General features: G+C 71.6%; 108 protein-coding genes and 1 pseudogene (1 of these 109 cut by a window edge). 30 read left to right on the top strand and 79 right to left on the bottom strand.

The features are described 5' to 3' along the window. The 8 genes from BXA11_RS03225 to BXA11_RS03190 all read left to right on the top strand — a co-directional run. On the top strand, positions 1-1,767 hold the 3' portion of the coding sequence (locus BXA11_RS03225) for a PspC domain-containing protein (protein ID WP_076432598.1). 267 nt of this gene lie to the left of the window's left edge; the window shows 1,767 of its 2,034 coding nt (coding positions 268-2,034); its start codon lies beyond the left edge, outside the window; the stop codon is at positions 1,765-1,767. Continuing rightward, the gene (locus BXA11_RS03220; protein ID WP_143734057.1) at positions 1,760-1,963 is read left to right on the top strand and encodes a hypothetical protein; all 204 of its coding nucleotides are present in this window, start codon (positions 1,760-1,762) and stop codon (positions 1,961-1,963) included. Before BXA11_RS03225 ends, BXA11_RS03220 begins: the two co-directional genes overlap by 8 nt. Positions 1,964-2,022: 59 nt before the next feature. After that, entirely contained in the window at positions 2,023-2,610 is a 588-nt protein-coding gene (locus BXA11_RS03215; RefSeq protein WP_076432597.1) for a CGNR zinc finger domain-containing protein, read from the top strand. A gap of 199 nt (positions 2,611-2,809) precedes the next feature. Continuing rightward, a complete protein-coding gene (locus BXA11_RS03210; protein ID WP_076432596.1) occupies positions 2,810-3,253 on the top strand; it encodes a VOC family protein in 444 nt (147 codons plus the stop codon). A gap of 2 nt (positions 3,254-3,255) precedes the next feature. Beyond that, the gene (locus BXA11_RS03205) at positions 3,256-4,137 is read left to right on the top strand and encodes a pyridoxamine 5'-phosphate oxidase family protein (protein WP_076432595.1); all 882 of its coding nucleotides are present in this window, start codon (positions 3,256-3,258) and stop codon (positions 4,135-4,137) included. 71 nt (positions 4,138-4,208) lie between these two features. Then, positions 4,209-4,754, top strand: a complete 546-nt coding sequence (locus tag BXA11_RS03200) for a PadR family transcriptional regulator (protein ID WP_076432594.1) — start codon at positions 4,209-4,211, stop codon at positions 4,752-4,754. Between the two features lie 56 nt (positions 4,755-4,810). After that, positions 4,811-5,494 (top strand): ABC transporter ATP-binding protein, encoded by a 684-nt coding sequence (locus BXA11_RS03195; RefSeq protein ID WP_076433112.1) that lies wholly within the window; start codon positions 4,811-4,813, stop codon positions 5,492-5,494. Then, positions 5,491-8,112: an FtsX-like permease family protein gene (locus BXA11_RS03190; RefSeq protein WP_076432592.1), complete on the top strand. Its 2,622-nt coding sequence runs from the start codon at positions 5,491-5,493 to the stop codon at positions 8,110-8,112. Before BXA11_RS03195 ends, BXA11_RS03190 begins: the two co-directional genes overlap by 4 nt. A gap of 156 nt (positions 8,113-8,268) precedes the next feature. Here BXA11_RS03190 and BXA11_RS03185 read toward each other — a convergent pair whose 3' ends face one another. Both BXA11_RS03185 and BXA11_RS03180 read right to left on the bottom strand, forming a co-directional pair. Beyond that, on the bottom strand, positions 8,269-9,309 hold the full coding sequence (locus tag BXA11_RS03185) for a sulfotransferase family protein (protein ID WP_036406747.1): 1,041 nt from the start codon (positions 9,307-9,309) through the stop codon (positions 8,269-8,271). A gap of 124 nt (positions 9,310-9,433) precedes the next feature. Then, on the bottom strand, positions 9,434-10,336 hold the full coding sequence (locus BXA11_RS03180) for a CDP-alcohol phosphatidyltransferase family protein (protein ID WP_076432590.1): 903 nt from the start codon (positions 10,334-10,336) through the stop codon (positions 9,434-9,436). A gap of 155 nt (positions 10,337-10,491) precedes the next feature. Between BXA11_RS03180 and BXA11_RS03175 the strand changes: the two genes are divergently transcribed. Beyond that, the gene (locus BXA11_RS03175) at positions 10,492-12,072 is read left to right on the top strand and encodes a stealth family protein (protein WP_143734056.1); all 1,581 of its coding nucleotides are present in this window, start codon (positions 10,492-10,494) and stop codon (positions 12,070-12,072) included. Here BXA11_RS03175 and BXA11_RS03170 read toward each other — a convergent pair. The 5 genes from BXA11_RS03170 to BXA11_RS03150 all read right to left on the bottom strand — a co-directional run bounded on the left by BXA11_RS03170 (position 12,039) and on the right by BXA11_RS03150 (position 24,022). Continuing rightward, positions 12,039-13,718, bottom strand: coding sequence for a glycosyltransferase family 39 protein (locus BXA11_RS03170; RefSeq protein WP_076432586.1), 1,680 nt, complete (start codon positions 13,716-13,718; stop codon positions 12,039-12,041). The two genes, BXA11_RS03175 and BXA11_RS03170, sit on opposite strands and share 34 nt — an antisense overlap. Beyond that, positions 13,715-16,699 (bottom strand): bifunctional glycosyltransferase/CDP-glycerol:glycerophosphate glycerophosphotransferase, encoded by a 2,985-nt coding sequence (locus tag BXA11_RS03165; RefSeq protein WP_159454726.1) that lies wholly within the window; start codon positions 16,697-16,699, stop codon positions 13,715-13,717. The genes BXA11_RS03170 and BXA11_RS03165 overlap by 4 nt, the downstream gene beginning before the upstream one ends. Before the next feature lie 104 nt (positions 16,700-16,803). Beyond that, positions 16,804-20,253, bottom strand: coding sequence for a bifunctional glycosyltransferase/CDP-glycerol:glycerophosphate glycerophosphotransferase (locus BXA11_RS03160; RefSeq protein ID WP_076432581.1), 3,450 nt, complete (start codon positions 20,251-20,253; stop codon positions 16,804-16,806). 194 nt (positions 20,254-20,447) lie between these two features. Beyond that, positions 20,448-22,070, bottom strand: coding sequence for a glycosyltransferase family 2 protein (locus tag BXA11_RS03155; RefSeq protein ID WP_083743917.1), 1,623 nt, complete (start codon positions 22,068-22,070; stop codon positions 20,448-20,450). After that, entirely contained in the window at positions 22,046-24,022 is a 1,977-nt protein-coding gene (locus tag BXA11_RS03150; RefSeq protein WP_076432577.1) for a glycosyltransferase family 2 protein, read from the bottom strand. The genes BXA11_RS03155 and BXA11_RS03150 overlap by 25 nt, the downstream gene beginning before the upstream one ends. A 219-nt stretch (positions 24,023-24,241) precedes the next feature. Here BXA11_RS03150 and BXA11_RS03145 point away from each other — a divergent pair, with 219 nt between their 5' ends. Then, a complete protein-coding gene (locus BXA11_RS03145; RefSeq protein ID WP_051761786.1) occupies positions 24,242-24,976 on the top strand; it encodes a polysaccharide deacetylase family protein in 735 nt (244 codons plus the stop codon). Here the strand turns inward: BXA11_RS03145 and BXA11_RS03140 are convergent. The 4 genes from BXA11_RS03140 to BXA11_RS03125 all read right to left on the bottom strand — a co-directional run bounded on the left by BXA11_RS03140 (position 24,918) and on the right by BXA11_RS03125 (position 29,474). Beyond that, a complete protein-coding gene (locus BXA11_RS03140; protein WP_239104752.1) occupies positions 24,918-26,135 on the bottom strand; it encodes an acyltransferase family protein in 1,218 nt (405 codons plus the stop codon). The genes BXA11_RS03145 and BXA11_RS03140 overlap by 59 nt on opposite strands. 88 nt (positions 26,136-26,223) lie before the next feature. Beyond that, entirely contained in the window at positions 26,224-27,771 is a 1,548-nt protein-coding gene (gene guaA, locus BXA11_RS03135; protein WP_143734055.1) for a glutamine-hydrolyzing GMP synthase, read from the bottom strand. Between the two features lie 98 nt (positions 27,772-27,869). Beyond that, positions 27,870-28,727, bottom strand: coding sequence for a class I SAM-dependent methyltransferase (locus tag BXA11_RS03130; protein WP_076432575.1), 858 nt, complete (start codon positions 28,725-28,727; stop codon positions 27,870-27,872). Positions 28,728-28,766: 39 nt separating this feature from the next. Further along, on the bottom strand, positions 28,767-29,474 hold the full coding sequence (locus BXA11_RS03125) for a TetR/AcrR family transcriptional regulator (RefSeq protein WP_076432573.1): 708 nt from the start codon (positions 29,472-29,474) through the stop codon (positions 28,767-28,769). A gap of 102 nt (positions 29,475-29,576) precedes the next feature. Here BXA11_RS03125 and BXA11_RS03120 point away from each other — a divergent pair, with 102 nt between their 5' ends. Then, entirely contained in the window at positions 29,577-31,586 is a 2,010-nt protein-coding gene (locus tag BXA11_RS03120; protein WP_076432571.1) for a HelD family protein, read from the top strand. Here BXA11_RS03120 and BXA11_RS03115 read toward each other — a convergent pair. Continuing rightward, positions 31,583-33,295 carry an FAD-dependent oxidoreductase gene (locus BXA11_RS03115; RefSeq protein WP_076432569.1) on the bottom strand — a complete coding sequence of 571 codons (1,713 nt, stop codon included), beginning with the start codon at positions 33,293-33,295 and terminating at the stop codon, positions 31,583-31,585. The genes BXA11_RS03120 and BXA11_RS03115 overlap by 4 nt on opposite strands. Positions 33,296-33,311: 16 nt before the next feature. Then, complete coding sequence (locus BXA11_RS03110) at positions 33,312-34,868, bottom strand: succinic semialdehyde dehydrogenase (RefSeq protein ID WP_076432567.1); 1,557 nt, start codon at positions 34,866-34,868, stop codon at positions 33,312-33,314. 108 nt (positions 34,869-34,976) lie between these two features. On the opposite strand from BXA11_RS03110, the gene BXA11_RS03105 reads away from it, so the two are divergent. Then, on the top strand, positions 34,977-36,923 hold the full coding sequence (locus BXA11_RS03105; RefSeq protein ID WP_076432565.1) for a beta-propeller domain-containing protein: 1,947 nt from the start codon (positions 34,977-34,979) through the stop codon (positions 36,921-36,923). Between the two features lie 3 nt (positions 36,924-36,926). On the opposite strand, the gene BXA11_RS03100 is transcribed toward BXA11_RS03105, so the two are convergent. Continuing rightward, positions 36,927-38,687 carry a glycerol-3-phosphate dehydrogenase/oxidase gene (locus BXA11_RS03100; protein ID WP_030508392.1) on the bottom strand — a complete coding sequence of 587 codons (1,761 nt, stop codon included), beginning with the start codon at positions 38,685-38,687 and terminating at the stop codon, positions 36,927-36,929. Positions 38,688-38,796: 109 nt separating this feature from the next. Here BXA11_RS03100 and BXA11_RS42990 point away from each other — a divergent pair, with 109 nt between their 5' ends. Beyond that, positions 38,797-38,961: a hypothetical protein gene (locus tag BXA11_RS42990; RefSeq protein WP_159454725.1), complete on the top strand. Its 165-nt coding sequence runs from the start codon at positions 38,797-38,799 to the stop codon at positions 38,959-38,961. A gap of 2 nt (positions 38,962-38,963) precedes the next feature. On the opposite strand, the gene BXA11_RS03095 is transcribed toward BXA11_RS42990, so the two are convergent. Beyond that, a complete protein-coding gene (locus tag BXA11_RS03095; protein ID WP_076432562.1) occupies positions 38,964-39,692 on the bottom strand; it encodes a class I SAM-dependent methyltransferase in 729 nt (242 codons plus the stop codon). 309 nt (positions 39,693-40,001) lie between these two features. Here BXA11_RS03095 and nagA point away from each other — a divergent pair, with 309 nt between their 5' ends. Next, positions 40,002-41,147: an N-acetylglucosamine-6-phosphate deacetylase gene (gene nagA / locus BXA11_RS03090; RefSeq protein WP_076432560.1), complete on the top strand. Its 1,146-nt coding sequence runs from the start codon at positions 40,002-40,004 to the stop codon at positions 41,145-41,147. Positions 41,148-41,226: 79 nt separating this feature from the next. Here the strand turns inward: nagA and BXA11_RS03085 are convergent, their stop codons facing one another. After that, a complete protein-coding gene (locus BXA11_RS03085; protein ID WP_030508389.1) occupies positions 41,227-42,345 on the bottom strand; it encodes a GuaB3 family IMP dehydrogenase-related protein in 1,119 nt (372 codons plus the stop codon). A 33-nt stretch (positions 42,346-42,378) separates the two neighbouring features. Beyond that, positions 42,379-43,860, bottom strand: a complete 1,482-nt coding sequence (guaB, locus tag BXA11_RS03080; RefSeq protein WP_030508388.1) for an IMP dehydrogenase — start codon at positions 43,858-43,860, stop codon at positions 42,379-42,381. 625 nt (positions 43,861-44,485) lie between these two features. On the opposite strand from guaB, the gene BXA11_RS03075 reads away from it, so the two are divergent. Continuing rightward, positions 44,486-45,490, top strand: a complete 1,005-nt coding sequence (locus tag BXA11_RS03075; protein ID WP_076432558.1) for a helix-turn-helix transcriptional regulator — start codon at positions 44,486-44,488, stop codon at positions 45,488-45,490. An 84-nt stretch (positions 45,491-45,574) separates the two neighbouring features. Beyond that, positions 45,575-45,952, top strand: a complete 378-nt coding sequence (locus BXA11_RS03070; protein ID WP_030508386.1) for a DUF5319 domain-containing protein — start codon at positions 45,575-45,577, stop codon at positions 45,950-45,952. On the opposite strand, the gene BXA11_RS41855 is transcribed toward BXA11_RS03070, so the two are convergent. The 5 genes from BXA11_RS41855 to BXA11_RS03045 all read right to left on the bottom strand — a co-directional run bounded on the left by BXA11_RS41855 (position 45,913) and on the right by BXA11_RS03045 (position 50,188). Further along, on the bottom strand, positions 45,913-46,128 hold the full coding sequence (locus BXA11_RS41855; protein ID WP_143734054.1) for an anti-sigma-D factor RsdA: 216 nt from the start codon (positions 46,126-46,128) through the stop codon (positions 45,913-45,915). The genes BXA11_RS03070 and BXA11_RS41855 overlap by 40 nt on opposite strands. Beyond that, positions 46,125-46,751 carry a sigma-70 family RNA polymerase sigma factor gene (locus BXA11_RS03060; protein ID WP_030508385.1) on the bottom strand — a complete coding sequence of 209 codons (627 nt, stop codon included), beginning with the start codon at positions 46,749-46,751 and terminating at the stop codon, positions 46,125-46,127. Before BXA11_RS03060 ends, BXA11_RS41855 begins: the two co-directional genes overlap by 4 nt. A 313-nt stretch (positions 46,752-47,064) precedes the next feature. Further along, positions 47,065-48,690 carry a chaperonin GroEL gene (gene groL / locus BXA11_RS03055; protein WP_076432556.1) on the bottom strand — a complete coding sequence of 542 codons (1,626 nt, stop codon included), beginning with the start codon at positions 48,688-48,690 and terminating at the stop codon, positions 47,065-47,067. Between the two features lie 67 nt (positions 48,691-48,757). Further along, positions 48,758-49,069, bottom strand: a complete 312-nt coding sequence (groES, locus tag BXA11_RS03050) for a co-chaperone GroES (protein ID WP_030508383.1) — start codon at positions 49,067-49,069, stop codon at positions 48,758-48,760. A gap of 276 nt (positions 49,070-49,345) precedes the next feature. Then, positions 49,346-50,188 (bottom strand): NAD-dependent epimerase/dehydratase family protein, encoded by an 843-nt coding sequence (locus tag BXA11_RS03045; RefSeq protein ID WP_076432554.1) that lies wholly within the window; start codon positions 50,186-50,188, stop codon positions 49,346-49,348. 139 nt (positions 50,189-50,327) lie between these two features. Here BXA11_RS03045 and BXA11_RS03040 point away from each other — a divergent pair, with 139 nt between their 5' ends. The 3 genes from BXA11_RS03040 (at position 50,328) to BXA11_RS42985 (ending at position 53,310) form a co-directional block, all read left to right on the top strand. Further along, positions 50,328-50,933, top strand: a complete 606-nt coding sequence (locus BXA11_RS03040; RefSeq protein ID WP_083743916.1) for a MarR family winged helix-turn-helix transcriptional regulator — start codon at positions 50,328-50,330, stop codon at positions 50,931-50,933. A gap of 44 nt (positions 50,934-50,977) precedes the next feature. After that, entirely contained in the window at positions 50,978-52,216 is a 1,239-nt protein-coding gene (locus tag BXA11_RS03035; RefSeq protein WP_076432552.1) for a class I SAM-dependent methyltransferase, read from the top strand. 155 nt (positions 52,217-52,371) lie between these two features. Beyond that, entirely contained in the window at positions 52,372-53,310 is a 939-nt protein-coding gene (locus BXA11_RS42985; protein WP_159454724.1) for a hypothetical protein, read from the top strand. 111 nt (positions 53,311-53,421) lie between these two features. Here the strand turns inward: BXA11_RS42985 and tsaD are convergent, their stop codons facing one another. The 10 genes and pseudogenes from tsaD to BXA11_RS02980 form a co-directional block, all read right to left on the bottom strand. Then, entirely contained in the window at positions 53,422-54,459 is a 1,038-nt protein-coding gene (tsaD, locus tag BXA11_RS03025) for a tRNA (adenosine(37)-N6)-threonylcarbamoyltransferase complex transferase subunit TsaD (protein ID WP_076432550.1), read from the bottom strand. Between the two features lie 196 nt (positions 54,460-54,655). Continuing rightward, a pseudogene (gene rimI, locus BXA11_RS03020) lies at positions 54,656-55,147 on the bottom strand (ribosomal protein S18-alanine N-acetyltransferase); the annotation flags it as partial. Between the two features lie 16 nt (positions 55,148-55,163). Beyond that, positions 55,164-55,886, bottom strand: a complete 723-nt coding sequence (gene tsaB, locus BXA11_RS03015; RefSeq protein ID WP_030508376.1) for a tRNA (adenosine(37)-N6)-threonylcarbamoyltransferase complex dimerization subunit type 1 TsaB — start codon at positions 55,884-55,886, stop codon at positions 55,164-55,166. Between the two features lie 131 nt (positions 55,887-56,017). Beyond that, the gene (locus BXA11_RS03010) at positions 56,018-56,566 is read right to left on the bottom strand and encodes a class F sortase (RefSeq protein WP_036406796.1); all 549 of its coding nucleotides are present in this window, start codon (positions 56,564-56,566) and stop codon (positions 56,018-56,020) included. 8 nt (positions 56,567-56,574) lie between these two features. Continuing rightward, positions 56,575-57,213, bottom strand: coding sequence for a hypothetical protein (locus BXA11_RS03005; RefSeq protein ID WP_143734053.1), 639 nt, complete (start codon positions 57,211-57,213; stop codon positions 56,575-56,577). A gap of 286 nt (positions 57,214-57,499) precedes the next feature. After that, a complete protein-coding gene (tsaE, locus tag BXA11_RS03000; protein WP_076432546.1) occupies positions 57,500-57,961 on the bottom strand; it encodes a tRNA (adenosine(37)-N6)-threonylcarbamoyltransferase complex ATPase subunit type 1 TsaE in 462 nt (153 codons plus the stop codon). After that, a complete protein-coding gene (locus tag BXA11_RS02995) occupies positions 57,958-59,010 on the bottom strand; it encodes an alpha/beta fold hydrolase (protein WP_036406741.1) in 1,053 nt (350 codons plus the stop codon). Before BXA11_RS02995 ends, tsaE begins: the two co-directional genes overlap by 4 nt. A gap of 24 nt (positions 59,011-59,034) precedes the next feature. After that, entirely contained in the window at positions 59,035-60,180 is a 1,146-nt protein-coding gene (alr, locus tag BXA11_RS02990; protein ID WP_076432544.1) for an alanine racemase, read from the bottom strand. 54 nt (positions 60,181-60,234) lie between these two features. Next, on the bottom strand, positions 60,235-61,737 hold the full coding sequence (locus BXA11_RS02985; RefSeq protein WP_076432542.1) for a bifunctional ADP-dependent NAD(P)H-hydrate dehydratase/NAD(P)H-hydrate epimerase: 1,503 nt from the start codon (positions 61,735-61,737) through the stop codon (positions 60,235-60,237). 202 nt (positions 61,738-61,939) lie between these two features. Further along, complete coding sequence (locus BXA11_RS02980; protein WP_076432540.1) at positions 61,940-62,794, bottom strand: haloalkane dehalogenase; 855 nt, start codon at positions 62,792-62,794, stop codon at positions 61,940-61,942. 93 nt (positions 62,795-62,887) lie between these two features. Between BXA11_RS02980 and BXA11_RS02975 the strand changes: the two genes are divergently transcribed. Continuing rightward, positions 62,888-63,385 (top strand): MarR family winged helix-turn-helix transcriptional regulator, encoded by a 498-nt coding sequence (locus BXA11_RS02975; RefSeq protein ID WP_083743915.1) that lies wholly within the window; start codon positions 62,888-62,890, stop codon positions 63,383-63,385. A gap of 65 nt (positions 63,386-63,450) precedes the next feature. Here the strand turns inward: BXA11_RS02975 and BXA11_RS02970 are convergent, their stop codons facing one another. Continuing rightward, a complete protein-coding gene (locus tag BXA11_RS02970; protein ID WP_030508367.1) occupies positions 63,451-63,801 on the bottom strand; it encodes a holo-ACP synthase in 351 nt (116 codons plus the stop codon). Positions 63,802-63,907: 106 nt separating this feature from the next. Between BXA11_RS02970 and coaA the strand changes: the two genes are divergently transcribed. The 6 genes from coaA to BXA11_RS02940 are packed head-to-tail and all read left to right on the top strand — an operon-like array spanning position 63,908 to position 69,328. Then, positions 63,908-64,849, top strand: coding sequence for a type I pantothenate kinase (gene coaA / locus BXA11_RS02965; RefSeq protein ID WP_076432538.1), 942 nt, complete (start codon positions 63,908-63,910; stop codon positions 64,847-64,849). A 9-nt stretch (positions 64,850-64,858) separates the two neighbouring features. After that, positions 64,859-65,815 carry a DUF389 domain-containing protein gene (locus tag BXA11_RS02960; RefSeq protein WP_030508365.1) on the top strand — a complete coding sequence of 319 codons (957 nt, stop codon included), beginning with the start codon at positions 64,859-64,861 and terminating at the stop codon, positions 65,813-65,815. A gap of 57 nt (positions 65,816-65,872) precedes the next feature. After that, positions 65,873-66,799: an ABC transporter ATP-binding protein gene (locus BXA11_RS02955; protein WP_030508364.1), complete on the top strand. Its 927-nt coding sequence runs from the start codon at positions 65,873-65,875 to the stop codon at positions 66,797-66,799. After that, positions 66,796-67,662 carry an ABC transporter permease gene (locus tag BXA11_RS02950; RefSeq protein ID WP_076432536.1) on the top strand — a complete coding sequence of 289 codons (867 nt, stop codon included), beginning with the start codon at positions 66,796-66,798 and terminating at the stop codon, positions 67,660-67,662. The genes BXA11_RS02955 and BXA11_RS02950 overlap by 4 nt, the downstream gene beginning before the upstream one ends. Then, positions 67,659-68,615 carry an ABC transporter ATP-binding protein gene (locus BXA11_RS02945; RefSeq protein WP_231513907.1) on the top strand — a complete coding sequence of 319 codons (957 nt, stop codon included), beginning with the start codon at positions 67,659-67,661 and terminating at the stop codon, positions 68,613-68,615. The genes BXA11_RS02950 and BXA11_RS02945 overlap by 4 nt, the downstream gene beginning before the upstream one ends. Beyond that, positions 68,612-69,328 (top strand): ABC transporter permease subunit, encoded by a 717-nt coding sequence (locus BXA11_RS02940; RefSeq protein ID WP_030508361.1) that lies wholly within the window; start codon positions 68,612-68,614, stop codon positions 69,326-69,328. Before BXA11_RS02945 ends, BXA11_RS02940 begins: the two co-directional genes overlap by 4 nt. Here BXA11_RS02940 and BXA11_RS02935 read toward each other — a convergent pair. After that, positions 69,325-70,293: an alpha/beta hydrolase gene (locus BXA11_RS02935; RefSeq protein WP_076432534.1), complete on the bottom strand. Its 969-nt coding sequence runs from the start codon at positions 70,291-70,293 to the stop codon at positions 69,325-69,327. The genes BXA11_RS02940 and BXA11_RS02935 overlap by 4 nt on opposite strands. Before the next feature lie 45 nt (positions 70,294-70,338). Beyond that, positions 70,339-70,656, bottom strand: a complete 318-nt coding sequence (locus BXA11_RS02930) for a putative quinol monooxygenase (protein ID WP_030508359.1) — start codon at positions 70,654-70,656, stop codon at positions 70,339-70,341. Positions 70,657-70,803: 147 nt separating this feature from the next. Between BXA11_RS02930 and BXA11_RS02925 the strand changes: the two genes are divergently transcribed. After that, entirely contained in the window at positions 70,804-71,709 is a 906-nt protein-coding gene (locus tag BXA11_RS02925; RefSeq protein ID WP_076432532.1) for an AraC family transcriptional regulator, read from the top strand. A gap of 110 nt (positions 71,710-71,819) precedes the next feature. Here BXA11_RS02925 and BXA11_RS02920 read toward each other — a convergent pair whose 3' ends face one another. The 5 genes from BXA11_RS02920 to rplM form a co-directional block, all read right to left on the bottom strand. Then, entirely contained in the window at positions 71,820-72,707 is an 888-nt protein-coding gene (locus BXA11_RS02920; RefSeq protein WP_030508357.1) for an alpha/beta hydrolase family protein, read from the bottom strand. Positions 72,708-72,845: 138 nt separating this feature from the next. Further along, on the bottom strand, positions 72,846-75,653 hold the full coding sequence (locus tag BXA11_RS02915; RefSeq protein ID WP_076432530.1) for a helix-turn-helix transcriptional regulator: 2,808 nt from the start codon (positions 75,651-75,653) through the stop codon (positions 72,846-72,848). Between the two features lie 104 nt (positions 75,654-75,757). Then, positions 75,758-77,143, bottom strand: a complete 1,386-nt coding sequence (gene glmM, locus BXA11_RS02910; RefSeq protein ID WP_076432528.1) for a phosphoglucosamine mutase — start codon at positions 77,141-77,143, stop codon at positions 75,758-75,760. After that, positions 77,143-77,664: a 30S ribosomal protein S9 gene (gene rpsI / locus BXA11_RS02905; RefSeq protein ID WP_076432526.1), complete on the bottom strand. Its 522-nt coding sequence runs from the start codon at positions 77,662-77,664 to the stop codon at positions 77,143-77,145. The genes glmM and rpsI overlap by 1 nt, the downstream gene beginning before the upstream one ends. A 30-nt stretch (positions 77,665-77,694) precedes the next feature. Beyond that, positions 77,695-78,138, bottom strand: coding sequence for a 50S ribosomal protein L13 (rplM, locus tag BXA11_RS02900; RefSeq protein WP_030508353.1), 444 nt, complete (start codon positions 78,136-78,138; stop codon positions 77,695-77,697). A gap of 337 nt (positions 78,139-78,475) precedes the next feature. On the opposite strand from rplM, the gene BXA11_RS02895 reads away from it, so the two are divergent. The 3 genes from BXA11_RS02895 to BXA11_RS02885 all read left to right on the top strand — a co-directional run bounded on the left by BXA11_RS02895 (position 78,476) and on the right by BXA11_RS02885 (position 84,415). Continuing rightward, a complete protein-coding gene (locus BXA11_RS02895; protein ID WP_076432524.1) occupies positions 78,476-79,201 on the top strand; it encodes a CAP domain-containing protein in 726 nt (241 codons plus the stop codon). 41 nt (positions 79,202-79,242) lie between these two features. Next, complete coding sequence (locus tag BXA11_RS02890) at positions 79,243-80,466, top strand: hypothetical protein (protein WP_143734052.1); 1,224 nt, start codon at positions 79,243-79,245, stop codon at positions 80,464-80,466. Between the two features lie 106 nt (positions 80,467-80,572). Next, positions 80,573-84,415, top strand: a complete 3,843-nt coding sequence (locus BXA11_RS02885) for a hypothetical protein (RefSeq protein ID WP_083743913.1) — start codon at positions 80,573-80,575, stop codon at positions 84,413-84,415. Positions 84,416-84,491: 76 nt separating this feature from the next. Here BXA11_RS02885 and truA read toward each other — a convergent pair whose 3' ends face one another. The 39 genes from truA to BXA11_RS02685 all read right to left on the bottom strand — a co-directional run. Further along, the gene (truA, locus tag BXA11_RS02880; RefSeq protein ID WP_076432518.1) at positions 84,492-85,382 is read right to left on the bottom strand and encodes a tRNA pseudouridine(38-40) synthase TruA; all 891 of its coding nucleotides are present in this window, start codon (positions 85,380-85,382) and stop codon (positions 84,492-84,494) included. 94 nt (positions 85,383-85,476) lie between these two features. Then, positions 85,477-86,007 carry a 50S ribosomal protein L17 gene (gene rplQ, locus BXA11_RS02875; protein ID WP_076432516.1) on the bottom strand — a complete coding sequence of 177 codons (531 nt, stop codon included), beginning with the start codon at positions 86,005-86,007 and terminating at the stop codon, positions 85,477-85,479. 148 nt (positions 86,008-86,155) lie between these two features. Further along, entirely contained in the window at positions 86,156-87,172 is a 1,017-nt protein-coding gene (locus BXA11_RS02870) for a DNA-directed RNA polymerase subunit alpha (protein ID WP_030508347.1), read from the bottom strand. Positions 87,173-87,327: 155 nt separating this feature from the next. Then, complete coding sequence (rpsD, locus tag BXA11_RS02865; protein ID WP_030508346.1) at positions 87,328-87,954, bottom strand: 30S ribosomal protein S4; 627 nt, start codon at positions 87,952-87,954, stop codon at positions 87,328-87,330. Between the two features lie 20 nt (positions 87,955-87,974). Then, on the bottom strand, positions 87,975-88,379 hold the full coding sequence (gene rpsK / locus BXA11_RS02860; protein WP_020542285.1) for a 30S ribosomal protein S11: 405 nt from the start codon (positions 88,377-88,379) through the stop codon (positions 87,975-87,977). A 36-nt stretch (positions 88,380-88,415) separates the two neighbouring features. Continuing rightward, the gene (rpsM, locus tag BXA11_RS02855) at positions 88,416-88,796 is read right to left on the bottom strand and encodes a 30S ribosomal protein S13 (protein ID WP_030508345.1); all 381 of its coding nucleotides are present in this window, start codon (positions 88,794-88,796) and stop codon (positions 88,416-88,418) included. A gap of 231 nt (positions 88,797-89,027) precedes the next feature. Next, positions 89,028-89,141 carry a 50S ribosomal protein L36 gene (gene rpmJ / locus BXA11_RS02850; RefSeq protein ID WP_003956441.1) on the bottom strand — a complete coding sequence of 38 codons (114 nt, stop codon included), beginning with the start codon at positions 89,139-89,141 and terminating at the stop codon, positions 89,028-89,030. A gap of 46 nt (positions 89,142-89,187) precedes the next feature. After that, complete coding sequence (gene infA / locus BXA11_RS02845; protein ID WP_030508344.1) at positions 89,188-89,409, bottom strand: translation initiation factor IF-1; 222 nt, start codon at positions 89,407-89,409, stop codon at positions 89,188-89,190. A gap of 421 nt (positions 89,410-89,830) precedes the next feature. Next, on the bottom strand, positions 89,831-90,277 hold the full coding sequence (locus BXA11_RS02840; protein WP_076433104.1) for a DUF1707 SHOCT-like domain-containing protein: 447 nt from the start codon (positions 90,275-90,277) through the stop codon (positions 89,831-89,833). A gap of 67 nt (positions 90,278-90,344) precedes the next feature. Next, positions 90,345-91,175 (bottom strand): type I methionyl aminopeptidase, encoded by an 831-nt coding sequence (gene map / locus BXA11_RS02835; protein WP_030508342.1) that lies wholly within the window; start codon positions 91,173-91,175, stop codon positions 90,345-90,347. A gap of 86 nt (positions 91,176-91,261) precedes the next feature. After that, a complete protein-coding gene (locus tag BXA11_RS02830) occupies positions 91,262-91,915 on the bottom strand; it encodes an adenylate kinase (protein WP_030508341.1) in 654 nt (217 codons plus the stop codon). Then, positions 91,915-93,222 (bottom strand): preprotein translocase subunit SecY, encoded by a 1,308-nt coding sequence (gene secY, locus BXA11_RS02825; protein WP_076432512.1) that lies wholly within the window; start codon positions 93,220-93,222, stop codon positions 91,915-91,917. The genes BXA11_RS02830 and secY overlap by 1 nt, the downstream gene beginning before the upstream one ends. A 181-nt stretch (positions 93,223-93,403) precedes the next feature. Beyond that, the gene (rplO, locus tag BXA11_RS02815) at positions 93,404-93,859 is read right to left on the bottom strand and encodes a 50S ribosomal protein L15 (protein WP_030508338.1); all 456 of its coding nucleotides are present in this window, start codon (positions 93,857-93,859) and stop codon (positions 93,404-93,406) included. Positions 93,860-93,861: 2 nt separating this feature from the next. After that, positions 93,862-94,044 carry a 50S ribosomal protein L30 gene (gene rpmD / locus BXA11_RS02810; RefSeq protein WP_030508337.1) on the bottom strand — a complete coding sequence of 61 codons (183 nt, stop codon included), beginning with the start codon at positions 94,042-94,044 and terminating at the stop codon, positions 93,862-93,864. Between the two features lie 2 nt (positions 94,045-94,046). Continuing rightward, positions 94,047-94,679 (bottom strand): 30S ribosomal protein S5, encoded by a 633-nt coding sequence (rpsE, locus tag BXA11_RS02805; protein ID WP_030508336.1) that lies wholly within the window; start codon positions 94,677-94,679, stop codon positions 94,047-94,049. A 64-nt stretch (positions 94,680-94,743) separates the two neighbouring features. After that, complete coding sequence (rplR, locus tag BXA11_RS02800) at positions 94,744-95,127, bottom strand: 50S ribosomal protein L18 (protein ID WP_030508335.1); 384 nt, start codon at positions 95,125-95,127, stop codon at positions 94,744-94,746. 2 nt (positions 95,128-95,129) lie between these two features. Continuing rightward, positions 95,130-95,672 (bottom strand): 50S ribosomal protein L6, encoded by a 543-nt coding sequence (gene rplF, locus BXA11_RS02795; RefSeq protein WP_030508334.1) that lies wholly within the window; start codon positions 95,670-95,672, stop codon positions 95,130-95,132. A gap of 18 nt (positions 95,673-95,690) precedes the next feature. Then, entirely contained in the window at positions 95,691-96,089 is a 399-nt protein-coding gene (gene rpsH / locus BXA11_RS02790; RefSeq protein WP_030508333.1) for a 30S ribosomal protein S8, read from the bottom strand. A gap of 111 nt (positions 96,090-96,200) precedes the next feature. Continuing rightward, positions 96,201-96,386 (bottom strand): type Z 30S ribosomal protein S14, encoded by a 186-nt coding sequence (locus BXA11_RS02785; protein ID WP_030451489.1) that lies wholly within the window; start codon positions 96,384-96,386, stop codon positions 96,201-96,203. A gap of 2 nt (positions 96,387-96,388) precedes the next feature. After that, on the bottom strand, positions 96,389-96,958 hold the full coding sequence (rplE, locus tag BXA11_RS02780) for a 50S ribosomal protein L5 (RefSeq protein ID WP_030508332.1): 570 nt from the start codon (positions 96,956-96,958) through the stop codon (positions 96,389-96,391). Continuing rightward, entirely contained in the window at positions 96,958-97,257 is a 300-nt protein-coding gene (rplX, locus tag BXA11_RS02775) for a 50S ribosomal protein L24 (RefSeq protein WP_143734084.1), read from the bottom strand. The genes rplE and rplX overlap by 1 nt, the downstream gene beginning before the upstream one ends. A gap of 8 nt (positions 97,258-97,265) precedes the next feature. Then, complete coding sequence (gene rplN / locus BXA11_RS02770; protein WP_030508330.1) at positions 97,266-97,634, bottom strand: 50S ribosomal protein L14; 369 nt, start codon at positions 97,632-97,634, stop codon at positions 97,266-97,268. Positions 97,635-97,822: 188 nt separating this feature from the next. Continuing rightward, positions 97,823-98,122 carry a 30S ribosomal protein S17 gene (gene rpsQ, locus BXA11_RS02765; protein WP_030508329.1) on the bottom strand — a complete coding sequence of 100 codons (300 nt, stop codon included), beginning with the start codon at positions 98,120-98,122 and terminating at the stop codon, positions 97,823-97,825. After that, positions 98,115-98,351 carry a 50S ribosomal protein L29 gene (gene rpmC, locus BXA11_RS02760; RefSeq protein ID WP_030508328.1) on the bottom strand — a complete coding sequence of 79 codons (237 nt, stop codon included), beginning with the start codon at positions 98,349-98,351 and terminating at the stop codon, positions 98,115-98,117. Before rpmC ends, rpsQ begins: the two co-directional genes overlap by 8 nt. Further along, a complete protein-coding gene (gene rplP, locus BXA11_RS02755; protein ID WP_030508327.1) occupies positions 98,351-98,770 on the bottom strand; it encodes a 50S ribosomal protein L16 in 420 nt (139 codons plus the stop codon). Before rplP ends, rpmC begins: the two co-directional genes overlap by 1 nt. Before the next feature lie 2 nt (positions 98,771-98,772). Continuing rightward, entirely contained in the window at positions 98,773-99,618 is an 846-nt protein-coding gene (gene rpsC, locus BXA11_RS02750) for a 30S ribosomal protein S3 (protein ID WP_076432510.1), read from the bottom strand. Then, positions 99,618-99,971: a 50S ribosomal protein L22 gene (gene rplV / locus BXA11_RS02745; protein WP_036328517.1), complete on the bottom strand. Its 354-nt coding sequence runs from the start codon at positions 99,969-99,971 to the stop codon at positions 99,618-99,620. The genes rpsC and rplV overlap by 1 nt, the downstream gene beginning before the upstream one ends. Before the next feature lie 33 nt (positions 99,972-100,004). Then, positions 100,005-100,283 (bottom strand): 30S ribosomal protein S19, encoded by a 279-nt coding sequence (gene rpsS, locus BXA11_RS02740; protein WP_030508324.1) that lies wholly within the window; start codon positions 100,281-100,283, stop codon positions 100,005-100,007. Between the two features lie 11 nt (positions 100,284-100,294). Next, entirely contained in the window at positions 100,295-101,131 is an 837-nt protein-coding gene (rplB, locus tag BXA11_RS02735) for a 50S ribosomal protein L2 (protein WP_076432507.1), read from the bottom strand. Positions 101,132-101,260: 129 nt separating this feature from the next. Then, positions 101,261-101,563: a 50S ribosomal protein L23 gene (rplW, locus tag BXA11_RS02730; RefSeq protein ID WP_076432505.1), complete on the bottom strand. Its 303-nt coding sequence runs from the start codon at positions 101,561-101,563 to the stop codon at positions 101,261-101,263. After that, positions 101,563-102,213 carry a 50S ribosomal protein L4 gene (rplD, locus tag BXA11_RS02725; RefSeq protein WP_076432503.1) on the bottom strand — a complete coding sequence of 217 codons (651 nt, stop codon included), beginning with the start codon at positions 102,211-102,213 and terminating at the stop codon, positions 101,563-101,565. The genes rplW and rplD overlap by 1 nt, the downstream gene beginning before the upstream one ends. Continuing rightward, positions 102,210-102,866, bottom strand: a complete 657-nt coding sequence (rplC, locus tag BXA11_RS02720; RefSeq protein ID WP_030508320.1) for a 50S ribosomal protein L3 — start codon at positions 102,864-102,866, stop codon at positions 102,210-102,212. The genes rplD and rplC overlap by 4 nt, the downstream gene beginning before the upstream one ends. A gap of 13 nt (positions 102,867-102,879) precedes the next feature. Continuing rightward, positions 102,880-103,188: a 30S ribosomal protein S10 gene (gene rpsJ / locus BXA11_RS02715; RefSeq protein WP_012887830.1), complete on the bottom strand. Its 309-nt coding sequence runs from the start codon at positions 103,186-103,188 to the stop codon at positions 102,880-102,882. Positions 103,189-103,432: 244 nt separating this feature from the next. Beyond that, positions 103,433-104,626: an elongation factor Tu gene (gene tuf, locus BXA11_RS02710; RefSeq protein WP_030508319.1), complete on the bottom strand. Its 1,194-nt coding sequence runs from the start codon at positions 104,624-104,626 to the stop codon at positions 103,433-103,435. A gap of 162 nt (positions 104,627-104,788) precedes the next feature. Continuing rightward, positions 104,789-106,837: an elongation factor G gene (gene fusA, locus BXA11_RS02705; RefSeq protein WP_051761814.1), complete on the bottom strand. Its 2,049-nt coding sequence runs from the start codon at positions 106,835-106,837 to the stop codon at positions 104,789-104,791. Positions 106,838-106,921: 84 nt separating this feature from the next. Further along, positions 106,922-107,392 carry a 30S ribosomal protein S7 gene (rpsG, locus tag BXA11_RS02700; RefSeq protein WP_030508317.1) on the bottom strand — a complete coding sequence of 157 codons (471 nt, stop codon included), beginning with the start codon at positions 107,390-107,392 and terminating at the stop codon, positions 106,922-106,924. A gap of 1 nt (position 107,393) precedes the next feature. Further along, on the bottom strand, positions 107,394-107,768 hold the full coding sequence (rpsL, locus tag BXA11_RS02695; protein WP_030508316.1) for a 30S ribosomal protein S12: 375 nt from the start codon (positions 107,766-107,768) through the stop codon (positions 107,394-107,396). A gap of 562 nt (positions 107,769-108,330) precedes the next feature. Beyond that, a complete protein-coding gene (locus BXA11_RS02690) occupies positions 108,331-112,206 on the bottom strand; it encodes a DNA-directed RNA polymerase subunit beta' (protein ID WP_076432501.1) in 3,876 nt (1,291 codons plus the stop codon). A 19-nt stretch (positions 112,207-112,225) separates the two neighbouring features. Continuing rightward, a partial coding sequence (locus BXA11_RS02685) for a DNA-directed RNA polymerase subunit beta (protein ID WP_483237916.1) occupies positions 112,226-112,723 on the bottom strand: 498 nt, incomplete at its 5' end.

Below are 112,723 nucleotides of genomic sequence, written 5' to 3'. Positions count from 1 at the left end.
CGGCTGTTCGACGCCGAGACCGTGCTCGCGCTGCTGGCCGCGGTCTTCGCGTTCGGCCTGATCATCAACGTCGCGTCCGGAGGGATCAACCGCGGCACGATCGTGGTCGGCACGCTGTTGGCCATCGTGCTGATGGCGGCCCACGCGCGCGGCGTCGACCTGCTGACGATGGCCAAGTCGATGCCCGAGCGGGCGACGGGACGGCGCGGCATGACCCGGGCCACCCCGAACTTCGCGCCGTTCGCGCCGTTCACTCCGCCACCTGCGCGGGAGCCGTACGAGGCGGGAGCGCCGATGACGGAGACACCGCTACGGGAGACACCGGCGCCGCAGGCTCAGGCACAGCCGCCCGTTGCGGACACGGCGGAGACGGCGAGGGCGGCGGACAACGGCCCGGCAGCGGACACCGCGGCCCCCGCCGCGGAGGCCTCCACGCGCGCCGACACGGCTACGGAGAGCGCCGCGGACGACCCCGCGGTCCATGACACGAAGATCCGGGCGGCGGCAGCGGACGACACCGCGGTCCACGACACGATCGTCCAGGACCCGGCGGCGCCTCCGAAGGCCGTGGACGACACGCTCGTCCAGGAGGCCTTCTCCGGGGACCCGGCGGCATCGGCGGGGCGGCCCGGCGGCGACCCGCCGACCCGGCCCTTCGAGTCCGTCGCCCGGCTGGCCGCGGAGCCCGCTCCCGGCACGCCGTACCCCCCGGATCCGAACGCACCGGACCCGAACGCCCCCGGCTCGAACGTCCTGGGTCCGAACGCCGCGGGCCCCACCCGCCTGGGACCGGACGCGCCCGGGACGCCGGTCGGCTGGGCTCCTGGAGCGCCGGGGCCCTCCGTCTCCGCGCCTCCGGCCGGCGACGGCTACCGGCGGCTGTCCGACCTGGCACGCGAGGCGCGGGAGGGCGCGTACGGGGGCAGCGGCGCCCGGGACGACCGGCACGGCGCGCGGGGACATGGAACGCCGGGACACGGAACGCGGGGACACGGCGCCGGAGGGCACGGCTACGGAGCCGGAGAGCCCTTCGCTCCCCACGGCCCTTATACGAGGCGGGAGCAGCCGCACCAGCCCTACGGGTCGCCCTATCCCCCGCCGAGCCCCTATGCCCCGCCCGTGCCGCCACCCCCGAGGCCGGCGAGGCCCAAGCGGCCCAGGTCGTTCGTCGGCGGCCTCACCATCTGCCTCGCCCTGATCGTTGGAGGGATCATGGTCACCATGCAGCGGACCGGCTCCGGCTCGGTCGGCCTGCCGGTCGTCGGCGGGGCGGTCCTCGTCACGATAGGGGCGGGCCTGCTGGTCGCGGCCTGGTTCGGCCGGGGCGCCGCGCTGATCGCCGCGGGGACGATCGTGGCCCTCGTGCTGGTGGGAAGCTCGACGGTGAACGGCATCCCCCGCAAGGTCGGCAGCTTCGTCTGGCACCCCGTCGGCACTGTCCAGTCGCCCGGCGCCTACGAACTGGGCATCGGCGAGGGCAAACTCGACCTGAGCGACGTGACGATCAAACCGGGCGTCCGGGTCAGATTCGACGCCTCGGTGTCGATCGGGCAGCTCACGGTGATCGTGCCGACGACCGCCCGCGTGGAGGTGCACGGCTCCGCCAAGCTGGGCGAGGTGAGGATCGACCACAAGGTCGAGGACGGCAGCGACGTGCGCTTCGACCGCGTCCTCGAGCCCGAGGCGCCCGTCGAGGGCGACGTGCCGACGATCGAGCTGCACGTCAAGGCCGGGGTCGGCGACGTGGAGGTGCGCCGTGGTGCCTGAGTCGCAGCCCGAGCGCCCGCGCCGGGTGCACCGTACGAACTGGATGTCCCTGCTGTGCGGCCTGCTGTTCATCGGCATGGGGATCCGCTATCTGACCGGGCCCGAGCCCGACGCCGTCGTCATGGCGCCCGTCCTCGTGGGCGGGCTGGGCTTCGCGGCCTTCGTCGCCATCCTCGCCAAGGCCATCCGCCGCTGACACCCCTCCAGCCTCCCGGTCTCACGGGCACACCCGGCCGACCACGTTAGACTGAGCGGATGTCCTCGCTGCTGGCCCTGGAATTCGTGAGCACCATCCGGGCGAACCGGTCCGGCCCGGTGGACGCGCTGGAGGATGTCGGCGGCCTCACCGCCTGGGTCGGCGACCACGCGCCCGAGCTCGGCATCGACCCCGCCGCGTTCGTCGTCACTGCCGAGATGCGTGAGGAGGTCGTGGCGCTGCGGCAGGCGATCCGCGCGCTGTTCGCCCGGGCCGTGTCCCCCGGGCCGGCGAGCGCCGCGGACGCGGCCCGGCTGCCGGCCTTCGAGCCCTCCCTCGATCTCGTGAACGCCACGGCGGCGGCGGTGCCCGTCGCCCCCCGGCTCGAATGGCCGCAGGACGAGGCGCCCCACGCCCGGACCCTGCCGGCCCTGGCCGCCGGCGACTCCGCCCGCCTGCGGGCGACCCTCGCGTCCGCCGCCGTCGACCTGCTGGGCGGGCCGCACCGGGAGCAGCTCCGCGCCTGCCCCGCGCCCCGGTGTGTGCTGTATTTCGTCAGGGAGCACCCGCGCCAGGAGTGGTGCTCGGTGGCCTGCGGCAACCGCGCCCGCGCGGCCCGTCACTACCGCCAGCACAAGAACGCCTGAACCCCGGGGCGTTCGCCCTCCCGATCGAACGGCCGCCTGAACCCCACCGGTCGCGCTCGCGCCGTCTCCATGGTCACTCCTGCCGCTCTCCCGGCGCGAGCGGCCCGCCTTCTAATGGACTTCAACGGAGAAGTCCGTTAGCCTTTTCTCCATCTTCTAACGGGATAGTCCGTTAGAACTTGCGACGAAGGGGGCGGCTATGAGCTTCACCACGGGGCACGTCGGACTGAACGTCTCGGATCTCGACAGGTCGGTCGGCTTCTACCGGAAGATTTTCGGCTTCGATCTCGCCGCCGAGTCGGCCGACGAGGCGCACCGCTACGCGTTCCTCACCCAGGACGGCACGCTGGTGCTGACGCTGTGGCAGCAGAGCGAGGGCACGTTCGCCCCCGGCCTGCCGGGGCTGCACCACCTGTCCTTCCAGGTGCCGGACATCGACGCCGTACGCGGGGCGGAGGCCGTCGTCCGGGAGACCGGGGCGACGATCCACCACGGCGGCATCGTCCCGCACCGCGAGGGCGGCTCCTCTGGCGGTCTGTTCTTCGAGGACCCCGACGGGATCCGGTTGGAGATCTACGCGCCGAGCGGCGCCGACGACCGCCCCGCTCCCAGGTCCGACGTTCCGACCTGCGGATTCTTCTAGAGATGCGGCACGCGGGAGAGATCGCGGTCCAGCGCCGGGCGGGCGTCCGGCTGGCGGAGCACGGGTCGGCCCGCGTACGGGCCGAGATACCGGAGGCCGCCGCGCGGTTCCTGGAAGCCCAGCGCATGGTCGTGATCGGCGCGGAGGACCGCGAGGGCCGCGTGTGGTCCGCGCCGCTCACCGGCCGGGCGGGCTTCGCCACCGCGACCGGCGACCGCACGATCCTCGTGGACGCGGTGCCCGGCGCGCCGCTCGCGGGAGTGTTCGACGACGAGCACGACATCGGCATGCTGGCCCTTGAGCCGTGGACCCGCCGGCGGATGCGGGTCAACGGCCGGGCCCGGCGGGACGGCGACCACCTGGTCGTACGGACCGAGCAGGTGTATTCGAACTGCCCCAAATATCTGCAGAAGCGGACGATCACCGAGGACCTGGAGCCCGGTGAGCGGACGTCGTGGTCCGGAGACCTCCTGTCGGAGGCCCAGCAGAAGTGGATCAGCGCCGCCGACACCTTCTTCGTCGCGACGCACGCGCCCGGGCTCGGCTCGGACGTCTCGCACCGGGGCGGCAACCCCGGGTTCGTCGAGGTGGTGGACGCCCGGCGGCTCGTCTGGCCCGACTACGCGGGCAACCTCATGTACATGACCCTCGGCAACCTGGAGCTGAACCCCGCCGCCGGCCTGCTCTTCCTCGACTGGGCCACCGGGGACGCGCTGCACCTGACCGGCAGGGCGCGGGTCGACTGGGACCCTCGCGAGGTGCCGGGAGCCCAGCGGCTCGTGGAGTTCGACGTCGAGCGCGTGCTCCAGGTCGGCGGCGCGAGCCCGCTGCGCTGGGCGTTCGAGGAGTACTCCCGGTTCAACCCGCCCGTCAGGGGTGCGTGAGGGACACACCCCTGACGGGCCCGGGTCCGGCCGATAGCCAAGGGCATACTCAGTATGCATACTGAGTATCCATGTCGGTACGACACGGCCTGCTCGCCCTGCTGAGCCGGGGCCTGCGCTACGGCTACCAGCTCAGGGCCGAGTTCGAGGCGTCCACGGCGACGACCTGGCCCCTGAACATCGGGCAGGTCTACACGACGCTGTCCCGCCTCGAACGCGACGGCCTGGTGTCCCGCGACGACCAGGGCGGTCAGGACGGTCAGGACGAGCAGGGCCGGGTCCGCTACGCCATCACCTCCGAAGGCCGCGACGAGCTCGACCGGTGGTTCGCCAAACCCGTCTCCCGGGCCGACCGGCCCCGTGACGAGCTCGTCATCAAGCTCGCGATGGCGGTCACCACGCCCGGCGTGGACGTCGCGGCGGTCATCCGGGCCCAGCGCTCCGCGACCATGCGGAGTCTGCAGGAGCTCACCCGCGCCCTGCGGACCCTCGACGCGTCCACCGAGGCCGCCCAGCGCCTGGTCGTCGACTCGATGATCTTCCATGCCGAGGCCGAGCAGCGCTGGCTCGACCACTGCGAGGCCGTCCTCGCCCGTCCCTCCGAGGAGAACCCGTGACCGAAACCCGACCTCCGGACCGGTTGCCCGCGCCGGACGCCGAGCCGGTCGTGCGCATGACCGGCGTCGTACGCGTCCACGGCGAGGGGACGGGTGCCGTCCACGCGCTGCGGGGCGTCAGCCTGGACGTCCCCGCCGGAGAGCTGGTCGCGGTGATGGGCCCGTCCGGGTCCGGCAAGTCCACCCTGCTCAACCTGGCGGGCGGGCTCGACCGGCCGACGGAGGGATCCGTCGTCCTCGAAGGCCGGGAGCTGCGGGATCTGTCCCAGAGACGACTGGCGGAGCTGCGCCGCAGGAGCGCCGGATATGTCTTCCAGGATCTCAATCTCATCCCGTCGCTGACCGTCGCCGAGAACGTCGCGCTCCCGCGCGAGCTGGACGGCGTCCGTACGGCGAAGGCCAGGGCGGAGGCGACGGCGGTGCTGGAGGAGGTCGGGCTCGCGGACCTCGGCGACCGGTTCCCCGACGACCTGTCGGGCGGCCAGCGCCAGCGTGCCGCCATCGCCCGGGCGCTCGTCGGGCGGCGGAGGCTGCTGCTGGCGGACGAGCCGACCGGCGCCCTCGACACCCGCGGCGGCGACGAGATCATCCAGGTGCTCCGGCAGCGGGCCGACGCCGGGGCCGCCGTGCTGCTGGTCACCCACGAGCCCCGTTATGCGGCCTGGGCCGACCGCGTCGTCTTCCTCAAGGACGGGCAGGTCGCCGACTCGTCCGCCGCGGGGATGGAGACCGCCCGATGAGCCCGATCCACGCGAGCGAGGTGAGAGCGGCGTTACGGATCTCCCGCCGCAACGCCCTGCGGACGAAGTGGCGCAGCGCGCTGATCCTCGCGATGATCGGCCTTCCGGTCGCCCTCGCCGTCCTCGCGCTGACCGCGCTCTTCCCCGTGACGGGAAGCGACCGCCAGCACTACCCGATCGGACAGGCCGACGCGGTGGTGACCGGCGCCCACGGGTGGGCGGGCCTCACCCAGGACGCGTGGGGCAACGGCGTCTCCACACAGCCCGGCGACGTGCCGTTCACGCAGGCCGAGGTCACGGCGCTGCTCGCGCCCGGCAGCCGGGTCGTCCCGGTGGCGCGGGGGACGCTCCGCTATCTGACCCCGCAGGGGTATGAGACGGGAGAGATCCGTCAGGTCGATCTCCGCGATCCGATGTCCCGGGGCACCTTCCGGCTGACCGAGGGCAGGCTGCCCGCCGCTCCCGGCGAGGCGGTGGTGTCTGCCGAGCGGATGAACAGGGACGACGCCCGGGCCGTGGCTCCGGGGGTGACGCTCCTCGTCGGCGAGGAACGCCGCCCGGTGCGGGTCGTCGGCGTGGCCCTGTTCGCCTTGGCGGGGATCGAGCCCACGCTCGCGACCTTCCCCGGCAGCCTGCCGGCCGACGCCTTCGGGCCGGTCGACTCCGAGCTGATGTCACGCGCCTGGTTGGTGGACTCTCCACGGCCGTTGACGTGGGCGGACGTGCGGCGGCTGAACGCGCAGGGCCTCGTGGTCGTCAGCCGTGCCGTCACCGATCGGCTCACGGCGGACGAGCCGCACTCGCGCGTGTTCGACCCCGTGCGGGCCGTGCCGTGGGTCGCGATCATGCTGCTGGAGGTCGTCCTGCTGGCCGGGCCGGCCTTCGCCGTCGGGCGGCTGCGCAGATCGCGCGAGTTCGCGCTGGTCGCCGTCCAGGGCGGCTCCCCCGCACACCTGCGGACGATCGCGCTCGCCGACGGCCTGCTGTTCGGCGTCGCCGCCTCCGTGCTCGGCGCGGCGCTGGGCGTCGTCGCGTCCCGGCTCGCGACGCCGCTGCTGGAGTGGCGCGCCGGATTCCTGCTGGGCTCGTTCCAGGTCCCCTGGGCCGAGGTCGCGATGGTCACGGTGCTGGGCGTCGTCGCGGGACTGCTGGCCGCGCTCGCCCCGGCCGTCGCGGCGAGCCGTACGGACCCGGTCGCCGTGCTGTCGGGCCGGCGGGAGCGGAGTCGTGAGCGGGCGGACCGTCCGCTGCTGGGAGTCGTGCTCGTCGTCGCGGGCACGGCGGCGACGATCGCGAGCGCGGGTCACGACATCGCCTGGACCGGGACCTCGGCCCTGGTCACCCAGCTCGGCCTGGTCGCCCTGGTGCCGGTGTTCCTCGCGGCGACGGCCCGGCTCGCCGCCCGGCTTCCCCTGCCGCTCCGGTTCGCCGCCAGAGACGCCGTACGCAACAGGGGCCGTACGGCGCCCGCCGTCGCGGCGGTGATGACCGCGGTCGTGGCGCTCGTGGCGGTGGGAGTGGCCGGGCACAGCGTGGCCGCGCAGAGATTGGTGGTGGACTACGCGCAGGCTCCGGCCGGGGCTCTCCAGGTGACCGGGCCGGACCTCACTCCCGAGCTCTGGAACCGGGTGCGCTCCGCCGTACGCGAGGAACTGCCCGCCCGTGTGCCGCTGATCGAGGCGCGGATACTCGCGACCCCCTCCGGCGCCCCGCTGTTCGCCCTCGTGCCGGACGACGCCTCGGGGACCAACCGAGTTGAAGTGCTCGACGTGACCAGGTCCGGCGGGCTCCTGGTGGGCGGCGAGGACCTGCTCCGCTACGTGCTGCGGCGCGAGGACTCCGGCGCGGTGGCGGCGCTCCGCGAGGGGAAGCTGGTCGTGCTCAACCCCGACGTGATCCGTCAGGGTGAGGTGCGCATCGGGCTGACGCCCGCGACCGGAGGAGAGGACCCTCTGGCGCTCACCCTGCCCGCCGTCGGCGTGCGGCCCACCGGGCAGGGCTGGGCCCGCGTGGTCGTCTCACCCGAGGCGGCGGCGAAGAACGGGTACGGCACCGTCACCTCCATGCTCCTGGTGGACCCCGCGGACTTCCGCACTCCGCGGGCGACGGCGGACCGGATCGCCGCGAAGGTGGAACGGATCACCGGAAAGGCCTCCGTGCGGCTCGAGACTCCGGAGACGCCGGACGACATGCTCCTCCTGGTCGTGCTGGGCATCGCCGCGGCCGTGCTCGTGCTGGGGATGACGTCCGTCGCGACCATGCTGGCCGCCGTCGAGGCGCGCCCCGACCTGGAGACCATGTCGGCCGTGGGGGCGGCGCCACGCGTGAAGCGGGCCGTCGTCGCCGGGCAGGCGCTGGTGATCGCGCTGCTGGGCTCGGTCGCGGGCGTGCTCGCCGGCCTCGCCCCGGGCGTCGCCGCGGCCTCGCGGCCCTTCCCCTACCCGGCCGTGGTCCTGCGCCCCGACGGAGTGATGACGATCGTGCCCGTCGACCCCGCGATCGCGATCCCCTGGGCGCTCATCGCCCTGCTCGTCGTGGGGCTCCCCCTGCTGGCCGCGCTCGGCGGCGCCGCGTTCACCCGGTCGCGCCTGCCGCTCCCCCGGCGCAGGGCGACCTGACGACGTCACGAGCCCGGCACGACCGCGGCGGCCCCTCGGCATCGGGCCCCTCGGCATCGGGCCCCTCGGTGTCGGGCAGGGGGCCGAGAGACGCACACGCCTCGTCGTGCGCCGGTCGGCCCCCGCCGAGGCGGTTGAGATCGTCGAGAGGGGTTGTCAGCGGGGGAGCAGTTCGTAGGAACGCTGCTGGGGCAGGCCGGCGAGCTGCCGCTGCCCGTCCGTCAGCAGCGCGGCGATCGGACCGGGCTCGCGCAGCCGGGTGAGCCGGTCGCGGTTGTACTTGCGCAGCCGCGCCGCGCGGCGCTTGGCCGCCGCCGCCTTGAACGCGGCGACCTGGTCGCGGTCGGGCTTGCGCGCGCCGCTCAGCTCGTAGCCGTACGCCGTGAGCCGCTCGCCGAGCACCTCCTCGCACAGCGAGATCTCCCAGGGCTCCAGCCGAGAGGCCCACTTGCCCGAGTGGGCGGTGGTCACGTCCTCGTGCGTGTTGCTGTGCCACACCTTGTGCTTGGGCACGGCGAGTTCGGCCACGTGGCGCGGCTCGCACATCGCCGGGTCGTAGTCCTCGCCGAGGAACACGCACAGCTTCTTCAGCTCGGTCTCCGGGTCGGAGGTGAGGTCCTCGTAGCGCAGCTCGTAGAAGCTGTCGGCCGGCAGCTTGCGCGCGTGCCGGCGGCCGAAGTCGACCGCCTCGGCCCAGTTGGCCATGGCGTGCACGGCGTCCGCCTTGTACCAGGGCATCTGCTTGAGCGAGGCCACGCAGTCGCGGCCGTCCCTGACGAGGTGGACGAACTGCGCGTCGGGGAACATCCGCATCAGCATCTCGACGTGCCGGTAGTAGCTGGGCCGCTTGTCGCCCCAGCGCGGCTTGCCGAAGCGCTCGGCGTAGCACTTGAAGACCATGCCGATCACCGACCCGAAGCTGCCCGGGCCGAGCATGGCCGCCTGGACGAACTCGGGACGGCTCAGCCCGAGCTCGTGGAACTTCGTGGTCCGGCCCTCGGCGATCCAGGTCGCCAGCCTGCGCCTGTTGTCGGCCAGCCGCATGTCGCCGTACGCCCGCCGGGAGAAGTAGGCCGGGACGAGGAACCGCGTCTCGGGCGGGACCGCGATGCGCGGGTGCGAGTGCAGCATGAGCTGCAGCATGGTGGTGCCGGAGCGCGGGCAGCCGACGACGAAGACAGGTCTGTCCGAATGCATGAGTTCTATCCCCCGTGGTGAAATTTCCGGACGTCAGGCCGCCGCCCGCCCCCGGGCGCGGCTCGTGACGCGGGTCCTACGGCGTCACGCCGTACAAGTTGGTGGATCGGGCCGAGAAGGCCGGTCAGACAAGGACCTTCTCTCTCTCGGCGGCGGTGCTGGGCACTTGGCGCGACGCCAGCCAGACCCGGTAGACCAGGCTCATCTCGAACGCCAGCAGCAGCGCGCCGGACACGGCGGCGACCGGCACCATGGCCCTGGGACCGAACAGCGGGCCCACGACGAAGACCGCGGCGTGGAACTCGATGCCGCTCACCACGTGGGTGCGCACCCGGTGCCGGGTCAGGAAGACGCGGAACCGGTCATACCAGGGGAAGCGCGCGTGGAACGCCTTCTGCAGGTCGACCACCGGGCGGTCGGTGTCGTCGGTGTCGTCGGCGGCGGCCTGGCCGAACTCCGCGGCGGCCTGCCCCAGCTCGGTCCGCGGCCTGGAGCGCAGGACGCTCTCCGCGAGGACGAACTGCCCCTCCAGCCGCGCCTCGAGCAGCGCGCGGGTGGCGTCCTTGACCCGCTTGAGCTGCGGGCCGTTGATGTAGCGGAACAGGTCGAGCACCACGACGCCGACCGCGGCGAGCACCGCGTCCGTGTCGCCCGTGCGGGCGTACTCCCCGAACCCCCACCCGAAGGCGCAGCAGACCACCCGCACCCGGTCGCCGACGTAGTCGAGCCACAGGCCGAAGGGCGTCCCCGTGCCCTTGAGCCTGGCGATCTTGCCGTCCATGCAGTCGACCGTGAAACTGAGATAGAACAGCACCGCACCGGCGACGAGCATGCCCTCCGTGAAGGCCGCCGCCGAGGCGAAGCCGATCAGCATGGACAGTCTGGTCAGCCCGTTCGGGGTGATCGAGGTGTGATTGGCCACGAGCAGCGCGAGCCGGCAGGCGAGCGGATCGACCATGAAGACGGTCCACCACGAGTCTCTCGGCTTGCGCGTCGCGAGTATGTCGTCCAGCGTGAAGCCTCCCATGCAGGCAAGAATGACTACAACGGGTAGCCGTTGGCCTGCTCTTCGGTAACAGGGAGGGCATCTCATTGCCGCTTCTTGACCGTCCTCCCCATCTACGTAAACCATCCGCCAATCCGGTGGCCGATCGGTTACAGTCCGTGTTCGAGGGGGAGACCATGCCCGTTGTCACGTTGTACCGGCGGCTGCAGGGGCGGCTGCCGTCATGGGAGCCCGCACCGCGTGCCGCTCTCATCCGCGCGGACGCGGGTCCGCTGCAGGCCCAGCGTGAAACGCTGGACGTGGTGTGCGCGCTGCTGGGCGAGGCGGATGTGCCGTACTTCTGCGTGCGCCCGCTGCCCAACCGGCCGCCGGTGATCGCCGTGCCCGAGGACGACCGCACACGCGCGCTCGCCGCGCTCGCGGCCGGCCGTCATCCGCTGTTCGCGGCGCGGCAGCCGTACGGCAGGCAGGGCGCGCGGGCACGTCAGGCGGACGCGGGCCGGATGCGCCCGGTGCGGCGCGCGGCCGCGCTGCTCGGCGACGCCAAGGTCGTGCGGCTGGCGATGTATTTCGCCAGTCCGTCGCGCACGCTGACACTCGGCCCGGAGCACGGATGCGACCTGGAGTTCTGGGCCCGGGAGGGTGACGAGCTGGTCGCCCCGAGGCCGAACCCCGCCTGCGACCGCGTCCCCGCCGAAGGCCCTGACGTGGACGGCGGCGAGGAGCTGTTCACTCCGCTGGCGTGCGCCGCCCGCAGGGCCCGCGCCTACCGCACCCGGCCCGAGTTCGTCCGGCGGCTGCTGGACGACATCGACTTCCCGATCGACGTCGTCTACACATGGGTGGACGGCGCCGACCCGGCCTGGCGGGCGCGCCGGCACCAGGCCGAACGCGCCGAGGCGCTGCGCACCGGCGCCGCGCCGAGCGAGATGGCGACCACGGAGGCCCGGTTCACCAGCAGGGACGAGCTGCGTTACTCGCTGCGCTCCCTGCTGATGTACGCCCCCTGGATCAACCGGATCTGGATCGTCACCGACGGTCAGACGCCGCCCTGGCTCGACACCACGCACCCGATGGTCGCGGTGGTCGACCACAAGGAGATCTTCACCGACCCGTCGGTGCTGCCGGTGTTCAACTCCCACGCCATCGAGACGCAGCTGCACCACATCGACGGGCTCAGCGAGCACTTCCTGTATTTCAACGACGACTTCTTCCTGGGCCGGCCGCTCGCTCCCCGGACGTTCTTCGAGGGCAACGGCATCACCCGCTTCTTCCCCAGCACCGTCCACGTGCCCTTCGGCGTGCCGGAGACCGAGGAGTCCCCGGTACACGCCGCCGGCATGAACAACCGGCGCATCCTGGAGAACCTGACCGGCCGCACCATCACCCAGAAGCTCAAGCACGTGCCCTACGCGCTGCGCCGGTCGGTCATGTACGAGCTGGAGGGGCGGTTCGCGACGGAGTTCACGGCGACCGCCCGCAGCAGGTTCCGCACGTCACGGGACATCTCGGTGGTGTCCTCACTGGCGCACTACTACGGCTACCTGAGCGGGCGGGCGGTCCCCGGCACGGTCGACTACACCTATGTCGACCTGTCGCTGCCGAAGACGCCGGTCAAGCTGCGCCGGATGCTGGCCCGGCGCAGACACGACGTGTTCTGCCTCAACGACACCGCCCCCACGACGATCGAGCAGGACGCGCTGCTGGCGCGGTTCCTGGAGGCCTACTTCCCCACCCCGGCGCCGTTCGAGCGGTGAGCGGGCCGCAGGTCGTACCTGTCCACGAACAGGCCGCGGAAGGTCCAGCGGCCTGCCGGGGCGAACGAACGGGCGACCAGGGCGCGCCTGCGGGCGGGCAGCGCGTTCTTGCCCGTGTGGCCGACCACCCAGAGCGTGTGCAGGCTGTCGAGGCGGGCGGCGAGTACCCGGGGGCCCACCTCGCGGCCCGGGAAGCTGCCGTCCCGCTCGGGTGACCGGGCCAGCGCCACGTCGCGGAGCCTGCCGAGAACCGACGGGTAGACCGCTTCGTACTTCCTGACCTTGGCGGGGACGAACAGCACCCCGTCCCCCGGCTTCGCCTCCGCCGCCAGCAGCGCCATGACCGGCCGCGGATCGTCCTGCCTGCCGTCGGGCCCCCGTGTGGCGAGCTGTCCGGGAACCGACAGGCCGAGCCAGGCGGTCAGCACGGCGGCGGCGAGACCGGGGGGCAGCGCGGCCAGGCCCGCCCCGGCGAGCAGCGCCGCCGCGGGGACGCAGCAGAAGACGTAGCGGAACACGTACACGGGATGGACGGCCCACGAGGCCACGAGCAGCACCAGAGCAGGCACGAGCAGCCACGGCAGCGTCAGCCGCACGAGCGCGGCCGGCGTCTGCGCACGCTCTTCAGCGGGAGCCTCGGCACGCTTCCCAGCGGGCTCTGCTGCCGGGTTGTCCGCGGGGCTTTCGGCGCGGCGGGCCGCGTGCGCCCGGCGGACGCCCGCGACCGCGGCATACCCGAGGCCGAAGAGCGCGAGCGCCCAGGTCAGGGGGGCCACTCCGGGTCCCGTCGCCCCGCCGAGGTCGCCGGACAGCTGGACGGCGAGGCCGCCGACATCGGCCGCGTCCGGCCGGGGAATCCACCCCACCTGCGCGCTCTGCCGGGAGCCGAGCCAGGCCAGCGGCGCCACGGCCGCCAGGGCCGGTGCCGCCGCGCACGCCCACCGCAGCAGCGGGCCCCTCGACAGGATCACGGCGAGGCCGTGCGCCCCCACCAGCAGGAACGCGAACAGGTTGAGGTAGGCGAGCACGGTCAGCGCCGCCGCGTACGCCGCCAGGACCGCCGACGTGGGCGAGCGCAGCAGGCGCAGCAGCAGCAGAGTCACGCCGACGGCCGCCGCCGCCGTCATCGCGTACGGACGGGCCTCCTGGACATACCTGGAGAAGATGGGCATGAGGGCCAGCAGCGCACCGCCGTAGAGGCCTGCCCGGGGCGCGCCGAGCGCGCGGCCGATCGCGCCGGTCCCCGCGGCCGCCAGCGCGCCCGCGACGACGGACGGGATCCGCAGCGCCACCTCGGCGGTGCCGGACAGCCCCGCGACCATGTGCATCAGCGCGTAATACAGGCCGTGCACCGCGTCGACCGACTGCAGCAGGTGCGCCAGCTGGGGAAGGGTGCGGCCGGCCGCGCTGACGGTGGCCGCCTCGTCCCGCCACGGCGGCGGCCCGCCGAGGTCCCACAGCCCGGCCGCCAGCGCGAGAAGGGCGGGCACGACGATCACGACGGAGGGCCGGTCCAGCCGGGCGGGCCGCTCGGGCGCCTCGGCGGGACGCCCCGCGGCTGTCGCGGGCGCGACGCGCCGCGACGGCGCCTCGGCCGTACGGCGGAGCGGACGGCCGCCGGCGGCCTGCCGGGCAGGGCGGGTCATGGCCGCAGGCGCGCGACCACGCGCGCCGAGGCGTGCCCGTCGTCCCAGGGGCAGTATCTGCGGGCGAACCGCTCGTAGCGCGCCGCGAACTGCCCGAGGTCGCCGTGCCGCAGCACGTCGAGCACGTCGTCGCCGGTCCTGAGCACGGGCCCGGGGGCCTCGGCCTCGAAGTCGAAGTAGAAGCCGCGCACCTCGTCGCGGTAGCGCTCCAGGTCGTGCGCGAAGAACACCATGGGCCTGCCGGTGCACGCGAAGTCGAACATCGCCGACGAGTAGTCCGTGACCAGCACGTCCGCGGCGGCCAAGAGATCCGCCATGTCCGGAAATGTGGAGACATCGTGGATGCGGTCGCCGTCCGGGATCGTCATGTCCCGCGCCACCAGATAGTGGGTCCGCACGAGCAGCACGTCGTCGTCGCCCAGCGCCCCGGCCGCCCTGACCGGGTCCAGCGCGAGCCGGCCGGTGGTGTCGTCGTCCCGCCAGGTCGGCGCGTAGAGGATGACCCGCCGGCCGTCCGGCAGGCCCAGCCGCCGCCGGACCGCGCGGCCACGTGCGGGATCGAAGAGCACGTCGTTGCGCGGGTAGCCCGACTCCAGGACCTCCCCCTCGTAGCCGAACGCGCCGCGCAGCGCGGAGGTGGCGAACGGGCTCGGCGACAGCAGCAGGTCCCAGGTCGCCACCTGCCGCGCCAGTTCGTCGCGCGGCACCCGCTGCGCGGACGGCATGTCGTCGAGGTCGAGCCCCAGGCGCTTGAGCGGCGTGCCGTGCCAGGTCTGCACGACCGTCTGCCCGCGCGGCTTGCGATACCAGCCCGGCTGGGTGCGCCGGTTGGCCACGACGAAGCGGCTGGTGCGCAGCGCCTCCTCGTGCTCGCGCGAGCCGAACAGGACCAGGCGCACGCCCGGCGGGACCGTGAACTGCCCGTCCCTGGTGACCCAGACGATCTCCATGTCAGGGTGGCGGCGCGCCAGCTCCTCCGAGACGGCCCGGGGATTGCACGAGTACTGCCCGCCGCCGTAGCTGTCGAACACCGCCGCGTTCCGCAGGGCCGTGCGTCGCGGCGCCGCCGCCCGCCGCCTGCGCGTCGCGTACGGCCCGCGCTCGTGCGGGCCGAGCGCAGGGCGCACGGCGAGGCTCAGGTCGCCGTCGCGCGAGGTGCGGACCGCCGTCTCGTGGAAGCCGGTGACCCGCGGCCTCGGCGGGTCGGCGATCAGCGCCGGGCTGACGCGCACGCGCTCGTCCCCGCCCGCCGGTGACAGGGCGAGCACCCGCCAGGTGCCGCTGCGGAGCGGAAGTCCCTCGGCCGTTCTGCCGATGACGGCCGTCCACGTCGCCTCGTCCCTGCGCACCGGCCAGGAGTGCCGCTCCGCGCCGCACTCGAGGACGATCCGGTCCGCCGCGCACCTGCCCGTCCCCTCCAGGACCAGCTCGCCGGACTCCGTCCACCGGACTGCGCTTATTGTGCCGCCGGACTCCGTCCGGCCGACCGTGCTCACGAGGCCGCCGGGATCGGGCTGCGGGCCGACGGGATCGGGCTGCGGGCCGCCGCCGGCGCGAGGGCCGAGCGTGAGCCCGCGGTCGCGGGTGAGGGAGACCCGGACGTTCCCGGCGTCGAAGACGCGCTCGCCCGGGGCTCCGGTCGCCCGGCCCGCCCGGATCACGCCCCGCGCCCGGACCCGCGCGTGCAACGCCCACCGGCCGGCGGGCAGGGTGTCGAGGGCGATCACGGTCTCGAAGCCGGAGTCGTCGTGGCAGGCGACCGACTGACGGGAGTCCGCGGTCACGTCGGGCCTGCGGGTCCGCTGAACCGGCAGAGTGATCCGCTCCTCCCCACGCTGGAGCCACAGCTCGATCCGGCTGCGCCCGCTGTCCAGGTGGGCGATGTACGCGTGGCCGGTCAGGGCGATCCTGCCGTCCGCGTGCCGTACATCGTCCACACAGGCGACGAGCCGCAGGTCGCGGGTGGCATCGAACAGCGAGCGCGGAAGCCGGGGGTCGCGGCGGAAGGGGTAGTCGAGATACCAGCGGCGGGGCCGCAGCCCCCGCCGGAGCACGCCCCGGTGCCTGATCTCCGACGCGGCGAACGTCCGCAGCTCCGCCAGCTCGCCGGTCATGCCGTGCGCGGCGAAGTGGATCTGGAGCCTTCTCAGGACCGGCAGCCGTTCCACCGCGCCGGGGTCCAGGCGGCCCAGGCGGCCCAGGACCTCGGCGAGCCGGTCGGGAACCCGGTCGCGCACGGCATCCAGCACGGCCGCGAGGTCGGGCCCCTCCGCCAGGCGCAGGTCGTAGGCCGTGCGCAGCTGCGGCGCGCGCCGTGCGAGCAGGTCCGACACCTCCAGCATCGCCTCCAGGCGGCGCAGCGGGTCGGCCGACGTCCGGGAGCCGCGCGTGAGGCAGACCACGTCGCCGAGCACGTCGGCCGAGGTGGACAGCACGTGCGCGGGAATCGTCACCGGGAAGTCCTCGCCCAGGCCCGCCGTGAAGGCGAAGCCGTGCCGGTTCCAGAACTCCCGGCGGAACACCGTGCCGCCCGCCCGCGGCTCGTCCAGCAGCTTCTGGTGCCGGGTGATGTGCGTGCGCAGCCTGGCCTTCTGCGCCGGGACGGGCGTCCGGTCCCACGCATGCGGCGTCCAGGTGCGGATCCGGCCGCAGGCGAGGTCGGAGCCGGTGTGGTCGAGTGCGCCGACCAGCGCACGGTAGGCGTCCGCGGGGACGACGGAACCGGGGTCGGCGAAGGCGAGGTAGCGCCCGGTGGCGAAGGTCGCGCCCGCGTTGCGCGCCGTGCCGGGGTCGTCGCCGCCGTCGCCGAGCGTGAGGAGCGTGAACCTGTGGTCGGGCGGGCGAAGGCCCTGCGGGCGGCCGACGAGGATCACCTCCAGGTCGTCCAGGGTCTGGTCGCGCAGGGATTCGAGGCACTCCTCGGCGTGTTCCTCCCCGCCGTGCAGGGGGACGACAACCGAGAGCCTGACAGGCACCGTCACGCCGTCAGGATGCCGACGGGCGGTGTCGCGCCACCGGTCCATCCCCATGGCCTTACCGTCGCTTGGGCAGCTCTTGACCTACCAGGGCGGCACGCGCGCGGCGGTCAGCCGAACAGGGCGTCCACCACCCGGCGGGCGGCCTGCCCGTCGGCCATCGGGCGATACCGCGCCAGGAACGCGGCGTACGCGTCCCGGTGCTTGTCCACGAGCTCGTCGAGGTGCGCGAGCGCGTCGAGCACCTCCCCCTCGCGCGGCAGCACCGGCCCCGGCGCCTCGGGCAGGAACCACAGGTCCCGCGGCCGGCCGGCGTGCAGGAGCACCGGGCGTCCCGTCACGGCGAAGTCGAACACCGCCGCCACGTCCCCGGCGATCAGGACGTCGGCGGCGAGGTACAGCTCGTGCGGGTCCGGATAGCCGGTGAGGTCGCGGAGCCGATCGTCGTCCGGCCCGGCGTCCGTGTGACGGCGGACCAGCAGGACGTGGTCCTCCGGAAGCCCGGCCGCCAGGCGTCCGGCGTCGAGCGTGTCGTGCTCCCCCGCGACGTACAGCAGGACGCGGGCGCGCTCAGGCAGGCCGAGGCGGCGCCGCACCACGGCGGCGCGCTCCCTGGCGCCGGGCCCGGTCAGCAGGTCGTCGCAGGGCAGGCCGGTCTCCAGCTCCTCTCCCTCGAAGCCGAACGTCCGCCGCAGCAGCGGCGTCCACCACGGCCCCGCGGAGACGAGGTGGGTCCACTGACTCGCGCGGAAGCCGCCCGCCGCACCGGTCGCGGAACCGCCGGCAGAACCGGCGGCAGGGCGCTCGCAGGAACCGCGCGCCGAGATGCCGGCCGCGTATACAGGCTGCTGCCAGGTCTGCACGACCACCTGGCCGGGCCTGCGCTCGAACCACGGCGGCAGCGGCGCGTCGGTGACGACGTAGCGGCACCGGGCGAGGGCCTCGTAGTGCTCGCGTCCCAGCATGCGCACCGATTCGACGTCGCCGGGCAGGGCGACCTGGCCGTCCCGCACGTTCCACAGCAGCGACAGGTCGGTCCCCCGGCGGCGCAGTTCCTCGCAGACCGCCCTCGGGCTGCCGCCGAAGCGGATGCCCGCGCCGCCGTCGAACAGGACGGCGTCCCGCAGCGGCCTGTCCCTCATCTGGGGGTAGGTCCTCGTACGCAGCGCCCGCTGGGCCTTCCTGCCGCGCTCGTCGGCGGTCAGGTCGCCGCTCACGGTCAGCACGGCCCGGCCCGGACCCGACGTGACGACCCCGAACGTGCGGCGGGCCGTCTGATGCGCCGCCGGCAGGTCCGTGTCGAACTCCAGCGGCAGGTCCGTCCACTCTCCCCCAGCAGCGCGCGCCCGGATCGCCAGGGCGTACCGGCCGCGCGGCAGCGGCAGCCGCCCTGAGGGCGAGGCGACCTGCTCGGGTGTCAGCCTCGTCCGGAAGCGGGTTCCCGCTCCCTCGATCGGCAGCAGCCACTCCTCGCGCCGGGAGGGGGCGCGGGTGGCGGGGTCGAGGGCGGCCACGACCAGCGCCGACAACTCGTGGGGCGCCGCGATGCCGCCCTCGATGAGCAGCTCGCCGCCTCCCCCCCGGCGTGCGGGCAGCCATTCGGCGAGGTCGGCGTAGGCCGCGACGGGCTGGTCCCGCAGCACCAGACCGCCGGTGCGGTCGCGGGTCACGACGATCTCCCGGCCGGCCAGGCCGTACCGGCCGGTGGGCACGTCCTCGGCGACGGTCACGGGCGTCACGGCGCCGTCGGCGGCCCGCACCTCGACCTCCCACCACGTCTCGGGCGCGGCGACCTCGTCCGGCACGGCGACCTGCGGGGCCCGGGACGCCGGCAGCAGGTCGCGCAGGTCGACGGCGGCCTCGAACGTACGCCGGTCGACGTGCACGGGATAGGTGCGGGGGACGCCTCCCGGACGCCGGGTGACCTGGAGCACCGGGCTCGGGCCGAGGTCGTTGACGACGTGGCCCACCAGGCGCAGGCGGCCGTCCCGCACCTCCCCGGTGACGACCCGGGCGGTCTCCCGCTCGGCCCTCAGCACGAGGACGCCGGTCTCCCCGAGCAGCGGGGCGACGTAGTGGTCGGACCCCACGGCGCGATACCCCGCCTGCTCGACGGTCGAGGCGGCGGCGCGCGGGTCGGTCAGTCGCCCGCGCCGCAGGACGCCCCGGTGGAGCACGCGCAGCTCGACGTGCCACCGTCCGAGCCGGCCCGGCCTGGCCAGCGCCGCGGGGTCGACGGCGATCCGGAAACCGCCCCAGTCGCGCTCCTTCGACTTCGTGGACACCCGGGACCTGGTGACCGAGGCCGGCACCCGGACGCGCCGTCCGGTCCGCTCGTGGACGAGGGTGGCGAAGACCTGCTGATGGACCCGGCGAGTGGGGCGCAGGAACGGCGGGGCCGCGCGTCCCTCCACGACGAGCACGCCGTCCTCCCAGCAGACCGCGTCGATGCGGTGGCGCGGGACGAGTTCGTCCCTGGCCCTGGTCACGGCGGCGGGGAACTCCCGGTCGGCGGAGCGGGCGAGGGGCACGTTCAGGTGGTGGCCGCCCATCCTGCGGACGAGCCGCCGGTCGGGCGTCACCTCCCGGTCCCAGGCCAGGACCTCCAGCAGATCGGCCATGCGGCGCAGGCGCACCAGATGCCACTGCACGCGCCGCAGCGCGGGCAGCCCGTCGAGCACGGGGGACGCCACGTCCTCCAGGTAGAGGCCGGCGAGGTCGAGGAAGCGCTCCCGGAACGCCGGGGAGGCCTGGTCGAGCACGTCGAGGAAGTTCGTGAGGTCGCCGTCGAGCACGGCGTGGTCCCAGGCGTGGATGTGCGCGGTGAAGTTGTGCTCGCTGAGGAAGCGGCGGACCTCGGTGACGGCGGCGAACCGGTCCTCCAGGTGCGCGGCCCGCGTCTTGTCCTGGGTGATGGAGCGGCCGCCGTCCTCACGCCGCCGCCACAGGTAGACCGGCGTGGGCAGCACGTCCACGGCCCGCGCCAGGAAGTGGGCGCGCAGGGCCACCGCGATGTCCTCGTACAGCACGCCTTCGGGGAAGGCGAACCCGTGGGCGTCCCAGAACGAGCGGCGCCACAGCTTGTTGGTGACCAGGCGGTCGCGCAGGAGCGCGTGCGTCCGGGTGATGTGGGTGGCCGACGCGGCGTCGGTGAAGACGGCCCGGTGCAGGGCCGACTGGCGGGCGCCGCGCCCGTCGAGGCGGAGCACGTTGCCCGTGGCGAGGTCCGACCCTGTCCGCTCCAGAGACGCCAGGAGGCATTCGAGGGCGTGCGCCGGCAGCAGGTCGTCGCTGTCGAGGAACATCAGGTGCTCCCCGGTCGCGTGCCGCACGCCCGTGTTGCGCGCCGCCCCGAGCCCCGCGTTGGCCTGGCGGACCAGCCGGAACCTGCCGTCACGCGCCGCGAAGGCGGCGGCGATCTCGGCGCTGCCGTCGGGCGAGCCGTCGTCGACCATGACGACCTCGATGTCCTGCCAGGTCTGCGCCGCGACCGAGGCCAGGCAACCGGCGAGGTACGGTTCCACGTCGTAGATCGGGATGATCACGCTGAGGCGGGGCACGGGCGCTCCTTAGGGTCGGCGAAACGGCGGACGGAGACACGAGCGATCCGGAGGGGCGCGCCGCCGGTCTGGAGTGAGGAGCGCGCGGGGAGCGAGGAACGAGCGACTCCGAGCGACGAGCGCTGTGTCCCCGCGCGCCTGCGGCACGACCGGCGGGTGTAAGCGCCCCGATGGTGAGCGGGAAACACAGCGGCTCAGGCCGGGCGCACGAGCACGCGCAGGCGCCTGCGGAGCAGCCGGGCGGTGCGGCGCAGTGGCCGGGCGCCGGACCGGCCCTGGCGGCGGGAGCGGCGCCCCGCCCTCACGCCTCCGGCTTCGCCGGTGGCGTCCGTCACTGCGCGGCCGGGCACAGGCGGCGCGGTGGTCGCGGCGAGCGTGGCGGGCAGGAACCCCCATTTGTCGCCGGCGTCCCACACCGTGCCGTACATCTCGTGGACGAGGTCGCCGAGGTCGTCCCCCGGCCCGGCGCAGTGGCGGGCCCGGCTCATCGCGGCGGTGCGCTCCAGCCGGGCGTGCACGACGCGGCCGTCCTCGCGCTCGTCCAGCGCGAGCGAGACGATCCCGAGCCGCTGCCGGTCGGCGTGCTTGACCACCGCACCGATGGTGCCCCGCGACGGCACCCAGCCGGGCGGGCAGTGGAAGCGGAACGGCATGGGGAAGCAGTCGTCCGGCACGGCCTCGCGGAACCGCACGCGCGGCTCGCCCTGATAGCAGGCGAGCACCAGGCGCAGGTCGAGCGAGGGGTCGCCGAGCGGGTCGCGCCGCCCTCCGCCGAGCCGTCCCCACGGCCCGACGACCGTCACCCGCACGTCGGGCAGCCGCCCGGCGAGCACGGCGTCGACGGTCGCCCTGACCTCCTCGAACGACGCGTCCCCCACCTCGACCACGACCTCCACGTACGGCACGAGGTAGGTGCGGTGGGGGTGCCTGCGCAGCCAGCGGAAGCTCGGGACGCGCTCGGCGAGATGGGGCCAGTTGTGCCGCTTCACGTCGGGCTCGCGGCGCATGACCGTGGACCGGCCGAGGTGCCAGCACCGGCTGCGGCGGTCGGGCACGAACACGGCCCCCGCCTGGGCCAGCCGGTAGCCGAGCTCGGTGTCCTCGCCGAGGACGAGCGAGGCGTCGAGCCCTCCGGCGGCGCGCAGCAGGCGTGCGGGCAGCGACGCCGTGGCCCCCACCATGACGGAGAACGCGCTGAAACCGGCCGTCCGCAGGTCGTCGGTCTGGTCCCAGCGCCGCTCGGTCCACTGCGGCGTGGCGTCCTCCTCCGAGAAGAGCTTGGGCACCGCACCCGCCTCGACGGCAGCGAGCACCTCGCTCGCCGGGATCTCGTCGATGCCGGGCACGAACCGCAGGTGCCCGAGCACGACCAGGTAGTCGGCCAGGTGGTGCCAGCGCATCTGGGCCTCCACGTGCTCGGGGAACAGCACGAGGTCGGCGTCCAGGTAGAGGATCACCTCGCCCTCGGCCGCCTCGGCCCCCGCCGCGCAGGCGCTCGCCCTCCCCCACGCCCCGCCGCGCGGGCGGACCACCCGCAGCCGCTCCGGCAGCGGCCCGGCCGACGACTCTGCCGGCGGCTCCATGGGCCGCTCGCCGTCGTCCACCACCACGACCTCCATGAGGTGGGCCGGGTAGGTCTGCCGGGCCAGGCTGGCCAGCGTCAGCGGCAGCGTGCGCTCCGCGCGGTACGCGGGGATCACCACGCTCACCGTGAGCGTCGGGGTCCACTCCCCCGGCGCGGGCGGCTCTCCGAGCACCCCGTAGTCGTTGAGCGGGATGCGCGCAGCCCCCGTCACGTCCTCACGTCCGCGCGCCATCGGGCACCGTCCTCCATCAGTTCGTTGAAGACCAGCCCACGCCACTGCTCCTGATAGGACGCGAGGAACGACTGCACGGGCTGGCGCCAGGTGTGGCCGTACGCGCTGCGGCGGCGCAGCACGTAACCGAGGCCGTGGGTGCGGTAGATCCGGCCGCCGACGGCCTCCACCGCCTGCAGCAGCTGGCCGTCCACCGTCCTCGCCAGGGGCCGGAAGCCGCCGGCCGCCTCGAACGCCGCCCGGGTGACCAGCATCGTGCCCCCGGCCACCAGCGGCACGAACCGCTCGGTGCCGATGCACCTCCTGATCGTCACGTCGAGCGGCTCCAGATAGACGAACTCGGCGGCCGAGCCGACGAGGTCGGCCCCGCTGTAGCGCCGGGCGAGCAGGAGGTCGGCGAGGTGGTCCGGCCCGTACCAGTCGTCGTCGTCCACCTTGGCGAGGTACGACCCGGAGGCGGCGGCCGCCATCCGGTTCAGGACCTCACCGAACGGCGTCGCGGCGGGGGCCTCGATCACGGTGATCGGCAGCCGCGTGCGGGGGATCGCCGCCTCCCGCGCGGTGAAGCCGTGGAGCCCCACGATCAGCTCGGCGCTCACGCCGCGCTGGCGCTCCATCTGCTCGACCGCGAACGGCACCATCTCCGGGCGTCGCGTGCACAGCAGGATCGAGACCCTCGGGTCCGGCGGCACCGGCAGACCGGCGCTCAGGGCCAGACGCCGCCAGCGGGCGGCGGCCCCGTGCTCGCGCAGCGCGGCCCTGCGCAGCCGGATGCTCAACTCCTCGCGGCGCAGGTCGGACGCGAGCGCCTCGCCGGTCACGGGAGCGAGCGCGGCGGCGAGGGCGGGGCCCAGCGCCCGGTCACGGGCGGGATCCGGCGCGGCGAGCACCGGGATCCCGGCGGCCGAGAGGGCGGCCACGACGCGGGCGACCCCACTCGCCCGCCCTTCCTCACCTGCCTGCGGGCCGGGCACCTCGATGCCGCGCACGTCCCGCAGGCGGGCGATGTCCACGTCGGTGACCCGCCCGGAGGCCGGGAGCCGTACGAGCCGGTCCGCGCCGAGGGTGACGGCGAACCCCTCGCGGTGTGCGGCGAGCGCCGCGATCCCCAGCGCGGGATTCCGGCGGAATCCGATGGGGTTGACCACGGCCTCGTCCAGCGGAGGCAGCAGGCCGTCGACCACCGCACCGGCGACGCCAGAACCCGTAACCACAGCGCCCGTAACCACAGCGCCCGCACCCACAGAGCCGGCGACAGGGCCGTCCGGCTCTGCCCGGCGCAGCGGCAGGTCGCAGCCGGGGGCGTCGCGACGGTCCGGCACCGGCCCGCCGGGCGGCGACAGCGTGATGTTGGGGTCGCCGGGCCGCCAGTCGGCCGTGGCGCCGCCTTCCAGCCCCGCCACAGGAGTGGCCGCCTCGCAACCGCCGAACAGGCCGTTCACGACGTGGGCCACGACGTCACCGGCCGGCACCGGCTCGGTGAAGGCGGCGTCCAGATGCCAGCCGCGGCCCCGGCGGGCCACCCGCATCTCCGTCAGGTGCCGCCAGCAGGCGCCCGGCGCGGCGACCGGCAGCGGCTGGGCCGCCCAGGACGGCACATCGGCGACGGCGATCCGCACCCGCGTCGCCGCAGGCAGCAGGCCGCGCAGCGGCACCGCCCTGCGCAGATCGGCCGGGGAGCGCGCGGCGAGCAGGACGCATCCGATCGCGCCGGTTCCGTCCGGCGCCGCACCCTGTGCCGCGTCCTGTGCCGCGTCCTGTGCCGCGCCCTGTGCCGCGTCCTGTGCCGCGTCCGTGTCGTTCGCCGGGACCACCGGCATACCGGGGACGGGAACGTCCTCCAGCGGGATCCAGGGGCCGGCGAAGCCCTCGACGAGGCGGCCGAGCAGCGCGGGACAGGACTCGAACCCGATCCACGTCCCCCATGCCGACCGGGTGGCGGTTCGCGTCACCCGCCCTCCTCACGCTGCCCGGTTCCTCTTCCGACCGGCCCAGCATCGCGAACCCCACTCGTGCGGGGGCAGGCTTAGTCCCTTCCTTGGCCGAAGGTTTAATCGCTCCCGTCCCAGGTGGACAAAGGTTTCTGGCCCGTACGAAACCGGACTGAAGAGGAGGAAGCAACCCGAAGCGCGTTACGATGCCGCGTTATAGATCCCCCCGAGGAGTACCCCATGGCTGTACGTCGTCTGATCCCTCTGGCCGTCGCGTGCGTTCTCGCCGCGGCCGCCGCCACTCCTGCGCAGGCTCGCGGGACCGATGAGCCGTACTGCGCGACCCACAAATGCATCGCCCTGACCTTCGACGACGGTCCGGGGCCGTACGTGCAGACGCTGCTGAAGACCCTCTCCGAATACAAGGCGAAGGCGACGTTCTTCGTCATCGGCTCGGAGGTGAAGAAGCACCCGAAGCTCACTCAGCTGATCGCCAAGTCGGGCCACGAGATCGGCAACCACTCGTGGGACGGCACCTATCTGACCTCACTCAAGTACGCCGATATCAACAAGAAGATCGGCGACACCCAGCGGCTGATCCAGAAGACGACGGGCAAGGCGCCGAAGCTCTTCCGGGCGCCCGGCGGGCTGCGCAACGGCGGCGTGGAGGAGATCACCGCCAAGCTCGGGCTCATCCAGGTACCCGGCACGACCGCCACGAAGGACTACATCAAGGACTACCGGCATGTGGACTTCCTCACCAACCGGGCCCTGGACGTGGCCGGCGAGGGCGAGGTCGTGCTGATGCACGAGACGGTCAAGGAGACCGTGGAGTCGATGCCCGAGGTGCTCCAGATGCTGACGGCGGAGGGCTACAGCTTCGTCACGGTGTCCACCCTGCTCGAAGGCCAGGAGCTCACCCCGGGACAGGTATATCCCGACCAGCCGGGCGTGGAGACGACAGCCGTCCACTGATCCGGCGGCCCAGCGCCTGGGCCGGCGCCTCCACGAAGCGATAGGTCAGCCAGCTCAGCGTGAGCAGCGCGACGAGATAGCCGAGCGCGGCGGCCGCCTGACCAACCGGCGTGAGCGACCGCAGGTCGCCCGCGAACGCGTTCAGATACTTGAGCAGCGGGTGGTGCACCAGGTAGACCGAGTAGCTGATCAGGCCGAGCCAGGTCAGCACGCCGGGGACGCGCCGCCCGCGCAGCGCCATGCCGAGCGCGAACGTCCCGCCGGCGAGGACGATCGTGGTGATCCACACGTCGGGCTGCACCCACCACCAGCCCGCCTGGATCGACCACACCGGCGCGGCGGCCACCAGGGCCGCCGCGGCCACGACCGGGCCGAGCCCGCCCGTGCCCCGCTCCCAGCGGTACAGGGCCGTGCCGGTGAACATCACCGCGAGGATGGCCGCCCCGAACCACGGCACGAAGCTGCCGAACATGAGCAGCACGAGCGCCATCAGGCCCAGCGCGTACGCCGCGACCCTGCGGAACCGGCCGGTGATCAGGCAGGCCAGCCCCGCCACGAACAGCACGCAGGCGGCGATGGCGGGCCACGGCCCCGGCAGCAGCGGCGCCGACAGCACCAGCCCGGCGGCGACCGCCACGACGCCGAAGGCGATCGCCAGCGTCCCGCTGCGCCGGTGCACCCCGCCCACGAACAGCGCGGTCACCAGCAGGTAGAACACCATCTCGTACGACAGCGTCCACATCGGATCAGCAAGGGCACCGGTGTGGACGACGTCGAGCAGCATGCTCACGTGCGCGGCCACGGCCGACGGGTGCCGGGGCACCTCCTGACGCACCGGAACCCAGAACGCCATCGCGAGCACCACGGCGATGACCAGCAGATACAGCGGATACAGCCGGAACACCCGGCTGACCCAGAACGCCCCGACCTCGCCCCTCTTCTCCAGGGACGCGGGGATGATGTATCCGCTGACCAGGAAGAAGACCAGCACGCCGTACATGCCGAGGCTGAACCAGTAGGGGCGCAACGACGGCATGAGCCAGGGCAGCGCGTGCTCGGCGACCACCGCCATCGCGCCGATCCCCCGCAGGGCGTCGAGCCAGGCGAGCCTGGAGGCCGTCGCTCCGGACCGAGCGGTGACGGGCTGAGTGGCAATCACCGCGTTACCCTATCCAGCACGGCCGGGATCAATCTGGTTGATCCCCGCTCACATCGCCGCTCGGTGGTATGGAGTCAGTGATTCGGGGTCACTCCCACTCGATGGTGCCCGGCGGCTTGCTCGTCACGTCGAGGACCACCCGGTTGACCTCGCGGACCTCGTTGGTGATCCGGGTGGAGATGCGCGACAGCACGTCGTACGGCACCCGCGCCCAGTCGGCGGTCATGGCGTCCTCGGAGGTCACCGGCCGCAGGACGACCGGGTGGCCGTAGGTGCGGCCGTCGCCCTGCACGCCGACCGAGCGGACGTCGGCGAGCAGCACGACCGGGCACTGCCAGATGTCACGGTCGAGACCGGCGCGGGTGAGCTCCTCGCGGGCGATGGCGTCGGCCTCGCGCAGCAGGTCGAGGCGCTCGCGGGTGACCTCGCCGATGATCCGGATGCCGAGGCCGGGCCCGGGGAACGGCTGGCGCCAGACCATCGCCGCGGGCAGGCCCAGCTCCTCGCCGGCCCGCCGCACCTCGTCCTTGAACAGCGTGCGGAGCGGCTCGACCAGGTCGAACTTGAGGTCCTCGGGCAGCCCGCCCACGTTGTGGTGCGACTTGATGTTCGCGGTGCCGGTGCCGCCGCCGGACTCGACCACGTCCGGGTAGAGCGTGCCCTGCACGAGGAAGTCCACCGGCCCGTCGGCGAGGATCGCGCGCTGCTCGTCCTCGAAGACGCGGATGAACTCCCGGCCGATGATCTTCCGCTTCTCCTCCGGGTCGGTGACGCCCGACAGCGCCTTGAGGAAGCGCTCGGAGGCGTCCACGACGCGCAGCTTGACGCCGGTCACCTCGACGAAGTCGCGCTCGACCTGCTCGGCCTCGCCCTTGCGCAGCAGCCCGTGGTCGACGAAGACGCAGGTCAGCCGGTCGCCGATGGCCCGCTGCACGATCGCGGCGGCCACCGCGGAGTCGACGCCGCCCGACAGCGCGCAGATCGCCCTGCCGTCGCCCACCTGGGCGCGCACGGCCTCCACGGCGTCCTCGACGATGTTGAGCATGGTCCACGAGGGACGGCAGCCGGCCGCCTCCAGGAAGTGCTTGAGCACCTGCTGCCCGTGCTCGGAGTGGAGCACCTCGGGGTGGAACTGCACGCCGTACAGGCCGCGCGAGGGGTCCTCCATCGCGGCAACCGGGGTGGCGGCGGTGGCCGCGGTGACGGCGAACCCGGCGGGGGCGCCGACCACGGAGTCGCCGTGCGACATCCAGACGGTCTGCGCGGCGGGCAGGCCGGCGAACAGCAGGCCCTCCTGGAGGACCTTGAGCGCGGTCCCGCCGAACTCGGCGGAGTCGGTCCTGGCGACCTCGCCCCCGAGCGCCCGGGCCATGGCCTGGAAGCCGTAGCAGATGCCGAAGGTCGGCACCCCGGTCTCGAACAGGCCGTCGGGAACCGGTGGGGCGCCCTCGGCGTACACCGACGAAGGGCCGCCGGACAGGATGATCGCCTTGGGCTTCCTGGCCAGCATCTCCGACACCGGCATCGACGACGGGACGATCTCGGAGTAGACGTGGCACTCACGCACCCGTCGGGCGATCAGCTGCGCGTATTGCGCGCCGAAGTCCACGACGAGAACCGTGTCGAACTCAGACACTGGAAAGGACCCCCATGAAGGCAGCGAGGCGGTAACGCCAGTCTATCGGCGCGGTGACGCTGCCCGCCCGGACGTGCCGCCGCGGGGGACCGATCCCGTCAGGCCCTCCGGCGGGCGTGGGTGATCACCGAGATCCCGCTGCCGGCCAGGGCGTCCGCACGGTCCCGGAGGACGGCGCCGGCGGCGTCGCACTCCGGCGCCTGCTCGACCACCTCGAAGCCGTGCTCCTCCAGCAGGTCCGCCGCCTCTCGCGGGCTCAGGAACGTCAGCCAGGGCTCACCGCTCTCGGCCACCAGCGGCATCAGGGTCTCCGCGTACGCCCGGGCACGCGGGCCGCGCAGGGCCTCGGGCAGCAGGTGGTCCATGACGATCTCGCTGCCGGGGGCGAGGCGGCCGAGCCCGGCCAGCGTGCGCGCGACGGCCTCGCGGGTGAGATAGACGGTCACGCCGAGCCAGCTCGCGAACGCCGGACGAGCGAGGTCGAACCCGTGCGCGACGAGCCGGTCGACGGGGCACTCCCCGGCCTCCATGTCCGCGGGGACGTACGTGAGGCAGGGCGGCGCCGGAAGGCCCGCGCGCGCGATCGCCTCCCGTTTCCAGTGCTGGGTGCCCGGGTGGTCCACCTCGAAGACCTCCACGGGACCCGGGGCCGACCTGCAGGCGTAGGTGTCCAGCCCCGCGCCGAGGATCACGTACTGGCGGACGCCCCGCCGTACGGCGCCGGCCAGGCGGTCCTCGGTGTAGCGGCTTCGCGTGACGACGGCCGCGCGCAGCCCGGCGAGGACGGGATGGCCGGCCGTCTCGCGGTGCGCGCGCACGTAGTGCTCGGCGCACTCCCCCAGCAGGGCGTACGCGAACGGGTCGCGGAAGACCACCGGCTCCCCGTCGACGATCAGGTGGGCGGCGCGTGCCGCCGCCGCGTGGAGCGCGGTCCTGCTGGGCCCCTCGGTCTGCACCCGTCGAGCGTAGACCGCCTCAGCGATCTTGGCGATGGGTCACAGACCGTGCGCCCGCGCGCCGTGCCGCAGCAGCTCGAAGGCGGTGCCGGCGGCGGCGACGGCCTCGCCGTGCACCTCGCCGGCCGTCCGGCCGGACGCCAGCGCCGCGTAGTTGTCCCTGGCCAGGATCTGCCGGACGGCGACGTACTGCGCGGCCACCAGGCGCGACGTCAGGCGCGGCACGGGACCGGGCGTGCTCGCGGGAGCGCCGGGCGCGGGGCCCGCGGCCCCGCCCATCCCGCCCGTCTCGCTCACCGGCTCGCTCATGGGCTCGCTCATCGCCTCCGCCAGCGCCTCGGTGTCCGCCGCGGCGTACTCGGCCACGCGGGACGCCAGGCTGGGGGTGTCGAAGACGAGGCGGTGGTAGGCCATCACCGCAGGGTGGTCGCACAGGCCGGTGGTCGGCTCGCGGGCGTCCAGCCCGGCCATGAAGGCGTCGTGCAGCGCGTCCAGCGGGGTCCGCCCGGCCGGGCGGGCGCGCACCACGGCCGCCGCCTCCCCCCTGTGGTCGGAGATCCGATCCAGGACCAGATCCTCTTTCGAGGGGAAATACCGGAACAGCGTGGGCTTGGAGACCTCCGCCGCGGCCGCGATCTCGGCCACGCCCACCTGGTCGAAGCCGTGTTCCAGGAACATCGCGATCGCGACCTCGGAGATGGCCCGGCGGGTCCGTTCCTTCTTCCGCGTCCGCAGCCCCTCGACCATGCGCACAGGCTAGCAGCCCTGCCGAGAAAAGTTAACCCGGTTGCATTTTTAACCGAGTTGCTGTTCCATGCCCGTACGGCGACCGGGGGAAGGAGACGGCGGATGACCCCGCTGGAGGAGGAGCAGGCGTACGTCGAACGCTGCAGGGAAGGCCTGCGCCGGATGCTGGACGGCGCCCGGCACAACGTGATCATCGGGGAGACCGTGGCGGGCGACCGCTACAGCGCCGAGCGGCTGGGCCGCCATCTGAAGAGCCTGGCGAAGGAGCTCGGCGAGGATGACGGAGGGCCCCCGTTCTTCGGGCGGCTCGACTTCGGCCCGGACGTGCGCGAGCACGCCGGGCAGCGCTACCACATCGGCCGACGCCACGTCTCCGCCGACAGCGGAGGCCGTCCTCTGGTGATCGACTGGAGGGCGCCGGTCTCGCGGACGTTCTACCAGGCGTCGGCCCGGGATCCGCGGGGCGTGACCGTACGGCGGCGCTTCGGCTGGGCCGGCGGCGAGCTGACCGGATTCGAGGACGAACACCTCGATCGCGGGCCGGTCGGCGAGATCGGCTCCGGCGGCGCGGGCCGCATCCTGACGGCCGAGATCGAACGCCCCCGGGTCGGGCCGATGCGCGACATCGTCGCCACCATCCAGCCGGACCAGGACGACCTGGTCCGCGCCGGCCTGGAGGAGTCCCTGTGCGTCCAGGGCGGGCCGGGCACCGGCAAGACCGCCGTCGGCCTGCACCGCGCCGCCTACCTGCTCTACGCCCACCGCAAGCGGCTGTCGCGCGGCGGTGTGCTCGTGCTCGGCCCCAACCGGGCCTTCCTCGGCTACATCTCCGCGGTGCTGCCGGCCCTGGGCGAGGTCGACGTCGAACAGACCACGCTGGACGCGCTCCTCGCCCGGGTCCCGGTCAAGGGGACCGACGGCCCGGACGCCGCCGTGGTCAAACACGACGCGCGCATGGCCGAGGTGCTGCGCAGGGCGCTCCACCGGCGCATAGGCGAGCCCCCGGAGCCGCTCGCCGTGGCCGACGGCTCCTTCCGGTGGCGGGTCTCGCAGGACGAGCTGCGCCGCGTGGCCGAGCAGACCCGGCGCGAGGCGATGCCGTACGGCGTGGGCCGCGAGCGCGTCATCGCCCGCGTGGCGTCACTCGTGCGGACCCGGGCGGAGGCCCGCGGCCGAACGATCGACACGGCGTGGACGCGCCTGACCGCCCGGGCCGTCACCGCCGCCGTGGACGCCTTCTGGCCGGCCGTACGCCCGGAGGAGGTGCTGTTCGAAGTGCTCGGTGACTGCTCGGAGGCCGCCGAGGGCGTGCTCACGACGGCCGAGCGGGCGGCGATCACCTGGGCGAGACCGCCCCGCACCTATCGGAGCGCCGCCTGGACGGCCGCCGACCTGATCCTCCTCGACGAGCTCGCCGGGCTGATCGAGCGCCCGCAGGGATACGGCCACGTGATCGTCGACGAGGCGCAGGACCTGTCGCCGATGCAGTGCAGGGCCGTCGCCCGGCGCAGCGAGCACGGCTCGCTCACCGTGCTCGGCGACCTGGCGCAGGGCACGACCCCGTGGGCCGCCCGCGGCTGGGACGAGCAGATGGCGCACCTGGGCAAGCCGGACGCCGCCATCATGTCGCTCACCACCGGCTTCCGCACGCCCGCCGCCGTCGTGGAGCTCGCCAACCGCCTGCTGGCCGAGCTCGCGGTCGACGTGCCGCCCTCCCGCTCCTTCCGGCGCGACGGACGGCTGCGCGTGCTGCGCGGGGACGACCCCGCGATCGTGACGGCGGTGCTGGAGGCCCTCGGCCACGAGGGCTCGATCGGCGTCATCGCCGCCGACGCGTCGGCCGGCCGCCTGCGCGCCGCGCTCACCGACGCCGGCCTGACCGTCGCCGACGGCCCCACACCCGATCCGTCCGTGCGGATCTCCGTGGTGCCCGCCACCCTGTGCAAGGGCCTGGAGTACGACCACGTCGTGCTGGCCGAGCCCGCCGAGATCGTCGCGGCCGAGGAGCGCGGGCTCGGCCGGCTCTACGTGGCGCTCACCCGGGCGGTGTCCCGTCTCGACGTGGTGCACTCCCGTCCGCTGCCCGCCCCCCTCACCGGGGACGCCGTCTAACCGGCGTGCCCTTCCGCGTCCGGCGTGGGGGCGGCGCCGTGGGTGACGCCCACGATGGGCAGGCGCAGCGCGCCCGGCGCCGACGCGGGGACGACCGGCCGCACGGGCGCGACCGGCCGGAGCCGCACGTACGCGGAGCCGAGGGCGGGGCGCGGGTCCTGCTCGCCCTTGTTGGGCCACAGCGCCATCGCGCGCTCGGCCTGGGCCGTGATCGTGAGCGAGGGGTTCACGCCGAGGTTGGCCGACACGGCCGAGCCGTCCACGATGTGCAGGCCCTCGTAGCCGTAGACCCGGTGGTAGGGGTCGATCACGCCGGTCTCCGGCGAGTCGCCGATCGCGCAGCCGCCGAGGAAGTGCGCCGTCGCCGGGATGTCGAACAGGTCGAGCCAGGAACCGCCGGGAAGGCCGCCGATCTCCTCGGCCGCCAGGCGGACGGCCTCGTGCCCCGCGGGGATCCAGGTGGGGTTCGGCTCGCCGTGGCCCGGGCCCGCCCGCAGTTTCCCGCCCTTCAGCGAGAGCGTGATCGAGTTGTTCTTGGCCTGCATGACGAGGGCGATGACCGCGCGCTCCGACCAGCGGCGGTGGTTGAACAGCCGGGGCAGCAGGTGGGGCCGCCGCAGGGCCGTGCCGATGAACTTCAGCCAGCGCGGCGCCCGTCCGCCCCCGTCCACGAGCAGCGTGCGCAGCAGTCCCATGGCGTTGGAGCCGTCGCCGTACCGGACCGGCTCGATGTGCGTCTCGGCGTCGGGGTGGATCGAGGAGGTGATCGCCACGCCGCGGTTGAGTTTGACGCCCTTGGCGGTGAGGCGCTCGAAGCCGAGCAGGGCCTCGGAGTTCGTCCTGGTCAGCGTGCCGAGCCGGGGCGAGATCCCGGGCAGCGTGGTCGCCCTGAGCCGGTGGAGCAGGTGCTGCGTGCCGTACGTCCCCGCGGCGAAGACCACCTGCCCTGCGGTCAGCGTGCGGGTGGGGCCGAACGGCCCCGTTCGCTTCACCGTGATCTCGTAGCCGCCCTCGACGGGCCGCACGCCGGTGACGGTGGTCTCCGGGTGAACCTTCGCCCCGGCCTTCTCGGCCAGGTAGAGGTAGTTCTTGATCAGCATGTTCTTGGCGCCGTGGCGGCAGCCCGTCATGCACTCGCCGCACTCGGTGCAGCCGCGGCGGCGCGGCCCCAGGCCGCCGAAGTAGGGGTCGTCGACCTCCACACCCGGCTCGCCGAAGAACACCCCGACGGGGGCGAGACGGAAGGTGTGGGCGGCGCCCATCCGCTCGGCGACCTTCTTCATCACCTCGTCGGCCGCGGTCACCGTCGGGTTGTCCACCACGCCCAGCATCCGCCTGGCCTGGTCGTAGTAGGGCGCGAGCTCGGCCTTCCAGTCGGTGATGTGCGCCCACTGGGGATCGCTGAAGAACGGGTCGAGCGGCTCGTAGAGGGTGTTGGCGTAGACGAGCGAGCCGCCGCCCACCCCCGCGCCGGCCAGCACCATCACGCCGTCGGAGCCGCGCAGGACGTGGATGCGCTGGATGCCCTTCAGGCCGAGCGCGGGCGCGAACACGAAGTCCCTGGCCCGCCAGGAGGTCTTCGGCAGGGTCGTCTCGTCGAACCGCCGGCCGGCCTCCAGGACGGCGACCGAATAGCCCTTCTCGGTGAGCCGCAGCGCGGTCACGCTCCCGCCGAACCCCGACCCGATCACCGCGACGTCGTAGTCCAACGCCCCGCCTTCCTTCTCACTTGAGGTGCAGGCGCTTCATCGTCTTGAGCAGCCCCGCGAGTGTGTCGGCGTACTTGTCGTAGGTCATGCCGAGGATCGGCTCGAAGCCCAGCCACGTGGCCTGGCTGGCCACCGTCTGGACCTCCGTGTACTTCAGCAGGCCCTCGGTCCCGTGCCGGCGGCCGAGGCCGGACGACTTCATCCCGCCCATCGGCGCGTCGTAGGAGGCGTACGCCGAGCCGTACCCCTCGTTGATGTTGACGGTGCCGGCCTTGATCCGGGCGGCGAGGCGGCGGCCCCGCGCGACGTCCCTGGTCCAGATCGAGGCGTTCAGCCCGTACGCGGTGTCGTTGGCCGCGTGGACCGCCTCGTCCTCGTCCCTGAAGCGGTAGAGCGACACGACCGGCCCGAACGTCTCGTCCCTGCAGACGGCCATGTCCTCGCCCACGCCGTCGAGGACGGTCGGCTCGTAGAAGAACGGGCCGAGGTCGGGGCGCGGCCTGCCGCCGGTCAGCACCGTGGCGCCCTTGGCGACGGCGTCCTCGACGTGCGCCGTCACCCCGTCGAGCTGCCGCTGCGAGGTGAGCGAGCCCATCTGCGGGTCCCAGTCGAGACCGGGGCCGATCCTCATGTTCTCCACCGCCCGGACGAACTTGTCGCGGAAGGCGTCGGCGACCGCCTCGTGCACGTAGAGGCGCTCGATCGAGATGCAGAGCTGGCCCGCGTTGGTGAAGCAGGCCCGGATCGCGCCCTGGGCGGCCACGTCGAGGTCGGCGTCGTCGAGCACGATCATCGGGTTCTTGCCGCCGAGCTCCAGCGAGCAGCCGATGAGCCGCTTGGCCGCCTCCTCGGCGATCCTGCGCCCGCCGCGCGTCGAGCCGGTGAACGCGACGTAGTCGGCGCCGTCGATCAGCGGGTCGCCGACGTCCTCGGGATCGCCGAGCACGACCTGCCAGATGTCGCGCGGCATGCCCAGCTCGGCCAGCAGGTCGATCGTCCACAGTGTGGACAGCGGGGTCTGGGTGTCGGGCTTGTGCACGACCGCGTTGCCCGCGATCAGGGCGGGGACCACGTCGGTGACGCCGAGGGCCAGCGGGTAGTTCCACGGGCTGATCACCGCGACGACGCCCTTGGGGTGACGCAGCTCGGCGGTGCGGGTCGCGACCGGGAAGATGCCCTGCCTGCGCTGCGGCTCAAGCAGGCCGGGCGCCCGCCGCGCGTAGAAGAGCGTGCAGCCGGCTACGTCCACCACTTCCTCGTACGCGTGGCGCCGCGCCTTCCCGGTCTCCCACTGCACGATGTCGAGCAACTCCTGGCGGCGGTCGAGCATCGCGTCGTGGAGCCGCAGGAAGGGCGCGATCCTCTCCCGGACCGGCAGCGCCGCCCAGGCCTCCTGCGCCGCCCTCGCCCTGGCGTACGCCGCGCGGACGTCCTCGGGGGTGGAGATCGGGACCTCGGCCAGGACCTCGCCGGTGAACGGCGCGACGATCTCCCGCGTCTTGCCCTCGGAGGAGACGTACGTGACGATCCGGTCGACCATGGCCGCGTCGAGCGTCCGATTCATGGCACCCATGCCGGAAGAATATTCCGGTGCCCCGCTCGTGGCTACCGGTAAGTAATGCCGGAGCCCCAATCGGCCGCGGGCGTCGAACCGGGGCGGGGCGTGAACCGTCGTGGGGGCATGAGGACATCGATCCGTACGGCGGGCGTTCTCGCCGCGCTGCTGGCCACGGCAGCCACGGGCTGCGCGGGGGGCCGTACGACCCAGGACTTCCCGTCCGCTCCGGCGGACCTGACCGACAAGGTCCGGCTCGTCGCGTACGCCGACTGCGACGAGATGACGGAGGGGCTGCGGCAGGCGGCCGCGCGGAACGTGACCCCCTGGGGCTTCGGGGACGCCATGCTCTTCGCGGCCCGCTCCGACGTCGCCACCGCCAAGCGGGCGGTGCCCGACCAGCAGTCGCACTCGACCACGAACACGCACGAGGCGGGCGTGGACGAGCCCGACCTGGTCAAGACCGACGGCGACCGGGTGATCACGGTCGCCCGGGGCGTGCTGCGCGTCGTGGACGTCAAGACCCGCGAGGTCACCGGGACGCTGCGGCTGGTCTCCGAGGATCAGGCGTGGGCCCAGGCCGACCTGCTGGTCCACGGCGACCGCGCGCTCGTGCTGTTCCAGGGCGGCGGGATCATCCCGTTCGGGGCGACGGCCAGGGCCCAGGCCGGTCCCGGCGGCCCGAGGTACGTGCTCGTCGACCTGTCCGGCGAACCGCGCGTCCTCGGCGCGATGACCGTGCACGGGCAGCACGTCGACGCCCGGCAGACCGGCTCCACCGTGCGGCTCGTCGTCCGGTCCCAGCCGGAGATCGCCTTCCCCACCCCGAAGCAGGACGAATCGGAGAAGGAACTCCTCGAAGGCAACCGCAGGGCCGTGCTGTCCGCCCCCGGCGACGCGTGGCTGCCGTCGTACGACGTCGAGTCGGGCGGCGCGAGCCGCACGGAGCGGGTCGGCTGCGACCGGGTCAGCCACCCCGACCAGTTCACCGGCACCTCGATGCTGACCATCCACACGATCGACCTGGCCGCCGCCACGCCGTTCGGCTCGCTCACGCCGATCGCGGTCGCGGCCGACGGCGACACCGTGTACGGCACGGCGGGCAGCCTCTACGTCACCAGCAATCCCCGCTGGTGGGAGGCGCGCCCGATCGACGTGGTGCCGCTGCCCGATCCGTCGGCCGCCGCGCCTGCCCCGAAGACGCCGCCCGAGCGCACGGAGGTGCACCGCTTCGACGTCTCGGCCCCCGGCGTCCCCCGCTACGTCGCGTCGGGCTCTGTGCCGGGACGGCTGCTCAACCAGTACTCCCTGTCGGAGTACGACGGGCACCTGCGGGTCGCGACGACCAGCGGCGCCGAGGTGCCCGGCGCGAGCCCGGGCACGAGCGAGAGCGGCGTGTACGTGCTCGACGCCGGCACGCTCGCCCCGGCCGGATCGGTCACGGGACTCGGCAAGGGCGAGCGGATCTACTCGGTGCGGTTCATGGACGCCCTCGGCTACGTCGTGACGTTCCGCCAGACCGATCCCCTCTACACGCTGGACCTGCGGGACCCGGCCGCGCCCAAGGTCACCGGCGAACTGAAGATCACCGGCTTCTCCGCGTACCTCCACCCGGCGGGTGAGGGGCGGCTCGTCGGCGTCGGCCAGGAGGCGAGCGAGGCGGGCCGCGCGCTCGGCACGCAGATCTCACTGTTCGACGTCTCCGACCCGGCCGCGCCCGCGGTGCTGTCGCGGTTCCACCAGAAGGAGTCCGGCTCGGAGGCCGAGTGGGACCCGCACGCCTTCCTCTACTGGCCCGCCACCGGGCTGGCCGTGCTCCCGCTCCAGACCTGGACCGGCGGCGGAATCGGGGGCAGCGCGGCGCTCGTGCTGCGCGTCGGCGATCGGGAGATCACCAAGCTCGGCGTCGTGACCCACCCGCGGCCCGCGGCCACGGGTGGCTTCGCCCCCGCCGACCAGGGCATCCGCCGTTCCCTGGTCATCGGCGGCGAGCTGTGGACCGTGTCCGGCGCCGGCCTCAAGGTCAGCGACGCCGCCACGCTGGCCGACCGGGCGTGGGTCCCCTTCGCCTGACGGTCAGCCCGCGTCCCCGCCGGTCGTGGCGAGATCACGCGGGGGCGCGACGGGGACGATCTCCGGTGCGCCGAGGCGGATCGCGTCGGCCTCCTGGTCGGTGTCCTGCTCCTGGGAGGCCCGCTCCGCCTCGACCCGCTTGGTGTAGTACTCGACCTCGCGCTTGACCTGGTCGGCGTCCCAGCCGAGCGGGCCGGCCATGAGCTCGGCGGCCTCCTGGGCGACCGCGGTCCCCCGGTGGAAGGTCTCGATCGAGATGCGGGTGCGCCGCGTCAGCGCGTCGTTGAGGTGCCGGGCTCCCTCGTGCGTCGCCGCGTACACGATCTCGGCGCGCAGGTAGTCGTCCGCGCCGTCGAGAGGGCGCCCGAGCGAGGGGTCGCGCTCGACGATCGCCAGCACCTCGTCGATCAGCGAGCCGTACCTCTCCAGCAGGTGCTCGATCCTGGCCACGTGCAGCCCGGAGGCGCGCGCCATGCGGTGGCGGGAGTTCCACAGGGCCTGGTAGCCCTCCGCGCCCGCGAGCGGCACCTGGTCGGTGCAGGACGGCGGCACACGCTGGTCGAGGCCGTGCGCGACCGCGTCGACGGCGTCGGCCGCCATGACCCGATACGTCGTGAACTTCCCGCCGGCCACCATGACCAGCCCGGGCACGGGATGCGTGACGACGTGCTCACGCGAGAGCTTGGAGGTCTCCTCGGACTCCCCGGCCAGCAGCGGCCGCAGCCCGGCGTACACGCCTTCGACGTCGTCCCTGGTCAGAGGCACCGAGAGCACCGAGTTGACCCGGTCGAGCAGATAGTCGATGTCCGCCCGCGAGGCGGCGGGGTGGGCCTTGTCGAGGTTCCAGCGGGTGTCGGTGGTCCCGATGATCCAGTGCCGGCCCCAGGGGATGACGAACAGCACCGACTTCTCGGTGCGCATGATGAGCCCGCTGAGCGAGTGGATGCGGTCGCGCGGCACCACGAGGTGGATGCCCTTGGACGCCCGCACGTGGATCTGCCCCCGGCCGCCGACGAGCTGCTGGATGTCGTCGGTCCACACGCCGGTCGCGTTCACGACCTGGCGGGCCCGCACGTCCAGCTCGGCGCCGGTCTCCAGGTCGCACACCCGCACCCCGGTGACCCGCTCCCCCTCGCGCAGGAAGCCGACCGCCTGCACCCGGGAGGCGACGTGCGCGCCGTACGTGGCGGCGGTGCGCAGCGTGGTCATCACGAAGCGGGCGTCGTCGACCTGGGCGTCCCAGTACTGCACGGCGCCGGTGAAGGCCGACCTGCGCAGCGAGGGGACGACCCGCAGCGCCTGGCGGCGGGTCAGGTGGCGGTGCCCCGGCACGCCCCGGGTGAGGCCGAAGGACAGCCCGAGCGTGTCGTAGAGCGCGAGGCCCGCCCCGATGTACGGCCGCTCCCAGCCCGCGTGCGTGAGCGGATAGAGGAACGGCACCGGCCTGACCAGGTGCGGCGCGATCCGCTTGAGCAGCAGCGACCGCTCCCGCAGGGCCTCCCTGACGAGGTCGAAGTTGAGCTGCTCCAGATAGCGCAGCCCGCCGTGGATCAGCTTGGACGACCGGGAGGACGTGCCGGAGGCGAAGTCGCGCGCCTCGACCAGGCCCACCGAGAGCCCGCGGGTCGCGGCGTCGAGCGCGACGCCGGCGCCGACCACGCCACCGCCGATCACGACCACGTCGAGTTCCTGCGCCTCCATCCGTGCCAGGGCGGCGGTACGCTCTGCCGGACCGAGCCTCGCCGTCCCCATCCTCGCCGTCATATGGCTCCTTCTGTACCGCTTTCGCCTGGTCCGAGTAAATCTACCCGTGAGTAGTCACCCGCGAATCCAGCTTTTCCGTCGCCTTTTCCAAGGATCTCCTCAATAGTCGGTGAACATGCGGGTGCACCCCGTGCCGTCCGGCGACGGCGAGGCACGCCGCCACACCTGCGGAGCGCGCACCAATCGGGACGGTGCGCGATCAGAGCGCAGCGCTGAGGACGTCTTCGCCGCCGAACGCGGCCGGCTCGACGGGCCGTCCCCGGCCGGCCCCTGATCTCAGGGACGCCTGCAGGCGACCATCGACGTACGGGCGTGCGGCCCGCCGTACCAGAACCGCCAGCCGAGGTCGTAGACCTCGACGTCGGCGGCGCCGCACTCCGTGAGCACCTCGGCGTATCGCCGGGGGTTGCGGAAGTCGGCGATCCGCAGCAGGCCGCCCCGCCTGAGCACGCGGAAGGCCTCGCGCACCGCCTCCGCGCGGCCCTCCTCCTGGGGGATGTTGTGGATCGCGAGGCTGGAGACGACGAGGTCGAACGCGGCGTCGTCGAACGGGAGGTCGCGCATGTCCCCGGTGACCAGGTCGACCCGGCCGGCGACCCCCTCCGCGCGCGCGTTGGCCCAGGTGGCGTCCTGGCTGTTGCCCGACTGGTCCCTGGTCGACCACAGATCGATGCCGGTGGCCCTGCCGGACGACAGCCGCGCCGCGGCCTTGAGCAGCACCAGGCCGCGCCCGCAGCCCAGGTCGAGGACCTGCTCGTCCCCCTTCAGCCCGAGCCGGTCGAGCTCGGCGTCCCACACCGCGAACTTGCCGCGAAGAGTGGTGTGCGCGAACAGCGCGCCACCCACCACCAGCATGATCCCGCCCACGAGGAGCACGGCGCCCGGGATCGGCCAGCCGATCCCGAAGAGCACGGCGGCGAGTGCCAGCTCGGCGATGCCGCCCACAATCAGTCCGGCCAGCACGCCGGGGGCGTCCACACCGTAGTTCGCACGCGGATCGATCACCGTTAGTTCTTACCGCCGACTTACGTGTCATGTACAGGTTTCTCGGGTGATGATCCGGATTTTCGGTGGATGCGCCGTGACACGCGCAGGAGCGCCGCGGCGGGCCGCCCTCGGGGGGCGTGACGTGCTGTTTCTGCTTCCCTGATAGGAAGCCATAACTTTTCGACCGTTGTTCACCTCAATTGAGGACATGCCAATCCGATGGGCGCTTTCTGCTGCGATGCCCGCCCTTCCGGCGCCCACCCCGCGTACGGCGCAGCCACCGGACCCGGAGCCGCGGCCACGCGCCGGACGCGGGAGGATGGCGGCATGAGCGTGACTCTCTCCGATGCCCGCATCGTCACTCCCGACGGCGTCCACGACGGCTGGCTCACCATCGAGGACGGCAGGATCACCCACATCGGGCGCGGGCAGGCCCCGCGCGACGGGCTCGGCCTGGGCGGGCGCGCCGTCGTCCCCGGCTTCGTCGACATCCACAGCCACGGCGGCGCCGGCGGGAGCTTCCCTGACGGCGACCCGGAGAGCGCCGCCGCGGTCGCGGCCTTCCATCGGGGCCGCGGCTCGACCACCCTCGTGGCGAGCCTCGTCACCGCCGCGCCCGACACGCTCGCGCGGGCCGCCGCGACGCTCGCCGACCTGTGCGAGGAGGGCCTGCTCGCCGGCATCCACTTCGAGGGGCCCTATATCGCCAGGTCGCGCTGCGGCGCGCACGAGCCCACGCTGCTGCGCGATCCCGACGTGACGGAGTTCCGGGCGCTGGTGAAGGCCGGGCGGGGCCACGTCCGGATGCTGACGATCGCGCCCGAGCTGCCGAACGCGCTCGACGTGATCAGGGAGGCCGCCGCCGAGGGCGTCGTCGCCGCGCTGGGCCACAGCGACGCGACCTACGAGCAGACGATCGAGGGGATCGACGCCGGAGCGAGCGTGGCCACCCACCTCTACAACGCGTTGCCGCCGCTCGGCCACCGCGTGCCCGGACCGATCGCCGCCCTGCTCCAGGACGAGCGGGTGACCGTCGAGCTGATCAACGACGGCGTCCACGTCCATCCGGCGATGCTGCGCCTGGCCATGCACGCCGCGGGCGCGGACCGCACGGCCCTGATCACCGACGCGATGGCGGCGGCGGGCATGGGCGACGGGCGCTACCCGCTCGGCCCGATGACCGTCGACGTCGTGGACGGGGTGGCCCGGCTCGCCTCCGACGCTCCCGGAGGCGGCTCGATCGCCGGAAGCACGCTCACGATGGACGTCGCCTTCCGCCGCACCGTGCGGGAGGTCGGGCGCTCACTGGTGGACGCCGCGCTGATGGCCTCGCTCACCCCCGCCCGCGTCCTCGGGCTGGACGGCGAGATCGGCTCGATCACGGTCGGCAAGTACGCCGATCTCGTGGTGCTCGACGACGACCTGAGCGTCGGCGGCGTGATGAAGCGCGGCGCCTGGGTCCGCCACCCCTGACCGATCCCCGGAAAGTCGAGAGCCGAAAGCCGAAGGCCGGGCCCGACGGGCCCGGCCCTCTCTGGGTCGTGTCAGTGGCTCAGCGCTGCGGCGGGGCGACGACCACCTCGACGCGCTGGAACTCCTTGAGGTCGGAGTAGCCTGCGGTGGCCATCGTGCGGCGCAGCGCGCCGAGCAGGTTCATCGAGCCGTCGGCCAGCGACGACGGGCCGTGCAGGATCTCCCGCAGCGTGCCGATCGTGCCGAACTCCACCCGCTTGCCGCGCGGCAGCTCGGGGTGGTGGGCCTCAGAGCCCCAGTGGAACCCGCGGCCGGGGGCCTCGGTGGCCCGCGCGAGCGGCGAGCCCACCATGACGGCGTCGGCGCCGCAGGCGATCGCCTTGGCGATGTCGCCGGAGCCGCCCATGCCGCCGTCGGCGACGACGTGGACGTACCGGCCGCCCGACTCGTCCATGTAGTCGCGGCGGGCCGCGGCCACATCGGAGATCGCGGTGGCCATCGGCACGACCACGCCCAGCACGTTGCGGGTGGTGTGGGAGGCGCCGCCGCCGAAGCCGACCAGTACGCCGGCCGCGCCGGTGCGCATGAGGTGCAGCGCCGCCGTGTACGTCGCGCAGCCGCCCACGATCACCGGGACGTCGAGCTCGTAGATGAACTGCTTGAGGTTGAGCGGCTCGGCCCGGCCCGACACGTGTTCGGCGGAGACCGTCGTGCCGCGGATCACGAAGATGTCCACGCCCGCGTCGATCACGGCCTTGTGGTGCTGCACGGTGCGCTGCGGCGACAGCCGTACGGCGGTCGTGACACCGGCGGCGCGGATCTCCTCGATGCGGCGGCCGATCAGCTCGTCTTTGATCGGCGCGGTGTAGATCTCCTGCAGCCGCGCGGTCGCGGCCGCCGTGTCGAGGGTGGCGACCTCCTCGAGGAGCGGCGCCGGGTCCTCGTAGCGGGTCCACAGCCCTTCGAGGTCGAGCACGCCGAGGCCACCCAGGCGCCCGATCTCGATGGCCGTCTGCGGCGACACGACGCTGTCCATCGGGCTCGCCACGAGCGGAGAGTCGAACCGGTAGGCGTCGATCTGCCAGGAGATCGACACCTCCTCCGGGTCACGGGTGCGCCGGGAGGGCACGATGCCGATCTCGTCCAGCGCGTAGGCACGCCGCCCGCTCTTGCCGCGCCCGATCTCCACCTGTGTCATATCGCCTGTTCTTTCCGTTTCTTCCGGTACGAGCTAGCGCCCGTGGTAGTTCGGAGCCTCGACCGTCATCTGGATGTCATGCGGGTGGCTCTCCTTGAGCCCGGCCGCGGTGATCGGCATGAGCTGCGCCTTCTCGTGCAGCTCCTCGATCGTCCGGGAGCCGGTGTACCACATGCCCTGCCGCAGTCCGCCGACGAGCTGGTGGGCCACCGCGGCGACCGGGCCGCGGTAGGGCACCTGGCCCTCGATGCCCTCGGGGATGTACTTGTCCTCCCCCGACACCTCGGCCTGCGCGTACCTGTCCTTGCTGAACGACGCGCCGCCGCGCTCGCGGTTGCGCACCGCGCCCAGCGACCCCATGCCCCGGTACGACTTGAACTGCTTGCCGTTGATGAAGATCAGCTCGCCGGGCGACTCCTCGCAGCCGGCCAGCAGCGAGCCGAGCATGACGGTGTCGGCCCCGGCGGCCAGCGCCTTGGCGATGTCGCCCGAATACTGCAGGCCGCCGTCGCCGATGACCGGGACGCCGGCCGGGCCGCACGCCAGCGCGGCCTCGTAGATGGCGGTGAGCTGCGGGGCGCCCACGCCGGCGACGACCCGGGTGGTGCAGATCGAGCCGGGCCCGACGCCCACCTTGACCGCGTCCGCGCCGGCGTCGACCAGCGCCTGCGCGCCCGCGCGGGTGGCGACGTTGCCGCCGATGACGTCCACCCGGCCGTTGGCCTTGATCTTGGCGATCATGTCGCACACGCCGCGCGAGTGCCCGTGGGCGGTGTCGACGATGATGACGTCCGCGCCCGCCTCGATCAGCGTCATGGCGCGCTCCTCGGCGTCGCCCGCGACGCCGACCGCCGCGCCGACCATCAGGCGGCCGTCGGCGTCCTTGGTCGCGATCGGGTACTGCTCGCTCTTGGTGAAGTCCTTGACCGTGATGAGGCCCTGCAGGCGGCCGGCCTCGTCCACGAGCGGGAGCTTCTCGACCTTGTTCTGCCGCAGCAGCCGGAACGCCTCGTCGCGGTCGACCCCCACCGGCGCCGTCACCAGCGGCATCGGGGTCATGACGTCGCGCACGGCCCGGCTCTGGTCGCTCTCGAACCGCATGTCGCGGTTGGTGACGATGCCCACGAGCACGCCGTCCGCGTCGGTGACCGGGACCCCGGAGATCCGGTAGGTCGCGCACAGCCGCTCGACGTCGGCGAGGGTGTCCTCGGGAGAGCAGGTGACGGGGTTGGTCACCATCCCCGCCTCCGATCGCTTGACCAGGTCGACCTGCTGCGCCTGCTCCTCGATGGAGAGGTTGCGGTGCAGGATGCCGATGCCGCCCTGCCGCGCCATGGCGACCGCCATGCGCGCCTCGGTGACCGTGTCCATCGCGGCCGACATCAGCGGGATCCGCAGCGTGATGGTGCGGGACAGCCGGGTCGTCGTGTCCGCGTCCCCCGGCTGCAGGTCCGAATAGGCGGGAACGAGGAGCACGTCGTCGAACGTGAGTCCCGGTTCGGTGAACTTGGCCATCTGCTGCACCCTCCTGCGCTGTGGGTCCCTCGCGCGTAGGTCCCTCGCCAGACCCGAGGTCAGTCTAGTGGCCGCCCCAAACCGCTTCCGGCCGACCTGTCAAGAGGGAGGGCACAAAAAGTGGGGGGACCGGCTTCCGGTCCCCCCACTTCCCCGCGTCGCGCCCGCCACGCCCGTCGAGCCCCCCTCCGCGCCCGGCAGACGCGGCGTTCCCGGCTAACGCTGGGTCAAGAATGCGTCACGCAGCGTCCGTGCGCAATGGCGTAACGTGCAACTGCACAAAGATGCATTTCCTGTCTCCCGGAACCGGGCCGGAAACAAATGCGAACCCTCACGTCCATACAAAAGCCGCCACCGCCGGCCGTGCCAAATGTGGGAACGACACGGACAGCGCGGAAAATCCGAGCTATTCTCGCGACTCAGAGCGAGGGGGTGGGGCGGAAGTCGGCGCGCCGGACGCCGGGAAACGTTTTCGCCCAGCTAATCAGCGCGTGGATCAGCGCGCCCGATGCGATCGGCACGCCGCGACCGGCACGACGCGACCCGGCGGCGCGATTGACGCGGCGCGACCAGTGCGGTGCCGCAGGCGCCGCGCGACCAGTGTGACCACCCCGACGGAGCGAGCATGAGTACGACGCGCAACGCCGCCTTGCAGACCGACCCGTTCGAGAGCCTCGGGCTCTCCTCCGACCAGGCGGCCCTCTACACGGCCATGCTGCGGCTGCACCGCGCCACGCTGACCGAGCTGGCCGAGGCCGTCGACCGGCCCGCAGAGGACGTGCTCGATGCCCTGGACGGGCTCGTACGGCTCGGCGCGGTGAACCGGCAGCGGGAGGAGTTCCTCGCCCGGCACCCGGCCGCGACGATCGGGCGGCTGGTGGCCGAGAGGCTGGACCGCGTGGCCCGGGAGACCCGTCAGATCGACGAGGTGCTCGCCGCGGCCGGCCGCCTGACCCACCACTACGACGCGGGCCGCGACTGGCGCAGCGGGCGGTTCTCGGTCGAGCCGCTGAGCGGCGCCGACGAGCTCTGCGAGAGCGTGATCGGCCTTGCGCTGCAGGCGCCCCCCGCCGAGCTGGTCATGGCCGTGCCGGACCGCCGCACCATGGCCAGGTTCGCGGACGGATACGGCGGCCAGTGGATCCAGGCCGCCGCGGACGGCATCCTGCGCCCGCGGATGGTCGTCGCGCTCGACGCCGTGTCCGCGCCCGCCATGCGGGAGGTGTGCGCGCGGTTCTCCGCCGCGGGCGCGGGGCTGCGCGCCCTCGACACGGTGCCGAGCTGGTTCTTCGCGCTCGGCGACGGCACCGCCGGGCTGCCCGCCGAGTGGGGCGTCCCACTGCCTGAACACTCCTACAACTGCTACCTGGTCCACGCCCCGGTCGTGGTGGGGGCGCTGCGGGCGCTGTTCGAGGAGCTGTGGGCCCGGGCGGCGCCGATCTCCCCGCACAACAACGCACAGCAGGTGCTGCGGCTGGCCGCGCACGGCCTGTCCGACGACGCCATCGCCCGCCACCTCGGGGTCTCCGTGCGCACGGTGCGGGCCAGGTTCGCCGAGGCGATGTCGGAGCTGGGGGCCCAGTCCCGTTTCCACGCCGGAGTGGAGGCGGCCCGCCGCGGCTGGCTGTGAGGCCCGCGCCCCGGATCACGGCCCGACGAGCAGTTGGGGCGCACTTTCGCTCGTGGAGGGGGCCGTGGTCATAAGGTGGGATGCGTGCTGGAAGACGTCCCCCGCGACCCGTTCGCGGATGACCCCAACGACCCCGCGGCGGAGCTTGGAGCGCCCGACGACGTGGAGCCGCTGACGCTCGCGGAACGCGACGAGGCGCTGACCGACCTCGCCGACGTGGAGGTCTTCCGTTCTCTGCTCGAGCCCCAGGGCGTGCTCGGGCTGGTCCTCGACTGCCCGGAGTGCGGCGAACAGCACTACTTCGACTGGGACCTGCTGCGCGGCAACCTGCGCCAGATGATCGACAACGGCCGGCCGCAGGTCCACGAGCCGGCCTACCAGCCCGACCCGGCCGACTACGTCAGCTGGGAGTACGCCCGGGGCTACGTGGACGGTGTGATCGACACCGAGGAGAGCCGCTGACTGTCCACGTCGGCGACGAGCGCGCCGAGCAAGCGGATGGCGGCGTCCGCGCCGCCGACCGGCTCACGGCGGGCGAGCGCGTCGAGGAGGGCGTCCGTCCGCAGTACTTCGCCCTCCACGTCGGCATCGCCGTACGACCCGAGGTGGCGAGCCGTACGACGACGTTTCGTGGTCACGCAATCGACTCCAGCTCGGCCAGCTGCCGGAGCCTGGCGAGCGCACGATGCTGCGCGACCCGGACGGCACCTGGTGACATGCCGAGTACATTACCCGTCTCCTCGGCGGACAGTCCCGAGACCACCCGCAGGATGAGGAGCTCGCGCTGGGTGTCCGGGAGCCGGGCGAGCAGGTCGCGGGCGTGCTGCGCCTCGATGTAGCGCACCACCGTCTCCTCCGGCCCGGGGCCCTCGTCGGGCCCGTCCGGCAGGTCCTGCGTCGGCACGGCCGAGCGGACCGAGCTGCGCAGGGCGTCGGCCACCTTGTGGGAGGCGATGCCGAAGACGAACGAGGCGAACGGGCGGCCCATGTCGCGGTAGCGCGGCAGCGCCGACAGCACCGCGATGCACACCTCCTGGGCCACGTCGTCGGCGATGTGGTATTGACCGGACACCCTGCCCAGTCGAGCTCTGCAGTAGCGAACCACCATCGGGCGCAAATGTCCCAGCAGTGATTCGATCGCGGTGCGATCTCCCTGTACGGCAAGGCTGGTCAGTTCCCTGAGGTCGGGCTCATCCGATCTCGTCGCAAGCCTTACCCCAGTTGCGGCGTCGGCGACGCATCCCTCGGTCACGTTAGGCATGATGCCCGTCGCGATCGTTCATGTCGTCATGGTTAACGGCTACGGATTGGTCACATTGACGCGTCGATAACGGACCGTAATCATCTGATCACTAGTCCGTTGGAACATTCCAACCGGAATGCCGAAAACAAGGGATATACGCCTGCTGACTTGACAGGGAAAAAGAAGCGTGCGTCGTTCGCATTGGCCGCGAGCCGGCTTCGTCCCCGGCGGCCCGCCCCGCCGCGGAAGGGGCAAGGGGCGCAAAAAGCGATGCGCCCCGCGGTCCGCCCTTGCGGGCGGGCGCGGGGCGCGAGGCGCGGAAGGCGCGGGATCAGTGGCCGTGACCGTGGCCGTGACCGTGACCGCCGTTGGCGGCCGGAGCCTCCTCCTCGGGCTTGTCCACGACGAGGGCCTCGGTCGTGAGCAGCATGCCGGCGATGGACGCGGCGTTCTGCACGGCCGAACGGGTCACCTTGACGGGGTCGATGACGCCCTGGCCCACCAGGTCGCCGTACTCGCCGGTGGCGGCGTTGAGGCCCTCACCGACGTTCATCGCGGCGATCTTGGTGGTGACGACGTAGCCCTCCATGCCCGCGTTCTCGGCGATCCAGCGGGCGGGCTCGATCAGCGCCTTGCGGACGATCGAGACACCCGTGGCCTCGTCGCCGGTCAGGCCCAGGTCGTCGAGCTCCTTGGACACGTGCACGAGCGCGGAGCCACCGCCGGAGACGATGCCCTCCTCGATCGCGGCGCGGGTCGCGGAGATCGCGTCCTCGAGGCGGTGCTTCTTCTCCTTCAGCTCCACCTCGGTGGCGGCGCCGACACGCAGCACGCACACACCGCCGGCCAGCTTCGCGAGACGCTCCTGGAGCTTCTCGCGGTCCCAGTCGGAGTCGGACTGCTCGATCGCGACCTTGATCTCGCGGACGCGGTCCTCGATCGCCTGGGCGTCGCCGGCACCGTCCACGACCGTGGTGGTGTCCTTGTTGACCACGACGCGGCGGGCCGTGCCGAGCACGTCGAGGCCGACGTGCTCCAGCTTGAGGCCGACCTCCTCGCTGACGACCTGGCCGCCGGTGAGGATGGCGATGTCCTGCAGCATGGCCTTGCGGCGGTCGCCGAAGCCGGGGGCCTTGACGGCGACGGAGGTGAAGGTGCCGCGGATCTTGTTGGTCACCAGGACGGCCAGGGCCTCGCCCTCGACGTCCTCGGCGATGACCAGCAGCTGGCGCTTGGTCTGGGCGACCTTCTCCAGCAGCGGCAGGAAGTCCGCGATGGAGGAGATCTTGCCCTGGGTGATGAGGATGTAGGGGTCCTCCAGGACCGCCTCCATGCGCTCGGAGTCGGTCACCATGTAGTGCGACAGGTAGCCCTTGTCGAACTGGAGGCCCTCGGTGAACTCCAGCTCGAGGCCCATCGCGTTGGACTCCTCGACGGTGATGACACCGTCCTTGCCCACCTTGTCGAACGCCTCGGCGATCAGGCCGCCGATCTTCGCGTCCTGCGCGGAGATCGTCGCGACGTTGGCGATCTCCTTCTTGTCCTCGACGTGGCGGGCGCTGCCGAGCAGCCGCTCGCTGACGGCCTGCGCGGCCTTGTCGATGCCGCGCTTGAGCCCCAGCGGCTGCGCGCCGGCGGCCACGTTGCGCAGGCCCTCGCGGACCATGGCCTGGGCCAGGACGGTCGCGGTGGTGGTGCCGTCGCCCGCGATGTCGTTGGTCTTGGTCGCCACTTCCTTGGCGAGCTGGGCGCCCAGGTTCTCGTACGGCTTGTCCAGCTCGACCTCGCGAGCGATGGTGACACCGTCGTTCGTGATCGTCGGGGCACCGAACTTCTTGTCGATGACGACATTGCGGCCGCGGGGGCCGAGCGTCACCTTGACGGCGTCGGCGAGAGCGTTGACACCACGCTCGAGAGCGCGCCGCGCGTCCTCTTCGAACTCCAGGATCTTCGGCATTCAGGTCTCCTTGTGAGCGCGCGGAGCCCCGGGCGCATGGTCCCGGGGCTCCACAAGCCGGCGCGGCCTACTTCTCGATGATGGCGAGCACGTCGCGGGCCGAGAGCACCAGGTACTCCTCGCCGCCGTACTTGACCTCGGTGCCGCCGTACTTGCTGTAGAGGACGACGTCGCCCTCCTTGACGTCGAGCGGAATGCGCTTCTCGCCGTCCTCGTCCCAGTTGCCCGGGCCCACAGCGAGGACGCGGCCCTCCTGCGGCTTCTCCTTGGCGGTGTCCGGGATGACCAGGCCGGAGGCGGTGGTCTGCTCGGCCTCAAGCGGCTGGACCACGATGCGGTCGCCAAGCGGCTTAACGGGAACCTTGGTGGCGGTCGTCACGATCGGACCTCCCCTTCAGATTGCGATGAATGAGCTGAAGAGGCGACCAGCGGCCTGCCGTCGCGGGTGTCAGACCTGTCTCGTCGCTATTGGCACTCTCGATGGGAGAGTGCCAACACGAAACAGTATGCAAGTGGCGCGTGACAGTCAACACGAACCGGCATCGCAGGTCAGACGCATCCGGCGGCAACGTGCCCGCGATCACACGTTCAGGCGCCCGCCGCGCCGGCGTCACCGTCGCCCCTTCCGGCGGACCCGCGCGTCCTGCGGAGATCGTCAGGCGCGGGAGGCGTACGAGCCGGAGCGGACGTCGTCGAGGATGCCGGGGCGGCTCGGCCGCCAGCCGAGGACGTTCCTGGCGAGGTCGCCGCTCACCACCTGGCTCAGGGCCAGCCCCTCGGCGAAGGGACGCCCGAGCACCTCGCTCGCCTCGTCGATCGGCCACGGCACGGCCCTCCCCGTGCGGCCCGCGGCCGCCGCCACGTCGGCGACGCTCACCGCCTCCTCGGCGACGGCGTGGAAGAGGCTCCCCGGCGCCGCCTTCTCGATCGCGAGCACGAGCAGGTCCGCCAGGTCGTCGACATGGACGGTCGCCCAGGTCGGCACCGGGCCGCCCGCGTGGACATACCGGCCGTCCTCCTGCCCGGGGGCGGCGAGCACGGTGGGGATTCCGGCGCCCCGGCCGTACACGATGCCGGGCCTGACGACGACGCCGCCCGCGTCCAGCACGAGCCTCTCCACCCGCGGACGGTAGCGGGAGGGAGTGATGGGGTTCACCGGCGCGCCCTCGCCCGCCGCCTCAGTGGTGGCGCCGAGCACCCAGACGCCGCTGATGTAGACGAGCCGCGCGCCTCCTCCGGCCAGCGCCTCGATCGCCGCGACGTCCACGTCCTCGTCCCCGGTGGGGTTGGCGGCGTGGACGACGACGTCGATGTCCGGCGTCACCGCGCCCTTGAGGGTCTCGGGTTCGTACAGGTCGCCATGGCGGACCTCGCCCGGTACGGCGGTCTCGCGGGCCTTCGGCCGGACGAGCGCGACCACTTCGTGGCCGCCTCCGGCGAGGCGCTCCGCCAGCGCCGAACCGATGTATCCCGTCGCGCCGAGCAGCTGGACCTTCATCTTTCCACCTCGAATACTTCGATGTCTTACTGTTCAACACCGAAGGTACCTCGCCTCCCGCAGATATTTCAACGTCGAAGTGTCGGCTACGATGGCTGATGGAGGAGGAGCGGCGAGGAGAACCCAGACCGCGCGCGCCATGAACGACACCCTCACGAACGAGCCCCCCGGGAACGACACCCTCGCGAACGGCACCCCCGCGAACGGCACCCCCGCGAACAACACCGCCGGCGACTGCGCTCCCGGCAACGACGCCGTCGACCAGATCCTCGGTCAGTGGGCCCGGGCGCGCCCGGACGTGGACTGTTCGCCGATGGGGGTGGCCGGGCGGATCTCCCGCGCGTCCCGCCTGATGGAGAAGGGCATCAAGGAGTACTTCACCGGGCACGACCTCGAACCGTGGGAGTTCGACGTGCTCGCGACTCTCTTCCGGTCCAGCTCCGATCACCGGCTCTGCATGAGCGATCTCGCCACGGCCGCCATGGTCAGTTCCGCCGCGCTCACCAACCGGGTGGACCGCCTCGTCGCCCGGGGTCTGGTGCACCGGGAGGTCTCGCCGACCAATCGCCGCATGGTCCTGATCACCCTCACCGACGAGGGCCGGGCGGTGGTCGACACCCTGCTGGAGGGGCACGTGGCCAACGAGGAGCGGATGCTGTCCGGCCTCACCGCCGAGGACCGGGAGCGGCTGTCCGGGCTGCTCTGCAAGCTGCTCAGCTCGCTCGGCGACGTCGGCTCCTGCTGACCGCCGGCCGACGTGCTGGTCCGGCAGGCGGTAGCGTCGCGAGCGTGGACCTGGACGCCTTCCGCACGCTGCTCACGCCCGCCGGGCGCGGGGCCCTGGACGAGGCCGTGAAGATACTCGCCGACGGCGCCGATCCCGTGGCCGCCGCGAGCGCGATGCGCCGCGGCCACCCGGCCGACCTGGCCGCGGCGGCGCTCACCCAGGCGTCGCTGCGGCGGCGGGCCGAGGCGAAGTTCGGCCCCGACGCCGCCGTCATGTACTTCACCCCCCACGGGCTGGAGCAGGCCACCCGTCCCGAGGTCGCCGCCCACCGGGCCGCCAGAATCCGGGCCGCCGGAACCCGGGCAACCGGAATCCGCGCAGCCGGAATCGGCGCCGCCGGAGTGCCGGAGGGCGGCCCTGCCGTGCTCGACGTCTGCTCCGGGATCGGCGGGGACCTGCTCGCGCTGGCGAGGGCGGGCTGCCCGGTGCACGCCGTGGACCTCGACCCGCTGACCGTGGAGGTCGCCCGCGCCAACGCGGCGGCGCTCGGCCTGTCCTCCCTCGTCGACGTCCGCACGGGCGACGCCGCGCTGGCCGACCCCGCCGGATACGGCCTGCTGTTCGCCGATCCCGCCAGAAGGGGGGCGAGGGGACGGACCTTCGACCCGATGGCGTACTCCCCCACGTGGCCGGTCGTGCTCGACCTGGTGGCCCGCGCCCCGGCGGCCTGCCTGAAGGTGGCCCCCGGCATCCCGTACGAGTTCATCCCGGAGGGCGCCGAGGCTGAGTGGGTGTCGTACCGCGGCGAGGTGAAGGAGGCGGCGATCTGGACCGGCCTGGGGCCCGGCGTCCGGCGCGCCACCCTGCTGCCGTCCGGGGCCACGCTCACGGCGTCCGGCGCGGAGGCGGAGACCGGGCCGGTGAGCCGCTATCTCTACGAGCCCGACGGCGCCGCGGTGCGGGCCCATCTAGTCGGCGAGGTCGCGGCCCTCGTGTCGGGCCGTCTCCTCGATCCGCGGATCGCCTACATCACGAGCGACCGGCTCGTACGGACGGAATGGGCGTCCTGCTACGAGGTGACCGACGTCATGCCGTTCTCGCTCAAACGGCTGAGGGCGGCGCTGCGCGAACGGCGCGTCGGCGTGGTCACCATCAAGAAGCGCGGGTCCGCCGTCGACGTCGAACGGCTGCGCAAGGACCTGCGGCTTTCCGGCGACAATTCCTGCGTGATCGTGCTGACCCGCATCGAAGAAAGGCCGTTCGCCCTGCTCTGCCAGCCCGCTACCAGCACAGACGGGTGAAACCGGAACAATACACCGGCAATTACCGCCTTTCTCATTCCACGCCTGATGGCCGCGGGTCAGGGCCTAAAGTTGGCCGTCGGGCGTGCCGCCTGTTCGTTCATCTGCGCGAGACGGGCCGAACCGACGTTTCGGCGAGTGAAGGAGCATTCTCGGTGGAGCATTCCAGCCACAACCTCCTCCAGGCGGGCAGCCAGACCGCCATCTCCGACCGGATGCGTGAACTGCTCGCCCGGGCGGCCCAGGACCACGTCTACGAGCAGCGGACGCAGGGCGCCGTGCTCGACGAGATCCGCCAGCGACTGGAGGGCATGGAGTGGCTCCTGCGCGAGGTGCGCGAGCGTGAGCTGGGCGGCCTCGGCGTCGCGCTTGAGGCGATCACCCAGCGGCTCGACGACATGACGGTCAGGCCGCCCGCCTGGGCGGAGGGGCTCGCCCAGCACATGGAGCTGCTGCGCGACCACGTGGACGAGGTCGGCGGCCGGACCCAGGGCCTCGCCGACCGGATGGCGGACGTCTCGCACCGGCTCGGCAAGTTCCAGGGGAGCATGGAGGCCGCCGCCGGGCGGTTCACCCGGATCGACAAGGTCCTCGCCGCGCTCACCGAGCGCACCGAACGGCTGGAGGCCGTCGTCGTCGAACGGCTGGACTCGGTCGGGGGCCGGATCGAGGCGGTGGAGAGCGGGGTCGAGGCGGTCGGCGAGCGGGTCGGGAACCTGCCCGCCGATCTCGGCATCGGGGAACTGCGCGGCACCGTGGCCGGGCTCGGAAACGCCGTCGAGGGCATGGACGCCAGGGTGACCGCGCTGGGCGCCGACGTCGGGGACGTCGCCGCCGGCGTGGACGAGATGAGCACCACCATCGCGGGTATGAACGCCGACCTCACCCTGGCGGCGGGCGCCGTGGTGCCCCTCGCGGACGCGGTGCGCAGCCGGCCCGACCGCGAGCAGATCGCCGAGACCGTCTCAGACGCGGTCACCCGCGCCATGGAACCAGCCCGGGGCGACGTGGCCCGGCGGCTCGCCGCACTTGAAGAGACCATGCTGGCGCTCGCCGAGGTCCTCCTGCGCCCCGCCCGCGGCCACACCGACTGAGAACCACCCCCGGCCGCCCCGGCCGAGAACCGCCACGGCCACGCCTGCCGAGAACCGCTCCCACCACCCCGTCGCCGTGACGGACGGCGGAGGCGAGCGCGAGGGCGGCGCTCAGACGTTGACGACGGTGATCGGAAGCGACGAGTCTGCCGGGATATCCAGAGTGGAGGGCTTCGCGCCCGCCGCCACCAGGTTCGCGCCGAGCGCCGCCACCATCGCGCCGTTGTCGGTGCACAGGCCGGGCCGCGGCACCCGCAGGCGCACCCCGGCCGCGTCGCAGCGCTCCTGGGCCATGGCCCGCAGCCGGGAGTTCGCGGCCACGCCGCCCCCGATGAGCAGGTCCTTCACGTCGTAGCGGGCGCACGCCTGCAGGGCCTTGCGGGTGAGCACGTCCACGACCGCCTCCTGGAACGACGCGGCGACGTCGGCCACGGGCACCGCCTCGCCCGCCGCCTCACGCGCCTCGACCCACCGCGCCACGGCCGTCTTCAGCCCCGAGAAGGAGAAGTCGAGGGTGCCGTCGTCGTACTTGCCGCGCGGGAACGCCACCGCCGTGCCCGAGCCCTCGCGGGCGGCCCGGTCGATGTGCGGCCCGCCGGGGAACGGCAGCCCGAGCACCCGGGCCACCTTGTCGAACGCCTCCCCGGCCGCGTCGTCCACGGTCGACCCGAGCGAGATCACGTCCTGCGCCACGTCGGGCACCAGGAGCAGCGAGGAGTGCCCTCCCGACACCAGCAGCGCGACCGAGGGCTTGGGCAGCGGTCCGTGCTCCAACTGGTCCACGGCGACGTGCGCGGCGAGGTGGTTGACCCCGTAGAGCGGGACGCCGAGCCCCAGCGCGTACGCCTTGGCGGCGGCCACGCCGACGAGCAGCGCACCCGCGAGACCGGGACCGGCGGTGACGGCGACCGCGTCGATGTCGGAGAAGCGCAGCCCGGCGGCGGCCAGCGCGCCTTCGACCGTGGGCGTCATCGCCTCCAGATGAGCCCGCGACGCCACCTCGGGCACCACGCCGCCGAAGCGGGCGTGCTCGTCCATGCTGGAGGCGATGGTGTTGGCCAGCAGCGTGTGGCCGCGGACGATGCCCACGCCCGTCTCGTCGCAGGACGTCTCGATCCCCAGCACGATCGGCTCGTCATGCCTGCTCATGCCACCTCCTCGCCTTGCGGCTCGGAGTCGCATTCGCGAAATGCACTGTGTTCACTGATTCGCTCGCCACGCTCACTCATGCCACCTCCTCGCCTTGCGGCTCGGGGTCTCGTCGTGCCGGAGGCGCGCAGGTGACCCCGCCGCATATTGCACTGTGTTCACTGATTCGCTCACTACGCTCACTCATGCCACCTCCTCATGCCCCGTCCCCCGGGTCTCCGTGTGGTGGCCCGAGGTCCTTCACCATGGTGATGGCGTCGGTGCCGTCTTCGTAGTAGCGCCGTCGCAGGCCCAGCCGCCGGAAGCCGAACCGCTCGTACATCGCCTGCGCGGGCGGGTTGTCGGCGCGCACCTCCAGGAACACCGAGACCGCGCCGCGGCGGGCGGCCTCGGTGAGCAGCGCGTCCATCAGCGCGGTCCCGACGCCGGCGCGCCGGTGATCGGCGAGGACCGCGATCGTCTGGACGTCGGCCTGGTCGCCCGCCGCCGCCAAGCCCGCGTACCCCACGACGCGCTCGCCCACCTCGGCGACGACGTAGTGCCGGGTGCGCGGCTGGTCGGCCAGCTCGCCGCGCATCATGGCCTCGCTCCAGGCGTCCGCGGGGAACGTGGTCCGCTCGATGTCCATCACAGCGGGCAGATCCTCGTGGGTCATCCGGCGCAGTACGACCTCGGCCTGCCTCACGACGTGCCCCCGGGGCGAATCACGCCGTCACCCGCTTCGGCGCCCCGGGCACCTGCGCGTCGGGACGCCGCAGGTAGATGGGCCGGGGCGGTCCGAGCACGGCCAGCTCCCGCGCCTTCTCGACCGAGTCCACGCGTCCCTCGGGCACCCGGGCGAGCTCCGCCGCCTCCTCCTCGCTCAGCGTCGCGAGGTGCTCGGCCGCGAGAGCCGCGAGGGCTCCCGCCGAGGGATGTTCGGGACCGCGCACCCGGTCGGCGCCGATCACGTCGGCGTACATGGCGCCGCCCGCGCCGATCACGGGCAGTTCCCCCGGCAGGTCGTGGGGCCGGTCCACCCGCGGCCCGTCGAGCCGCGTGCGCGGGTCGCCGTACCGCGCCCAGAAGACCTCCTTGCGGCGCGCGTCGGTCGCGACCAGGAACGGGCCGCTCTCCCGCGCGGCGTACGCGAGGGCGTCGAGCGTGCACATCCCGAACGCCGGCACACCGGCGGTCATGGCCAGCGCCGTCGCCGTCATCAGGCCGACCCGCAGGCCGGTGTAGGGCCCGGGGCCGGTCCCGGCGACGATGGCGGTGACGTCCTTGATCGTCGCGCCGGACTCGCGCAGGACGTGCTCGACGGCGGGCGCGAGGAGTTCCCCGTGCCGCCGCGCGTCGATCGTCGTCGACTCCGCCACCACACGCGCGCCGTCGTGCAGCGCGGCGGTGACGGCGGGAGTGGCGGTGTCGAAGGCCAAGACAAGCACGAAGGTCAGCGTAGTCGCTGTGCGGAGGCGGACGACCACGCCCGGGACCGGTTCCGGCCGCCCGGTCCTCGTCGCGGCGACCGCCCCGGCCCGCGCGCCCCGCAGGCGGCGTCAGCGGACGTCGGGCGGCGTCAGGCGGCGCGCATCAGGGAGGCGTAGACGATGACGTTGTCGCGGTATTCGTGCCGCGACCAGTCGAAGTCGCCGCCGCAGGTGATCAGGCGCAGGCCGTCCTCGGTGTAGACGCGCTCGGCCGGGAAATCGTCCTTCGGCACGCGCTCCACCGAGTCGACCCGGTAGGAGACGGTCTTGCCGTCGCTGCGCACCACCTTCACGACCTCTCCCCTGCGCAGGTCGCGCAGCCGGTAGAACACGGCGGGAGCGGTCTTGGTGTCCACATGACCGATGATCACGGAAGCGCCGGGGTCGCCCGGCACGGCGCTTCCCGTGTACCAGCCCGCGGTGGTCGGCTTGTCGAACGGCGGCAGTTCGACGTCGCCCTCGTCGGACAGGCCGAGCTTCATCAGGGGGGCCTTGAGGTGCAGCGCCGGGATGTCGATCCGCTTGGGGACCACGGACGATCGGGCGGCGGGCTGGTCCGTCATCCCCTTGCCGCCGGCGACGGCGGCGAACGCGAGACCGGTGACCACCCCGGCGATGATCACCCCCCGGGTGGACATCGCCAAGGTCAGGCTCCGGAGCGCCTGCGGGCCACGCCGATGCCGACGCCGAGCGCGGCCAGCAGCACGACGACGGTCACGCCCGTCGGCAGGCCGGACTCGTCTTCGGGGCCCCCGGCCGCCGTACCGCCGCCGCCCGCGTGCGGCGCCCGAGTGGGAATCCTCGTGTGCTCCTCGGTGTGCTCCGGCTCCGGCGCGACGATCCTGAACGACGCGCTGCCGATGTCGTTGGTGGCCTCACAGCGCACCTGCACGCGGTAGCCGCCCGCCTTGGCCCCGGCCCTGATGGTCGCGCTGCCGCGCACCATCGGCACGGTCGCGGACGGGGTGGCCGACGGCGGTGCCGGGGCGACCAGCGTGACCAGCCCGGTGAAGGCGTCGGAGCGGGCCGTCGCCCGATATTCCGTGCCGCCCTGCGGCAGCGGGCACCTGGCGGTGATGTGGATGCTCTTGGTCGACCCGCCGACGATCCGTTTCGGATCGACCTCCACCCGCACGTCCTGCCGCGAGACCGAGACGAGCGGCGTCGGCAGGGCGGGGGTCGGTGTCATCGTGAGGTCGGCGGAGACCGTCTCGGCCGACGCGGTGCAGCCCAGCGCGCCGAACAGTAAGGCTCCCCCGACGGCGACCTGCGTGATCCTGCTCAACGGCACACCTCTTCCACGCCGGTCCCTTACCCAGAAAATCCTTACCGACTCATGGCCGAGGATCTCCCTTGGCCTTGATGATCCACAGGAACGCGGACAGGCGTCAAGGACTGCGCGGCGGACCGGTCTGGATCGCACAAGGACGGCGCCCGGCTTGTCCCAGCAGGTCCTTGTCGCACGTCAGAGTCCGGGTTGCGGCCTTTTATGCCGCCCAGGGCGGCTCGGGGGGACCAGGGCGACGATGCGGCCCGGGCGACTCCGCGGGGGCTCCGGGTGGGAGGGCGGCTCAGGCGAGGGAGAGCTCCGACCAGCGCGGGCCCACGCCCGTCACCCGCACACGGCGATCCTCGCCCTCGGCGCCCCGCTCGATGTGGATCTCCAGGCGGCCCTCGGACAGGCCCTCGACCAGGCCCTCGCCCCACTCGACCACGGTCACCGACTCCGCCAGCGACTCCTCGAGGTCGAGGTCGTCCACCTCCAGCGTGCCGCCCAGCCGGTAGGCGTCCGCGTGCACGAGCGCGGGCCCGCCGGACAGGGACGGGTGAACCCGGGCGATCACGAACGTGGGGGACGTGATCGGCCCGCGCACCTTCAGGCCCTCCGCGATGCCCTGCACCAGCGTCGTCTTCCCCGCGCCCAGCGGCCCGCTCAGCACGACCAGGTCTCCGGGGGCGAGCAGCGCGGCCAGCCGCGCGCCCAGCGCCCGCGTCTCCTCCGCGGTCGCGGCCCGGAACGCGGCCGTGGTCACGCGTTCCCCCTCTCGGCACGCTTCAGCAGCTCGCGGAGCGCCTCGTTCACGGCGTCGGGCCGTTCGAGCTGAACGAGATGCGACGTCTCCGGCACGATGGTGAGCTGCGCGGTCGGCACCGCCGCCGCGATCGCGGTGCTGTGGTCGAGCGGCGTCAGCCAGTCGCGGTCGCCCACGATGATCGCGGTCGGCACCTTGTTGAGCACGTCGAGCGCGGTGAGCTTGTCGTGCGTCATCAGCGCCGGATAGAAGTCGGCGATCACCTCGGAGGGGGTCGCTCTGATCATCGACTCGACGAAGTCCACGACGGTGGGGCTGACGTTCCTGGAGTCGCCGAACCCGAGGTGACGCAGCGCGAGGAAGGACAGGTCGGTGCCGGCCTCACGGCCCCGGTCGACCAGCGCGCCGCTCCTGCGCATGATCGAGACGGCCGGCGGCACCGCGAGGTTGACGAGCTTGGAGACCAGGGCCGGCAGGCCCAGGGTGATCTCGGCGAGCTTGCCCGCCGAGGTCGCGACCAGCGACACACCGCGGATCTTGTCGCCGAACAGCTCGGGCCGCCGCTCCGCCAGCGCCATGACCGTCATGCCGCCCATGGAGTGGCCCACCACCACGCACGGCCCGGGGACGAGCTCGTCCAGCACCAGCGCGAGATCCTCGCCGAGGCGCTCGATCGTGCAGTCGCTGGCCATCGCGCGGGCGGAGTGGCCGTGGCAGCGCTGGTCCCACAGCACGAGCCGGTAGGAGTCGCGCAGGTCGCGCCGCTGGTAGTGCCAGGAGTCCGAGGACAGGCAGTAGCCGTGGCACAGCACCACGGTCAGCGGCGCGTCCTCCACACCGTCGATCTCGGCATGGATCTGCACGCCGTCCGAGGTCGTGAGCGTCACCGAACGTCCGTGCAGCTCGCCGAAGGGCTCACTCGCCTCCAGGTCCGGCCGCAGGCGGATGCGGCCGACGGCGTACCTCTTGGCGAGCGTGGCCGCCGCCACCCCCGCCGACGCCGCACCGAAGACCGCTCCGGCGATCCCGACCTTGCGACGTGTGCTCATGCCTGCCCTCCTCGCAGCCGCGGCTCAGCGTCCGTCCGTATGGACGCGAGGCACGCGGGATCCGATCCTCGTCACGATCTCATGGGTAATCGTGCCCAGGGAATCCGCCCATTCCTGACATGTGGGCTCACCGTTGTCCCCGGGACCGAAAAGGATCACCTCGTCCCCCGATTCCGCAGGATCGTCACCGAGGTCGATGACGAACTGGTCCATGCACACCCGCCCGGCGATTCGCCGCCGCCGGCCCGCTGCCAGCACCTCCGCCCGGTTGGTCCCGTTTCGCAGGATGCCGTCCGCATACCCGAGAGGAACGAGGCCAAGCGTGGTCTCACTTTCCGTGACGTACAGGTGCCCGTACGACACGCCCGAGCCCGGGGCGGCCCGCTTGACCTGTGCGAGCCTGGCCGTCAACGTCATGGCGGGGCGCAGCCCGAAGTCGCCGAGCTCGGGGATCGGGCTCAGGCCGTAGATCGCGATGCCCGTACGGACCATGTCGTACCTCGCCTGCGGCAGCGTGACGGTCGCCGCCGAGTTGGCAAAGTGACGGATCGCGTTGCTCGGCACGCCCGCCTTGTCGGCGACGGCGAGCGCCTCCTCGAACGTCGCGAGCTGGCTCTCGATCGAGGGGTGGCCCGGGATGTCCGCGCAGGCGAAGTGCGACCACAGCCCGGCGATCTCGACGGCCCCGCTCGCCCGTGCGGCGAGCGCGTGCTCGACCAGCGACGACCACTCCGAAGGCGTCGCGCCGCCGCGGGAGTTGCCGGTGTCGACCTTCAGGTGCACGCGCCCGGTACGCCCGGTGCGCCGGGCCGCCTCGACGATCTCGTCCACGACCCACGTCGCCCCGGCCGACAGCTCGACGTCCGCGAGCAGCGCGGCGTCCAGCGGCTCGCCTGGGGTGATGAGCCACGACATGACCGGCGCGGTGACTCCCGCCTCGCGCAGCGCCAGCGCCTCGCGGACGAGGGCCGTGCCGAGCCGGGTCGCGCCCGCCTCCAGGCACGCCTTCGCCACCGGAGCCGCGCCGTGACCGTACGCGTCGGCCTTGACGACGGCCATCATCTGGGCGCCGGAGGCCGACTCCGCGAGCAGCCGCACGTTGTGCGTGATGGCGGACAGGTCCACGCGTGCCTCGGCCGGGGTGGCGGAGTGCACGGTTGAGAAGCTCATTTTTCCAGTGTGTCAGGTGGACCCGGGTGACTGCGCCCATCCTGACACCGCACGTCAGAGCGTGCGCAGGGCCTCGGGCAGCGCCTGGGCGACGTCGAGGGCGGCTATCGGCGCCTGTCCGCGTCCCGTGACGCCGCCTCCTGCGGCCGTCCGCGCCGCCAGCCCGTGGACGTACGCCGCGCACGAGGCCGCGTCGTAGCCCGTCAGCCCGGCGGCGAGCAGGGCGCCCGCGATGCCCGACAGGACGTCGCCCGTGCCGCCCGTCGCCAGCCAGGGCGTCCCCGTGGTGTTGACCCGCACCGGCCTGTGCTCCTCCGCGACGAGCGTGGTCGAGCCCTTGAGCAGCACCGTCGCCCCGAGCTCCGCGGCGGCCCTGCGCACGTGTTCGAGCCGCCCGGCCTCGATGTGCTCACGCGGCACGCCGAGCAGCCGTGACAGCTCCCCCGCGTGCGGCGTGAGCACGGTCGGGGCGGCCCGGCGCAGCAGCGTGCGGTCCTTGGCGACCAGCGTGAGCCCGTCGGCGTCCACCAGCACGGGCACCCCGGTGGACAGCACCGCGCGGGCCACCGCGTGCGCCTCCGGCCCTGTCCCGAGCCCGGGGCCGAGCACCCACGCCTGCACCCGCCCGACCTCGTCTAGCGAGCTCTTCAGCACCAGCGACGGGTCGAGCACGGTCGTGACGGCCTCCGGCCAGCGGGCCCTGACCAGCCGCACCGGCTCCGCGGAGCTCGCGAAGCGGACCATCCCCGCGCCGGTGCGCACCGCGCCGCCGACCGAGAGCACGGCGGCCCCGGTGTACCTGTCGCTGCCCGCGGCGATCCCGACGACGCCCCGCCGATACTTGTCGCTCTCCGCGTCCGGGCAGGGCAGCAGGTCGGCCACGTCGTCGGCGGTCAGCGCGGCCACCTCGGGGTCCGGCAGGAAGGGCCCCAGGCCGATGTCCACCAGTTCGACCGCGCCCGCGTGGGAGGCGCCGGGATCGACCAGCAGACCGGCCTTGTAGGCGCCGAACGTGACCGTCAGGTGCGCGCGGATCGCCGGTCCCTCGACCCGCCCGCTGCTCGCGTCCACTCCGCTCGGCACGTCGACGGCGACCGCCAGGCCGCCGGTCTCGCCGGTCAGCTCCGCGAGCGTCGCGTACGGCTCCCGCAGCGCCCCGCTGCCGCCGATGCCGACGAGGCCGTCCATCACGAGGTCGGCGCGGGCCAGCAGCTCGCGCGCCCGCGCGGCGTCGTACGGATGCGCCCGGCCGCCCGCCTCCCGCAACGCGGCCAGGCCGCCCTCGTGCGTGCGCGAGCCGGCGAGGACCGCCTCCACCCGCGCTCCCCTGCGGGCCAGCCGGGCTCCGGCGTACAGAGCGTCGCCGCCGTTGTCGCCACTGCCGATCAGCAGCGTCACGCGGGAGCCGTACACCCGGCCGCAGGAGCCGGCGAGCAGGTGCGCGCAGACCGCGGCCAGCCCGGTGGCGGCCCTGCCCATCAGCGTTCCCTCGGGGAGCCGCGCCATCAGCGCGCGCTCGGCGGAGCGGATCTGGTCGGAGGTGTAGGCGGTCCGCATGCGTCCGACGGTAGCCTGCCGGGTCGGCGATAGCGATCACCGGACGCCGGGCATCGGCGGGGGAACGCCGCCGATGCACAAGCCGCCGCCGCGCTGCCGCTGCACAGCCGCCGCGCAAACGGCGGTCTTCCCCGCGGCCGGGCCGTGCCGCCGGGCCGTGCCGCCGTACCGTGCCGCCGTACCGTGCCGGGCCATGCCGTGCCTACAGCCCGTGCCGCTCCGTCCATGCGTCGATCGCCGCGGCGATGGCCTCCGGCCGGTCCTCCGGCGCGTGGTGGCCGGCCGGTCCGCAGTGCTCGACCTCCAGCCCCGCGATGTTCGCCGCGCACCACGCCGCCATCTCCGGCCCGATGAGCAGGGTCGGCGACGCGTCGAACGTGAGCAGCAGCTTGGGGACGTCGTGGCTGCTCGCCAGCCACCCGGCGTACGCGCCGACGCGTTCGGCGACGTCGGCGGGCTCACCGTCGAGCGGCATCGAACGCGCCCACTCCAGCAGCGGGCGGCGGCTGTCGCGCGTGGGGTACGGCTCCAGGTAGGGCCGCATGTCCTCCCCGCCGAGCGGCGTCAGCACCCCTCCGGTGAAGGCGGTCTCCACCATGAAGTTCCGGTCGAGCACGAGCGGCTCGCCCTCGGGGCCTCGGATGGCCTCCGCGCGGGCGCGCGGCGCCTCGCCCAGTTCGCTCCACGACATCGTGCGGACGATCGTCTCGAAGAACGCGACTCCGCGGACGCGGCCGGGATGGCGGGCCGCCCAGTCGAAGGCGAGCGCCCCGCCCCAGTCGTGTCCGACGAGCACCACGTCCTCCAGCTCCAGCCGGTCGAACCAGGCGTCGAGGTATCGGGCGTGATCGGCGAACCGGTAGGGCACGTCGGGCTTGCCCGAGCGGCCCATGCCGATGAGGTCGGGGGCGAGCAGGCGGGCGTCGGCGTGGATCCCGGGCAGGACCTTGCGCCACAGGTGGGAGGAGGCGGGGTTGCCGTGCAGGAAGACGAAGGGAGCACCGCTGCCGGTCTCCTCGTAGTACATCGCCGAGTCGAGCACGTCGATCGAAGGCATGGGAGGTCCTCACATTTCGTTGGTCCAACTAACGTTAGTAACACGAACAAATTAGACCGTTAGTCGGACTAACGCAATCGGTAGGATGGCGGAATGAGCAGCAGCGAGCCCGGCACGTCCCCTTCCGCGGCCCCCCGGATGGACGAGAGGACCGGAGCGGCCCGGTTGCGGAGCCTGCCGACCCGGCTTCTGTCACTGGCGGCGACGCACTCCGACCGCCTCGTCAACGAAGGGCTCGCCGCCGCCGACGCCCGCAAGTGGCACTTCGCGGTGCTCGCGACGCTGGAGGAGTCGGGCCCGGCCAGCCAGGCGGAGCTGAGCCGCCGCACCGGCATCTACCGCAGCGACCTGGTCTCCGTCATCAACGAGCTGACCGATCGGGGCCTGGTGGAGCGCGCGCCGGACCCCGCGGACCGGCGCCGCAACGTCATCACGATGACCGAGCGGGGGCGCGCCCGCTTCGCCCGGCTCGACGAGCTGGTCACCGAACTGGAGGACGAGGTGCTCGCGCCGCTCGGCCCCGCCGAGCGCGACCAGCTCGCCCGGCTGCTCGCCCGCCTCGTGGACCACCACGCGCGCCGGGACGGCTGACTCCCCGGGACCCTCGCCCGGCGTTCCCGCTCAGGACTCCGTTCTGCTCAGGACTCCGTTCCCGCTCAGGACTCGGCGACGACGTAGGCGACCGCCATGCCGCCGTCGTGGGACAGGGAGACGTGCCATCTGCGTACGCCGAGGTCGCGGGCCACCTCGGCCGCCCGGCCGGTGACCCTCAGCTCGGGCCGGCCCTGTCCGCCGCGCACGATCTCCGCGTCGAGGTGCCGCAGTCCCGGCGGAACCCCGAGGGCCTTGGCCACGGCCTCCTTCGCGGCGAACCGCACGGCCAGCGACTCCAGCGGCAGCGCGCCCTCGGCATCGGTGAACAGGCGGTTGCGCAGTGCGGGCGTGCGCTCCAGGGCCGCGCCCAGGCGCGCCACCTCGACCACGTCCACCCCGATGCCCACGATCACACGGCCAGCGTACGGGCCTTGCGTTGTTCCCCGTCGCGCGCCGAAGTAATCCATCGATTTCTGTCCACAGGCTGTGCACGACCCCGGATGGGGCCGGGGAAAGGCCATGGCTACGCTTGCCGTCGTGGCAGATGGGGACGCGTACGTCGAGCTGAGCCGGGAGCAGTGGCGTGACCTGCGCAAGAACACACCGCTCACGCTCACCGAGGCGGAGCTCGAAGAACTGCGCGGCGTCCACGACCCGATCGACCTGTCCGAGGTCACCGACATCTACCTGCCGCTGACCCGGCTGCTGAACCTGCACTTCACCGGTTCACGGCAGCGCGGCGCGGCCGTCGGCGCGTTCCTCGGCGAGCAGGACGCCCCCCCGCCGTACGTGCTGGGCATCGCGGGCAGCGTCGCGGTCGGCAAGTCGACCACGGCGCGGCTGCTGCACACGCTGCTCGCCCGCTGGCCCGAGCACCCCCGGGTCGACCTGATCACCACCGACAGCTTCCTGTACCCCAACAAGGTCCTGGAAGAGCGCGGGATCATGCACCGCAAGGGCTTTCCGGAGAGCTACGACCGGCGGGCCCTGGTGAGCTTCGTGGCCGACGTCAAGGCGGGCCGTCCCTCGGTCGAGGCGCCGGTCTACAGCCACCTGGAGTACGACATCGTGCCCGGTGCCGCGCAGACGGTGGACCGGCCGGACATCCTCATCGTCGAGGGGCTCAACGTCCTGCAGCCCGCGCCGCCGGACGCCCTGGCGGTCTACGACTACTTCGACTTCTCCATCTACGTGGACGCCCGGATCGAGGACATCCGCACCTGGTACGTGGAGCGCTTCCACAAGCTGCGCCGCACGGCCTTCTCCGACCCGAAGTCCTACTTCCGGCACATCGCGGCCCTGTCGCAGGAGGAGGCGACCACGTTCGCCGAGAACGTGTGGCGGGAGATCAACGAACGCAACCTGGTGGAGAACATCGCCCCCACCCGCCACCGGGCCGGACTGATCCTGCACAAGGGCTCCGACCACTCCGTCGCACGGGTGCGGCTGCGCAGAACTTAGGATGCGGCCGTGCTGCATCTGCGGGTCATCGCCCCGTTCCAGCGGACCGAGCAGGTCGTCGAGGTCTTCGACCGTACGCCGGGGGTCACGAACGTCGTGCTCCTGCCCAAGGCGGCCAGGAAGCCGGAGGGCGACGTCGTGCTCGCCGACGTCGCCAGGGAGGCGGCCAACACGGTCATCGACCGGCTCAAGGCGCTCGGCCTGGAGCGGGACGGCTCGATCACGGCCGAGGACATCGAGCTGTCGATCTCCCGGGGCGCCGCCGAAGCGGAGGAGCGGGCGCCCGGCGAGGGCGACGACGCGGTCGTGTGGGACCAATTCGAACAGCGTGTGGCCCTCGACAGCCGCATCACATGGGCGTTCCTTGCGTTCCTCGCCATCGCCACGCAGATCGCCGCGATCGGCGTGCTCATCCCCTCGCAGATCCTGATCGTCGGCGCGATGGTCCTCGGGCCGGAGTTCGGCGCGGTGGCGGCCGTCTCGTTCGGCCTGCTCCGCCGCAGGTGGCGACTCGTCGGCGGCGCGGCCCGCACGCTCGCCCTGGGTTTCGCGGCCGCGATCGCCGTCACCCTGGCCTGCGCCCTCGTCTCGCGCGGCCTCGGCTGGATCTCCCCCGACAGCCTGCGGCACCACGACGAGGTGCGCTTCATCGTGACGCCCGACCGGTGGTCGTTCATCGTGGCGCTGCTCGCGGGCGCGGCGGGGGTGCTGTCGATCACGGCGGGCAAGTCCTCCGCGCTGGTCGGCGTCTTCATCTCCGTCACCACCGTCCCCGCGGCCGGCTACATGGCCCTGGCCCTGGCGCTGTGGCGCTGGGACGAGGTCGGCGGCTCCGCGCTGCAGCTTCTCGTCAACATCGCCGGGATGGTCGTCGCCGGCACGCTGACGCTGTTCCTCCAGCGCGCGCTGTGGTCCCGCTACAGCGGCGGTCGGGGGAAGGGCGCGAAAGGCATACCTGAGGCGTAGGCGGGTTCCTCCATCAGGCGGAGGCCCGGCGAACGCCCCGCCCAGTAGGGTCGGGTCATGACAGCGAGCGCGACCCCATGCTTCGCGACCGAGGGGCTGACCAAGCGCTTCCCCCGCGTCACGGCGCTCGACGACCTCACGGTCACCGCCGGAACCGGCGTGACCGGCCTGGTGGGCGCCAACGGCGCGGGCAAGTCGACGCTGATCAAGATCCTGCTCGGCCTGCTCCCCCCGACCTCCGGGCGTGCCTCGGTGCTCGGCTACGACACGGCCACCCAGGGCCTGGAGATCCGGCGCGCCGTCGGCTACATGCCCGAGCACGACTGCCTGCCCCCGGACATGTCCGCGACCGAGTTCGTGGTGCACATGGCCCAGATGTCCGGGCTGCCGCGTACGGCCGCCCGCGAGCGCGCCGCCGACACCCTGCGCCACGTCGGGCTGGACGAGGAGCGCTACCGCCCGATGGGCGGCTACTCCACCGGCATGCGGCAGCGGGTCAAGCTCGCCCAGGCCCTCGTCCACGACCCGAAACTGGTCTTCCTCGACGAGCCGACCAACGGGCTCGACCCGCAGGGCCGCGACGACATGCTCGCGCTGATCCGGCGCGTCGGCACCGAGTTCGGCATCAGCGTGCTGGTCACCTCCCACCTGCTCGGCGAGCTGGAGCGGGTGTGCGACCACGTCATCGTCATCGACGGCGGGCGGCTGCTGCGCTCCTCGGCGATCCGGGAGTTCACCCGGGCCGAGCAGACCATCGCGGTGGAGGTCGAGGAGGGGCAGCAGCGGCTGGCCGAGCGTCTGACCGCCGGCGGCGAGACGGTCGCGGCGCAGGGCAGGCTGCTCACGGTCCAGGTGTCCGCGGACGACCCCGGCCGCACCTACGACGCCGTACGCGACGCCGTATGCGACCTCGGCCTCGGCCTCCTGCGGCTGGAGCAGCGCCGGGGCCGCATCGAGGATGTGTTCAAGGAGCCGGTGGCATGACGACAGAGCCGACCGCGGTCATCCACGACATCGGATACCGCCACTACGACGGCGTACGGCTGGGGCGCGGCCGGGCGACGCTCGCCCTCGGCGTGCAGAGCCTGCGCGGCGTGTTCGGGCTCGGCCGCACGGTCCGCGCCAAGATCATGCCGCTGCTGCTGGCCGCGATCATGCTGATGCCGACGGTCGTGTCGATCGGCGTGATGGCGCTCGCCAAGCAGTTCGTCATCCCCTATCCGAACTACGCCGTCATCATGCAGGCGGTGATCGCGGTCTTCCTGGCCGCCCAGTCGCCGTACCTGGTCGCGCCGGACCTGCGCTTCCGCGTGCTGCCGCTGTATCTGTCCCGCCCGCTGACCGTGACCGACTACGTCCTGGCGAAGCTGGCCGCTCTGGCGGTCGCGCTGTTCGGGCTGCTGGCCGTGCCGCTGACGATCGAGTATGTCGGCGAGCTCCTGGTCGACCTGCCCGGGCCGCCGCACACCGCCGACTATTTCGGTGCCCTGGGCGGCGCGGTCCTCCACGCGGTGCTGCTGTCCTCCGTGGGCATCGCCCTGGCGTCGTTCACCCCGCGCCGCGGTCTCGGCGTCGCGTCGGTGATCGCCTTCTACATGTTCACCGCCGCCGTCTCCGGCATCTTCACCGGCGTGCTGATCTCGTCGGGACGCGACGATCTCGCCGGGTGGGCCCTGCTTCTCAACCCGTTCTTCCTCGTCGACTACGCCCAGTCGACCCTGTTCGGCACCGCGCCCGTCAACATCGAGGCCGCTCCGCCCGGCGTCGCGTCCTGCCTGATCCTGCTGGCCGTCGTCGCCCTGGCCGTGACGGGCGTTCTCCTGCGCTACCGGAAGGCGGCGTCGTGACCACCACCACAAGCTCCCCCGTGACCACCCGCCGGGGCGTGGTCGAACTCGCCCAGGTGTCCCGCTGGTACGGCAACGTCGTGGCGGTCAACGACGTCACGATGACCATCGGGCCCGGCGTCACCGGCCTGCTCGGGCCGAACGGCGCGGGCAAGTCGACGCTGCTGCACATGATGGCCGGGTTCCTCGCGCCGTCCAGCGGCACGGCGACCCTCGACGGCGGGCGTATCTGGCACAACCACGAGATCTACCGGCAGATCGGCCTGGTCCCCGAGAAGGAGGCCGTCTACGGCTTCCTCACGGGATGGCAGTTCGTGCTGTCGTCGGCCCGGCTGCACGGCCTGCCCTCGCCCGCCGACGCGGCCCGGCGGGCCCTCGACCTGGTGGAGATGACGGACGCCTCCGGCCGCCGCATCGAGACGTACTCCAAGGGCATGCGGCAGCGCGTCAAGGTCGCCGCCGCCCTCGTCCACGACCCCCAGGTGCTGCTCCTGGACGAGCCGTTCAACGGCATGGACCCCCGGCAGCGCCTCCACCTCATGGACCTCGTGCGCCGCATGGGCGAGGAGGGCCGGACGATCCTGTTCAGCTCGCACATCCTCGAAGAGGTCGAGCGGGTGGCCCACCACATCGAGGTCCTGGTCGCGGGACGGCACGCCGCGTCGGGCGACTACCGCGAGATCCGGCGCCGCATGGCCGACCGGCCGCACCTGTTCCGGGTCAGGTCGAGCGACGACCGGCGCCTGGCCGCCGCGCTCATCGGCGACCCCTCCTCCAGCGCGGTCTCGCTGACCGAGCAGGGCGTCGAGGTCCAGGTGACCGACCACGCGCGCTTCACCGCGCTGCTGCCGCGGATGGCGCGCGACCTCGCCGTGCACCTGTGGCAGGTCTCCCCCACCGACGAGGACCTGGAAAGCGTCTTCTCCTACCTCATCTCCGGGAGCTCGCGATGAACACGGTGGTGGCGGACATCACCTACCGGGCCATGCTCGGACGCAAGCGGATCTGGCTGCTGGTCCTGCTGCCGGTGGCGCTGGTCGCGCTCGCCGCGCTGCTCAGGCTGGTCAACGGCCAGGACGAGCAGACGGCCGTGCTGCTGATGAAGAGCTTCGCGATCGGCACGATGCTGCCGCTGCTCGGCCTGATCGCCGGGACGGGCGTGATCGCGCCGGAGATCGAGGACGGCACGATCATCCACCTGCTGGCCAAGCCGATCTCGCGCCCGATCATCGCGGTGACGAAGTTCGTGGTCGCGGCCTCCCTCGTCGCGGTGCTCGCGGCCGTCTCGACCTACGCCGCCGCCTACCTCCTGGCCGGCTCGGAGTCGGGCGTCGCGACCGGCTTCACCCTCGGGGCGCTGTTCGGCGGCGTCGCGTACGCCGCGGTGTTCCTGCTGCTGGGTGTGCTCACCCGCCACGCGGTCGCGGTCGGCGTCATCTACGCCCTCGTATGGGAGGGCGTGGTCGGCGGTTACGTGCCCGGCGCGCGGAAGTTCTCCATACAGCAGTGGGCCCAGTCGCTCGCCGACCACGTCTCCTCCTCGCCCTTCTTCTCCACCGAGGTGACGCTCGGCTTCGCCATACCGGCGATGGTCATCGTCACCATCGGCGCGGTCGTCTGGACCGGCCAGCGCCTGCGCTCCCTCTCCCTGACCGGCGACGACTAGCTCTCCTCTGCCGGACGATCCGCTCGCAGGACCCGGGCGAGCCACTCGGTGCGCGTCCTGCGGGCGGTGGCCGAGATCCGCGCCTGCGGATACAGGGCGTCGAATCCGTGGAAACCGCCCGCCCAGACGTGCAGTTCGGCCTGGCCCCCGGCCGCCCAGATGCGGGTGGCGTAGTCGGCGTCCTCGTCGCGGAAGACCTCGGCGGACCCGGTGTCGATGTAGGTGGCCGGCAGGCCCGACAGGTCGTCCGCCAGCGCGGGCGAGACGTACGGGGGCACCTCGTCGCCGGTGAGGCCGCCGAGGACGGAGCTCCATCCGAACTCGTTCATCTCCCGGGTCCAGACGCCGGGCCCGCCGGAGAACTGGCGGCTCGACGTGCTGGTGTTGCGGTAGTCGAGCATGGGGCAGATCAGCATCTGCGCGGCGATCGGCGGTGTGCAGCGGTCGCGGGCCAGCAGGGCGACGCCGGCGGCGAGGCCGCCGCCCGCGCTGGCGCCCGCGACGACGATCCTGGCGGGATCGACGCCGAGTTCCGCGGCGTGTTCGGCGACCCAGAGCAGGCCCTGGTAGCAGTCGTCGACCAGGGCGGTGCCGGTGGACTCCGGTGCGAGCCGATACTCGACGGAGACCACGACCGCGCCGAACCGGTCGAGCCACTCCAGCGGGATGTCGATCTGGGAGAAGCGGTCGCCCATGACCATTCCGCCCCCGTGCATCCAGTAGACACAGGGCGCGGCGGTGGCGTTCTCGGGAGTGAAGATCGAAAGGGGGATCGGGGCGCCGTCCGTGGCGGGCACGGTGACCTCGCGCCGGTCGGCCTGCCGGTGGGCGAGGAGGGAGTCGACTGGTGTCGACGGGAGCCGGCGCAGGTGCGCGAGCACTTCCGGGTCGAGCTGCGGCATGAGGGGCATGCCGGCCAGCAGCTCACGCAGTTCGGGGTCCAGGGCGGGTCGTGCGGGGGTCATGGTCGCTGCCTTTCGCAAGGGAGGGTCTTTGGGTGGTGGGCGGGGTCAGAAGGCGGCCTTGCCGCGCACCGGGACGTGGTCGGCATACTCGGACTCCTTGGCCAGCAGCCCGCCGATCCGCGCCACGATGGCCTGGGCGGCCTCGCCCGCGAAGACCCGGTGGTGGTCCTCCTCGCTGGTCCAGCCCTCGATGACGTGGACGACGTCGGGGTCGGACGCGGAACGGGAGACCAGATAGACGACGCAGTGCTCGCTCGCGGCGGGGCTGCCCTCGTCCAGGCCGGTCAGCAGCACGTCGACCAGCCGATCGCCCATTCCGGGCCTGGCGGTCAGGGTCGCGGCGAAGCCGTGGTTGACGGTCATGGATTCCCTCTTCTTCTTCGCTGGTGGAGTGAGGTGATTCCATTGAATCGCTTTGACCTGCGTAAACGTTAGAACGATGCTCGCCGCTATTTGCACGATCCTCTCGTGCCGGGGAAACCGGGCCGGAATTCGTGCTGCAATGGCCACATGTGCCTCGAAGAGCTCCGCGCCCTGCTGGCGCGGCATGCCCGGCCCGACGGGACCACCGCCATCGACGGCGTGCTCGTCTCGAAGGTCGATCGGTCGGATCCGCCGGCGCCCTCGATGTCCGGCACCGTGCTGGCGGTCATCGCCCAGGGCGCCAAGCGCCTCGCGCTCGGCGACCGGATCTTCGAGTACGGCGCCGGGCAGTATCTGGTCGCCTCGGTCGACCTGCCGGTCACCGGGCAGTTCACCCAGGCGGACCCCGAGCGGCCGGCGCTGGGCTTCGGTCTCGTCCTGGAGCCGTCCGCCGTCGCCGAGTTGCTGCTGCGGGCCGCGCCCGGAGACACTCCCCCCACGAGCGGAGGCGCGGCGCCGGGGATCGTCGTCACCGACGCTCCGGCGCCGCTGCTCGACGCGGTGGTCCGGCTGCTGCGCCTGCTCGACGAGCCCCGCGACCGGGCCGTGCTGGCCCCGCTGGTCAAACGCGAGATCCTGTGGCGCCTGATCACGGGCGAGCAGGGCGCCACGGTTCGCCAGCTCGGCCTCGCCGACAGCGGCCTCAGCCACATCTCCAGGGCCGTGCGCTGGATCCGCGAGCACTACGCGCGGCCCTTCCGCGTCGAGGACCTCGCACGGTTGTCCGGCATGAGCGTCTCCGCCTTCTACCGCAACTTCCACGCGGTGACCGCGATGAGCCCCATCCAGTTCCAGAAGCAGATCCGGCTGCAGGAGGCCCGGCTGCAGCTCGCCACCCACCCGGGCGACGTCATCGGAGTCGGCCACCGCGTCGGCTATGACAACCCGTCACAGTTCAGCCGGGAATACCGCCGCCAGTTCGGCGTGCCGCCGAGCCAGGACGCCGCCCGCCTGCGTCAGGGCGTCCGCGGCCCCGCTGGGGTCCTCTCCTGAGCCCGGCACCTCGGCCTCCTGGGCGTCATGCCGCCGGATGGTCCGTGCCCGGACAACGGCGTACGGACGGCCGCCGTGGACCGGGCGGCCGTCTGTACGCCGATGAGAGGTCAGAACGGGCAGGTGCTGCGGTATTCCTCGACGGTCAGACCGCGGTCGGGGCCGGGGCAGAGGAACCCGTCATAACGGGTGTCGTCGTCGATGAACCGCTTCATCCAGGCCACGGCGTACTTGCCGATGGTGGTGTTGGTCGTGTTCGGCGCGAAGTGGGTGGCGTTGTTCAGTTCCAGGTACGCCTTGTCGAGCGACGAGGGCAGGCTCGTGTAGAAGGGCACCGCGTGCGAGGCGACCGGCGCGACTGTGTCGTTGTCCGCACCGATGATCAGCGTGGGGGTCCGCACGCCCGACCAGGTCTTGTCGAGGTTCCACGGCGTCAGCGGGACCGCGGCCCGCAGGGACGGCCGGTCGTCGACGGCCTCCAGCGTGCCGCCGCCGCCCATCGAGTGGCCCATGACGCCGAGCCTGGTCGCGTCCACCCGGCCGCGGACCGAGCTGCGCTGGGTCAGGTAGTCGAGGGCGGCCAGCAACTGCCGGCCCCGGCTGTCGGGCTGGTCGAGCCGCGTCAGCGTGTCGATGTTGAACACCACGAATCCGTGCGAGGCGAGCCGGGCGGCCAGCCACGCGAGGCTCGACTTGTCGGCCGTGTAACCGGGGGCGATGGCCACCCCGCCGAACGTCCCCTCGGACGTGGTGGCCGGGTAGTAGATGGTCCCGCCGCCGAAGCCGCTCACCAGCAGCGACGACACGTCGACCTGCGCGGTCGCGTACGGCCCGCGCGACGCCTCCAGCAGCGCGTCGGTGGGGTCGGGGCCGTGTACGGCGGCGTGGGCGGCGGGAGCGGCGAGGCCGCCGGCCAGTGCGAGCAGCACGACGAGCGCCAGCGTCGTGACCGCGGAGGACAGGCGTCGCAGGAGTGGGGTTGGGGGGTGTGTCGGCACGTCAGTGCACTCCTCGGGGGTAGGAGTGGGAACGACCACACGGGCCGGTTCCCGCGAACGGTTTGACCGCCGTCACTGTCGCGCGGTCGCAGCCGTACGCGCATCGGTGAAATCACCGGTGCCCCCGACTCGTCTGCCTCAGGACAGGAGGCGGGTCAGTTCGACCCGGGAGCGCACGCCGAGCATGGCGAAGATGTTCCTCAGGTGGTGCTCCACCGTGCGCGGGCTGATGAACAGCCGGGCCGCCACCTCGCGGTTCGTCGCGCCCTCCGCCACCAGGGCGGCGATCTGGAACTGCTGCGCCGTGAGCAGCCGGCCGGCCTCGGAGCGGGAACCCGAGGGCCGCACCGACTCCCCGGCCGCGCGCAACTCCGCGCGGGCGTGCTCGCTCCACAGGCGGGCGCCGTACCGCTCGAACGTCTCCAGGGCGCCGTGCAGGTGCTCGCGAGCCGCGCCGGGGCGGCGCGACCGCCGGAGTATGCCGCCGTACAGCAGCCGCGTGCGCGCGGTCTCGAACGCGCACGCCCCCTGACGGTGCAGCTCAAGCGCCTCGGCGAAGCGCTCCGCCGCCTCGGCCGGGGGCGCGAGCAGCGCGTGGCACCGCGCCGCCAGCGCCAGCCGGTCGGGGTCGCGGGTGCTGTCGGCCCAGCGGTCCAGCACGACCAGCGCGTCCTTCGCCTGCGCGATGTCCCCGGTGCGTACGGCGCTCTCGACGAGCAGCGGCGTCGCCATCACCCGCACGACGAGGGGATCTCCGGTGCGGGCCACCGCGCGCAGCCGGTTCACGGCGTCGCCGTGACGGTTCGCCGCGACGTCCAGATGGGCCAGGGCCAGCGTGCCGAGCGCCTCGGCCACGCTGACGCCGTGGGCGGCGGCCAGCTCGACGGCCCGCGCCGCCCGCAGGACGCAGGTCTCCTCGTCGCCCGCGACGGCGGCGGTGAACGCGAGCCAGGCGAGATGCTGCGCGCCGCTGGTGGCCCGGCCCGTCTCCTGCGCCAGGCGCAGGCCGTCCATGGCGTTGGCCGCCACCGCGTCGTAACGGCCGCTCCAGAGTTGGGCCTGGATCAGGATCTCCAGCATCTGCGGCATGCTGGCGACCGCGCCGTGGGCACGCGCCATCTCGACCGCCCGCGACGCCAGCGTGAGCGCCTCGGCGCCGTTGCCGAGCAGGAGGTTCGCGACGCCGCCCCACACGAGCGTCGAGGGGCTGCCGGCCGAGGGCGGCGCCATCACCCCGGTGGCGACCCGGCGCAGCGAGGCGGTCGCCTCACGGTGCCGTCCCCGGAAGGTGGCGGCCATGCCCGCGAGATACTCCAGCGCCAGGCGCGTGACGTGGTCGTCGCCGGGCCGCCGCAGGGTCTCGGCCCGCCGCGCGATCGCCAGGAACCGGCGATTGTCCCCCGCCAGGTAGCTCGCCTCCCCCGCCCGGACGAGCGCGCGCACGGCCTGCTCGCGATCGGTGCGCAGCAGCCGCTCCGCGGCGGCGAGCAGCGTGTCGCAGGCGCTGCCGGTCGTGCCGGCGCGCAACTCCAGGCTGCCCCTGACGAGCTCGGCGCGCCCGCGCACCTCGACGCCGGCCGCGAGCGTGTCGATCCGGGACAGCAGCGACCTCGCCCGCTGCGGCTGCCCCGCCTGCCAGGCGTGCCGGGCGGCGGCGGCCAGCCGTGCGGCCTTGGCCTCGCCCTGCCCGGTGAGCTCGGCCGCCCGTTCGAGGACGCGGAACGGCTCGGGGAAGGCCGCCGCCGCCCTCGGCGTCGCCGCGAGCGCGCGTACGAGTTCTTCGGCCAGTTGGCCGGGGGGCCCGTCGAGGGCGGCGGCGCGGTGCCAGGCCCGCCGCAGCCGCTGGTGCTCCCCGCCGGAGACCCCGTCGAGAAGGCTCGCCAGCAGGCGGTGGGCGGCCCGCCGCCGGGCAAGGGACGCCTCGGCGTACGCCACGTGCCGCAGGATCGGGTCGGCGAGGTCGAAGCCGCCGCCCGGCGATTCGACGACGACGCCCGCGTTCTCCGCCGCCTCAAGGGGCGCCAGGCCGGACCGCGCCTCCGCCGCGCGCACCAGCGTGACCGCGTCGATGCCGGGGTCGGCCGCGATCAGCAGGACGAGGTCGGCGGTGTCGGCGGGCAGGCCGCGGAGCCGGTCGGCATACGCCCGCCACAGCCGCCCACCGCGCGGCGGCGTCTCGGGCGGCGGCGCCGAGCCCTTGTGGTGCGCGTCCGTCAGCGCGCCGGCGAGTTCGGCCAGCGCGAGCGGGTTGCCGCGGGCCGCGCGGACCAGCGCCGCGCGCAGGTCACCCGCGAGACCTGCGGGGACGAGGTCGTCGAGCACCTGAAGGGACGCCCGCTCGTCGAGCGGGGCGAGCGGCAGCGGCGGCAGGCCGCCGGAGGCCGTGCCGGGCTCCGCGGAGGCGAGCAGCACGGCGACGGGGACCGTGACCGCTCGGTGGGCCACGAAACAGATCGCCTCCCGGCTGGGGGCGTCGAGCCACTGGAGGTCGTCGGCGCACACCAGCACCGGACGCCCGGCGGTCTGCAGGAGCCGCAGCAGCGCGGCGGGCAGCGCCAGGCCCTCCGCGGCGACGCCGGTCCGCAGCGCCTCGGCGAGCATCCGCGACCCCGCCGCCGCCGGATCGGCGTGCGGCCCCGCGCCGGCCGCCTCCAGCCGGTCGGCGAGCGGGCGGAGCAGGGCGTGCAGCCCGGCGTACGGCAGGTGGGTCTCGCCCCTGACCCCCTGGGTGCGGAGCACGAGGAACCCTTGATCGTCCGATGCGCCGGCGGCCGCGTGCGCGACGGCGAGGTCGAGCAACGCGGTCTTGCCCGCACCCGGACCGCCGAGGAGGAGCAGGCACCCGCCCGCACCGGCCCCGGCCTGGTCGACGAGCGCGCACAGCGCGTGCGACTCCTTGTCACGACCCCTTAACGCCCCCGACCGACCACCAGTCAAATCACACATAAACCAGTGTTACGCGCACATTTCGCAATTGAGAAGGTCCTCCAATAAGGAACCCCGCCGGGCACGTGCCCGGCGGGGTCCTCAGGAGTGGTGACGCGGGGGCGTCAGGCGCAGACGGTGCGGACGACGTCCGCGAGGCGGTCCGCCACGGCCTTGGCCTGGTCGTGCGACTCGGCCTCGACCATGACCCGGATCATCGGCTCGGTGCCGCTCGGACGGATCAGCACGCGGCCGGTCTCCCCGAGCTCGTCCTCCGCCTCGGCCACGGCCGCCCGCAGTTCGGGGGCGGAGGCCTTCGCCTTCACCACGTCCCTGACGTTGACGAGCACCTGCGGCAGCTTCGTCATCACCGACGCGAGGTCGGCGAGGGAACGGCCCTGCCGGGCCACCTCGGCCATCAGGTGGAGCGAGGTCAGCAGGCCGTCCCCGGTCGTGGCGTAATCCAGCATGATCACGTGACCGGACTGCTCGCCGCCGAGGGTGTAGCCGCCGTCCTGCATCGCCTCCAGGACGTACCGGTCGCCGACCGCGGTCTCCACCACGGACAGGCCGGCCTCCCGAAGGGCGAGCTTGAACCCCAGGTTGGACATGACCGTCGCGACGACCGTGTCCTTGGCGAGGCGGCCGTCGGCCTGCATCGACAGGGCCAGGATCGCCATGATCTGGTCGCCGTCGATCTCCTCGCCCGTGCCGGTGACGGCGAGGCAGCGGTCGGCGTCGCCGTCGTAGGCGATGCCGAGGTCGGCGCCGCTTCCGACGACGGCCTCCCGCAGGGCGGCCAGGTGGGTCGAGCCCACGCCGTCGTTGATGTTCAACCCGTCCGGGGCGGCGCCGATGGTCTCCACGGCGGCGCCGGCGCGCAGCAGCGCCTCCGGAGCGACCATGTGCGCCGCGCCGTGCGCGCAGTCGACGACGACCCGCAGCCCGTCGAGGCTGTGGGGCAGGGTGGTCAGCAGATGCGAGACGTATCGATCGGCCTCGCCGTACGCCTCGCGGACCCGGCCGACGGACTCGCCGACCGGACGGTTCCACTTCTCCCCGAGCCGCTGCTCGATCTCGTTCTCCACCGCGTCGGGCAGCTTGTAGCCGCCACGGGTGAAGAACTTGATGCCGTTGTCGGGTGCGGGGTTGTGCGACGCGGAGAGCATGACGCCGAGGTCGGCGCCCAGCGCGTTGGTCAGATACGCGACCGCGGGGGTGGGCAGCACGCCGAGCCGCAGGACGTCCACACCAGACGACGCGAGGCCGGCGACCACGGCGGCCTCCAGGAACTCTCCTGAAGCTCGCGGGTCCCGGCCTACGACGGCGATCGGGCGGCCGCGCCGCCCGACACTGGCGTGGAACGCCCCGGCGTCGCCGAGCACGTGCGCGGCGGCCACGGACAGGTCCATGGCCAGCTCCGCGGTGAGGTCGCGTCCGGCGACCCCACGTACCCCGTCGGTGCCGAAGAGGCGCCCCCGGGAGGGGGCGCCTACGGGGTTCCGCGACATTAACGCTTGCTGTACTGCGGAGCCTTGCGGGCCTTCTTGAGGCCGTACTTCTTCCGCTCCGTGGCGCGGGCGTCACGGGTGAGGAAGCCGGCCTTCTTCAGCGGCGGGCGGTTGACCTCGGCGTCCAGAGCGGCGAGCGCGCGGGACAGGCCCATGCGCAGCGCACCGGCCTGGCCGGTCACGCCGCCGCCGTCGATGCGGGCGATGACGTCGAACGCGTCCTCGGCGCCGAGCACGACGAACGGCTCACTGATCAGCTGCTGGTGGACCTTGTTCGGGAAGTAGCTCTCCAGCGAGCGGCCGTTGATCGTCCACTTGCCGGTGCCCGGCACGATGCGGACACGGGCGATGGCCTCCTTGCGGCGGCCGGTGCCGTACGAGTTGCCCGTGGTGACGGGCTTGCGCGCGGCGCCCTCGCCGGCGGGAGCCGACTCGGTGGTGTACTCGGAGGGGAACTCCTCCGCGGTGTAGTCTTCCGGCTCGCCCTCGACGAGCGTCTCGATACCGGTGGGCTCGGCCACGGTTCTCCTCTTAACTTTCCTGGCTCGCGATTACTGGGCGATCTGGGTGATCTGGAAGGGCACCGGCTGCTGGGCCTGGTGCGGGTGCTCGCCGCCGGCGTACACCTTGAGCTTCTTGGCCATCTTCCGGCCCAGGGCGTTCTTGGGAAGCATGCCGCGGACGGCCTTCTCCACAGCCCGGTCCGGACGCTTCTCCATGAGCTCGCCGTAGGAGACGGCGCGCAGACCGCCGGGGTAACCCGAGTGGCGGTACGCCTTCTTCTGCTCGAGCTTGTTGCCGCTCAGGGCGATCTTGTCGGCGTTGATGACGATGACGAAGTCACCCGTGTCGACATGCGGAGCGAAGATCGGCTTGTGCTTCCCGCGGAGCAGGGTCGCCACCTGGCTGGCCAGCCGGCCGAGTACGACGTCGGTCGCGTCGATGACGTACCACTGACGTTCGACGTCGTTGGGCTTCGGTGAGAACGTGCGCACGGCAGTGCCTTCTGTCGGAATGTGAACTCTCGGTAGGTTGCGCAGGCACGGCGACAACCTCCGTCTCCACATGTACGGGAGAAGACGCCGGACGCGCCGTGCACCGGTCTGCGGACAGACCGATCCACACACAACGAACTAGCAGACTACCGACCCGATGCCGCCTGGTCAAAACAGCGAGAGGCGCGGGTGTTTGGAACGACTCATTTGAACGTTCATCAAATCCATACCCATTCGCCCCTTCTTCCCCATGGCGTGTATCCCTATATTTGACTGCGGTATGTGGCAGACCCCTCACAAAAAACACACCTTCCGTGGCCCCCTACGGGGGACTCAGATGGGTCTGCTGGCGTGCGCGATGGCCATCCTGCTCACCGGCGTCGTAATCGGCAGGATGAGCGCCAGATCGAGCGTGGTCGACGGCGTCTATCTGCGCGAGGCCGAGCCGTCCCCGTCGTCGAGCGTGATGGCGGCGGGCGCGGAGCCGCGCGACCGGCCCACCCTCGACCACGTGCTGGGCACCGTGGCTCCGGTCACCCCCCGGCAGGTGCCGCAGCGCCGCCCCCGCAAGGAGAAGCCGCCCTCCACGCTGATCGACGGCTCCGACAGCGGCTCGCGGCACACCGTCATCACTCCCGGAGGGGACGGCGGCGGCGACGAGTACGACGCCGACTCGATGCGGGCCGCCTCGATGGAGGCCGAGGTCGTGCGCCTGGTCAACGCCGAGCGCCGCAGGCACGGCTGCCGGCCGCTGCGCGTGGACCCGCGCCTGGTGGAGTCCGCCCGCGCGCACTCGGACGAGATGGCGTCGAGCAGGCTGTTCCGGCACAGCTCCCCCGGCGGCGCCTCTCCCTGGGACCGCATGGGCGCGGCGGGCTACTCCGAGGGCGGTGCCGAGACGATCGCGAGGGGCTATCAGACCGCCCAGACGGTCGTACGCGGCTGGATGGCCGGGCGCAGCGACCGCGCCACGCTGCTCAACTGCGGCCTGGTCGCGACCGGGGTCGGAGTGAGCATGGGCGAGGGCGGTCCGTGGTGGACCGAGGACTTCGGGTATTCCTGACCCTTCCTCATCTGTCCAGATAGCCGACTAATCTCAGCGCCATGGGTTATCCCGGCGACCAGCAACCACCGCATCATCCCCCGGATCCCCGCAGGCGGGACCTGCCGCCGTACTCCGGGGGGGACGACTCGCCCCTCGCCGGCCGTCGCGACGTGCCTCCCTACGGCGGGGGGCAGCCGCCGTACCAGCGCGAGCCGTCACCGTACGCCCGCGAGCAATCGCCGTATGAGCGCTCGCCGTACGAACGCTCGCCGCATGAGCGCCCGCCGTACGAGCCCGAGCAGGCGCCGTCCCAGGCCTACCAGCAGCAGGCCTACCAGCAGCAGCCCGAGCAGCCGCCGTACACCGGGCGCGGGCCCTTCGAGCAGGACGGCCCCCGCGGTGCGGAGGAGCTCGCCTCCGGCCCGTACGGGGCCCCCTCCGGCGCGTACGCGGCCTCCTCGGGCGGCCAGGCGGGCGGCGACTGGGATGCGCGGCGGCGGCAGCCGGCGGCGCCGCGGGTGCCTGCGCCGCCGGAGCCCGTGTGGGATCCGGACGCGAAGGGCCCCTGGTGGCGTCGCCCCTGGGCGCTCGGCCTCGCCCTGCTGCTCCTGATCGGGGCGCTGTTCACCGGTCTGTGGTACGCCGCGCGCACCGAGAAGCCGCCGGTCGCCGCCCCGACACCCAGCGGCCGCCCCTCGGAACCGCTCGTCTCCGAGGGGCCCCCCGGCAAGTTCGGCTACACCGCCTCACGGACGACCGACAAAAGCCCGCTGTCGCTGCGAGAACTGTTCGCGAAGAGCAAATTCGTCAAGAACAAGCGTTCATACGTCCGCACCGCGTACCGCAAGGAGAAAAAGTGCGCGGACGGCGTCACCGGCGACAAAATCACCAAGGCGCTCAAGGCGGGCGGGTGCACGCAACTGCTGCGGGCGAGCTTCGCGGACTCCAAGGGCACGGTCATCGGCACCGTGGGTGTCGCCAACCTCAAGACCTCCGCCACGGCGAAGAAGGTCGCCTCCGCGGGAGGCGGCGGCGAGCGCAAGGACTACCTCAAGCCGCTGCCGGGCAAGGACGAGGCCACCAAGCACCTCGGCACCGGTGAGGCGTACGCGGGCGGCTGGACCCACGGCCACTACGCGGTGCTGCTCTGGTTCCAGTTCAAGGATGGCCACAAACCAGCCAAGAACGAGCTGAAACGGCTCTACCAGACAGCGGTGGACGTCACCGACGCGACTGTTTTCCCTGCCCTCGACACTCGTTCTTTGAACGGTGGCCCCAGATGAGGCCGGCCGTTCCCTGAGGTGGAGGACGGTGGGCGACCTGGGGCGGCACGGACCGAAACGCCCATAGGGGCACGCCGATCGCGCCCGCGCCGTTACGCTTCCGGCTATGCGTGGCAAGGATTCCGGTTCCGAGCACGAACACGAAACGGCGTGGGCCCGCCCCGAGGCGGACGCCGAGGGCTCGGCGACACCTCCGACGCCACCTCCGAGCTTCGGCCAGACCCCGCCCGGGTTCGGTCAGCCCCCGGCGGACGACGGGACGGCCTGGGCTCCGGACGCCGCGGGTGCGGCGGACCGGTCTCCGGCCGTGCCCTACCCGACCAGGTTCGGGCTGCCCGGCGGTCTCGGGGCGCAGGAACCCCCCGACGACGACCCGGAGAGCACGAACAGGTTCAGAGCCGTTCCGGCGTACGGCCCTCCGCCCACCGCCCCTGGAACACCGGGGGCACCGGGCGCACCGGGAGACGCCGGGATGCCCGGCGATGCCGGCATGCCGGGGGACGCCGGAGCATCCGGGGACCACGGGGTATCGGGGGACCACGGGGTATCGGGGGACGCCGGGAACCTTCCCGCGCCGCGCCGCCCCGGCGACGAGGCCCTCGGCCTGCCCGGCCCCGGCGAGCCGCATCCCGGCGCCGGTCACGAAGCCGGTCATGGGGCCGGTCATGGGGCCGGTCATGGGGCCGGTCCCGGCATCGTGCCTCCGCAGCCCGCGTACGGCGCCGGCACGCCCACCTGGCAGCAGCCGGAGGGCCAGGGCATCCACTCGTGGCAGCCGCCGGGCCCAGGCGACTGGCAACAGCCCGGCCACGGCGCCCAGGGACATCCCGGGTATGGCCCGCCCGCCTGGCAGCCCCCGGCTCCGGTCACGCCTCCATGGCAGCCTCCGGCGGAACACGCCGCTCATCCCCAGCCGCCCGCGCCGGGCCCGGGCGGGCCCTCGTGGCAGCCGGAGAGCCAGGGCGTCCACTCGTGGCAGCCTCCGGCCGACCCGAACGCCGCGCACTGGGAGCACCCGCACCAGCCCCCGCAGCACCCGCAGCACCCGGACGGGCCCTCGTGGCAGCCCGAGGGCCAGGGCGTCCACACGTGGCAGCCTCCAGCCGACCCGAACGCCGCACGCTGGGAGCACCCGCAGGGCCCTGACGCGCCGCCCTGGCAACCCGTGCAGAACGCGGGCGGCCCGGCGTACCCGCCGGTTCCCCCGCCCCCGGGCCCGCAGCAGCCCGTCCACGGCCCCGGGACGCACGCATGGCAGCCGCCCGCGCAGGGGCCCAACCCGGCGTGGCAGCCACCGGCCGATCCGGGAGCGCAGCCCTGGCCTCCGCAGGGTCCGGGAACGCAAGCCTGGGAGCCGCCCCCGGGCTCGGCCCCGCAGCCGTGGCAGCAGGAGCCGCCCTCGGCGGGCGGGGGAGGTCCGCAGATGTGGCCGGCCCCCGTCGGCGATCCCGGCGCGCAGCCCGGTCCTCAAGCCGGTCCCCAACCCGGTCCTCAAGCCGGCGCGCAGCCCGGCGGCGTCACCTCCTGGCCCTACTCCGGCAACGAGTCGCAGTGGCCGCAGGGATCCCCCCAGGCCGGGACGGGTGACACCGTCCCCGCACCCTGGACGGCCCCGCCGGGCGGCGCACCGGCCGGGCCCGGCGCCTTCGGCGCGTCCCCCTCGCCCTACGACGACGGATCTCAGGGCGGGGCGTGGCAGGGCCCGGCCGGGTCCCCCGCCTGGTCGCAGCCCGGCGGCCCGCCTCCGGCACCGGCCGCGTACGGGCCGGATCAGCAGAACGCCGGTGGTCCCTGGGCCGCCCAGCCCGGCGAGACGGCGCCCGGCGTGCCGACGTTCGGCGAGTGGGGGCCCGCCCCCGCCCCGGGGCAGCCGTCCGGCGGGGAGGCCTGGTCCCAGGCCCCGGCGCCCCACCAGGGGTATCCACCCGCCGCCCCGCCTCAGTACGGGCCCCAGAACGTGCCGCAGTACGGGCCGCAGAACGGGCCCCAGTACATGCCGCAGCCCGGCCAGGACTTCGCGCCCGCGCATCCGGAGGCGTACCGGCAGGGAGCCGTGCCCCCGGAGGCGATCCGCCCCGGGGAGCCCGGAGACGTGCCCGTGTGGCCGCCGCGGCTGCCGGGCGAGCCATACCCGCAGGGGGAGCTGCCCGCAGGCACCTCCTGGCCCCCCACGAACGCCTATCAGGACGAGCCCGGCACCCTGCAGGCGTCCGAGGGCCCGTCCGGCGACAGGGCGGGCACGGGCGGGCCAGGCGGCACGTCCGGCGACGCGCTCAATCCCACCGGCACGCCCGAGCACCCCACCGCATCCGACGACCCCACCGTGCCGGGCCAACTCACCGCGCCCGACGACCCCGCCGCGCTCGGCCACGTCGCCGTGCCACAGCACACCGGCGCACCCGGGGACGCGCCGCGTCACGCCGGCATGCCTGCCGGCGGCGGCTCGCCCGCCGGAGGACCGGGACAGCCGGACGCCCTCGCATCGGGCGGTTCCGGGCAAGACGCTCCGGCGTCGTATCCCGCCGCACCGGATCAGACGGATCAGACCGTGCCGGGTCAGGCAGGGCCGGGTCACGCAGGGCCGGGTCAGGCAGGGCCGCCCGAGGGCTTCGGAGCCGAGATCGCCCATGCGGTGACCCCCGTCGAGGGGCTCCCGCTGCCCGGCACACCGTACGAGCCCGGCCAGGCCCTCACGCATTCAGAACAGAGCACTCCGCACAGCGAACCGCAGCACCCGGCCCACGACAGGACCACGCAGCCGCTGCTCCCGCCGCAGCACGAGGAGCCGTTCCGACCGCCCACGCAGACATCGATCGCGCCTGGTCAGGCGCAGGACAGCGCACCGTACGGGACACCACTGGGGAGACAGGACGAGGCGCAGGGTCAGACCGCGTCTCCGTCACCGTCCCAGTCGCCGTCCGCGGCGTCCCCCTCGGATGTCCCGCCATCCGCCGCGCCCCCGGGTGCGGCGCCATCCGACACGCCGCCACCGGGCCCGTCCGCGAGCGACGGCGCCACCGGGGCGGACTCCCCCGACCCCAGTTCAGGACAGATGGCGACAACCTCTCCCACGACCGGTTCGCCCTCGCAGCCGACCGGTGAGACTCCGTTCGCGTTCACGCCGGTGACCCCGGCCAAGGCGGGCAAGCCGACGCCTCCACCCGGATTCGGGCCCGATCTCTCCACCCCCGGCAACCTCCCGGCGAGGCTGGACCCCGCCGGCTCTCCCCCCTCCGGCGGAAAGGTCAAGCGGATCCTGATGGCCGCCGGCGCGGTCGTCGTCGTGGGAGCCATCGGCACCGCGGCCTACTTCGCCTACTCGGGCGAGCCGGACGGCGACCAGGCCGCCCGTACGCCGACCGCCACCACCGCCGCCCCGCCCCCCTCCGACGAGCCGACGCCGACCTCCACGGTCTCCTCGGCCATCCTCGACTCCGAGCAGACCGACCCCAAGACCCTGAAGCCGACAGAGGCGTTCCCGGACGAGAAGGTGACGCTGGCGGGCCGGACGTACCGCCGGGTCACGGTCGACGTGGCCGACGACTGCGGGAAGGCGGCGGTGGGCGCGTTCGCGCAGGCCCTCGCCGAGCAGCAGTGCCGCAGGGTGCTCAGGGCCACCTACGTGGACGGCAAGCGCCAGTACGCGGTGACCGCGGGCATCGCCGTGCTGCCCGGCAAGACCGAGGCCCTCGCCGTGGACCAGGCCAAGGATCTCGGCACGAACGTCTGGTTCCGCGGCCTCGACGGCGACAAGAAGAGCCGGGCGGACAAGGTGACGATCTCCGGCGGCTACGCCGCGGGCATGGTGTGGGGACGCTACATCGTGTTCAGCTACGCCACCTACGCCGACGGGCACACCCCGGACGCGAACGACAAGAACCTCGCGCCGATCAGCGGGGCCTTCCGGGACAACATGGCGAAGGTGATCGAGAAGCGCGCCTCACGCTGACGTCCCGGCGCGTGGCCTCCCGTCCGTACGGGGGTCACGCGCCGCGGGCGGCTCCGGCGACCTCCACGACCGACGATCAGGTGCTCAGAGTTCGCACGCGGCGGGTGGCGGCGGCCCGCCGCGCCAGTTCCTCCGCCCCGGGGTAGCGCACCTCTTCAAGCGTGAGACCGTGCGCGGGAGCGACGTGCACACCCGAGTCCCGTACGGCTCTCCCCAGCACCTCGGCGGGCCACCCGACGGGCCGCCTGCGCTCCCCCACGGTCAGCAGCGAGCCGACCAGCGCCCGGACCATCGAGTGGCAGAAGGCGTCGGCGACCACGGTCGCGAGGAGGATCCCGTCCTCGCCCCTGACCCAGTCGAGCCGCTGCAGCTCCCGGATCGTGGTGGCGCCCTCGCGCCTGCGGCAGAAGGCGGCGAAGTCGTGCTCGCCCAGCAGGCGGGCGGCCGCCGCGTTCAGCAGGTCCACGTCAAGCGGCCGGGCATACCACAGCACCTCACGCCGCCGCAGCGGGTCCACCCCGCCGGGGGCGTCGCCGACGCGGTAGCCGTACCGGCGCGACAGCGCGGAGAACCGGGCGTCGAAGCCCGCGGGCGCCACGCTGACGACGTGCACCCGCACGTCGAGGGGCAGCACACCGGCCAGCCGCCTCGTCAGCGCAGCGAGCCACTCAGCGCCGCGCTCCTCCCACGCCCGTTCCGGCTCCTCGGGGACGGGGGCGCGCCCGGACGACGCGGCGGCCAGCGCCGCGAGCGGGACGTCGACGTGCGCGACCTGTCCCCTCGCGTGGACGCCCGCGTCGGTGCGGCCCGCGACGGTGAGCGACGGCGGGGCGTCCAGCCGGAGGACGCGGCCCAGCGCGTCCTCGATCTCCCCCTGCACGGTGCGCCGCCCCGGCTGGCGCGCCCAGCCGGAGAAGTCCGTGCCGTCGTAGCCCAGGTCCAGCCTCAGCCGCAGTTCTCGCTCCACGCCATCCCTCGTACGGTGCCTCGTACGGTGTACAAACGAAGAGCGGGCCCAGCATCCCCGGAAGGGAAACTGAGCCCGCTCACAGAGCCTGGGATCAGGCCTCGTCCTTCTTGTCACCCTCCGCCGGAGCGGCCTCGGGGGCCTCGGCGGTGGTGCTCTCGGCGGCCTCGTCCTGCGCCGCCGGCGTCTCCTCGGCCTCCGCGGCGGCCGGAGCGGCCTCGGCGGCGGGCGCGGCCTGAGCCGTGCGGGAGACCCTGACCGGGTTCAGCTGCTCGGTGACCAGCTCGATGACCGCCATCGGAGCGGCGTCGCCCTTACGCGGGCCGAGCTTGGTGATCCGGGTGTAGCCACCGGGACGCTCGGCGTACGTCGGGGCGATCTCGGTGAAGAGGTGGTGGACGACGCCCTTGTCGCGGACGACCGTCAGCACCTGGCGACGGTTGTGGATGTCGCCCTTCTTCGCCTTGGTGATCAGCTTCTCCGCGAGCGGGCGGAGACGCCTGGCCTTGGCCTCGGTGGTGGTGATCCGGCCGTTCTGGAACAGCGCCGTGGCGAGGTTCGCCAGGATCAGCCGCTCGTGGGACGGGCTGCCACCGAGACGGGCGCCCTTGGTGGGCTTGGGCATTTCATGCTCCTCATGGATAACCCGCTCCGGCCGTGTCAGGTACCGGGGTCGGGCCGACCGGCGTACCGGTCGTGACTTGTCATCGCCGCCTCATGCCGCCCTGGACGGGCGGCACGAGACGGTGGTGCCGCTGCTCGGAGACGGGCGATCAGTACTGCTCGGTCTCGATGAACCCGCCGTCCTCGTCGTCGTACCCGCCGCCGGCGACGGCGGAGGGGTCGAACCCGGGCGGGGAGTCCTTGAGAGCCAGACCCATCTCGTGCAGCTTCTGCTTGACCTCTTCGATCGACTTGGCGCCGAAGTTGCGGATGTCCAGCAGGTCCTGCTCGCTGCGGGCGACGAGCTCACCCACGGTGTGGATGCCCTCGCGCTTGAGGCAGTTGTACGAACGGACGGTGAGGTTGAGCTCCTCGATCGGCAGCGCCAGGTCGGCCGCGAGAGCCGCGTCCGTCGGCGACGGGCCGATGTCGATGCCCTCGGCCTCGACGTTGAGCTCACGGGCCAGGCCGAACAGCTCGACCAGGGTCTTGCCGGCCGAGGCCACCGCGTCGCGGGGCTTCATGGACGGCTTGGTCTCGACGTCGAGGATCAGGCGGTCGAAGTCCGTGCGCTGCTCGACACGGGTGGCCTCGACCTTGTAGGTGACCTTGAGGACCGGAGAGTAGATCGAGTCGATCGGAATCCGGCCGATCTCCTGGCCAGGCTGCTTGTTCTGGGCGGCGGAGACGTAGCCGCGGCCGCGCTCGACGGTCAGCTCCATCTCCAGCTTCGCCTTGCCGTTAAGCGTGGCGATGTGCAGGTCGGGGTTGTGCACCTCGACGCCGGCCGGAGGCGCGATGTCGGCGGCGGTGACCTCACCCGGGCCCTGCTTGCGCAGGTACATCACCACGGGCTCGTCGTGCTCGGACGAGACGACCAGCGACTTGAGGTTCAGGATGATGTCGGTGACGTCTTCCTTGACCCCGGGCACGGTCGAGAACTCGTGGAGCACGCCCTCGATGCGGATGCTGGTGACCGCCGCCCCCGGGATGGAGGACAGCAGCGTGCGCCGCAGCGAGTTGCCGATGGTGTAGCCGAAGCCCGGCTCGAGCGGCTCGATGATGAACCGGGACCGGTGCTCCTCGAGCGACTCCTCCTGGAGGCTCGGGCGCTGTGCGATGAGCATCAGGATCTCCTGGATCCGGGACGCCCCCGTCACGATGGACGAGAGGTCCCTAGGTTACGGCGACGCCCGCTATTTGACGCCGCTCGCCTACAACCATGATGCCGTACGGCCGGGAGTGTACCGGCCGTACGGCGTCATTAAATGCCGGGGCCCTACTACTTGGAGTAGAGCTCGACGATCAGCTGCTCCTGGACCAGCGTGTCGATCTGCTGGCGGACCGGGAGCTGGTGCACGAGGATGCGCATGTTGTCGGCGGAGACGCCCAGCCAGGCCGGAACGGTCTTGTCGCCGGCGGTCGCGCGGGCCACCTCGTACGGAAGGAGGTTGCGCGACTTCTCGCGGACCTCGATGATGTCGTGCTCGCGCACGCGGTACGACGGGATGTCGACCTTCTTGCCGTTCACGAGGAAGTGGCCGTGGCGCACCTGCTGGCGGGCCGCGTCACGCGACTCGGCGAAGCCGGCGCGGTAGACCACGTTGTCGAGACGGCTCTCCAGGATCTGGAGGAGGTTCTCACCCGTCTTGCCCGCCTTGCGGTTGGCTTCCTCGTAGTAGTTGTGGAACTGCTTCTCGAGGACGCCGTAGATGCGGCGGGTCTTCTGCTTCTCACGGAGCTGGAGCTGGTACTCCGACTCCTTCGGACGGCCGCGGCCGTGCTCACCCGGCGGGTACGGGCGGATCTCGATGGGGCACTTGGCGGACTCGCACTTCTTGCCCTTGAGGAAGAGCTTGGTCTTCTCACGGCGGCAGAGCTTGCAGTCCGGACCCGTGTAACGAGCCATTTCTCTCTACTCTCCTGAGCTCAGACGCGACGGCGCTTGGGCGGACGGCAGCCGTTGTGCGGGACCGGGGTCACGTCCTGGATGGACCCGACCTCGAGGCCGGTCGCCTGCAGCGAACGGATCGCGGTCTCACGGCCGGAGCCGGGACCCTTGACGAAGACGTCGACCTTGCGCATGCCGTGCTCCATGGCGCGGCGGGCGGCGTTCTCGGCAGCCATCTGCGCGGCGAACGGGGTGGACTTACGGGAGCCCTTGAACCCGACGTGGCCGGCGCTGGCCCAGGAGATCACGTTCCCGTTCGGGTCGGTGATCGAAACGATCGTGTTGTTGAACGTGCTCTTGATGTGGGCGTGCCCGTGAGCGACGTTCTTCTTTTCCTTGCGGCGCACCTTCTTCGGTGCGCCCTGGCGGCTCTTCGGCGGCATTGAAGCGCTAACTCCTGGAAATGTGGCTGCTAAGGACTACTTCTTGCCCGGCTTCTTCTTGCCGGCGACGGTCTTCTTCTTACCCTTACGGGTGCGCGCGTTCGTCTGCGTCCGCTGACCGTGGACAGGCAGCCCCTTGCGGTGCCGGATGCCCTGGTAGCAGCCGATCTCGATCTTGCGACGGATGTCGGCCTGAACCTCGCGGCGGAGGTCACCCTCGATCTTGTAGTTCGCCTCGATGTAGTCACGCATCGGGACGAGCTCGGCGTCCGTGAGCTGGTGGACGCGCAGGTCGGGGCTGATGCCGGTCGCGTCAAGGATCTCCTTGGCGCGGGTGCGGCCGATTCCGAAAATGTAGGTGAGAGCGATCTCCAGCCGCTTGTCGCGGGGGAGGTCGACGCCAACCAGGCGGGCCATGGTCGGGCATTCTCCTTCAGTGTGGCGGAGGTCTGGCGCCACACTTCCCCTCCCATGCCCGGGCGAGGGCCCCGGCCTCCGACCGGGGGTCTCCCGCGTGGTACGGACTCCTCGCGGAGGCCGCCTGCGCGGGTGTGTGGCGCGATTTCGTTGTTCCGGCCCGCACGCGGTCGAGCCCGCCACAGGGGCGGACTCAGCAGGGGCCTGGTGGCGACGTACTGAGAGCTGGGCTCAGCCCTGGCGCTGCTTGTGGCGCAGGTTGTCGCAGATCACCATGACGCGACCGTGCCGGCGAATCACCTTGCACTTGTCGCAGATCTTCTTGACGCTCGGCTTGACCTTCATAGTCCTTATTCGTTCCGCATACGGCCCGTCCCCGCTGGCGGGGGGGCTACTTGTACCGGTAGACGATCCGTCCGCGACTCAGGTCGTAGGGGCTCAACTCCACGACCACCCGGTCGTCGGGCAGGATCCTGATGTAGTGCATCCGCATCCGCCCACTGATGTGGGCCAGGACCTTGTGACCGTTGTCGAGTTGCACCCGGAACATGGCGTTCGGGAGCGACTCAATAACAGTGCCCTCAATCTCGATGGCGCCGTCTTTCTTGGCCATGGCCCTCGCGTTTCACAGATCGGATCGTCAGAGGCTTCGGAACACTAAGCAGCCGCGACCTTCGGGCGCTTCCAGAGAGCGGCGACCAGCAAGGCCGCCTAGGCGCAAAGGTCATAGTGAACCGACAAAGGAGTGTACGACAACCCGGGCCGAATTGCGAAACGACGGCAGGGGTCCCGACACAACCAGATCACAGGGTACCCCCCGAGGGGGTATTAGGCGAATGCGGCGCCCGGCCGTTCCTCGTGCCGGCTACCGGGGGGAAGCCGCCGCACCCCCCGCCCGGCACCGCCGAAATGCCGGGGCGGGTGGGTGCGGACTGAGCACCGCGGGGGGCACGGCCCGAGCGGGCCGCACGTCGCGACACCGGACATCTACCCGCCCGAGGCTCCCGCGACTGCGGTCCGCCCGCAAAGAAAGCTCAGGCGCCGCCCCGGGATCGCCCGCCCGCACTGGCGATCGTGTTGATGAGGAGGATGACGCCCCAGGGGCCCATGACCCACATCGGCCACGGAGGGATGAAATGGCCTGAAGCGACGGTGGTGACGAGCCAGATCATCCAGCTCACGCCGCTGGCGGTCGCCCAAGCGCTCCACGCGCCCTTCAGGCTGCGCGCCTTGTCGTCAGGCCGGGCGGGATGGGGTCGTTGCACGGACTCGGTCGCGGCGGGCAGCCGGTGCAGGTCGATCTCCGGCAGATCGTAGGTGAGCCTGGCCAGTTCCCCGTACGTACGGCTCTGGTAGACCTGCTCCAGCCGCTCGTTGAACTCGTCGATGGTGAGCCTGCCCTCGGCCACGTGCTCGCGCAGTGCCGCGGCGACCCGGTCACGGTCGCCGTCGGAGGCCCGCATCTCCGGCGCTGCCGCCATCACCATCTCCTGGTCTTTCGAGCGATACGACCATTATCGTTCACGCGCCGCCGGAACGGGCGCCGGTTCAGGAGGCGCTCTCACCCGCGTCCACGGCGACGCCGGGGAAGCGGGAGGCTCCGCCGTCGAGCGCCGTGAGGACCAGGGGGCCGTTCTCCGTCACCGCGACGCTGTGCTCGAAGTGGGCCGAGGCGCGGCCGTCGAGCGTCACGACCGTCCAGTCGTCGGCCAGCACCTTGGTGCGGTCGGTGCCGAGGTTCACCATCGGCTCGATCGCGAAGCACATGCCGGCCTCGAAGCGGGGGCCGCGCCCCGGCCTGCCGTGGTTGGCCACCCAGGGGTCCATGTGCATCTCGGTGCCGATGCCGTGGCCGCCGTACTCCTGAGGGATGCCGTAGCGGCCCTGAGAGCGCACGTACTGCTCGATCTGGTGGCCGATGTCGGACAGGTGCCCCCCGACCCGCAGGGCGGCGATGCCGCGCCACATGGCCTCCTCGGTCACCCGCATGAGCTCGGTCAGCGCGGGGTCGACCTCGCCGATCCCGACGGTGATCGCCGAGTCGCCGTGCCACCCGTCGAGGATCGCGCCGCAGTCGATCGAGATGATGTCGCCCTCGCGGAACGGGCGACGGTCGGTGGGGATGCCGTGCACGACCTCGTCGTTCACGGAAGCGCAGATCGTGGCGGGGAAGCCCTGGTAGCCCTTGAAGGACGGGATCGCACCCTCGCCCCTGATGGCCTCCTCGGCGATGGCGTCGAGGTCGAGCGGCGTCATCCCGGGCCGGACCGACGTCCGGAGCAGCTCCAGCGTCCGGGCCACGACCAGGCCGGCCGCACGCATCTTCTCCAGTTGCTCGGCGCCTTTGATCTGGATTCCGTGCCGGTTCTTCTTGAACACGTGTCGCACCCCCTCTCGAAATTGTCCCATATAAGCCTGAACGCCACCCCATGCACTGGAGTGGCGTTCCCGGCTGCGGTAATGAATCAGTCGGCGAACCGCCGCAGCGCCGACATCGCCCGCTGAGTGATCTCCTCGACCGGCCCGGTCGCGTCGACCCCCTGCAGAATCCCCTCGTCGGCGTAGAACGAGATCAGCGGCGCCGTCTGCTCCTGGTAGACCTCCAGGCGCCGCCTGATGGTCTCCTCACGATCGTCGTCCCGCTGGAAGAGCTCCCCGCCGCAGGCGTCGCAGACACCCTCCACGGCGGGCGGGTCGAACACGACATGCCACACCTTGCCGCAGGAACGGCACGTACGACGGCCCGCCAGCCGCCGGACGACCTCGTCGTCCTCGACGACCAGGTTGAGGACAACGTCGAGCGCCGTGCCGAACTCGGCCAGCATCTTCTTGAGGACCTCGGCCTGGGGCACGTTGCGGGGGAAGCCGTCCAGGAGGAAGCCCTCCTGCGCGTCGTCCTCCGCCAGCCGGTCGCGGACCATGGCCACGGTCACCTCGTCGGGGACGAGGTCACCGCGGTCCATGTACTCCTTGGCGAGCTTGCCGAGCTCCGTGCCGCCCGAGACGTTGGCACGGAAGATGTCGCCTGTCGAGATTTTCGGGATCGACAGGTGCGAAGCGATGAACTGGGCCTGCGTCCCCTTACCCGCTCCGGGGGGCCCAACCAGGACGACGCGCACTATCTCAGGAAGCCCTCGTAGTTGCGCTGCTGAAGCTGGCTCTCGATCTGCTTGACCGTGTCCAGACCAACACCAACCATGATCAGAATGCTGGTCCCTCCGAACGGGAAGTTCTGGCTCGCACCGGCCACCGCCAGCGCGATGATCGGGATGAGCGAGATCACACCCAGATACGGAGCGCCCGCGGCCGTGAGCCTGTTGAGCACGTAGCTCAGGTACTCAGCGGTCGGCCGGCCCGGACGGATGCCCGGGATGAACCCACCGTACTTCTTCATGTTGTCAGCCACTTCAGGGGGGTTGAAAGTGATGGACACGTAGAAGTACGTGAAGAAGACGATCAGCAGGAAGAACGTGGCCATGTAGATGGGGTGGTCGCCCCTGATCATGTTCTGGGCCAGCCACTCGACGACCACGTTGGGCTTCTGGCTGTTGCCGAACAGCGTGACCAGAAGCTGCGGCAGGTAGAGCAGCGACGAGGCGAAGATGACCGGGATGATGCCGGCCTGGTTCACCTTGAGCGGGATGTAGGTCGAGGTGCCGCCGTACATGCGACGGCCGACCATCCGCTTGGCGTACTGCACAGGAACCCGGCGCTGCGCCTGCTCGATGAACACGACGACGCCGATCATCACGACGCCGACGACCATCACGACGACGAACTTGAACGGGCTCTGCCGGAAGATGTTCACGAGCTCCGACGGGAACACCGCGATGACCTGGGTGAAGATCAGGATCGACATGCCGTTGCCGACGCCGCGGTCGGTCACCAGCTCGCCCAGCCACATGATCACGGCGGTGCCGGCGGTCATCGTGATGACCATGGTGATCAGCGGGAAGACGTCCTGGCTGAGCAGGATCTCCTGGTTACAGTTCTGGAAGAGCTGCCCGCTGCGGGCCAGCGCGACGAACGCGGTGGACTGCAGCACCGCCAGCCCGATGGTCAGGTAACGGGTGTACTGCGTAATCCTCGCCGTACCGGCCTGGCCCTCCTTCTTGAGGGCCTCGAGCCGCGGGATCACCACCGTCAGCAGCTGCAGGATGATGCTCGCGGTGATGTACGGCATGATGCCGAGCGCGAACACTGAAAGTTTCAACAGGGCGCCGCCGCTGAAGAGCTGCACCATCCCGTAGATGTTGGCAGCGTCTCCCGCCTGGGCCTGCTCAAGACACAGGGCCACGTTCCGGGCGTTCACGCCCGGGGTGGGAAGCACCGAGCCAAGCCGGAACAGCACGATGATGCCCAGTGTGAAAAGCAGCTTCTTGCGCAGGTCAGGCGTTCGGAACGCCCGGGTAATCGCGGTCAGCACGGTCCCTCCTGCGCGCCAGTGACGCGGTAACGGTCGGCGATGGCCCGCAAGGCGTCCATCGACATGTCTTCCTGCCAGAGTGCTTGGTCGGACACGGGTGGACCCCCGTGCCAGGCGAACTCTAACGCACTACGGGCGCGGAGGCTCATAACGAACCTCCGCGCCTCGCGCAGCGTCATGCCTACAGCTCGGAAACCGAGCCACCGGCCGCGGCGATCTTCTCCTTCGCACTGGCGGAGAAGGCGTGCGCCTGCACGTTCAGCGCCACGGAGATCTCGCCGGTGCCCAGCACCTTGACGGGCTGGTTCTTACGGACCGCACCCTTGGCCACCAGGGCGTCGAGCGTGACGTCGCCGCCCTGGGGGAACAGCTCCCCGAGCCTGTCCAGGTTGACGACCTGGTAGGTCGTCTTGAACAGGGCGTTGGAGAAGCCCTTCAGCTTCGGCAGCCGCCGCTGGAGCGGGACCTGGCCACCCTCGAAGCCCGGCATCACAGCCGTACGGGCCCTGGTGCCCTTGGTGCCACGGCCGGCCGTCTTGCCCTTGGAGCCCTCGCCACGGCCCTTGCGGGTCTTGGCCTTGTTGGAGCCGGGGGCCGGACGGAGGTCGTGGATCTTGAGCGGAGCGTTCTCGGTCATGACTAGTCGACCTCCTCAACCACGACGAGGTGCGACACCTTGGCGACCATGCCCCGGATCTCCGGGCGGTCCTCCTTGACGACGACGTCGCCGATTCGCTTCAGACCCAGCGAACGCAGCGATTCACGCTGGTTCTGCTGGCCACCGATCTTGGACCGGGTCTGGGTGATCTTCAGACGAGCCATCACTAGCTCACCGCCTTCGCGGCCGCCGCAGCCTCGGCCAGGCCCTCCGCGCGAGCCTTCAGCATCGCCTTGGGAGCGACGTCCTCGATCGGCAGACCACGACGGGCGGCGATCTCCTCGGGCCTGCTGAGGCCCTTCAAAGCGGCCACGGTGGCGTGCACGATGTTGATCGGGTTGTCCGAGCCGAGCGACTTGGACAGCACGTCGTGGATCCCGGCGCACTCCAGGACCGCGCGAACCGGGCCACCCGCGATGACGCCCGTACCGGGCGAGGCCGGACGCAGGAGGACGACGCCGGCGGCGTCCTCGCCCTGCACCGGGTGCGGGATGGTGCCCTGGATGCGCGGAACCTTGAAGAAGTGCTTCTTGGCCTCCTCGACGCCCTTGGCGATCGCCGCGGGCACCTCCTTGGCCTTGCCGTAGCCGACCCCGACGAGACCGTTGCCGTCGCCGACGATGACCAGCGCGGTGAAGCTGAAGCGCCGACCGCCCTGGACGACCTTGGCCACTCGGTTGATCTTTACGACGCGCTCGATGTACGAGACGCCCTTGTCTGCGGCGCCACCGCGGCGGTCATCACGACGGTCACGCCGCTCGCCACCGCCGCCGGCACCGCGACGCGGAGCTGCAGCCATCAGTGGTTCCTCTTCTCGTTGCTCTTTGGATGGGCCGTCAGTCGCGACCCATGGGCCGGAGTCATCAGAACTCCAGCCCGCCTTCACGGGCGCTGTCCGCGAGAGCCGCGATGCGCCCCGCGTAGCGGTTGCCACCGCGGTCGAACACGACAGCGGTGATCCCGGCGGTCTTGGCCCGCTGAGCGAGAAGCTCGCCGACCTTCTTCGCCTTCTCGGTCTTGTCACCCTCGGCACCGCGCAGCGAGACCTCCATGGTGGAGGCGCTCACCAGCGTGTGGCCCTGAGTGTCGTCGACGATCTGCACGAACAGGTGACGGGTCGACCGGTTGACGACCAGGCGCGGACGCTCGGCAGTGCCGAAGACGTTCTTGCGGACACGGTGGTGCCGGCGAGCCCGGGAGACCGTGCGGGCGGCCGTGTGCTTGCCGAACGCAGTCTTTCCAGCCATGCCTACTTACCAGCCTTTCCGACCTTGCGGCGGACAACCTCGCCCTGGTAGCGCACGCCCTTGCCCTTATACGGGTCCGGCTTGCGCAGCTTCCTGATGTTGGCGGCGACCTCGCCGACCCGCTGCTTGTCGATGCCGTCCACGTGGAACAGGGTCGGCCTCTCGACGCGGAAGCTGACGCCCTCGGGAGCCTTGATGATCACCGGGTGGCTGAAGCCCAGCGAGAACTCCAGCTCCGTCGGGCCCTTGGCCTGGACGCGGTAACCGACGCCGACGATCTCGAGCGTCTTCGTGTAGCCCTGCGTGACACCCGCCACCATGTTGGAGATGAGCGTGCGGGACAGCCCGTGCAGCGCACGAACCTTGTTCTCGTCGTTCGGGCGGGTGACGGTGATGGTGCCGTCCTCGCCGCGCGAGACCTCGATGGGCTCGGCGACCGTGTGAGTGAGCGTGCCCTTGGGCCCCTTGACCTGGACTTCCCGGCCGTCGATCGTGATGTCGACACCCGCCGGTACGGGGATGGGCAGCCGTCCGATTCGCGACATGCTGAGTGCCTCCCCTCGTTACCAGACGTAGGCGAGGACTTCCCCGCCCACTCCACGCTTGCTCGCCTGCCGGTCCGTCATCAGACCGCCGGACGTCGAGATGATCGCGACGCCCAGACCGCCCAGAACTCGGGGCAGGTTGTCCTTCTTTGCATAGACCCGCAGACCGGGCTTCGACACCCGGCGCAGGCCTGCGATGGCGCGCTCGCGGCTGGGGCCGAACTTCAGCTCCATCACGAGGTTCTTGCCAACCTTCGCGTCCTCGACGCTCCAGCCCTGGATGTAGCCCTCCTGCTGGAGGATCTCCGCGATGTGTGCCTTGATCTTGGAGTAAGGCATGCTCACGGTGTCGTGATAGGCCGAGTTCGCGTTACGCAGACGCGTCAGCATGTCTGCGATCGGGTCGGTCATCGTCATGGCCGGTGGCCTTCCTCACCGCGGTTTCCCGATGGGACCTTCGGTGTGGTCGTGGGCGCTGTGATCAGCGCCCGGTTGATATGACTTCTGTACGGCTGGCCCGCGGAGGGCTTACCAGCTCGACTTCGTGATGCCGGGCAGCTCGCCCCGGTGCGCCATCTCGCGGAAGCACACCCGGCACAGCCCGAACTTGCGGTAGACAGCGCGGGGACGACCGCAGCGGGAGCACCGAGTGTACGCCCGGACCTCGAACTTCTGCTTGCGCGCTGCCTTGACCTTCAGCGACGTCTTCGCCATGATCAGGCCTCCTTGAAGGGGAAACCGAGGAGCTTCAGCAGCGCCCGGCCCTGCTCGTCGTTCTTCGCGGTGGTCACGACCGTGATGTCCATGCCCCGCTGCCGGTCCACCTTGTCCTGGTCGACCTCGTGGAACATGACCTGCTCGGTGAGGCCGAAGGTGTAGTTGCCGTTGCCGTCGAACTGCTTCGGCGACAGACCACGGAAGTCCCGGATACGCGGCAGCGCCAGCGACAGCAGGCGGTCGAGGAACTCCCACATGCGGTCGCCGCGCAGCGTCACGTGCGCGCCGATCGGCATGCCCTCGCGCAGCTTGAACTGCGCGATGGACTTGCGGGCGCGGGCGACGGCCGGCTTCTGGCCGGTGATCGCGGTCAGGTCGCGAACGGCGCCCTCGATGAGCTTCGAGTCGCGGGCGGCCTCGCCGACACCCATGTTCACCTTGATCTTGGTGATCGTGGGCACCTGCATGATGTTCTCGATGCCGAACTCCTCGCGCAGCTTCGCGATGATCTCCTCGCGGTAGCGCTGCTTGAGGCGCGGAACGGTGCGCTCTTCAGTCGTGGCGGTCATCAGCTGTCCTCACCCGTCGCCTCGGCGTCGCCCTTGTCGGCGGCCTTCTTCTCGGGCTTCTTCTCGTCATCCTTGAGCTTCTTCACGTTGCTCACGTGGATGGGAGCCTCCATGGTCTGCACGCCGCCTTCCTTGGCGCCGCGCGGTCCCTGGTTGGTGACCTTGGAGTGCTTCTTGATCATGTTGACGCCCTCGACCACCACGCGCTCGTCACGCGGGTAGGCGGCGATGATCCGGCCCTTGGCGCCCTTGTCCTTGCCGGCGATGACCTGGACGAGGTCGCCCTTCTTCACGTGCAGCTTCGGCATCACAGCACCTCCGGCGCGAGCGAGATGATGCGCATGAACTTCTTGTCGCGCAGTTCACGGCCCACCGGGCCGAAGATGCGGGTGCCCCGGGGGTCACCGCTGTCCTTGATGATGACCGCGGCGTTCTCGTCGAAGCGGATGTAGGAGCCGTCGGGGCGGCGGCGCTCCTTCACGGTGCGCACCACGACAGCCTTGACAACGTCGCCTTTCTTAACGCCTCCGCCGGGAATGGCGTCCTTCACCGTGCCCACGATGATGTCGCCGATTCCCGCGTAGCGCCGACCCGAGCCGCCGAGCACGCGGATGCAAAGAATCTCCTTGGCACCCGTGTTGTCGGCGACCTTGAGCCGCGACTCCTGCTGGATCACGTCTACTCCTGTGTGTCGTGCCGGTTCTCACCCTCACGGTGAGCCTGGCCGAACCTGATGTGGTCTTTTTCCCTCGGCGACAGCCGTACGACCGCCGCCGCGGGCGGACGGGACCGATGGTCGGCCCCGCCCCTTGGACACCATCATGGGGGGCGGTCTCCCACCCCCCACGAGGCGCGTCTGTGGTGTTACTTGGCCTTCTCGAGGATCTCGACGACCCGCCACCGCTTGGTGGCCGACAGCGGCCGGGTCTCCATCAGGAGGACACGGTCGCCGACGCCGCAGGTGTTCTGCTCGTCGTGGGCCTTGTACTTGGTCGTACGGCGGATGACCTTGCCGTACAGCGGGTGCTTGACGCGGTCCTCGACGGCGACGACGACGGTCTTGTCCATCTTGTCGCTGACGACCAGGCCCTCGCGGGTCTTGCGGTAGTTCCGCTGAGTCTCCGCGGTCGTCTCAGTGGTCGGGGTCTCGGTTGCTTCAGACATCGCTCGGCTCCTTCTCGACCGTGACGATTCCGAGCTCGCGCTCGCGCATCACGGTGTAGATGCGGGCGATCTCGCGGCGGACGGCGCGCAGCCGCCCGTGGCTCTCCAGCTGACCCGTCGCCGACTGGAAGCGGAGGTTGAACAGCTCCTCCTTGGCTTCCTTCAGCTTCTGGACCAGCACCTCCTGGTCCTCGACACGCAGCTCCGCGGCGGTCAGACCCTTAGCCATCACGCCTCACCCACTTCACGCTTGACGAAACGGCACTTCATGGGGAGCTTGTGCATCGCGCGCCGCATGGCCTCACGGGCCACGGGCTCGGCGACACCGGACAGCTCGAACATGACACGGCCGGGCTTGACATTGGCGATCCACCACTCCGGAGAACCCTTACCGGAACCCATGCGGGTCTCGGCCGGCTTCTTCGTCAGGGGGCGGTCCGGGAAGATGTTGATCCACACCTTGCCGCCACGGCGGATGTGCCGGGTCATGGCGATACGCGCGGCCTCGATCTGGCGGTTGGTCACGTAGGAGTGCTCAAGCGCCTGAATGCCGAACTCGCCGAAGACGACCCGGGTGCCGCCCTTGGCGGCGCCGCTGCGGTCGGGCCGGTGCTGCTTGCGGTGCTTGACCCTGCGCGGGATCAGCATGGTCAGCTCCCTTCAGCACCCGGCTGCTCCGCCGGGCCGGTCTCGGGGGCGGCCTGCGCGGCCGCCTCAGTCCTGGGTGCACGGTCGTTACGGCCCGCGCCGCCACGACGCGGACGCTCGCCGCCACGACGCGGACGCTCGCCCGCGCCACCGCGACGGTCGTCGCGCTCACGACGCTGGCTCGCGCGGGCGCCGGCCGCGGCCGCCTCCCGCTCGGAGCGGCTGGTCGGGGCCTCGCCCTTGTAGATCCACACCTTCACGCCGATGCGGCCGAAGGTGGTGCGGGCCTCGTAGAAGCCGTAATCGACGTCCGCGCGGAGCGTGTGCAGGGGCACGCGGCCCTCGCGGTAGAACTCCGAGCGCGACATCTCGGCGCCGCCCAGACGGCCGGAGCACTGGACACGGATGCCCTTGGCCCCGCTCTTCATGGCGGACTGCATGGCCTTGCGCATGGCCCGGCGGAACGAGACGCGGCTGGACAGCTGCTCGGCCACGCCCTGCGCGACGAGCTGTGCGTCGATCTCGGGGTTCTTCACCTCGAGGATGTTCAGCTGGACCTGCTTCTTGGTCAGCTTCTCCAGGTCGCCGCGGATGCGGTCGGCCTCCGCGCCGCGACGGCCGATGACGATGCCCGGCCGGGCGGTGTGGATGTCGACCTGGACGCGGTCGGTCGTGCGCTCGATCTCGACCTTGGAGATGCCGGCCCGCTCCATGCCCTTCTGCAGCATGCGCCGGATCGCCACGTCCTCGGCGACGTACGACTTGTACAGCTTGTCGGCGTACCACCGGCTCTTGAAGTCGGTCGTGATGCCGAGGCGGAACCCGTGCGGGTTAACCTTCTGGCCCACTAGCGGGTCCTTCCCTTCGGCTCGCGGGACTCCACGATCACGGTGATGTGGCTGGTCCGCTTGTTGATCCGATAGGCACGACCCTGGGCACGCGGGCGGAAGCGCTTGAGCGTCGGGCCCTCGTCGACCCATGCCCGGCTCACGAAGAGCGTGTCCCGGTCGAGCTTGAAGTTGTGCTCAGCGTTCGCGATCGCGCTCGAGAGCACCTTGTAAACGGTCTCGCTCGCCGACTGGGGAGCGAACTGCAGCACGGCCTGCGCCTCCGAAGCGGGCAGCCCGCGAATGAGGTCCACCACGCGGCGGGCCTTCCGGGGCGTGTGGCGCGCGTACCGCGCCTGTGCCCTGGCTTCCATCGCTTTCTCCTCTAACTGCTGGCTTGAAGGCGCTTACCGCCGGCTGCGGCGGTCTTCCTTGACGTGGCTGCGGAACGTCCGCGTGGGGGCGAACTCACCGAGCTTGTGACCGATCATCGACTCGGTGACGAACACCGGGACGTGCTTGCGGCCGTCGTGCACGGCGATCGTGTGACCAATCATGTCGGGCACGATCATGGAGCGCCGCGACCACGTCTTGATGACGTTCTTGGTGCCCTTCTCGTTCTGGGCGTCCACCTTCTTCTGAAGGTGATCGTCCACGAAGGGACCCTTCTTAAGACTACGTGGCATTTCGGCTGCTCCTACCGCTTCTTCCTCTTGCTCCGACGACGGATGATCAGCCGGTCGCTGGGCTTGTTCGGCTGCCGGGTACGGCCCTCGGGCTTACCCTTCGGGTTCACCGGGTGACGACCACCGGAGGTCTTGCCCTCACCACCACCGTGCGGGTGGTCGACCGGGTTCATGGCGACACCGCGGACCGTGGGGCGCTTGCCCTTCCAGCGGTTGCGGCCGGCCTTGCCGATGCTGATGTTGCCCTGCTCGGCGTTGCCCACCTGGCCCACCGAGGCCCGGCAGCGCACGTCGACCTGGCGCATTTCTCCGGACGGCATACGCAGCGTGGCGTACATGCCCTCCTTGGCGAGCAGCTGGATCTGCGCGCCGGCGCTGCGGCCGAGCTTGGCGCCGCCACCCGGGCGGAGCTCCACCGCGTGGATGAAGGTACCGGTCGGGATGTTGCGCAGCGGGAGGCAGTTGCCCGGCTTGATGTCGGCCGTGGGGCCGTTCTCGATCCGGTCCCCCTGCTTGAGGCCGACCGGGGCGAGGATGTAGCGCTTCTCGCCGTCGGCGTAGTGGAGCAGCGCAATGCGGGAGGTCCGGTTCGGGTCGTACTCGATGTGCGCGACCTTGGCCGGGATCCCGTCCTTGTCGTGGCGGCGGAAGTCGATGATCCGGTAGGCGCGCTTGTGCCCGCCTCCCTGGTGCCGGGCGGTCACCCGGCCGTGGACGTTACGGCCGCCCTTGCTGTGCAGTGGGGCAAGCAGCGACTTCTCCGGGGTGCTGCGCGTGATCTCGGCAAAGTCCGAGACGCTCGCGCCGCGACGACCCGGAGTCGTCGGCTTGTACTTACGGATGCCCATCTCTTTCGTTCATCCTTCGTCGGTTCGTACCGGTCGGGGTCCGCCTCTCGGCGGTCCCCGCGGTGCTTACTCATTGGGGCGAGTCCCTCGCTCGGAGGCGAGGGGCCCCTCTCCCCGCTGCGGCAGGTGCTAGCCGATCTGACCGAAGATGTCGATCCGCTCGCCCTCGGCCAGGCTCACGATCGCGCGCTTGGTGTCCGGGCGCTGGCCGTAGCCGTGCCGGGTCCGCTTGCGCTTGCCCTGGCGGTTGATCGTGTTCACGCCGGTCACCTTGACGCCGAAGATCTGCTCGACGGCGATCTTCACCTGCGTCTTGTTGGCACCCTTGCGCACCAGGAACGTGTACTTGTTGTGCTCATCGATCAGGCCGTAGCTCTTCTCGGAGACGATCGGCTTGAGGATGATGTCGCGCGGGTCGGCGATCTTCTGCATCAGGCCTCTTCCTTCCCGCTGTTCGCCAGCCGGGCCACGACCTGGTCGTAGGCCTCACGGGTGAAGACCACGTCGTCGTGGCACAGCACGTCGTAGGTGTTCAGCTGTCCCGCGTCCAGCAGGTGGACCTCGGGCGCGTTGCGCAGGCTGAGCCAGGTCAGCTCGTCGTTCTCGTCGACCACGACGAGAACGCTGCGGGCCTGCGTGATCTTGCGCAGCGCCTCCAGGGTGGCCCTGGTCTTGGGCGTGTCACCCGTGACGAGGCTGTCCACCACGTGGACGCGGCCGCCGCCGGCCCGGTCGGACAGCGCGCCCTTGAGGGCGGCCGCCTTCATCTTCTTGGGCGTCCGCTGCTCGTACGAGCGCGGCTGCGGGCCGTGGACGGTGCCACCGCCGGCGAACTGCGGCGCGCGGGTCGAGCCCTGGCGGGCGCGGCCGGTGCCCTTCTGCCGGTACGGCTTCTTGCCGCCGCCGGAAACGGCGCCACGGGTCTTGGTGGCGTGGGTCCCCTGCCGGCGAGCGGCGAGCTGGGCGACGACCACCTGGTGGATCAGCGGGACGTTGACCTTGGCCCCGAAGACCTCCTCGGGGAGGTCGACGGTCCCCGTCTTGGCGCCGCTGGCGTCGAGGACGTCAATGGTCGTGGTCACTTCGCAGCAACCCCCTTCTTGGCAGCGGTGCGGAGGAGAACCAGGCTGCCGTTGGCGCCGGGGATCGCACCCTTGATCAGGATGAGGCCCTTCTCGGCGTCCACGGCGTGCACCTTGAGGCTCTGGACCGTCGTGCGGACGTTGCCCATCCGGCCGGCCATGCGCAGGCCCTTGAAGACGCGGCCCGGGGTGGCGCAACCGCCGATGGAACCCGGGGAGCGGTGCTTGCGCTGGGTACCGTGCGAAGCGCCCAGACCACGGAAGTTGTGGCGCTTCATGACACCGGCGAAGCCCTTGCCCTTGCTCTTGCCAGTGACGTCGATGTACTGGCCGGCCTCGAAGGTGTCGGCGAGGAGCTCCTGGCCGACCGTGTACTCGGAGGCGTCGTCGGTGCGAACCTCGGCGAAGTAGCGGCGCGGGGTGATGTCGTGCTTGCGCAGGTAGTCGCCCAGGGGCTTGTTCACCTTGCGCGGGTCGATCTGCCCGTAGCCGAGCTGGACGGCGGAGTAGCCGTCCTTCTCCGGAGTGCGGACCCGGGTCACCACGCACGGACCGGCCTCGACGACGGTGACCGGGATCACCCGGTTCGCCTCATCGAAGACCTGGGTCATGCCGAGCTTCTTGCCCAGGACGCCCTTGATCTGCTTAGCCATGTCAGTGCGTTCCTTACAGCTTGATCGAGATGTCCACGCCGGCGGGAAGGTCGAGACGCATGAGCGAGTCAACCGTCTTCGGCGTCGGGTCGATGATGTCAATCAGCCGCTTGTGCGTACGCATCTCAAAGTGCTCGCGGCTGTCCTTGTACTTGTGCGGCGACCGGATGACGCAGTACACGTTCTTCTCGGTCGGCAGCGGCACCGGGCCAGCGACCTTGGCGCCGGTCCGCGTCACCGTCTCGACGATCTTCTTGGCCGAGCTGTCGATGACCTCGTGGTCATACGCCTTAAGCCGGATGCGGATCTTCTGTCCCGCCATAATGGCCTCGGTGTCCTTCGCTGTCGTCCTATAAAGCTTCGCGCGGCCTGTTGCCGCAGGTCTGTTTCCACATGACCGACGCCCGGATTCGGTCCGGTGTTCCGTGATCTGGCAGTGACTTCGGTCGAAGTGCGGCCGAAAGCACTGCGAGATCACGGTCTCGTCGTCCGTGGGGGGCCGTCGCCGGCCCCTGCGCGGTGCGGCGGTCAGGCCCGGTGGACCCGACCGCCGCCCAGCGGTGCTGCTACTTGATGACCTTCGTGACGCGACCGGCGCCGACGGTGCGGCCACCCTCACGGATCGCGAACTTGAGGCCTTCCTCCATCGCGATCGGCTGGATGAGCTGGACGGTCATCTCGGTGTTGTCACCGGGCATGACCATCTCGGTGCCCTCCGGCAGGTTCACGACGCCCGTCACGTCAGTCGTACGGAAGTAGAACTGAGGACGGTAGTTGTTGAAGAACGGCGTGTGGCGGCCGCCCTCGTCCTTGGACAGGATGTAGACCTGCGCCTCGAACTCGGTGTGCGGGGTGGTCGTGCCCGGCTTGATGACACACTGGCCGCGCTCGACGTCCTCACGCTTGATGCCGCGGAGGAGCAGACCGACGTTGTCACCGGCCTGGCCCTCGTCGAGGAGCTTGCGGAACATCTCGACGCCGGTGACGGTCGTCGTGGTGCTCTTCTCCTTGATGCCGATGATGTCGACGGTCTCGTTGACCTTGACGACACCGCGCTCGATACGGCCGGTGACGACGGTGCCACGACCGGTGATCGAGAACACGTCCTCGATCGGCATGAGGAACGGCTTGTCGGTGTCACGAACGGGCTCGGGGACGTTCTCGTCCACGGCGTTCATGAGCTCGATGATGGAGTCGCCCCACTTCTCGTCGCCCTCGAGCGCCTTCAGCGCCGAGACGCGCACGACCGGCAGGTCGTCGCCCGGGAACTCCTGGGCGGACAGCAGCTCGCGGACCTCGAGCTCGACGAGCTCCAGGATCTCCTCGTCGTCGACCATGTCGGCCTTGTTGAGGGCCACGACGATGTAGGGGACGCCGACCTGGCGGGCCAGGAGGACGTGCTCCTTCGTCTGCGGCATCGGACCGTCGGTCGCCGCGACCACCAGGATCGCACCGTCCATCTGGGCGGCACCGGTGATCATGTTCTTCACGTAGTCGGCGTGACCGGGGCAGTCCACGTGGGCGTAGTGGCGCTTCTCGGTCTGGTACTCGACGTGCGCGATGGAGATGGTGATTCCGCGAGCCTTCTCCTCGGGCGCCTTGTCGATCTTGTCGAACGGGGTCGCCTCGTTGAGCTGCGGGAAACGGTCGTGAAGCACCTTGGTGATCGCCGCGGTCAGAGTGGTCTTGCCGTGGTCGATGTGCCCAATGGTGCCGATGTTCACGTGCGGCTTGTTCCGCTCGAACTTGGCCTTGGCCACTGGTCTGTCTCCTTAGAGATTCTGACTTGACTTTCGTCTTCTACCTCAGGCTGTGCACGGCGGGAGCACTCCCCCGCCGTGCACCGAGCGGAACGATTTGTCCCGAGCCCCTCTGGCTACGGGGCGACCATCTCAACGGCGCCCCGCCACAGTGGTGCGGAACTATTCGCCCCGAGCCTTCGCGACGATCTCCTTGGCGATGCCCGGGGGCACCTCCGCGTAGGAGTCGAACTGCATGCTGTAGCTCGCCCGCCCCTGAGTGCGGCTGCGCAGGTCGCCCACGTAGCCGAACATCTCGGAGAGCGGAACGAGCGCCCTGATCACACGGGCGCCGGACCGTTCGTCCATTGCCTGGATCTGTCCGCGACGACCGTTCAGGTCGCCGATGACGTCTCCCATGTAGTCCTCGGGCGTGGTGACCTCGACGGCCATCATCGGCTCGAGGAGTACGGCGTCTGCCCTGCGCGCGGCCTCCTTGAAGGCCATCGAGCCGGCAATCTTGAAGGCCATTTCCGACGAGTCGACCTCGTGGAAGGCACCGTCCTGAAGCGTGACCTTGACGCCGACCATCGGGTAGCCGGCGAGCACGCCGAACTCGGCCGCCTCCTGCGCGCCCGCGTCCACCGACGGGATGTACTCCCGCGGGATGCGGCCACCGGTGACCTTGTTCTCGAACTCGTAACCGTCGTTGCCCTCGCCCAGCGGCTCCAGGTTGATGATCACGCGCGCGAACTGGCCGGAACCACCGGTCTGCTTCTTGTGCGTGTACTCGACCTTCTCCACCTTGCGGCGGATGGTCTCGCGGTAGGCGACCTGCGGGCGGCCGACGTTCGCCTCGACCTTGAACTCGCGGCGCATCCGGTCGACGAGGATCTCCAGGTGGAGCTCGCCCATACCCCAGATGACCGTCTGGCCGGTCTCCTCGTCACGGCGGACCTGGAAGGACGGGTCCTCCTCGGCCAGCCGCTGGATCGCGGTGCCCAGCTTCTCCTGGTCGCCCTTGGTCTTGGGCTCGATCGCGACGTTGATGACCGGCGCGGGGAACGTCATCGACTCGAGGACGACCTGCTTGACCGGGTCCGACAGAGTGTCGCCGGTGGTGGTGTCCTTCAGGCCCATGACGGCGACGATCTGACCAGCGGTCGCGGACGGGCGCTCCTCGCGCTTGTTCGCGTGCATCTGGTAGATCTTGCCGATCCGCTCCTTCTTGCCCTTGACCGAGTTCACCACGGTGGTGCCGGTCTCGAGCGTTCCGGAGTAGACGCGGATGTAGGTGAGCTTGCCCAGGTGCGGGTCGCTCATGATCTTGAACGCCAGCGCCGCGAAGGGCTCGTTCGGGTCCGCGTGGCGCTCGATGGCCTCCTCCTCGTTGCCCACCGCGTGGCCCTTGAAGGCCGGAATGTCGGTGGGAGCGGGGAGGTAGGCGACGATCGCGTCGAGCAGGGGCTGCACGCCCTTGTTCTTGAAGGCGGTGCCGCACAGGACCGGGTTGATCGCGCTGCTGATGGTCGCCCGGCGGATGGCCGCGACGAGCTGCTCCTCGGTGGGCTCGACGCCCTCCAGGAAGAGCTCCATGAGCTCGTCGTCGTTCTCGGCGACGGTCTCGACGAGCTTGTCGCGCCACTCACGGGCGGCGTCGGCGTGGTCGGCCGGGATGTCGACGGTGTCGTACATCTCGCCCTTGGCCGCCTCGGCGCTCCAGAGCAGGCCCTTCATCTTCACCAGGTCGATGACGCCCTTGAAGTCGGCCTCGACGCCCCAGGGAAGCTGGATGACCGCCGGCGTGGAACCCAGCCGGGTGATCATCATGTCGACACAGCGGTGGAACTCCGCGCCGACCCGGTCCATCTTGTTCACGAAGCAGATGCGGGGCACGCCGTACCGGTCGGCCTGGCGCCAGACCGTCTCCGACTGCGGCTCGACGCCGGCGACGCCATCGAACACCGCGACCGCGCCGTCGAGAACACGCAGCGACCGCTCGACCTCGATGGTGAAGTCCACGTGTCCGGGCGTGTCGATGATGTTGATCGTGTGATCAAGCCAGCTGCAGGTGGTCGCGGCGGAGGTGATGGTGATGCCGCGCTCCTGCTCCTGCTCCATCCAGTCCATGGTGGCAGCGCCCTCATGAACCTCACCGATCTTGTAGTTGATGCCGGTGTAGAACAGGATGCGCTCAGTCGTCGTGGTCTTGCCCGCGTCGATATGGGCCATGATCCCGATGTTGCGGACCCTGGCCAGGTCAAGAGCGGTCGTGGTGGCCACTTCTTCGCGTCCTTAACTCGTCGTCGGTGCTCACTACCAGCGGTAGTGGGCGAAGGCCTTGTTGGACTCGGCCATCTTGTGCGTGTCCTCGCGCCGCTTGACGCTGGCGCCGAGGCCGTTGCTCGCGTCGAGCAGCTCGTTCATGAGCCGCTCGGTCATGGTCTTCTCGCGGCGTGCGCGGGAGTACTGGACGAGCCACCGCAGCGCCAGCGTGGTGCTGCGCGAGGCCTTGACCTCGACCGGCACCTGGTAGGTGGCGCCACCGACGCGGCGGCTCTTCACCTCGAGCGTCGGGCGGACGTTGTCGAGAGCGCGCTTGAGGGTGACGACCGGGTCGTTGCCGGTCTTGTCCTTGCAGCCCTCGAGGGCGCCGTAGACGATCGACTGCGCGAGGGAGCGCTTGCCGTCCAGGAGAACCTTGTTGATCAGAGCGGTGACCAGCGGCGAGTTGTGCACCGGGTCAGCGACCAGCTGGCGGCGGCCAGGGGAACCCTTGCGCGGCATGTCAGCTCTTCTCCTTCTTCGCGCCGTAGCGGCTGCGGGCCTGCTTGCGGTTGCGGACGGCCTGAGTGTCCAGCGAACCACGGATGATCTTGTAGCGAACACCCGGCAGGTCCTTCACACGACCACCACGCACGAGCACCATCGAGTGCTCCTGGAGGTTGTGGCCCACCCCGGGGATGTAAGCCGTGACCTCGATGCCGTTGGTGAGCCGAACACGGGCCACCTTGCGCAGCGCCGAGTTGGGCTTCTTGGGGGTCGTCGTGTAAACGCGGGTGCAAACGCCGCGCCGCTGCGGGCTCCCCTTGAGGGCAGGAGTCTTGGTCTTGCTGACCTTGTCCTGCCGGCCCTTACGGACCAACTGCTGAATGGTGGGCACCGCGTCTCCGTTTCGTGCCTAGCCGGTGATACGTAGGACCCGGTCGAGGTGGCGACGCCGCCTCTCACAGGCTTGCAGGTACTGCCGGTGTCATGACCTGCTGGTTTTCCATCCCCTTCGACCCCCGCGGTCGGGCGTGTCGCGCGCTAGTCGCATCACACCCGGGCAGATCCGGTCGATCTGGAGGAGTCACGCGGCGCCCCCCGCACGCCCCTCTCGTCGAGAAGCGGCATTTGAGCGCACGCATGCGAGCCCATAGACGGGCACGGTGGTAAAGCCTACCCGCCCCCGTACAACACGTCAAAACAGAGGAGGACGACCACGGAGGGACGTGCACCGCTGTTCGACATGCCACGACACCGACGACCCAAACCGGACCGCCGAAGGACTCGGCCTCCCATCATACCGTCCCCACGAGCGGCTTCTCACGCTTTCCGCGCCACCCGCGCCCGGCGCCGCGCGCGTACGCGGAACACGGACAACGGAAAAGCGGCCCGGGGCGGGATGCCCCGGGCCGCTTCCGTACGTCCCCGCCGCGGCGATCGCTCACCGCGGCGACCTGTCAACGGCCGTACTGGCCGAAGTCGTACTCCTCCAGCGGGACGGCCTCGCCGCTGCCGGAGCCGAAGGTGTAGTCCGCCGCGGAGCCGTCGTAGCCGCCGACCGTGTACATCGCGGCCTTGGCCTCCTCGGTCGGCTCCACCCGGATGTTGCGGTACTGGGGCATGCCCGTACCGGCCGGGATGAGCTTACCGATGATGACGTTCTCCTTGAGGCCGAGCAGCGAGTCCGACTTGGCGTGGATCGCCGCGTCGGTGAGGACTCGCGTCGTCTCCTGGAAGGACGCCGCCGACAGCCACGACTCGGTGGCCAGCGACGCCTTGGTGATGCCCATCAGGACCGGACGGCCGGAGGCCGGCTGGCCGCCCTCCGCCACGGTCTGACGGTTCATCGCCTCGAAGCGCGGCCGCTCGACCAGCTCGCCGGGCAGCAGCTCGGTGTCGCCGGACTCCAGCACGTTCACGCGCTTGAGCATCTGGCGGACGATGACCTCGATGTGCTTGTCGTGGATCGACACACCCTGCGAGCGGTAGACCTGCTGCACCTCGTCCACCAGGTGGAGCTGGACGGCACGCGGGCCGAGGATGCGCAGGACCTCGTTGGGGTTGCGCGCACCGGCGATCAGAAGCTGGCCGACGTCGACGTGCTGCCCCTCCGAGACCAGCAGCCGCGACCGCATCGACACCGGGTAGGCGACCTCGTCGGAGCCGTCGTCCGGAGTGACCACGATCTTGCGGGTCTTGTCGGTCTCGTCGATCCGGATCCGGCCGGCGACCTCGCTGATCGGGGCCACACCCTTGGGGATGCGGGCCTCGAACAGCTCCTGGACACGCGGCAGACCGTGGGTGATGTCGGCGCCCGCCACACCACCGGTGTGGAAGGTACGCATGGTCAGCTGGGTGCCGGGCTCACCGATCGACTGGGCCGCGATGATGCCGACGGCCTCGCCGACGTCCACGAGCTTGCCGGTGGCCAGCGAGCGGCCGTAGCAGGTCGCGCAGACACCGATCTTGGCCTCGCAGACGAGCGTGCTGCGGGTCCTGACCGTCTCGATGCCGGCGTTCACCAGCGCCGTCACCACGTCGTCGTTGATGTCGACGCCCGCCGACGCGATGAGCTTGCCGTCCACCTCGACGTCCTCGGCCAGGATGCGGCCGTGCACGTTGCTCTCGGCGTTCTCGGCCTTGGCCAGGTTGCCCTGGGCGTCGCGCTCGCCGACGTGCAGCGGAACGGCCCGGTCGGTGCCGCAGTCGATCTCGCGCACGATGACGTCCTGCGCGACGTCGACCAGACGACGGGTCAGGTAACCGGAGTCGGCGGTCCGCAGCGCGGTGTCCGCCAGACCCTTCCGCTGGCCGTGGGTGGAGATGAAGTACTCCAGCACCGACAGGCCCTCGCGGAAGGAGGACTTGATCGGACGCGGGATCGTCTCACCCTTGGTGTTGGACACCAGACCACGGATGCCGGCGATCTGCCGCACCTGCATGCGGTTACCGCGGGCGCCGGAGTTGACCATCATCCAGACCGGGTTGGTCGCCGGGAACGCGTTGACCATGTCGGTCTCGACGTCCGCCGTCGCGTGGGTCCAGATCTCGATGAGCTCCTGACGGCGCTCCTCGTCGGTGATCAGACCGCGGTCGTACTCCCGCTGGACCTTGTCGGCCCGCCTCTCGTACGACTCCATGATCTCGGCCTTGTTCGGCGGCGCCACGACGTCCTCGATGGAGATCGTGACACCGGCGCGGGTCGCCCAGTAGAAGCCGGCGTCCTTCAGCGAGTCGAGCGCGTTGGCCACCTCCACCTTCGGGTACCGCTCGGCCAGCTCGTTGACGATCGCCGAGAGCTGCTTCTTGCCGACCTGGTAGTTCACGAAGGGGTAGTTGGCGGGCAGCGTCTGGTTGAACAGGCACCGGCCCAGCGTGGTCTCCAGCCGGATCGGGTCTCCGGACTCCCAGCCCTCGGGGGCCTCCCAGCCCCGCGGCGGCGGGACGTCCTTGAGCCGCACCTGGACCTTGGCCTGGATGTCCAGCTCGTGGCGGTCGAAGGCCATGAGAGCCTCCGACACCGTGGCGAACACCCGGCCCTCGCCGCGGCCACCCTCCTTCTGGGTGGTCAGCCAGTACAGACCGATGACCATGTCCTGGGTGGGCATCGTCACCGGCTTGCCGTCCGCCGGCTTGAGGATGTTGTTGGTGGACAGCATCAGGATCCGGGCCTCGGCCTGGGCCTCGGCCGACAGCGGCAGGTGCACCGCCATCTGGTCGCCGTCGAAGTCCGCGTTGAACGCGGTGCAGACGAGCGGGTGGATCTGGATGGCCTTGCCCTCGACGAGCTGCGGCTCGAAGGCCTGGATGCCCAGGCGGTGCAGGGTGGGCGCACGGTTGAGCAGCACCGGGTGCTCGGTGATGACCTCTTCCAGCACGTCCCACACGACCGGCTTGGACCGCTCGACCATCCGCTTGGCGGACTTGATGTTCTGCGCGTGGTTGAGATCGACCAGGCGCTTCATCACGAACGGCTTGAACAGCTCCAGCGCCATCTGCTTGGGCAGGCCGCACTGGTGGAGCTTGAGCTGCGGGCCGACGACGATGACCGAACGGCCGGAGTAGTCGACACGCTTGCCGAGCAGGTTCTGCCGGAAACGACCCTGCTTACCCTTCAGCATGTCGCTGAGGGACTTCAGCGGACGGTTGCCGGGGCCCGTGACCGGGCGGCCGCGGCGGCCGTTGTCGAACAGGGCGTCGACGGCCTCCTGGAGCATCCGCTTCTCGTTGTTCACGATGATCTCGGGCGCGCCGAGGTCGAGCAGACGCTTGAGGCGGTTGTTCCGGTTGATGACCCGGCGGTACAGGTCGTTCAGGTCCGAGGTGGCGAAGCGGCCACCGTCGAGCTGGACCATCGGCCGCAGGTCCGGCGGGATCACCGGGATGCAGTCGAGGACCATGCCGCTCGGCGAGTTGCGGGTGTTGAGGAACGCCGCGACGACCTTGAGCCGCTTGAGGGCGCGGGCCTTCTTCTGGCCCTTGCCGCTGCGGATGGTCTCCCGCAGGTTCTCCGCCTCGGCCTCCAGGTCGAAGCTGGCCAGCCGCTCCTGGATGGCCTGGGCGCCCATGCCGCCGCGGAAGTAGCGGCCGAACCGGTCGCGCATCTCGCGGTAGAGCAGCTCGTCGCCCTCCAGGTCCTGGACCTTGAGGTTCTTGAAGCGGCTCCAGACCTCCTCGAGCCGGTCCAGCTCACGCTGGGCGCGGTCGCGGAGCTGACGCATCTCGCGGTCGGCGCCCTCACGCACCTTGCGGCGGGCGTCGCCCTTGGCGCCGCTGGCCTCCAGCTCGGCCAGGTCGGCCTCGAGCTTCTTCTGGCGGGCCTCGATGTCGGCGTCACGGCGCTGCTCGATGTGCTGCCGCTCGACGGAGATCTTCGCCTCCAGCGACGGCAGGTCGCGGTCACGCATCTCGAAGTCGACATGCGTGATCATGTACGCCGCGAAGTAGATGACCTTCTCCAGGTCCTTCGGGGCCAGGTCGAGCAGGTAACCGAGGCGCGACGGGACGCCCTTGAAGTACCAGATGTGGGTGACCGGAGCGGCCAGCTCGATGTGGCCCATCCGCTCGCGGCGCACCTTGGCGCGCGTGACCTCGACGCCACAGCGCTCACAGATGATGCCCTTGAAGCGGACGCGCTTGTACTTGCCGCAGTAGCACTCCCAGTCCCGGGTCGGACCGAAGATCTTCTCGCAGAAGAGCCCGTCCTTCTCCGGCTTGAGGGTCCGGTAGTTGATGGTCTCCGGCTTCTTCACCTCGCCGTGCGACCACTGCCTGATGTCGTCGGCGGTCGCGAGGCCGATGCGCAGCTCGTCGAAGAAGTTGACGTCGAGCACTAGATAATCCCCTTTTGAATCAGACCTCGTCGACGGTCATCGCGCCCTCGTGGGGACGCCGGGACAGGTCGATGCCGAGCTCCTCGGCCGCGCGGAAGACGTCCTCGTCGGTGTCCCTCATCTCGATCGACATGCCGTCGCTGGAGAGGACCTCGACGTTCAGACAGAGCGACTGCATCTCCTTGATGAGGACCTTGAAGGACTCCGGAATGCCCGCCTCGGGGATGTTCTCGCCCTTGACGATGGCCTCGTAGACCTTCACCCGGCCCAGGACGTCGTCGGACTTGATCGTCAGCAGCTCCTGCAGCGCGTAGGCCGCGCCGTAGGCCTCCAGGGCCCACACCTCCATCTCGCCGAAGCGCTGGCCGCCGAACTGCGCCTTACCACCCAGCGGCTGCTGGGTGATCATCGAGTACGGACCGGTCGAGCGAGCGTGGATCTTGTCGTCGACCAGGTGCAGCAGCTTCAGGATGTAGATGTAACCGACCGAGATCGGGTGCGGGAACGGCTCGCCGGA

It is taken from the genome of Microbispora rosea (assembly GCF_900156315.1).
GTDB lineage: Bacteria > Actinomycetota > Actinomycetes > Streptosporangiales > Streptosporangiaceae > Microbispora > Microbispora rosea.
The sequence above is the reverse complement of the archived record's forward strand: the minus strand, read 5'-3'. Positions and strand labels throughout refer to the sequence as shown.

Excerpts from the sequence above, each read along its gene's own strand:
- BXA11_RS03215 (WP_076432597.1), top strand. The coding sequence starts at position 2,023 with ATGTCCTCGCTGCTGGCCCTGGAATTCGTGAGCACCATCCGGGCGAAC.
- BXA11_RS03210 (WP_076432596.1), top strand. The coding sequence starts at position 2,810 with ATGAGCTTCACCACGGGGCACGTCGGACTGAACGTCTCGGATCTCGAC.
- BXA11_RS03205 (WP_076432595.1), top strand. The coding sequence starts at position 3,256 with ATGCGGCACGCGGGAGAGATCGCGGTCCAGCGCCGGGCGGGCGTCCGG.
- BXA11_RS03200 (WP_076432594.1), top strand. The coding sequence starts at position 4,209 with ATGTCGGTACGACACGGCCTGCTCGCCCTGCTGAGCCGGGGCCTGCGC.
- BXA11_RS03195 (WP_076433112.1), top strand. The coding sequence starts at position 4,811 with ATGACCGGCGTCGTACGCGTCCACGGCGAGGGGACGGGTGCCGTCCAC.
- BXA11_RS03190 (WP_076432592.1), top strand. The coding sequence starts at position 5,491 with ATGAGCCCGATCCACGCGAGCGAGGTGAGAGCGGCGTTACGGATCTCC.
- BXA11_RS03185 (WP_036406747.1), bottom strand. The coding sequence starts at position 9,309 with ATGCATTCGGACAGACCTGTCTTCGTCGTCGGCTGCCCGCGCTCCGGC.
- BXA11_RS03180 (WP_076432590.1), bottom strand. The coding sequence starts at position 10,336 with ATGGGAGGCTTCACGCTGGACGACATACTCGCGACGCGCAAGCCGAGA.
- BXA11_RS03175 (WP_143734056.1), top strand. The coding sequence starts at position 10,492 with ATGCCCGTTGTCACGTTGTACCGGCGGCTGCAGGGGCGGCTGCCGTCA.
- BXA11_RS03170 (WP_076432586.1), bottom strand. The coding sequence starts at position 13,718 with ATGACCCGCCCTGCCCGGCAGGCCGCCGGCGGCCGTCCGCTCCGCCGT.
- BXA11_RS03155 (WP_083743917.1), bottom strand. The coding sequence starts at position 22,070 with ATGGCGCGCGGACGTGAGGACGTGACGGGGGCTGCGCGCATCCCGCTC.
- BXA11_RS03145 (WP_051761786.1), top strand. The coding sequence starts at position 24,242 with ATGGCTGTACGTCGTCTGATCCCTCTGGCCGTCGCGTGCGTTCTCGCC.
- BXA11_RS03125 (WP_076432573.1), bottom strand. The coding sequence starts at position 29,474 with ATGGTCGAGGGGCTGCGGACGCGGAAGAAGGAACGGACCCGCCGGGCC.
- BXA11_RS03120 (WP_076432571.1), top strand. The coding sequence starts at position 29,577 with ATGACCCCGCTGGAGGAGGAGCAGGCGTACGTCGAACGCTGCAGGGAA.
- BXA11_RS03110 (WP_076432567.1), bottom strand. The coding sequence starts at position 34,868 with ATGGGTGCCATGAATCGGACGCTCGACGCGGCCATGGTCGACCGGATC.
- BXA11_RS03105 (WP_076432565.1), top strand. The coding sequence starts at position 34,977 with ATGAGGACATCGATCCGTACGGCGGGCGTTCTCGCCGCGCTGCTGGCC.
- BXA11_RS03100 (WP_030508392.1), bottom strand. The coding sequence starts at position 38,687 with ATGACGGCGAGGATGGGGACGGCGAGGCTCGGTCCGGCAGAGCGTACC.
- nagA (WP_076432560.1), top strand. The coding sequence starts at position 40,002 with ATGAGCGTGACTCTCTCCGATGCCCGCATCGTCACTCCCGACGGCGTC.
- BXA11_RS03085 (WP_030508389.1), bottom strand. The coding sequence starts at position 42,345 with ATGACACAGGTGGAGATCGGGCGCGGCAAGAGCGGGCGGCGTGCCTAC.
- guaB (WP_030508388.1), bottom strand. The coding sequence starts at position 43,860 with ATGGCCAAGTTCACCGAACCGGGACTCACGTTCGACGACGTGCTCCTC.
- BXA11_RS03075 (WP_076432558.1), top strand. The coding sequence starts at position 44,486 with ATGAGTACGACGCGCAACGCCGCCTTGCAGACCGACCCGTTCGAGAGC.
- BXA11_RS03060 (WP_030508385.1), bottom strand. The coding sequence starts at position 46,751 with ATGCCTAACGTGACCGAGGGATGCGTCGCCGACGCCGCAACTGGGGTA.
- groL (WP_076432556.1), bottom strand. The coding sequence starts at position 48,690 with ATGCCGAAGATCCTGGAGTTCGAAGAGGACGCGCGGCGCGCTCTCGAG.
- BXA11_RS03045 (WP_076432554.1), bottom strand. The coding sequence starts at position 50,188 with ATGAAGGTCCAGCTGCTCGGCGCGACGGGATACATCGGTTCGGCGCTG.
- BXA11_RS03040 (WP_083743916.1), top strand. The coding sequence starts at position 50,328 with ATGAACGACACCCTCACGAACGAGCCCCCCGGGAACGACACCCTCGCG.
- tsaD (WP_076432550.1), bottom strand. The coding sequence starts at position 54,459 with ATGAGCAGGCATGACGAGCCGATCGTGCTGGGGATCGAGACGTCCTGC.
- BXA11_RS03010 (WP_036406796.1), bottom strand. The coding sequence starts at position 56,566 with ATGTCCACCCGGGGGGTGATCATCGCCGGGGTGGTCACCGGTCTCGCG.
- BXA11_RS02995 (WP_036406741.1), bottom strand. The coding sequence starts at position 59,010 with ATGAGCACACGTCGCAAGGTCGGGATCGCCGGAGCGGTCTTCGGTGCG.
- alr (WP_076432544.1), bottom strand. The coding sequence starts at position 60,180 with ATGAGCTTCTCAACCGTGCACTCCGCCACCCCGGCCGAGGCACGCGTG.
- BXA11_RS02985 (WP_076432542.1), bottom strand. The coding sequence starts at position 61,737 with ATGCGGACCGCCTACACCTCCGACCAGATCCGCTCCGCCGAGCGCGCG.
- BXA11_RS02980 (WP_076432540.1), bottom strand. The coding sequence starts at position 62,794 with ATGCCTTCGATCGACGTGCTCGACTCGGCGATGTACTACGAGGAGACC.
- BXA11_RS02975 (WP_083743915.1), top strand. The coding sequence starts at position 62,888 with ATGAGCAGCAGCGAGCCCGGCACGTCCCCTTCCGCGGCCCCCCGGATG.
- coaA (WP_076432538.1), top strand. The coding sequence starts at position 63,908 with ATGGCTACGCTTGCCGTCGTGGCAGATGGGGACGCGTACGTCGAGCTG.
- BXA11_RS02955 (WP_030508364.1), top strand. The coding sequence starts at position 65,873 with ATGACAGCGAGCGCGACCCCATGCTTCGCGACCGAGGGGCTGACCAAG.
- BXA11_RS02950 (WP_076432536.1), top strand. The coding sequence starts at position 66,796 with ATGACGACAGAGCCGACCGCGGTCATCCACGACATCGGATACCGCCAC.
- BXA11_RS02940 (WP_030508361.1), top strand. The coding sequence starts at position 68,612 with ATGAACACGGTGGTGGCGGACATCACCTACCGGGCCATGCTCGGACGC.
- BXA11_RS02935 (WP_076432534.1), bottom strand. The coding sequence starts at position 70,293 with ATGACCCCCGCACGACCCGCCCTGGACCCCGAACTGCGTGAGCTGCTG.
- BXA11_RS02930 (WP_030508359.1), bottom strand. The coding sequence starts at position 70,656 with ATGACCGTCAACCACGGCTTCGCCGCGACCCTGACCGCCAGGCCCGGA.
- BXA11_RS02925 (WP_076432532.1), top strand. The coding sequence starts at position 70,804 with ATGTGCCTCGAAGAGCTCCGCGCCCTGCTGGCGCGGCATGCCCGGCCC.
- BXA11_RS02915 (WP_076432530.1), bottom strand. The coding sequence starts at position 75,653 with ATGTGTGATTTGACTGGTGGTCGGTCGGGGGCGTTAAGGGGTCGTGAC.
- glmM (WP_076432528.1), bottom strand. The coding sequence starts at position 77,143 with ATGTCGCGGAACCCCGTAGGCGCCCCCTCCCGGGGGCGCCTCTTCGGC.
- BXA11_RS02895 (WP_076432524.1), top strand. The coding sequence starts at position 78,476 with ATGGGTCTGCTGGCGTGCGCGATGGCCATCCTGCTCACCGGCGTCGTA.
- BXA11_RS02890 (WP_143734052.1), top strand. The coding sequence starts at position 79,243 with ATGGGTTATCCCGGCGACCAGCAACCACCGCATCATCCCCCGGATCCC.
- BXA11_RS02885 (WP_083743913.1), top strand. The coding sequence starts at position 80,573 with ATGCGTGGCAAGGATTCCGGTTCCGAGCACGAACACGAAACGGCGTGG.
- rplQ (WP_076432516.1), bottom strand. The coding sequence starts at position 86,007 with ATGCCCAAGCCCACCAAGGGCGCCCGTCTCGGTGGCAGCCCGTCCCAC.
- BXA11_RS02870 (WP_030508347.1), bottom strand. The coding sequence starts at position 87,172 with ATGCTCATCGCACAGCGCCCGAGCCTCCAGGAGGAGTCGCTCGAGGAG.
- rpsD (WP_030508346.1), bottom strand. The coding sequence starts at position 87,954 with ATGGCTCGTTACACGGGTCCGGACTGCAAGCTCTGCCGCCGTGAGAAG.
- rpsK (WP_020542285.1), bottom strand. The coding sequence starts at position 88,379 with ATGCCGCCGAAGAGCCGCCAGGGCGCACCGAAGAAGGTGCGCCGCAAG.
- rpsM (WP_030508345.1), bottom strand. The coding sequence starts at position 88,796 with ATGGCCCGCCTGGTTGGCGTCGACCTCCCCCGCGACAAGCGGCTGGAG.
- rpmJ (WP_003956441.1), bottom strand. The coding sequence starts at position 89,141 with ATGAAGGTCAAGCCGAGCGTCAAGAAGATCTGCGACAAGTGCAAGGTG.
- infA (WP_030508344.1), bottom strand. The coding sequence starts at position 89,409 with ATGGCCAAGAAAGACGGCGCCATCGAGATTGAGGGCACTGTTATTGAG.
- BXA11_RS02840 (WP_076433104.1), bottom strand. The coding sequence starts at position 90,277 with ATGGCGGCAGCGCCGGAGATGCGGGCCTCCGACGGCGACCGTGACCGG.
- rplO (WP_030508338.1), bottom strand. The coding sequence starts at position 93,859 with ATGACCGAGAACGCTCCGCTCAAGATCCACGACCTCCGTCCGGCCCCC.
- rpmD (WP_030508337.1), bottom strand. The coding sequence starts at position 94,044 with ATGGCTCGTCTGAAGATCACCCAGACCCGGTCCAAGATCGGTGGCCAG.
- rpsE (WP_030508336.1), bottom strand. The coding sequence starts at position 94,679 with ATGGCTGCAGCTCCGCGTCGCGGTGCCGGCGGCGGTGGCGAGCGGCGT.
- rplR (WP_030508335.1), bottom strand. The coding sequence starts at position 95,127 with ATGGCTGGAAAGACTGCGTTCGGCAAGCACACGGCCGCCCGCACGGTC.
- rplF (WP_030508334.1), bottom strand. The coding sequence starts at position 95,672 with ATGTCGCGAATCGGACGGCTGCCCATCCCCGTACCGGCGGGTGTCGAC.
- rpsH (WP_030508333.1), bottom strand. The coding sequence starts at position 96,089 with ATGACGATGACCGACCCGATCGCAGACATGCTGACGCGTCTGCGTAAC.
- BXA11_RS02785 (WP_030451489.1), bottom strand. The coding sequence starts at position 96,386 with ATGGCGAAGACGTCGCTGAAGGTCAAGGCAGCGCGCAAGCAGAAGTTC.
- rplE (WP_030508332.1), bottom strand. The coding sequence starts at position 96,958 with ATGACCGCCACGACTGAAGAGCGCACCGTTCCGCGCCTCAAGCAGCGC.
- rpsQ (WP_030508329.1), bottom strand. The coding sequence starts at position 98,122 with ATGTCTGAAGCAACCGAGACCCCGACCACTGAGACGACCGCGGAGACT.
- rpmC (WP_030508328.1), bottom strand. The coding sequence starts at position 98,351 with ATGGCTAAGGGTCTGACCGCCGCGGAGCTGCGTGTCGAGGACCAGGAG.
- rplP (WP_030508327.1), bottom strand. The coding sequence starts at position 98,770 with ATGCTGATCCCGCGCAGGGTCAAGCACCGCAAGCAGCACCGGCCCGAC.
- rplV (WP_036328517.1), bottom strand. The coding sequence starts at position 99,971 with ATGGAAGCCAGGGCACAGGCGCGGTACGCGCGCCACACGCCCCGGAAG.
- rpsS (WP_030508324.1), bottom strand. The coding sequence starts at position 100,283 with ATGCCACGTAGTCTTAAGAAGGGTCCCTTCGTGGACGATCACCTTCAG.
- rplB (WP_076432507.1), bottom strand. The coding sequence starts at position 101,131 with ATGGGCATCCGTAAGTACAAGCCGACGACTCCGGGTCGTCGCGGCGCG.
- rplW (WP_076432505.1), bottom strand. The coding sequence starts at position 101,563 with ATGCAGAAGATCGCCGACCCGCGCGACATCATCCTCAAGCCGATCGTC.
- rplC (WP_030508320.1), bottom strand. The coding sequence starts at position 102,866 with ATGGCTAAGCAGATCAAGGGCGTCCTGGGCAAGAAGCTCGGCATGACC.
- rpsJ (WP_012887830.1), bottom strand. The coding sequence starts at position 103,188 with ATGGCGGGACAGAAGATCCGCATCCGGCTTAAGGCGTATGACCACGAG.
- fusA (WP_051761814.1), bottom strand. The coding sequence starts at position 106,837 with ATGGCCCATATCGACGCGGGCAAGACCACGACGACTGAGCGCATCCTG.
- rpsG (WP_030508317.1), bottom strand. The coding sequence starts at position 107,392 with ATGCCGCGCAAGGGTTCCCCTGGCCGCCGCCAGCTGGTCGCTGACCCG.